General features: G+C 45.1%; 97 protein-coding genes (1 of these 97 running past the window's edge). 71 read left to right on the top strand and 26 right to left on the bottom strand.

The annotated features are described in order from the left end of the window. Both modB and modA read right to left on the bottom strand, forming a co-directional pair. Window positions 1-142, bottom strand: partial view of a molybdate ABC transporter permease subunit gene (gene modB, locus ABIX36_RS09655; RefSeq protein WP_348081958.1) — the beginning only. The gene continues 530 nt to the left of window position 1, outside the view; only the first 142 of its 672 coding nucleotides appear in the window; the start codon lies at window positions 140-142; the stop codon falls past the left edge of the window. A gap of 9 nt (window positions 143-151) precedes the next feature. Continuing rightward, window positions 152-976 (bottom strand): molybdate ABC transporter substrate-binding protein, encoded by an 825-nt coding sequence (modA, locus tag ABIX36_RS09650; protein WP_348081957.1) that lies wholly within the window; start codon window positions 974-976, stop codon window positions 152-154. A gap of 269 nt (window positions 977-1,245) precedes the next feature. Between modA and ABIX36_RS09645 the strand changes: the two genes are divergently transcribed. The 8 genes from ABIX36_RS09645 (at window position 1,246) to ABIX36_RS09610 (ending at window position 12,189) form a co-directional block, all read left to right on the top strand. Then, a complete protein-coding gene (locus ABIX36_RS09645) occupies window positions 1,246-2,100 on the top strand; it encodes a glycoside hydrolase family 16 protein (protein ID WP_348081956.1) in 855 nt (284 codons plus the stop codon). Between the two features lie 41 nt (window positions 2,101-2,141). Beyond that, window positions 2,142-3,374 carry a cellulase family glycosylhydrolase gene (locus ABIX36_RS09640; RefSeq protein ID WP_348081955.1) on the top strand — a complete coding sequence of 411 codons (1,233 nt, stop codon included), beginning with the start codon at window positions 2,142-2,144 and terminating at the stop codon, window positions 3,372-3,374. Between the two features lie 114 nt (window positions 3,375-3,488). Continuing rightward, on the top strand, window positions 3,489-5,393 hold the full coding sequence (locus tag ABIX36_RS09635; RefSeq protein WP_348081954.1) for a 7TM diverse intracellular signaling domain-containing protein: 1,905 nt from the start codon (window positions 3,489-3,491) through the stop codon (window positions 5,391-5,393). Window positions 5,394-5,991: 598 nt separating this feature from the next. Beyond that, complete coding sequence (locus tag ABIX36_RS09630) at window positions 5,992-6,510, top strand: DinB family protein (protein WP_348081953.1); 519 nt, start codon at window positions 5,992-5,994, stop codon at window positions 6,508-6,510. Window positions 6,511-7,061: 551 nt separating this feature from the next. Next, a complete protein-coding gene (locus tag ABIX36_RS09625; RefSeq protein WP_348081952.1) occupies window positions 7,062-8,930 on the top strand; it encodes a glycoside hydrolase family 30 beta sandwich domain-containing protein in 1,869 nt (622 codons plus the stop codon). Between the two features lie 73 nt (window positions 8,931-9,003). Then, a complete protein-coding gene (locus ABIX36_RS09620) occupies window positions 9,004-10,236 on the top strand; it encodes a family 16 glycosylhydrolase (RefSeq protein WP_348081951.1) in 1,233 nt (410 codons plus the stop codon). Window positions 10,237-10,297: 61 nt separating this feature from the next. Further along, window positions 10,298-11,188, top strand: a complete 891-nt coding sequence (locus ABIX36_RS09615) for a hypothetical protein (protein WP_348081950.1) — start codon at window positions 10,298-10,300, stop codon at window positions 11,186-11,188. A 134-nt stretch (window positions 11,189-11,322) separates the two neighbouring features. After that, window positions 11,323-12,189 carry a DUF1080 domain-containing protein gene (locus ABIX36_RS09610; RefSeq protein WP_348081949.1) on the top strand — a complete coding sequence of 289 codons (867 nt, stop codon included), beginning with the start codon at window positions 11,323-11,325 and terminating at the stop codon, window positions 12,187-12,189. 102 nt (window positions 12,190-12,291) lie between these two features. On the opposite strand, the gene ABIX36_RS09605 is transcribed toward ABIX36_RS09610, so the two are convergent. The 3 genes from ABIX36_RS09605 to ABIX36_RS09595 form a co-directional block, all read right to left on the bottom strand. After that, window positions 12,292-13,197, bottom strand: coding sequence for a prohibitin family protein (locus ABIX36_RS09605; protein WP_348081948.1), 906 nt, complete (start codon window positions 13,195-13,197; stop codon window positions 12,292-12,294). 108 nt (window positions 13,198-13,305) lie between these two features. Next, window positions 13,306-13,491, bottom strand: coding sequence for a DUF6358 family protein (locus ABIX36_RS09600; RefSeq protein WP_348081947.1), 186 nt, complete (start codon window positions 13,489-13,491; stop codon window positions 13,306-13,308). Window positions 13,492-13,493: 2 nt separating this feature from the next. Next, window positions 13,494-13,808, bottom strand: a complete 315-nt coding sequence (locus ABIX36_RS09595) for a rhodanese-like domain-containing protein (RefSeq protein ID WP_348081946.1) — start codon at window positions 13,806-13,808, stop codon at window positions 13,494-13,496. 122 nt (window positions 13,809-13,930) lie between these two features. On the opposite strand from ABIX36_RS09595, the gene ABIX36_RS09590 reads away from it, so the two are divergent. The 4 genes from ABIX36_RS09590 to ABIX36_RS09575 all read left to right on the top strand — a co-directional run bounded on the left by ABIX36_RS09590 (window position 13,931) and on the right by ABIX36_RS09575 (window position 19,347). Continuing rightward, window positions 13,931-15,049: a DUF4407 domain-containing protein gene (locus tag ABIX36_RS09590; RefSeq protein ID WP_348081945.1), complete on the top strand. Its 1,119-nt coding sequence runs from the start codon at window positions 13,931-13,933 to the stop codon at window positions 15,047-15,049. A 146-nt stretch (window positions 15,050-15,195) separates the two neighbouring features. Then, complete coding sequence (locus tag ABIX36_RS09585; protein WP_348081944.1) at window positions 15,196-17,061, top strand: PDZ domain-containing protein; 1,866 nt, start codon at window positions 15,196-15,198, stop codon at window positions 17,059-17,061. 2 nt (window positions 17,062-17,063) lie between these two features. Next, window positions 17,064-18,365 (top strand): M20/M25/M40 family metallo-hydrolase, encoded by a 1,302-nt coding sequence (locus ABIX36_RS09580; RefSeq protein ID WP_348081943.1) that lies wholly within the window; start codon window positions 17,064-17,066, stop codon window positions 18,363-18,365. 142 nt (window positions 18,366-18,507) lie between these two features. Next, window positions 18,508-19,347: a neutral zinc metallopeptidase gene (locus tag ABIX36_RS09575; protein ID WP_348081942.1), complete on the top strand. Its 840-nt coding sequence runs from the start codon at window positions 18,508-18,510 to the stop codon at window positions 19,345-19,347. Between the two features lie 26 nt (window positions 19,348-19,373). On the opposite strand, the gene ABIX36_RS09570 is transcribed toward ABIX36_RS09575, so the two are convergent. The 6 genes from ABIX36_RS09570 to metK form a co-directional block, all read right to left on the bottom strand. Then, entirely contained in the window at window positions 19,374-20,069 is a 696-nt protein-coding gene (locus ABIX36_RS09570; protein ID WP_348081941.1) for a transposase, read from the bottom strand. Window positions 20,070-20,084: 15 nt separating this feature from the next. Continuing rightward, the gene (locus ABIX36_RS09565; RefSeq protein ID WP_348081940.1) at window positions 20,085-20,408 is read right to left on the bottom strand and encodes a transposase; all 324 of its coding nucleotides are present in this window, start codon (window positions 20,406-20,408) and stop codon (window positions 20,085-20,087) included. A 605-nt stretch (window positions 20,409-21,013) separates the two neighbouring features. After that, window positions 21,014-21,745 carry a lysophospholipid acyltransferase family protein gene (locus ABIX36_RS09560; protein WP_348081939.1) on the bottom strand — a complete coding sequence of 244 codons (732 nt, stop codon included), beginning with the start codon at window positions 21,743-21,745 and terminating at the stop codon, window positions 21,014-21,016. A gap of 47 nt (window positions 21,746-21,792) precedes the next feature. Beyond that, entirely contained in the window at window positions 21,793-22,353 is a 561-nt protein-coding gene (locus ABIX36_RS09555; RefSeq protein WP_348081938.1) for an NUDIX hydrolase, read from the bottom strand. Window positions 22,354-22,403: 50 nt separating this feature from the next. Next, complete coding sequence (locus ABIX36_RS09550) at window positions 22,404-23,348, bottom strand: EamA family transporter (RefSeq protein WP_348081937.1); 945 nt, start codon at window positions 23,346-23,348, stop codon at window positions 22,404-22,406. Between the two features lie 92 nt (window positions 23,349-23,440). After that, window positions 23,441-24,691, bottom strand: coding sequence for a methionine adenosyltransferase (metK, locus tag ABIX36_RS09545; protein ID WP_348081936.1), 1,251 nt, complete (start codon window positions 24,689-24,691; stop codon window positions 23,441-23,443). Between the two features lie 211 nt (window positions 24,692-24,902). On the opposite strand from metK, the gene ABIX36_RS09540 reads away from it, so the two are divergent. The 31 genes from ABIX36_RS09540 to ABIX36_RS09390 all read left to right on the top strand — a co-directional run bounded on the left by ABIX36_RS09540 (window position 24,903) and on the right by ABIX36_RS09390 (window position 55,118). Continuing rightward, on the top strand, window positions 24,903-25,793 hold the full coding sequence (locus tag ABIX36_RS09540) for a diacylglycerol kinase family protein (protein WP_348081935.1): 891 nt from the start codon (window positions 24,903-24,905) through the stop codon (window positions 25,791-25,793). Between the two features lie 6 nt (window positions 25,794-25,799). Then, window positions 25,800-26,135: a translation initiation factor gene (locus ABIX36_RS09535; protein WP_348081934.1), complete on the top strand. Its 336-nt coding sequence runs from the start codon at window positions 25,800-25,802 to the stop codon at window positions 26,133-26,135. A 613-nt stretch (window positions 26,136-26,748) separates the two neighbouring features. Further along, window positions 26,749-27,591 (top strand): MotA/TolQ/ExbB proton channel family protein, encoded by an 843-nt coding sequence (locus tag ABIX36_RS09530; RefSeq protein ID WP_348081933.1) that lies wholly within the window; start codon window positions 26,749-26,751, stop codon window positions 27,589-27,591. An 88-nt stretch (window positions 27,592-27,679) separates the two neighbouring features. Then, window positions 27,680-28,297, top strand: coding sequence for a biopolymer transporter ExbD (locus ABIX36_RS09525; protein WP_348081932.1), 618 nt, complete (start codon window positions 27,680-27,682; stop codon window positions 28,295-28,297). Between the two features lie 4 nt (window positions 28,298-28,301). Continuing rightward, on the top strand, window positions 28,302-28,835 hold the full coding sequence (locus ABIX36_RS09520; RefSeq protein WP_348081931.1) for a biopolymer transporter ExbD: 534 nt from the start codon (window positions 28,302-28,304) through the stop codon (window positions 28,833-28,835). Between the two features lie 23 nt (window positions 28,836-28,858). Next, window positions 28,859-29,686 carry a TonB family protein gene (locus ABIX36_RS09515; RefSeq protein WP_348081930.1) on the top strand — a complete coding sequence of 276 codons (828 nt, stop codon included), beginning with the start codon at window positions 28,859-28,861 and terminating at the stop codon, window positions 29,684-29,686. 225 nt (window positions 29,687-29,911) lie between these two features. Further along, the gene (locus ABIX36_RS09510; RefSeq protein WP_348081929.1) at window positions 29,912-30,835 is read left to right on the top strand and encodes a substrate-binding domain-containing protein; all 924 of its coding nucleotides are present in this window, start codon (window positions 29,912-29,914) and stop codon (window positions 30,833-30,835) included. Window positions 30,836-30,862: 27 nt separating this feature from the next. Continuing rightward, window positions 30,863-32,545, top strand: coding sequence for a hypothetical protein (locus tag ABIX36_RS09505; protein WP_348081928.1), 1,683 nt, complete (start codon window positions 30,863-30,865; stop codon window positions 32,543-32,545). Between the two features lie 79 nt (window positions 32,546-32,624). Further along, on the top strand, window positions 32,625-32,996 hold the full coding sequence (locus ABIX36_RS09500; protein WP_128534158.1) for an NADH-quinone oxidoreductase subunit A: 372 nt from the start codon (window positions 32,625-32,627) through the stop codon (window positions 32,994-32,996). Between the two features lie 117 nt (window positions 32,997-33,113). Further along, a complete protein-coding gene (locus ABIX36_RS09495) occupies window positions 33,114-33,656 on the top strand; it encodes an NADH-quinone oxidoreductase subunit B (RefSeq protein ID WP_348081927.1) in 543 nt (180 codons plus the stop codon). Further along, the gene (locus tag ABIX36_RS09490) at window positions 33,656-34,159 is read left to right on the top strand and encodes an NADH-quinone oxidoreductase subunit C (protein ID WP_348081926.1); all 504 of its coding nucleotides are present in this window, start codon (window positions 33,656-33,658) and stop codon (window positions 34,157-34,159) included. Before ABIX36_RS09495 ends, ABIX36_RS09490 begins: the two co-directional genes overlap by 1 nt. Continuing rightward, window positions 34,159-35,370 carry an NADH-quinone oxidoreductase subunit D gene (locus ABIX36_RS09485; RefSeq protein ID WP_208394727.1) on the top strand — a complete coding sequence of 404 codons (1,212 nt, stop codon included), beginning with the start codon at window positions 34,159-34,161 and terminating at the stop codon, window positions 35,368-35,370. The genes ABIX36_RS09490 and ABIX36_RS09485 overlap by 1 nt, the downstream gene beginning before the upstream one ends. Continuing rightward, window positions 35,363-35,887: an NAD(P)H-dependent oxidoreductase subunit E gene (locus ABIX36_RS09480; protein ID WP_348081925.1), complete on the top strand. Its 525-nt coding sequence runs from the start codon at window positions 35,363-35,365 to the stop codon at window positions 35,885-35,887. The genes ABIX36_RS09485 and ABIX36_RS09480 overlap by 8 nt, the downstream gene beginning before the upstream one ends. After that, a complete protein-coding gene (gene nuoF, locus ABIX36_RS09475; RefSeq protein WP_348081924.1) occupies window positions 35,887-37,242 on the top strand; it encodes an NADH-quinone oxidoreductase subunit NuoF in 1,356 nt (451 codons plus the stop codon). Before ABIX36_RS09480 ends, nuoF begins: the two co-directional genes overlap by 1 nt. Window positions 37,243-37,287: 45 nt before the next feature. Continuing rightward, window positions 37,288-37,641, top strand: coding sequence for a four helix bundle protein (locus tag ABIX36_RS09470; protein WP_348081923.1), 354 nt, complete (start codon window positions 37,288-37,290; stop codon window positions 37,639-37,641). A 55-nt stretch (window positions 37,642-37,696) separates the two neighbouring features. Next, the gene (locus ABIX36_RS09465) at window positions 37,697-38,695 is read left to right on the top strand and encodes a 2Fe-2S iron-sulfur cluster-binding protein (protein ID WP_348081922.1); all 999 of its coding nucleotides are present in this window, start codon (window positions 37,697-37,699) and stop codon (window positions 38,693-38,695) included. Next, window positions 38,695-39,726: an NADH-quinone oxidoreductase subunit NuoH gene (gene nuoH, locus ABIX36_RS09460; RefSeq protein ID WP_348081921.1), complete on the top strand. Its 1,032-nt coding sequence runs from the start codon at window positions 38,695-38,697 to the stop codon at window positions 39,724-39,726. Before ABIX36_RS09465 ends, nuoH begins: the two co-directional genes overlap by 1 nt. Before the next feature lie 5 nt (window positions 39,727-39,731). Continuing rightward, window positions 39,732-40,229, top strand: a complete 498-nt coding sequence (locus ABIX36_RS09455; RefSeq protein WP_348081920.1) for an NADH-quinone oxidoreductase subunit I — start codon at window positions 39,732-39,734, stop codon at window positions 40,227-40,229. Window positions 40,230-40,290: 61 nt separating this feature from the next. Further along, a complete protein-coding gene (locus ABIX36_RS09450; protein WP_348081919.1) occupies window positions 40,291-40,800 on the top strand; it encodes an NADH-quinone oxidoreductase subunit J in 510 nt (169 codons plus the stop codon). Then, a complete protein-coding gene (gene nuoK / locus ABIX36_RS09445; protein ID WP_191188411.1) occupies window positions 40,800-41,129 on the top strand; it encodes an NADH-quinone oxidoreductase subunit NuoK in 330 nt (109 codons plus the stop codon). Before ABIX36_RS09450 ends, nuoK begins: the two co-directional genes overlap by 1 nt. Window positions 41,130-41,238: 109 nt before the next feature. Then, window positions 41,239-43,143: an NADH-quinone oxidoreductase subunit L gene (nuoL, locus tag ABIX36_RS09440; RefSeq protein ID WP_348081918.1), complete on the top strand. Its 1,905-nt coding sequence runs from the start codon at window positions 41,239-41,241 to the stop codon at window positions 43,141-43,143. A gap of 26 nt (window positions 43,144-43,169) precedes the next feature. Continuing rightward, window positions 43,170-44,636: an NADH-quinone oxidoreductase subunit M gene (locus ABIX36_RS09435; RefSeq protein WP_348081917.1), complete on the top strand. Its 1,467-nt coding sequence runs from the start codon at window positions 43,170-43,172 to the stop codon at window positions 44,634-44,636. Window positions 44,637-44,656: 20 nt separating this feature from the next. Continuing rightward, window positions 44,657-46,036: an NADH-quinone oxidoreductase subunit N gene (locus tag ABIX36_RS09430; RefSeq protein ID WP_348081916.1), complete on the top strand. Its 1,380-nt coding sequence runs from the start codon at window positions 44,657-44,659 to the stop codon at window positions 46,034-46,036. Between the two features lie 53 nt (window positions 46,037-46,089). Then, window positions 46,090-46,734, top strand: a complete 645-nt coding sequence (locus ABIX36_RS09425; RefSeq protein WP_348081915.1) for a VTT domain-containing protein — start codon at window positions 46,090-46,092, stop codon at window positions 46,732-46,734. Between the two features lie 15 nt (window positions 46,735-46,749). Beyond that, window positions 46,750-47,295 carry an inorganic diphosphatase gene (locus ABIX36_RS09420; protein ID WP_348081914.1) on the top strand — a complete coding sequence of 182 codons (546 nt, stop codon included), beginning with the start codon at window positions 46,750-46,752 and terminating at the stop codon, window positions 47,293-47,295. Between the two features lie 7 nt (window positions 47,296-47,302). Beyond that, window positions 47,303-48,643, top strand: coding sequence for a hemolysin family protein (locus tag ABIX36_RS09415; protein ID WP_348081913.1), 1,341 nt, complete (start codon window positions 47,303-47,305; stop codon window positions 48,641-48,643). 11 nt (window positions 48,644-48,654) lie between these two features. Beyond that, window positions 48,655-49,365, top strand: coding sequence for a 16S rRNA (uracil(1498)-N(3))-methyltransferase (locus tag ABIX36_RS09410; protein WP_348081912.1), 711 nt, complete (start codon window positions 48,655-48,657; stop codon window positions 49,363-49,365). Continuing rightward, window positions 49,362-50,024 (top strand): DUF4159 domain-containing protein, encoded by a 663-nt coding sequence (locus ABIX36_RS09405; RefSeq protein WP_348081911.1) that lies wholly within the window; start codon window positions 49,362-49,364, stop codon window positions 50,022-50,024. The genes ABIX36_RS09410 and ABIX36_RS09405 overlap by 4 nt, the downstream gene beginning before the upstream one ends. A gap of 1 nt (window position 50,025) precedes the next feature. After that, a complete protein-coding gene (locus ABIX36_RS09400; protein WP_348081910.1) occupies window positions 50,026-50,523 on the top strand; it encodes an acetyl-CoA carboxylase biotin carboxyl carrier protein subunit in 498 nt (165 codons plus the stop codon). A gap of 130 nt (window positions 50,524-50,653) precedes the next feature. Next, window positions 50,654-53,740, top strand: a complete 3,087-nt coding sequence (locus ABIX36_RS09395; protein WP_348081909.1) for a TonB-dependent receptor — start codon at window positions 50,654-50,656, stop codon at window positions 53,738-53,740. Between the two features lie 16 nt (window positions 53,741-53,756). Then, window positions 53,757-55,118: a RagB/SusD family nutrient uptake outer membrane protein gene (locus tag ABIX36_RS09390; protein ID WP_348081908.1), complete on the top strand. Its 1,362-nt coding sequence runs from the start codon at window positions 53,757-53,759 to the stop codon at window positions 55,116-55,118. 72 nt (window positions 55,119-55,190) lie between these two features. On the opposite strand, the gene ABIX36_RS09385 is transcribed toward ABIX36_RS09390, so the two are convergent. The 5 genes from ABIX36_RS09385 to ABIX36_RS09365 form a co-directional block, all read right to left on the bottom strand. Beyond that, a complete protein-coding gene (locus ABIX36_RS09385; protein ID WP_348081907.1) occupies window positions 55,191-55,742 on the bottom strand; it encodes an NUDIX hydrolase in 552 nt (183 codons plus the stop codon). Then, on the bottom strand, window positions 55,729-56,142 hold the full coding sequence (locus tag ABIX36_RS09380; RefSeq protein ID WP_348081906.1) for a hypothetical protein: 414 nt from the start codon (window positions 56,140-56,142) through the stop codon (window positions 55,729-55,731). Before ABIX36_RS09380 ends, ABIX36_RS09385 begins: the two co-directional genes overlap by 14 nt. Window positions 56,143-56,265: 123 nt before the next feature. Next, window positions 56,266-57,072: a TPM domain-containing protein gene (locus ABIX36_RS09375; RefSeq protein WP_348081905.1), complete on the bottom strand. Its 807-nt coding sequence runs from the start codon at window positions 57,070-57,072 to the stop codon at window positions 56,266-56,268. 10 nt (window positions 57,073-57,082) lie between these two features. After that, a complete protein-coding gene (locus tag ABIX36_RS09370; protein WP_348081904.1) occupies window positions 57,083-57,517 on the bottom strand; it encodes a TPM domain-containing protein in 435 nt (144 codons plus the stop codon). A gap of 100 nt (window positions 57,518-57,617) precedes the next feature. Next, window positions 57,618-58,196 (bottom strand): LemA family protein, encoded by a 579-nt coding sequence (locus ABIX36_RS09365; RefSeq protein ID WP_348081903.1) that lies wholly within the window; start codon window positions 58,194-58,196, stop codon window positions 57,618-57,620. Window positions 58,197-58,335: 139 nt separating this feature from the next. On the opposite strand from ABIX36_RS09365, the gene ABIX36_RS09360 reads away from it, so the two are divergent. After that, on the top strand, window positions 58,336-60,684 hold the full coding sequence (locus ABIX36_RS09360; RefSeq protein ID WP_348081902.1) for a GH92 family glycosyl hydrolase: 2,349 nt from the start codon (window positions 58,336-58,338) through the stop codon (window positions 60,682-60,684). 80 nt (window positions 60,685-60,764) lie between these two features. Here ABIX36_RS09360 and ABIX36_RS09355 read toward each other — a convergent pair whose 3' ends face one another. Both ABIX36_RS09355 and ABIX36_RS09350 read right to left on the bottom strand, forming a co-directional pair. Then, window positions 60,765-61,115, bottom strand: coding sequence for a hypothetical protein (locus ABIX36_RS09355; protein ID WP_348081901.1), 351 nt, complete (start codon window positions 61,113-61,115; stop codon window positions 60,765-60,767). Window positions 61,116-61,142: 27 nt separating this feature from the next. Next, window positions 61,143-61,331 carry a hypothetical protein gene (locus ABIX36_RS09350; protein WP_348081900.1) on the bottom strand — a complete coding sequence of 63 codons (189 nt, stop codon included), beginning with the start codon at window positions 61,329-61,331 and terminating at the stop codon, window positions 61,143-61,145. A 256-nt stretch (window positions 61,332-61,587) separates the two neighbouring features. Here ABIX36_RS09350 and uxuA point away from each other — a divergent pair, with 256 nt between their 5' ends. Then, window positions 61,588-62,781 carry a mannonate dehydratase gene (gene uxuA / locus ABIX36_RS09345; protein ID WP_348081899.1) on the top strand — a complete coding sequence of 398 codons (1,194 nt, stop codon included), beginning with the start codon at window positions 61,588-61,590 and terminating at the stop codon, window positions 62,779-62,781. A gap of 145 nt (window positions 62,782-62,926) precedes the next feature. Here the strand turns inward: uxuA and ABIX36_RS09340 are convergent, their stop codons facing one another. The 5 genes from ABIX36_RS09340 to ABIX36_RS09320 form a co-directional block, all read right to left on the bottom strand. Then, window positions 62,927-63,736, bottom strand: coding sequence for a glycerophosphodiester phosphodiesterase family protein (locus tag ABIX36_RS09340; RefSeq protein ID WP_348081898.1), 810 nt, complete (start codon window positions 63,734-63,736; stop codon window positions 62,927-62,929). 2 nt (window positions 63,737-63,738) lie between these two features. Continuing rightward, entirely contained in the window at window positions 63,739-64,827 is a 1,089-nt protein-coding gene (locus tag ABIX36_RS09335) for an alkaline phosphatase family protein (protein ID WP_348081897.1), read from the bottom strand. Between the two features lie 64 nt (window positions 64,828-64,891). Beyond that, window positions 64,892-66,472, bottom strand: coding sequence for a SusD/RagB family nutrient-binding outer membrane lipoprotein (locus ABIX36_RS09330; RefSeq protein ID WP_348081896.1), 1,581 nt, complete (start codon window positions 66,470-66,472; stop codon window positions 64,892-64,894). Between the two features lie 14 nt (window positions 66,473-66,486). Beyond that, window positions 66,487-69,780, bottom strand: coding sequence for a SusC/RagA family TonB-linked outer membrane protein (locus ABIX36_RS09325; protein WP_348081895.1), 3,294 nt, complete (start codon window positions 69,778-69,780; stop codon window positions 66,487-66,489). Window positions 69,781-69,975: 195 nt separating this feature from the next. Continuing rightward, window positions 69,976-70,545 (bottom strand): HDIG domain-containing metalloprotein, encoded by a 570-nt coding sequence (locus ABIX36_RS09320; protein ID WP_348081894.1) that lies wholly within the window; start codon window positions 70,543-70,545, stop codon window positions 69,976-69,978. A gap of 162 nt (window positions 70,546-70,707) precedes the next feature. Here ABIX36_RS09320 and ABIX36_RS09315 point away from each other — a divergent pair, with 162 nt between their 5' ends. The 6 genes from ABIX36_RS09315 to ABIX36_RS09290 all read left to right on the top strand — a co-directional run bounded on the left by ABIX36_RS09315 (window position 70,708) and on the right by ABIX36_RS09290 (window position 76,063). After that, window positions 70,708-71,286, top strand: coding sequence for an XRE family transcriptional regulator (locus ABIX36_RS09315; RefSeq protein ID WP_348081893.1), 579 nt, complete (start codon window positions 70,708-70,710; stop codon window positions 71,284-71,286). Window positions 71,287-71,365: 79 nt separating this feature from the next. After that, window positions 71,366-72,052, top strand: coding sequence for an HAD-IA family hydrolase (locus ABIX36_RS09310; RefSeq protein ID WP_348081892.1), 687 nt, complete (start codon window positions 71,366-71,368; stop codon window positions 72,050-72,052). Between the two features lie 6 nt (window positions 72,053-72,058). Beyond that, window positions 72,059-73,378, top strand: a complete 1,320-nt coding sequence (locus ABIX36_RS09305) for a DUF5690 family protein (RefSeq protein ID WP_348081891.1) — start codon at window positions 72,059-72,061, stop codon at window positions 73,376-73,378. Continuing rightward, window positions 73,375-74,505, top strand: coding sequence for a TIGR03364 family FAD-dependent oxidoreductase (locus tag ABIX36_RS09300; protein WP_348081890.1), 1,131 nt, complete (start codon window positions 73,375-73,377; stop codon window positions 74,503-74,505). The genes ABIX36_RS09305 and ABIX36_RS09300 overlap by 4 nt, the downstream gene beginning before the upstream one ends. Window positions 74,506-74,799: 294 nt before the next feature. Then, window positions 74,800-75,375: a TerD family protein gene (locus ABIX36_RS09295; protein ID WP_348081889.1), complete on the top strand. Its 576-nt coding sequence runs from the start codon at window positions 74,800-74,802 to the stop codon at window positions 75,373-75,375. A 19-nt stretch (window positions 75,376-75,394) separates the two neighbouring features. After that, a complete protein-coding gene (locus tag ABIX36_RS09290; protein ID WP_348081888.1) occupies window positions 75,395-76,063 on the top strand; it encodes a TerD family protein in 669 nt (222 codons plus the stop codon). Window positions 76,064-76,339: 276 nt separating this feature from the next. Here ABIX36_RS09290 and ABIX36_RS09285 read toward each other — a convergent pair whose 3' ends face one another. After that, entirely contained in the window at window positions 76,340-77,590 is a 1,251-nt protein-coding gene (locus ABIX36_RS09285) for an alkaline phosphatase family protein (RefSeq protein ID WP_348081887.1), read from the bottom strand. Window positions 77,591-77,782: 192 nt separating this feature from the next. Between ABIX36_RS09285 and ABIX36_RS09280 the strand changes: the two genes are divergently transcribed. The 4 genes from ABIX36_RS09280 to ABIX36_RS09265 all read left to right on the top strand — a co-directional run bounded on the left by ABIX36_RS09280 (window position 77,783) and on the right by ABIX36_RS09265 (window position 84,791). Further along, window positions 77,783-79,402 carry a tetratricopeptide repeat protein gene (locus ABIX36_RS09280; protein WP_348081886.1) on the top strand — a complete coding sequence of 540 codons (1,620 nt, stop codon included), beginning with the start codon at window positions 77,783-77,785 and terminating at the stop codon, window positions 79,400-79,402. A gap of 266 nt (window positions 79,403-79,668) precedes the next feature. Beyond that, on the top strand, window positions 79,669-82,446 hold the full coding sequence (locus ABIX36_RS09275; RefSeq protein ID WP_348081885.1) for a TonB-dependent receptor: 2,778 nt from the start codon (window positions 79,669-79,671) through the stop codon (window positions 82,444-82,446). Window positions 82,447-82,474: 28 nt separating this feature from the next. Continuing rightward, window positions 82,475-83,737 (top strand): right-handed parallel beta-helix repeat-containing protein, encoded by a 1,263-nt coding sequence (locus tag ABIX36_RS09270; protein WP_348081884.1) that lies wholly within the window; start codon window positions 82,475-82,477, stop codon window positions 83,735-83,737. A 4-nt stretch (window positions 83,738-83,741) separates the two neighbouring features. Continuing rightward, window positions 83,742-84,791 carry a phytase gene (locus ABIX36_RS09265; RefSeq protein ID WP_348081883.1) on the top strand — a complete coding sequence of 350 codons (1,050 nt, stop codon included), beginning with the start codon at window positions 83,742-83,744 and terminating at the stop codon, window positions 84,789-84,791. 288 nt (window positions 84,792-85,079) lie between these two features. Here ABIX36_RS09265 and ABIX36_RS09260 read toward each other — a convergent pair whose 3' ends face one another. Then, window positions 85,080-87,845 (bottom strand): substrate-binding domain-containing protein, encoded by a 2,766-nt coding sequence (locus tag ABIX36_RS09260; RefSeq protein WP_348081882.1) that lies wholly within the window; start codon window positions 87,843-87,845, stop codon window positions 85,080-85,082. A gap of 344 nt (window positions 87,846-88,189) precedes the next feature. Between ABIX36_RS09260 and ABIX36_RS09255 the strand changes: the two genes are divergently transcribed. From ABIX36_RS09255 to ABIX36_RS09185, 15 genes are all read left to right on the top strand, one after another. Next, complete coding sequence (locus ABIX36_RS09255; RefSeq protein ID WP_348081881.1) at window positions 88,190-89,515, top strand: sugar porter family MFS transporter; 1,326 nt, start codon at window positions 88,190-88,192, stop codon at window positions 89,513-89,515. Between the two features lie 9 nt (window positions 89,516-89,524). After that, the gene (locus ABIX36_RS09250; RefSeq protein ID WP_348081880.1) at window positions 89,525-90,448 is read left to right on the top strand and encodes a carbohydrate kinase; all 924 of its coding nucleotides are present in this window, start codon (window positions 89,525-89,527) and stop codon (window positions 90,446-90,448) included. Between the two features lie 46 nt (window positions 90,449-90,494). Next, window positions 90,495-93,521, top strand: coding sequence for a TonB-dependent receptor (locus ABIX36_RS09245; RefSeq protein WP_348081879.1), 3,027 nt, complete (start codon window positions 90,495-90,497; stop codon window positions 93,519-93,521). Between the two features lie 25 nt (window positions 93,522-93,546). Further along, the gene (locus ABIX36_RS09240; RefSeq protein WP_348081878.1) at window positions 93,547-95,295 is read left to right on the top strand and encodes a RagB/SusD family nutrient uptake outer membrane protein; all 1,749 of its coding nucleotides are present in this window, start codon (window positions 93,547-93,549) and stop codon (window positions 95,293-95,295) included. A gap of 63 nt (window positions 95,296-95,358) precedes the next feature. Next, window positions 95,359-97,530 carry a glycoside hydrolase family 32 protein gene (locus ABIX36_RS09235; RefSeq protein WP_348081877.1) on the top strand — a complete coding sequence of 724 codons (2,172 nt, stop codon included), beginning with the start codon at window positions 95,359-95,361 and terminating at the stop codon, window positions 97,528-97,530. 18 nt (window positions 97,531-97,548) lie between these two features. Beyond that, complete coding sequence (locus ABIX36_RS09230) at window positions 97,549-99,534, top strand: glycoside hydrolase family 32 protein (protein WP_348081876.1); 1,986 nt, start codon at window positions 97,549-97,551, stop codon at window positions 99,532-99,534. Window positions 99,535-99,560: 26 nt separating this feature from the next. After that, window positions 99,561-100,760: a glycosyl hydrolase family 28-related protein gene (locus tag ABIX36_RS09225; protein ID WP_348081875.1), complete on the top strand. Its 1,200-nt coding sequence runs from the start codon at window positions 99,561-99,563 to the stop codon at window positions 100,758-100,760. Between the two features lie 28 nt (window positions 100,761-100,788). Continuing rightward, entirely contained in the window at window positions 100,789-102,276 is a 1,488-nt protein-coding gene (locus ABIX36_RS09220; RefSeq protein ID WP_348081874.1) for a glycoside hydrolase family 32 protein, read from the top strand. A 591-nt stretch (window positions 102,277-102,867) separates the two neighbouring features. Next, window positions 102,868-103,431 (top strand): sigma-70 family RNA polymerase sigma factor, encoded by a 564-nt coding sequence (locus tag ABIX36_RS09215; protein ID WP_348081873.1) that lies wholly within the window; start codon window positions 102,868-102,870, stop codon window positions 103,429-103,431. Window positions 103,432-103,516: 85 nt separating this feature from the next. Further along, window positions 103,517-104,557, top strand: a complete 1,041-nt coding sequence (locus ABIX36_RS09210) for a FecR domain-containing protein (RefSeq protein WP_348081872.1) — start codon at window positions 103,517-103,519, stop codon at window positions 104,555-104,557. 106 nt (window positions 104,558-104,663) lie between these two features. Continuing rightward, a complete protein-coding gene (locus tag ABIX36_RS09205) occupies window positions 104,664-108,119 on the top strand; it encodes a SusC/RagA family TonB-linked outer membrane protein (protein ID WP_348081871.1) in 3,456 nt (1,151 codons plus the stop codon). An 11-nt stretch (window positions 108,120-108,130) separates the two neighbouring features. Further along, a complete protein-coding gene (locus tag ABIX36_RS09200) occupies window positions 108,131-109,621 on the top strand; it encodes a SusD/RagB family nutrient-binding outer membrane lipoprotein (RefSeq protein ID WP_348081870.1) in 1,491 nt (496 codons plus the stop codon). A 26-nt stretch (window positions 109,622-109,647) separates the two neighbouring features. Beyond that, window positions 109,648-111,147 (top strand): DUF5689 domain-containing protein, encoded by a 1,500-nt coding sequence (locus tag ABIX36_RS09195; protein ID WP_348081869.1) that lies wholly within the window; start codon window positions 109,648-109,650, stop codon window positions 111,145-111,147. 51 nt (window positions 111,148-111,198) lie between these two features. Continuing rightward, window positions 111,199-112,614, top strand: a complete 1,416-nt coding sequence (locus tag ABIX36_RS09190) for a calcineurin-like phosphoesterase family protein (RefSeq protein ID WP_348081868.1) — start codon at window positions 111,199-111,201, stop codon at window positions 112,612-112,614. A 305-nt stretch (window positions 112,615-112,919) separates the two neighbouring features. Then, window positions 112,920-113,273, top strand: coding sequence for a hypothetical protein (locus ABIX36_RS09185; RefSeq protein WP_348081867.1), 354 nt, complete (start codon window positions 112,920-112,922; stop codon window positions 113,271-113,273). Window positions 113,274-114,220: 947 nt separating this feature from the next. On the opposite strand, the gene ABIX36_RS09180 is transcribed toward ABIX36_RS09185, so the two are convergent. Further along, a complete protein-coding gene (locus ABIX36_RS09180; RefSeq protein WP_348081866.1) occupies window positions 114,221-114,973 on the bottom strand; it encodes a response regulator in 753 nt (250 codons plus the stop codon). Window positions 114,974-115,018: 45 nt separating this feature from the next. On the opposite strand from ABIX36_RS09180, the gene ABIX36_RS09175 reads away from it, so the two are divergent. Further along, the coding region (locus ABIX36_RS09175; protein ID WP_348081865.1) for a hypothetical protein at window positions 115,019-115,343 on the top strand (325 nt) is incomplete at its 3' end.

The following is a 115,343-nucleotide window of genomic DNA, read 5'->3' as shown; positions in this document are numbered from 1 at the left end:
TGGTAATAATAGCTTCGATAAAGATCTTCACCAGCGACCGTTTTTTGGAGAGCCACCAGGCCAGCGGCAGCCCAAAAGCCAGCAGTAGCAAGGTAGTGATGCCTGCCAGCTTCAGCGTAAGCCATATGGGGGTAAGGTCCATCTTTGTTGCTTAGTTTACGTGGTAGCCGTAATTTATAAATATTTTTTTGGCCGCCGGGCTCAGAATATAGCGGTAAAATTTTTCGGCACCTGGGTTTGGTTTGGGCTGTTTTATCAGCACCATGCCCTGCTTAATAGGGTTGTAAGTTTTTGGGTCGATGATCTTATAATACAGTTGGGTTTTGTTGGCCGCGTCTTTCACTAAAGCTAAGGTAGTGAACCCAGCCTGCACCACCCCGGTGGTAATGTAGGTGTTCACCTGGGTAATGCTCTCGCCCAGCACAATTTTGGCTTGCACCATTTCATAAATGCCCGCCTTTGTTAGCGCTTCCTGCGCGGCCTTACCGTAAGGAGCGATAGCCGGGTTGCCAATAGCGATTTTTTGGACGGAAGTACCCGGTAAAAGCTTTGGCCAATTGCCAAGATCCAATTTTTCGGTACTGCAAATGATGAGGGTCCCCGCCGCATAAACCACCGGTTTGTTAGTCGCGAAGCCGCTTTTAAAAAGTTCATCCGGGAAAGCAGTATCGGCAGAAAGGAAAACATCAAAGGGCGCGCCGTTTTCTATCTGAGTCGTTAAATTACCCGATGGGCCGGAGATAGCATCAACATTGATGCCGGTTTTTGCCTTAAAATCCTTCTGCAGGGCCTTCATCACAGGCTGCAGGTTGGCCGCTATGGCAACTTTTATGTTTTGGGCCTTTAGGGTGGTGAACGGGGTGATTAGTATAAGAGCGAAGACTAATGCAAAAAACAATATATTTCTCCCTTTCTTGCTTGCGACTATAGCGATGGGTTTCAAACCCATCGCTATAGTAAAGTATTTATTTTTCACCCTCTTTACCGCAGATAGAGAGGGTCGCCGCACGGAGTGCCGTTGGGGTGAGTCAACTGTATGTGCGGCTCCATCCAGCACATTTTCAACGCTGTTACAACCCATGCGAATATTACTGAGAGCGGTCATTTTCATAATTGGTAATAAACAAACCCCGGCAAACAAATTACGTATATACATTAGCCAACGCAAATATAAACTGTTAAATATCTTGATATAAATACATTACATTTGTGTTGCTTATACACCAATATAAACTAACCCACTTTATGAAAAAAAACCTGACTGCATTCGCGTGCATCATTATTGCTGCTGGATTCTCAGCTTGCGGCAAAGGCGGCAGCGATACACCAAAAACGCCAACAGTTGTACCACCCGTTATTATCGAAGATAAAGCCTGGACGTTTGAAACCACCCCTTACTTTGCCGATGAATTTGATGTTGCAGGCGCACCGAGCACTGCTAATTGGAAATACGAAACTGGTGGCGGTGGATGGGGTAATAGCGAACTGGAGTACTACACCCCGGGCGGCAACGTTGCGGTAGCTGATGGTAAATTGAGCATCACCGCAAAAAAAGAAGAAATGGGCGGTATGCACTACACCTCTACAAGGCTGGTATCTACAGGCTTACAGCTTGCAAAATTCGGGCGGATAGAAATAAAGGCGAAGCTGCCTACTGGCCGCGGCACCTGGCCCGCCATTTGGATGATGCCACAGGACAGTAAATACGGCGGCTGGCCAAAATCGGGCGAGATAGATATTATGGAAATGGTCGGCTTCGATCCGGGGAACATTCATTTTACCGTGCATAACGAAACCTTTAACGGTGCAAATGGCAAGGGGGATGCTAAAATAGTTCCTACTTTTAATACAGAATACCATGTGTACAGGGTAGATTGGACGCCTTATGCATTAAGAGGCTATATTGACGACGCGTTGGTTTACACCTATGTAAACAATGGCGGCGGCTCCTCAGTTTACCCATACGATCAGAATTTTTTCCTGATCATGAATATAGCTGTTGGCGGAGGCTGGGGCGGGCAAATGGGTGTGGATGATGCTGTTTTCCCGGCAACAATGAATGTGGATTACGTACACTTTTACAAAATGATCGACAAATAAAAAAGCTTCCTTAATCTCTCTTTTCTCTCATATCTCACAACATGAAAAAAGTAATTATCCTGTTTGCAGCGCTCGTTACCTGCGCCTGTACGCTGCGCGCGCAAGCACCCAAATTCATCTCAACAAAAGGCAAAGAAGTTGTTGGCGTAGATGGCAAGCCATTCCTCATCAAAGGCACCAACCTGGGCAACTGGCTGGTACCCGAAGGTTATATGTTTAAGTTTAAAGCCGTTAATTCACAAAGGCTCATTAACCAGGCTTTTACCGAGCTGATCGGTCCCGAAGAAACCCGGCTGTTCTGGAAGAAATTCCAGGATACATACGTTACCCAGGCGGATATCAAATTCATCAAAGCATCGGGCGCAAATTCTATTCGCATTCCGTTTAATTATAAATTGTTTACCACCGAAAGCTATATGGGAATGAACAACCCTAACCGTGGTTTCGAACTGCTGGATAGGGTGATAGGCTGGTGCAAGCAGGAGAATTTATACGTAATGCTGGATATGCATTGCGCACCCGGCGGCCAAACCGGCGATAATATTGATGATGGCGACGGTTACCCCTTTCTGTTCACCAGCGCAGCAAATCGTAAGCAAACCGCCGACATATGGAAACGCATTGCCGCCCATTATAAAAACGAAAGCATCATTTTAGGCTACGATCTGCTGAATGAACCCATCGCTCATTATTTTAAGGTAGATGAGATAAACCCGCACCTCGAACCAACCTATAAGGAAATTACGGCGGCGGTGCGCTCGGTAGATAAAAACCACATCGTGTTTATTGGCGGGGCGCAATGGGATAGCAACTTTAAGGTCTTCGGTAAACCGTTCGACAGTAAAGCGGTTTACACTTTCCATAAGTACTGGACGGACGCTACCAAACAGGTGGTGCAGGAATACATCGACTTCCGCGATAAATACTACGTGCCTATTTACGTTGGCGAAACCGGCGAAAACACCGACGAGTGGGTGCGCGATTTTCGGATCGTATGCGAGCAAAACAACATTGGCTGGCATTACTGGCCATATAAAAAGCTGGATAGCTCACGCGGTTTCATGAGCTTTAACATACCCGATGGCTACCAGGAAGTAATTGATTATACCGAAAAACCGCGCGCCAGTTTCGAGGAGGTCCGCAAAGCGGCCCCTGCCGACAGGGCCAAAATAAAAGCGGCCCTGTATGCCTTTTTAGAAAATTGTAAGTTTGCCAACAGCATCCCACAAAAGGGGTATATGGAAGCGCTGGGCCTTAAAGTGCCGGTGAAATAAACAGGATTTGCACCTTATTATAGGTTTGAATTTATAAATCGCTTAAATTGCAAAGAGAATTATAAACTGTTGCTGCTTCGCCAATGCGGTGCAACCCTTATTTATTGGATGCTTATGTGTAAACGTTACTATCAGTTTGTATGCCTTTTTATTGTACTGGCAGGCATGGCCCTGCCCGCCGGTGCGCAAACCATAGTGCCCGTTGCAGATACCGCCAAGCAGCATGTTTTTAGGTTTGCCGAGCTGGAATCCCTGCGCGATACCACCAATGCGCTCACCCTGGCCGATATAAACGCGGGGCATAGCAGCAAGTTTGTAAGTAATACAGTCCCCACACCCCAGATAAGCGAGGCCGGTGCCACCTTTTGGTATCGCGTTAAGCTCGACCAGCGTATCCCAACCGAAAATAACTGGATCCTGGAATTCTTCGATCAAACCATCGATAGTATTACCGTATACTCGCCAGTAAAAGGGGGCACCTACACCGCCACGCTGCTGGGCAGCAACCGGCCCTTTACGCAAAGGATGTTCGCGCATAAAAACTTTACGCTCAGCATCAGTAACGATATTAAGGCCGAAAATTATTACTATTTCAAACTCCGCTCACACGAATCTGCCAACGTCATCATCGTACTGCGGTCGGTAAACTGGTTTATCAGCTACGCGCTGGACGAGTACTTTTACTTCGGAATCTTTTATGGGATGATCCTGGTTTTCGGGCTGTATAACTTCATGATGTTTGTGGCCATGCGGCAGCGGCAATACTTATACTATATCGTTTATAACCTCAGCATTGGCCTATACGAAATGTGTACCGATGGCATCGCCTATCAATACCTGTGGCAAACCGCCCCACAATGGAACCACTACGCCTATGGTATAGCCTTGTTCCTTGCCAGCACCTTCGCCATGTTGTTCGCCCAAAGCCTGCTCAATTTAAAGGAGAATGCGCCCGGGTTTAATAAGCTACTCAAAGGCGTAATCATCGTCAGGAGCGTGTTCTTCGCCCTTTGTTTGCTGGTAGATAAAACCTGGTTCACGTATAAGATCATCGAGATCATCCCGCTATCGGTAGCCTTTATGTCGGGCTGTTATGTGCTGTACAAAGGGTACCGGCCGGCGCGGTTCTTTGTTATCGGCTATAGCTTTTTGTTTACCGGGTTTGTTATTAAATCACTCATCGCGCTTAATATATGGTGGCTGCCGGTTACCGCGCTCAATTTCTACAGCCTTAGTTTTTGTTTTATTATGGAGATGCTGTTCATCACCTTTGCCATTGGCGATAGGGTGCGGATGCTTAAACGCGAGAAGGATACTGCCCAGCTGCGCATGATCAAACAACTACAGCAAAACGAAGAGCTGAAAGATATGCTGAACAAAAACCTGGAAGTGCAGGTGGCAGAGCGTACCAGCGAACTGATAGAAAAATCATCCCTTATTGAGCTGCAAAATGAGGAACTTACGGCCGTAAACCAGTTGCTGCAGCAGCAAGCCGAAGAAATTTCGCGCATGAACGTACTGCTGGAGAAGGACAACCTTACCCTGCATAACGATATTGAAAAAGTAACCCACGACCGGGTAATGAGCGCCGAAGTAGATTTCGAGGAGTTCAGCCGTATTTACCCCGACCGCGAAACCTGCTTTAAATTCCTGTCGGACCTGAAATGGGAACATGGCTACGCCTGTAAAAAATGCAGCAACACGCATTATGGCCATGGGCATTTGCCCTACAGCCGCCGCTGCTCTAAGTGCGGTTACGAAGAATCGGTGATAGCCTACACCATTCTGCAGAACACGCGCATCCCCATCAACAAAGCCTTTTATATGATATTTTTGATGTACAGCACCAAGGGCAAAATATCATCGCATAAACTCTCCGAGATTCTCTCCATCCGCCAAAGCACCTGCTGGGCCTACAGCAGCCGCATTAAAAAAGCCATGGAAAGCATGAAAAAAGAGATCAAGAACGCCGGCAGCAAAGGCTGGAGCAAATTGGTGATAGATACATCGGAGGAATAGGCGAAAGAAGTTCCTCACGGCTTACTGCTTTACTGCAAATCGCAGGAATGTGGTGATGCGTGGGTACTCGCCATTGTTCTGGTGTGCCTTGTTAGGAATGGCAGCATGCTATGTTAAGCCTGTGGATGTTCATTTCTTTTGGCACCAAAAGAAACGAACCAAAGAAAAGTGCCGGCATGGTCCCGCCTTATTAAAGTCAGTGCGTAAGCCAGTGCAGTGCTATCCAGGCGTTCCCGAGGCCGGTTTTTGAGGGGCTTCGTTAGGTTCATCTGGCTCTTTTGCGAAGTATTTAAGCTTTAATTATAACACCCCACCGAACAGAATGAAATTCTTCCTAATCGGCCTTGGCCTGTTCGGTAACTACTACACCTGCTAAAGCACTGCCTTTCGTAGAACAGGGCGCAGCCGAAAGTTACATCCACAGGCAGAGCCTAACTCACCGAACTCTCCTAACGAATTACTGAAGAGCAAGATGCAATAATCCCACTCCCTACTCATCCCCCTCCTCTCACTTTCTTCAACTTTCTAAAACCCTGCTGACATACCGTTGTCATTATACCATGGTTTATTTGTATCGTAAAACAAAACAACAAATATCATGGAAAACAAAAGCACTGCAACCACCAACACCGATGTAACTGTAATAACTGCCGATGCGCTTTATAAAAACTGGCAGGGGCACCGCAGATTAAGCCGAAAAGTATTAGAATCCTTCCCCGAAAAGGAGCTTTTTGAATTTTCTATTGGCGGGATGCGCCCTTACGATCAGCTTGCAAAGGAAATGATAGGCCTTGCAAGCGGCGGTATCAACGGCATTGTTACCGGCAGCTGGACGACCAAACCCGAGTTTGAACACTTCAACCAAGAAGTTCAGATAAAAACAAAAGCAGGGCTGCTTGATGCATGGGACGAGGTAACCACCCAGCTTGATACGCTTTGGCCACAAATACCAGCCGGCCATTTCTACGATAACGTGAAGGCTTTTGGCCAATATGAGAATACCGTAGTTGATACCATCCTCTATCTGATGGATAACGAGATTCACCACCGTGGCCAGGGTTTTGTATACCTCCGCGCCCTGGGCATAGAGCCACCTGCATTTTGGGATAGGTGGTAATACTGAATTAGCCAAACCCACCGCGTCATTGCGAGGAACGAAGCAATCTCCCGATAGGCATGTCCGCTATGCAGATCGCCTGTACTGTGTAGAGATTGCTTCGTACCTCGCAATGACGGTTTGTTGAGTAATGTCTTTTATACTCAATCTCCAATCCGCTTACTCCCCATAGCTATATTGCTTAAAAAGTAACCTGTGAGGGAAGCGTATCGCAACTATTTTTAATTTTTTTTTAAAGCCGCTTTAAACTCATTAAAGCGGCTTTTTGCTGTTTTGTGCCTGTGAGGCAAGCGTATCAAAGTGTATATAAATAGTTAATTATCAGTTATTTATATCTAATTGCACTTGTTTGTAACGTAAAAATTACTTTAAATTTGCCTTAACCGATTATACCGGCATCTGCCTATTTCCTGGAAAATAACTAAAAGCCCTTAATGCCTTCGCGTATTGCTGTGCTTTGTAGTTTGCATAAAAGTTAATGGCTGGCAGTATCTACGGCTTTAATAATTACCAACACAGCAAACCAATTAAAACCAATCAATACAAAAACTATGAAGATCACTTACAAGATCAAGCTATTGGCAACGGTGTTTATCACCTTTGCACTGCTGATGAACGCGTGTAAAAAAGATGCCCGTACGCAAAGCATCGATGGCGCAAAAACAACCACAACCGAGCCGCGGAATGCCACAAGCGCCGTTACCACGTGGCTTACTACTTCAAATCAATCCAGCCTGTTGGCGCAGGGCAGCGTAAACTTCGCGGCAGATGCAGGTACCAACCCCAATACCATTACGGTTGATGAAGGCACCACCTACCAGGGTATTGATGGCTTTGGCTACACGCTTACCGGCGGCAGCGCAAGCCTGCTGAACGGGCTGGGAGGCAACCAGGCCAGCGTGCTTAACGAATTGTTTGGCACAGGTACCGGGCAAATAGGCGTTAGCTACCTGCGTGTAAGCATTGGCGCGTCGGATCTTAGCTCGTCGGACTTTACCTATAACCAAACCGCGGGTGATGTAAACATGAACAACTTTAGCCTGGCGCAGGAGAACACCGATTTTCTGCCTATCCTGAAGAAGATCCTCGCCATTAACCCAAACATCAAAATAATTGCCACCCCCTGGACGGCCCCAACCTGGATGAAGGTGAACACTACCGGCAACAACGGCTATACAGGCGGGAGCTTAAACACCGCCTACTACGCCGCGTACGCCAAATACTTTGTAAAATATATACAAGCTATGGCCGCGCAGGGCATCCGTATAGATGCCGTTACCCCGCAAAACGAGCCGCTTAACCCCTACAATAACCCAAGTATGGTAATGCAGGCCAATGAGCAGGTAACGTTTATAAACAACCACCTGGGCCCGCAATTTGCCGCTGCAGGCATCACCACCAAAATTATCGCGTACGATCATAATGCCGATGTGCCCAGCTACGCTACAACCGTTGTTGGCCAGGCAGGCGGTTATGTGGACGGCTCAGCGTTCCACTTGTATGCAGGAGATATCAGCGCCTTAACAACCGTGCACAATGCGTACCCTAACAAAAACGTTTACTTTACCGAGCAATGGGTAGGCGCGCCAAGCAACTTTGGCGGCGACCTGGGCTGGCACATCAACACCCTCATTATTGGCGGTACCCGTAACTGGAGCCGTAATGTATTGGAGTGGAACCTTGCTGCCGACCCTAATAACAACCCGCATACCGCCGGCGGTTGCAGTACTTGCCTTGGCGCTATCACGGTAAGCGGTACATCCATTACCCGCAACGTGGGCTATTATATTATTGCCCATGCGTCAAAAGCGGTAAGGCCGGGCGCGGTGCGTATTGCATCAAACATAGCAGGCAGCATCCAAAATGTGGCTTTCCGCAATAGCGATGGTACAAAAGTGCTTATCGCATCAAACAGCGGCGGTAGCACCGTAAGTTTTAAGGTAAAATGGGGAACAGAATCGTTTACTTACACCCTGGCGGCAGGTGCGGTAGTAACCTTTAAATGGAGCGGCACACCGGGCGGTGGTGGCGGCACGGGCGCACCAATAGGCCAAACCATCACCCTGAAAGGCTTTAACAACCAATATGTAAATAGCCAAAACGGCACACAAGCTATGACCTGTACAAGCGCCGTGGCATCTACCTGGGAGCAATTTACCGTGGTGGATGCCGGGGCAGGCAAAATAGCCCTTCGTGCCATGAATAAGTACGTTTCATCAGAAAACGGCACACAGGCCATCACCTGTAACCGTGCCACCATTGGCGATTGGGAGAAATTCGACTGGGTACCTACCGCGGACGGTAAAGTAACCATACGGGGCAACAATGGCAAATTCATAAGCAGCGAGAACGGCACCCAGGCCATGACCTGTACCCGCGCAACCGCATCGGGCTGGGAAGCTTTTGGCGTGAACCAGTAAATGCAAGCATAGCGATGGGTTTCAACTCATCGCTATCTTAAACACAAAACAATTAACCACTAACACCAACATTATGAAAAAGCAATTATTAAACTTTCTGAAAGGAGCCGGGCTGGTAACGGCTATCAGCGTTGCTATAATTTCCTGTAAAAAAGATGTAAAATCGCCGGTGGATGATAAAACGGCATCCACTGCCACAACCGGCACAAGTACTACGCCACGGGCCCTTACCCTCGTTTGGCAGGATGAGTTTAACGGCACAAGTGTAGATGGCAGCAAATGGGGTATAGATGTAGGCAACCCCAACGTAAATAACGAGAAGGAATATTATTCAACAGGCAACGTTGCGGTAACAGGTGGTAACCTGGTTATTACGGCTAAAAACCAAAGCATGGGCGGCCAGCCATATACATCTGGTAAGCTAACTACCTCTGGTAAATTCTCGGTGAAGTATGGCCGTATAGAAGCAAGTATCAAGCTTCCCGCTTTCCAGGGCAGCTGGCCTGCCTTCTGGATGCTGGGCACCAATATAGGCTCGGTAGGCTGGCCACAATGCGGTGAGATAGATATTATGGAGCAAACCAACACCAGTAATCTTACCCTCGGTACTATGCACTGGAACAATAACGGGCACGTGTACTATGGCGGCAATACGCCGGTTAATGTTACCGGCTATCATTTATATGCCGTAGAGTGGGATGCTAACAGTATTAAATGGTATGTGGATGGCACGCTGTTTCATACGGGCAACATCCAAAACAATATTAACAGTACCGAAGAATTTCAACTGCCTTTCTTCCTGATCCTGAACCTTGCCGTAGGCGGAGATCTGCCCGGCAATACTATCAACAACGGTGCATTGCCGGCCAATATGTATGTAGATTATGTGAGGGTTTACAGCATCAGTGGCGGAACAGGCTCTACCGCGCCTATCGGGCAAACGGTTACGCTGAAAGGTTTCAACAACAAATATGTAAACGGCCAAAACGGCACCCAGGCCATGACCTGCACCAGCGCGGTAGCATCTACCTGGGAGCAATTCACTGTGGTTGACGCAGGCAATGGCAAAGTGGCATTACGCAGCATGAACAAATACGTGTCATCCGAAAACGGAACGCAAGCCATCACCTGTAACCGCGCCACTATTGGCGACTGGGAAAAATTTGATTGGGTGCCAACGGCAGATGGTAAAGTAACGTTTAGAGGCAACAACGGCAAATTTATCTCCAGCGAGAACGGCACACAACCCATGACCTGTACCCGTGCGACAGCATCGGGCTGGGAATCGTTCGGCGTGAACCAGTAAAAAAATCATACATTACAGCCTGCCTTCTTAACCGGGAGGCAGGCTGTTTTATTTTACCTGCATGAGAAGACTTTTTGTTACCGGCCTTTGTGTTTTAATAAGCACTGCTTTGCTGCAGGCGCAATCGTTGCAAAAAAAGTTGCAATTAACCCTGAATACCGGCTACCAGCGGGAAGACCTGAAATGGTCGATAGCCGGTAACCTGGATGGGCAAAACCCCAATATTTATTCAGAGCTTCAATGGAAAAAGGTAGGCGGGCAATCTATAGCTGCCGCCCTGCGATGGAATTTTTGGAATAAGCTGATGCTGATGGGCGGATATCAGCGAGTGTCCATAAGATCGGGCACTGTACGGGATAACGACTATAATGGCGATAACCGCACCAACTCCGCGTACGACCAGATATTTAATGCGGATAGAGGTTTTACCCGGGATTTGGCTATCGGCTTTGGGTACAAACTAATCGATAACGAAACTTTCTCTATTACACCATTCGCGGGATACAGTACCAGCAAGCAATCGCTCCACCTGCTGGACAGAAGCGGGCAGTACCCCGACCTCAACAGCACCTACGAAACCAACTGGAAAGGACCGTTTGTAAAAGCAATCGCATCGGTAAAGTTTGCGAAAAAAATCACCGCAACGACTGCCCTCGGCTACCACCAGGCCGACTACAATTCCAAAGCCGACTGGAACCTTATCCCCACCTTTCAGCACCCGGTTAGCTACCGCCATACAGCCAAGGGCTACGGTGTTGCGGCTGATGCATCAGTGGCTTATAGTATCACCAAAAACATCGCTGTAAATTTCGGCGGCGGCTATTTTACATGGCAAACCGGGGAAGGAATAGACGAGTTGTTTTTGTCCTCCGGCGGATCCGAGAAAACCCAACTCAATGATGTGGATCGCAAAGGGTACAAATTATCTATTGGATTAGTGCTTAATTATTGATGAAAAACGACCTTTTTGTTGATTAAAATGGTAAAAACACGAAGATTTTCGACGGTGATTTTGAGCATTGTTGGCTTTTTTTGTATTAGCTATCCCCATTTTTTTTTGCCAAATTAGTAACCAAGAAACCGCACATGAAAAAAACATTTACCTGCCTTTGCTGCCTGGTTTTGCTGCTCGCCGGCACCTCCTTCCAGCTACCATCAGAGTGGACTCCTTTGCTGGATAAAACCCTCTCCAAATGGGAAACCTACCAAAGCTTTTACCATAAGGTTGGCTATAACGGAAAGCCCCCGGTAGATAGCAATGGCGTGGAAATTAAGCCGATAGGTTATAATGTAAATAAGAATAACGTGTTTTCGGTAGTAATGGAGAACGGGCAGCCGGTGCTCAAAATTACAGGCGAGATCTACGGCTGCATTTTTACCAAACAGGATTTTTCCAATTACCGCCTCAAACTGAAGTTTAAGTGGGGCAAAAAAAAATGGGTGCCAAGATTGGATGAATTGAAAGACAGTGGTTTGCTATATCATTCGCAAGGTAAAAACGGTGTGGAGTACTTTCGCACGTGGATGCTGAGCCAGGAGTTCCAGGTGGTGGAGAACAGTACCGGCGATTATTGGTCGCAGGCCAGTTCACAAGCCGATGCAAAAGCGCTGAAAGACAGCAGCTACAAATTTAACACCACAGGTAAATGGACCCCGCTCGGCGGCGCAACGGGCAATGGCGGTTTCTGTGAGGCTGGCAAAAAAATGGATAAACCCATAGGCGAATGGAACGAAATTGAACTGATCACCTATGGAGACAAGAGCCTACATATAGTTAACGGACAGGTGGTTATGGCTTTAAAAAACTCCCGCTATAAAGATGGCGACACCATGAAACCGCTTACTCATGGCAAACTCCAGTTGCAAAGCGAAGCAGCGGAAGTTTATTATAAGGATATTATGATAAAGCCGATAAAAGGTATCCCGGCGGAGTATGCAAAGTATTTTGATTAAACACGAATTTCACGAAGGAATTAAAGGCGGAAAAATTTCGCGAATTAGTTTTTAAATAAATCGTGAAATTCGCCCCAATTCGTGAAATTAGTGTTAATCTAATTATTTATCACTCAGCAGTATCGGGGTGCCTTTGTTATTGCCAATTATAATAACCTTAGCATTTGGCGACAGGGCAATTTCTTTTTGTGCTTTAATACTTTCGTATTGTAGTTGCTTATCAGATAAGCCGGTAGAAAGGATCTTTTGATAGTCAGCAATACCCTGTGCTTCAACGCGTTTACGGTCGGCTTCCTGGCGTTCTTTCTGTAGCACGAAGGTCATTTTCTGGGCTTCCTGCTCGGCGTTAATCTTCGATTCGATACTGGCCTTAACAGATTGTGGCAGGGAGATATTACGGATAAGTATTTGTTCCAGCTCCAGTCCGCGTTTTGTAAAACTGGCCGAAATTGTACGGTTTATCCTGGTCTGAAACTCCTGTCTCTTAACCGAATACAAATCTACCGCTGCGTAGTTTACTGCATTATCACGTATGGCGGTCCGTGCAACAGCGCGAACGATATTGTTAACATAGTCAGGCCCAATGCTTTGTAAAATGAAAGGAGCCTTAGAAGAACGTACATTAAATAATACTGTTAGGTCTACCGTAACCTCCAAACCATCAGATGATAACACCCTTATGGCGTCATCGCCCGATATATCACCTTCGTTATGTTGGGCGCTCATGGTGTAATTCTGCGTACGTACATCAAAGTTGGTAATTTCCACCAATGGGTTTACAAAATGCAGCCCACTTTCCAATACATCAGGTTGTACCTTACCAAACAGCACCTGTACACCCACACGGCCGGAATCGATAACTTTAACTGAGGATAGCACCAGCCCAAGTACGGCTATTACAACACCTACAATACTTACAAGCCCGCCAAAGCGGCCTGCAGGTTCGGGCGAGCGTTTTAACATTACACCTACAAAAAGTATAATAACGCCAACAATTGCTAAAAACATGATAGTTTAAGGATTAATATAAGGTTTGAGATCGTTTTGGTATTAGAATTTAAATGCCCGACTTTGTTACTGATCGGGCATTTATTTTAAGGGGCAGGAGTTTGAATATTATTGCTTAGTAGTATTCTTTACTTCCTTTATCAGCTTTATTTTCAGGGAGATAAATACGGCAGCGATAAACACCGCGCCTAATAAATAGGCGTACTGCGCATGTTCTATTCCCCAATAGCCTATCATCAGGGCCACAAAAATGCCCAGGTTGTAAACCACGTTGAGCGCTATTTTCTTGCCCATATTTAGTATACGCTTATAGTTGGGTCAATTTCTGCCTGCCAGGCTAAAATGCCACCTTGTAAGTTATACAGGTTGGTATAGCCCTGTGCTTCTAACTGGTGCAACGCAACCGAGCTGCGTTTACCGCTTCGGCACATCATAACAACCGGCTTATCTTTAGCTACCTGGTCGGCCTCTATCAGGATGCCACCAAGAGGGATATGCTTGCCACCCAGGTTAGAAGTTTCGTATTCAAAATCCTCGCGGACATCTATCAACTGAAAATCTTCGCCGCTATCTAATTTCTCTTTTAGTTCCTGTACGCTTATTTCTTTCATCGTAATATAATTATTAGCCAAAGGTATGTTTTTTCTGTATCAAATAATTGGTCCCATTTTGTAACAATAGGCCTCTTGGTGCGTTTCATAGGTAAGTGTAAAATATTACATAAACAGCTTAAATGAAGAAAGTTAACCGGTTTTTTTGGTTCTGTTCCGGAGCACATATAGATACTTTAAAGAAATACCCGATAGAGCATAACAAGTATGTAGGTATTGGCGCTACCATATTTTTTACTGCTTTATTCGCCTCTTTGTCAGGTGGTTATGCCATGTATTTTGTTTTTAGCGGCGATGCGTTTGCCGTTGGTTTCGCTATCCTTTTTGGCCTTTTGTGGGGCACCGCCATATTTAATATGGATAGGTATATTGTATCGAGTATTAATAAAGAGGGCAGTACCAACCAGCAAATATTACAGGCATCTCCCCGTATTTTATTGGCTATAATGATAGGCGTAGTCATATCGCGCCCGCTGGAACTGAAGATCTTCGATAAAGAAATTCGCCAGAAGTTAAAGACCGCCTACCTTAAAGGGCAGCATACCAAGATAGATTCGCTGCAAAAAACCTATCAACAGAAGTACGCCCAGGAAATGGGCAAAAATACCGACCTGAAGAAGGAAAAAGACTCCTTGGAGCGCGATATCAACCGCTCGCGCTACCAGCTTAACCAGGAAGTTTTTGGCGATAAAACCAACCAAACATCGGGCATTACAGGCTATGGCACTTATGCCAAGCAAAAGCAGCAGGTACTTCAGGAGAAGGAAGCCCGGCTGAAAACGGTAACCGATAACCTGGGGCAGATGGATAATTATTTAAGCCAGCGCAAAGACTACGAGGGCGTTAACAGTACCCGGCTGTTCAACGAAAAACAACTGGATAGCCTCTCTAACGTAGCCGGTTTTGCCGACCGCAACTGGGCATTGGGGCAGTTGGGTTATAATGTTGATGGCTCGCGCGACCTGGATACTTATCTGGCCATCTCGTTCATTGGGTACTTGTTTATTCTGTTTGAATGTTTGCCGGTTTTTGTGAAACTGATGTCGCCCAGGGGCCCATACGATACCGCGATCGCGAAAATTTCAGAAGCCAATATCCATTTTGCCGATAAAGATAAAGACCGGGATATTGCCGTTACCGACAGCACTTATGACCATAACCTGGATGCCGACGTAGACCGGCGAAAGCGCATTATAACGGCACAATCGGATTACGATTTTGGCAGGCATAGTTATGATTAACGCGTTGCAATGAGGCTAAACGGAGGCTTGTTACTATTTAACCATTCTCCACTCACAATTCACTACTCACCATCCGTCCTGTAATAAAATTGATAGAAAACATTTACCGATTAAATGCTAATTTCATCGCCGTAATCAACTGATCAATGAAGAAATTATTTACGCTTGCGGCGGCTTCGCTCTTAGCCGCGTCGGTATTCGCCCAAAAGCAAAAGGCCATCTACTATACCATCTCGTTCCCAAACGCGATACACCACGAGGCCGAGATATTATTAACCATCCCGCAGGCACCTGGCGGGGCACTAAAAGTGCGTATGAGCCGCTCATCTCCGGGCCGCTATGCCACGCACGAGTTTGGTAAGAACATATATAATTTAAAAGCCACGGGAGCAGATAACGCTCCCCTTGTTATTAAGCAGCTGGAAGGCGATCTGTATGAAGTGCAGGGGACAGGTGAAACCGTAAAAATAACTTATACCCTTTTTGGTAACTGGACCGATGGCACCTACGCCGGTATTGATGCCAGCCACGCGCATTTAAATATGCCCGCGTCCATTATGTGGGCTGAGGGGCAAGATGACAGGCCCATAAGAGTGCAGTTTAACGATGCCGATAAATATGGCTGGAAGATAATTACCCAGCTAAAAAATGAAGGCGATGGCGTTTACAGCGCACCAAACCTGCAATACCTGATGGATAGCCCAACCGAATTATCTGCCTCCAAAATAAACAGCTGGACGGTGGACAACAATGGCAAGCCCGAAAAGGTGAGTATAGCCGTACACTCAGATGATAACCAGGCTGTAATAGATGGTTTTGGTAAAATGGTGCAGAAAATGGTGCTGGAAGAAAAGGCTGTTTTTGGCGAATTACCGGCCTATGATTATGGGGAGTACGTGTTTTTGGATGATGTACATCCAACCACATCGGGCGATGGCATGGAGCACCGTAACTCTACCATTATTGTGCAACCCATTAACAAGGTTGAAGGTAACGAATCGAGATTATTGAGCACCTTTTCGCACGAGTATTTTCACAGCTGGAATGTGAAACGCATCCGCCCTAAATCATTAGAGCCCTTCAATTTCACCCATGCTAACATGAGCAGTGAGCTTTGGTTCGCCGAGGGTTTTACACAGTATTATGGCGATTTGGTTTTAGAGCGTTCGGGCTTCCGCACGGTTGACGATTACACCCGTACCCTTGCCGGGCTGATCAATCAGGCCGTTAATACACAAGGCGCTGCAAAATATTCACCTGCAGAAGCGAGCCGTTATGCTGTTTTTGCTGATGCAGGCGTATCTATCGACCCAAACAATCAAACTAATATGTTCACCAGCTACTATACTTACGGCGGTGCAACAGCTTTAGCACTCGATCTGCGCCTCCGCAGCGAATTCAACCTAACACTTGATGATTACATGCGCCAGGTTTGGCTGGCACGTGGCAAAGTAATGCGCCCGTATACTATTGCGGATCTGCAGACCGATTTAGGCACACTTACCAAAAGCGCCAAGTTCGCGGCAGATTTCTTTAAACGTTACATCAATGGTACCGAAAAGAATAATTATGAAGCGCTACTGGCCAAAGCGGGCTTTGTATTGCAGCGCGTGCAGCCGGGTAAAGGCTGGGCTGGGCCAATAGGTGGTGCAGGTGGCCGTGGCAGAAGCGGGCAGGCACGTACAGGCGATGGCGAAGGATTTGCTTTGCAGGGAAATACAACCGCCGGTACACCAATTTACAAGGCAGGTATTGATGCAGGTGACATTATTACAAAAGCAGATGGTAAAGACATTAAAGATGCTGCTGCTTTCACTGATGCCCTGGCCAATAAAAAGCCGGGTGATAAGATAACTGTAACCTTTAAGAACCGCGCCGGCGAGCACGAAACTGTGATCGCCCTGGAAGAAAACCCCAACTATGAAGTGGTGACCTTCGAAAAGGCAAGCAAGCAATTAACAAAAGAACAACAGGATTTCCGCGATAAGTGGTTGTCATCAAAAGTAAAATAACAATGAGAAAATATCTAATAGCAGCAGCCCTACTGGCAACATCAATTCATGGATTTGGGCAGGATGTAAACAAACTGATCAAACAGGATGACGTAGAACGCATCATTAAAACACTGAGCGCCGATGATATGCAGGGCCGTGGTACATTTACCCCGGGCATTGATAAAGCCGCCACTTTTATAGAAGGCGAATTTAAAGCAGCTGGCATAAAACCACTTGCCGGGGCAACGGGTTTCCGCCAAAACTTTAGCATGTTGCGTACCAGCCCGGTAAGTTCAAAGCTTACCATTAATGGTACCGATGTGGCTGCCGATAAGTTTGCCATCAGCGCATCAGGTTCTTTTAACTGGAGCAGCCTCGACGGTGTGGAAGTAGTGAAAATTGCAGCCGGTAAAAACTTTGGTGCCGAATACCAGGCTTTGCTAAAGAGTGGTAAGAATACCATTGCCTTATTGGATACCAGCTATGCGGCCATGTTTAAACGCGTTGCTTCCCGTGCAAAACGTGGCGGTACTTCTTTTAAAGGCGCCGCTGATGCAGATAAGCCTGTTGTATTTGTAATGGCGGGAATTGATGATGTAAAATCGTTATCGGTTACTTACGAGGCAAAAACCGAAGAGAAGCCCTTGTTTAACGTTGCGGGTATGATCCCCGGTAAATCTAAACCGAATGAATATGTAGTATTCTCGGGCCATTACGATCACCTGGGCATTATTAAGCCGATGGATGGCGATAGCATTGCCAATGGCGCTGATGACGATGCATCGGGTACCACAGCCGTTATCGAGCTGGCTAAGTATTACAAAAAACTAAATAACAACGAGCGTACGCTCATATTTGTGGCATTTACTGCGGAAGAAATTGGCGGTTTCGGTTCGCAATATTTTTCTAAGCAAATGAACCCCGACCAGGTTACCGCGATGTTTAATATCGAGATGATCGGTAAGGCCTCAAAATTCGGCGAGAACTCGGCGTTTATCACTGGTTACGAGCGGTCGGATTTTGGGAAGATCCTGCAAAGCAATTTAGAAGGCACGGCCTTTAAATTTTACCCGGACCCATACCCTGCCCAAAACCTGTTCTATCGCAGCGATAACGCAACGCTGGCGGCTTTAGGCGTACCGGCCCACACCATCTCTACTGACCAGATTGATACCGATAAACTCTATCACTCGGTTAAAGATGAATTTAGCAGCATGGATGTAAGCAATATCGTAGCAACCATCAGGGCAATTGCCTTAAGCTCACGCTCCATAGTTGCCGGCAAGGATGCGCCTGCAAGGATTCCGAAGCTGGAGCGATAGTTATTAAAAGATGGAAGGGTTGGAAAGGTTGTAGGAGTTGAACGCCTAACCTCTTCAACCCTTTTAACTTCTCCAACTTTTAACAACCTTTAAAACTTTTAGTAACCTCCCTGCGTTACCCCTAAAATAAATTCGAAAAATTATGCAATGGTTTGGCAGGCGCGAAAGCGATAATTTTGAAAAAGGCAGCAGTGGCGGCCGCGGTATGGCCGTTGGCGGTGGCGTATTAGGTTTAATTGCTGCTGCTATCTACTTTTTTACAGGAGTAGATCCTTCACAGATCCTCAACCAGGGCCAGAATGCACAACAAGCCAATACCGAATCAACCGCGCCTGATAGTAAACAGGAAAAATTTGCGCGTGTGGTACTGGCAGATACGGAAGATGTGTGGACAAAGCTTTTTAATGATATGGGCAAAACATATCAGCCAACGGTAATGCACTCTTTTACCGAGGGCGTAAATACTGCCTGCGGACAAGCATCCTCACAAAGCGGCCCGTTCTACTGCCCCGGAGACCAAAAGGTATATCTCGACGTTTCTTTTTTTGATGAGCTCTCTAATAAATTTGGGGCTGCCGGCGATTTTGCGCAAGCCTATGTAATTGCGCACGAAGTTGGCCACCACGTACAGGATCTGCTCGGCCTTAGCGCTAAAATGGAGCAGGCGCGCCAGCAACTCAGCGAAGAGGAGTATAACAAACTATCGGTAAAGCTGGAATTGCAGGCGGATTTTTATGCCGGTATTTGGGCACACTACGAAAAGAATATGAAGAATGTGCTGGACCCCGGGGATATAGAAGAAGCCCTTAACGCCGCAAATCAGATCGGTGATGATCGCCTGCAGCAAAAATACCAGGGCCAGGTTACGCCCGATTCCTTTACCCACGGCAGCAGCGCCCAGCGTATGTTTTGGTTTAAAAAGGGTTTTGAAACGGGGGATGTAAGCCAGGGAAATACGTTTACAGCAGGGGATTTGAATTAAACGATAGCCAAACGTCATGCTGATTACTATGACATATGCAAATGTTTTTGCCAGGAAACTTTATTTTTCATAAAGATTTCCTGGTTAAACAGGGTGTCCGAATGTATAAGTTTGAATGCAAGCTTTAGCAAGACGTTTTTGATCCTGTTAAGTATTGACAGGTGTTCTATATTTTGCTTTATCATGCCCTGATAGTAACTGTAGAACAGTTGCCCCGGTCTGGTACAAACGCTGACTATGCCTTGGTTAAGGTCTACTTTTAAGGGGATGTAAGCTTTTTTAGAAACCCGGTCTTTGAATTTGACGGAAGTGCCGGATCTTTTAGGATAAGGCGCTGTCCCAATAAAAGCAGCAAGTACCCTCCAGTTACCAAACCTTTCAAAGCAATCGGTCACAAAAAGGAAATGCCATGCTGTTACCGGGCCTATGCAGGGGATGGACACGAGGATTTGGTACATCCTTTTTATTTGCGGATCGGTGGAGATGGCTTTCATAATAGCTTTTTCAAGCATTTTGATGTAGGCAGTATATACAGTTATCAACTGCTTCTCTATTTCTGCCACCAGCGCGTTAACGGTAGTTTTCTGTTGCCTGTCTTCATTCCGGCAAATAAATGCCGTCCTGGTTTCTATGAGCGTTTTCCTAAAGTTGAACAACTCTTTTAATTCCCTTACGGTTTGTGATGGTGTATAAAAAGAAACGGCTTTGTCATGGTTCCTCATTACATAAGAAAATATCTAGTGCGCATCGGCTTTATCTGTTTTGAACCTGTTGATCTCGGTACTGTAATAGCTAAGCAGCAGCGGGTGCACTGCCCACAGAAACACACCTTCACCTTTAAGTACGCAGGCTAACTTATCCATGTATGACCCGGTGTTTTCACAGCATACCAATATCTTGCTACGTTCAGGTTGCAGCGATACAAGCAAGGTTAGGAGTTTGCTGATGCCTTTAGCATCGTTACTTAGTTTCACATAACGGTTTGAGGATGGCGAACCGTAAACCACGTCAATATCAGCCTTGCTGATATCGATACCGCAAAAAAGTTTAAATTTGTCCATAACATACAATTGTTTAGGATGTGGGTTAACCCGGCTAATTCCATGCTACGAACGTGGGGTTAAATTACTATAGAGCCTTGGGTTAATAAAAGAAGATAGCCAGGGAATTAGATCAACATAGAGCCTCGAAGGCTTGAACTTACGAGTATTTCCTACCGGCTATCTTCTCCACATTTTAACATGCCCAAATTACCAACAACAATCTGTTAATTAATTTCTTTGCAAGTCTAATGGAACTTGTTTCAGCACCCCACAGGACAGATGGCCGCAATACAGGCTGCTTTGCACTCGTAAACCTTGCAGATGGGATGCCGAAAAAATTTCCGCATGACGTGATGGAATTTAACCACTCACTACTATCCATCCCGAGCGTCCACGCTCGCGGGAACGCTTAAAAGGTAAAAAGAAGTGTTTCACCCGTTTAAAACTGTGGACAAGATGCTCTTTTGAATAACGGGCTGTAATATAGCTTGTTATAGAAATTATATCAAGTACAGGGGTGTTCCAAAGTGTTTCACAAAAAACTGTAAAGTGCTGATAGTTAATAGTGTTTTAAAAATAAGTGTTCCACTTTTAAAAGTGGAACACCCAACTTAACGGTTGAATTACTCTACTACCACCCTTATCCTATCCTCAATTTCTTTTACCAATTCATCAACCGGGGTTTTGCCGGGTTCGATAGGTTCCAGAATTTCCCAGCTCATAGGGGTAAATGTGTTTAGCGGATACAATCCGTAACGGATCATCTTCCAGGAGTTTTTTATGGCAACGGGGACTAACAATGCTTCGGGGCATTTTTTTAGCAGGGCCGCCACGCCGGCAGATTGGAAGGGTTTCACCTTCCCATCCTTTGAGCGTGTCCCTTCGGGGAATATCATGGCCGACCATTTATTCTCTTTCATGCGGATACCAAATTTCACCAATTCGGTAATGGATTGCCGCGCGTCTTTGCGGTCGATATTGGCGCCGCCGCCTATTTTTAGGTTGTAGGATATGGAAGGGATGCCTTTTGTTAACTCCACCTTAGAGATAAATTTTGCGTGATATTTCCGCAGGAAGTAGATCATCGGCGGGATATCAAATGTACTTTGATGATTGGCGATGAATATCATTGGGCGCCCAATCGGCAAATTTTGCTTGTTGGTAAACGTTACCACATTGCCTACAATATAGAAGGTGCTTACCAGCCAAAAATTGAGAATATCTACGCTTTTTTTGTGGGCCGCGTAGCCAAACCAATTATAGCAGACCCATTGTATGGGATGGAAGATGCAAAGCAGGAGCAAAAATGCAACAATAGCAAAGGGCGACAGGATATAGCCTAAAAACTTTTTCATTAACGCCGCAAAGTTATATTTTTTTAAGAAAATGCTAAATGTTTGGCTTATAATCTGTTCTCCAATTGCATCAGCTTTACCTTAAGCACGGCCGCTACGGTTACCGAATCGGTTATTTCGCCCGCATTAACCATCCGGTAAACCTCTTCAAAAGGTATTTTATTTACCAATAGTTCTTCGGTGTCTTCGGGCTCGGCTTCGTGCTGATCCAAACCGCGGGCAAGGTATATAATGCTCAGTTCATCACTTACCGAATTGGAGAGGTGCATCTGTAATATCTCGGTCCATTCGGTTGCTTTTAGTCCCGTTTCCTCCAGAAGCTCGCGCTTGGCAGATTCCAGCGGGTCGCTGCCTTCGGGGCCACCACCTTCGGGTATCTCCCAGCAATATTGGTTCAATACAAAACGATATTGCCCAACCAAATAAGTATTCATATTTGCATCCAGCGGGATAACGCCGATGGCTACATTCTTAAAATGTATTTTGCCATAGATCCCCGGGTTGCCCGATGGGTTGATCACCTGGTACTCGGTAACATTTATCCAGGGGTTATCATAAACATTTTCGTGGGAAACGGTTTTCCAGGGGTTTTCGGTTGGGTGTTCCATTGCCATAAAGATAACGGTATGGGCCTATTTATTTCTGCCGATTTATAAATTTATACAGTCTCGGCGTTTTCGGTTTTGCTGGTCCTTTTTAGGTATCCGGGTACATTTACCAGTAGGATTCCGGCTAATATCACCACCAAACTTAAAAGCTGTGCCATATTTACCTCTTCGCGAATAAATAGCCAACCCAAAAACACCGCTACAACCGGGTTTACATAAGTATGTGTGCTGATAATTGCAGGTGGCTTTATGGTAAGCAGCCACACAAAAGAGAGGTAGGCGACGAGCGAACCCATCACAATCAAAAATATTAGCCCCGCCCATGCTTCAAAAGTCACCGCGCTAAAGGAAAAGCCAACCTGCTCGCTTTTGCAAAAAGCAATAATGGTTGCGGCAATACCGGCGGCCAGCAGTTGCACACTGGCATTCATCACGGTGGAGCTTTTGCCCTGGCTGCCTTTTATAATAAGCGAACCAAACACCCAGAGCAGGGCACTGAATAGTATTACCACGCTGGCAATAGTTGCCATTGGAGACTGATGCGCAGGCGGCACGCCTAATTTTAAAAATAAAAAGATGCCGGTAAAGCCTATAATGAGCCCTGCAACGATGAATTTATTGGAAAAGTATTCGGGCCAGCGCGCACGGTCTATCAACAGGAACATCAGGGGTTCGGTTGCTACCAGTATGGCTGCCTGCCCCGAACTGATGTACTGTTCCGCCCAGGCTATCATGCCGGTGCCGCCAACCAGCATTAGCGTGCCGCTTAGCGCATGGCGCCAAAGGAATTTCTTTTCGGGCAGGGCTTCGCCTTTTAGCTTACACCAGGCAAGCATCAGCAGCCCTGCTACCAGATAGCGGGTTCCTACCAGTATAAATGGTGGGAAGCTTTTTAACCCAAAAATCACCGCCAGATAGGTGGACCCCCACACAATATATATGTTGAAGAAAGCGAAGGCCACTAAAAGCGGCGGTATCGTTTTTTGAGTTCTCATATCAAACGCAATATTTATTGTGTAACAATGGGGTACAAAAAAAGCGGCCGAAGTATCAGCCGCTTTTCATTGATTTTAATTTATTAGGGGAATTATAATCCGAATTCAGCTTTTACTTTGTCTACATAGTCTAATTTTTCCCAGGTAAACAGTTCCACTTCGCGCTCCAGCTTGCTGCCATCGTGCGCATTGAAGGTTTTGGTGACCGTGATGCTCGGTTTACCAAAGTGACCGTAGGCTGCAGTTTCGCTATAAATAGGGTTACGCAGTTTAAAGCGGGTTTCTATAGCGTAAGGCGTCATGTTAAAAATGGCTTCTACCTTTTTAGCTATCTCGCCATCGTTTAAACCAACTTTTGCGGTACCGTAAGTGTTTACGTAAATACCCATTGGCTGTGCAACACCTATCGCGTAAGATACCTGTACCAATACCTCGGTACAAACACCGGCAGCAACCAGGTTTTTAGCAATGTGGCGGGTAGCATACGCAGCAGAACGGTCAACCTTTGATGGGTCTTTACCGCTGAATGCACCACCACCGTGTGCGCCTTTACCACCATAAGTATCTACAATGATCTTGCGGCCTGTTAAGCCTGTATCACCATGCGGGCCACCGATAACAAATTTACCGGTTGGGTTAATGTGATACTTGATCTCGTTGTTAAAGAAGTGGGCGTATTTAGGGTATTTTGCTTTTACGCGTGGGATAAGGATGCTGATGATATCATCGCTGATCTTTTTCAGCATCGCTGTTTCTTCGTCAAAATCATCGTGCTGGGTAGATATTACAATCGCATCAATACGTTGTGGAGTATTGTCGTCATCGTACTCCAAGGTAACCTGCGATTTTGCATCCGGGCGCAGGTATTTGATCTCGCTGTTTTCGCGGCGGATTGCGGCAAGCTCTATTAATAAAGCGTGTGCAATATCCAAAGCTAATGGCATATAGTTATCAGTTTCGGCAGTAGCGTAACCAAACATCATACCCTGGTCGCCTGCGCCTTGCTCTTCCGGCGCTTTACGCTCAACGCCCTGGTTAATATCAGGCGATTGCTCGTGGATAGCCGAAAGTACACCGCAAGAACTGCCATCAAACATATATTCGCCTTTAGTGTAACCAATTTTGTTGATCACCTCGCGGGCAATTTTTTGTACATCAAGATAGGCTTTTGATTTAACCTCGCCGGCTAAAATTACCTGTCCGGTTGTTACCAAAGTTTCGCAGGCAACCTTCGAATCCGGGTCAAAAGCTAAAAAGTTATCAATTAACGCGTCGGATATCTGATCGGCAACTTTGTCTGGGTGCCCTTCTGATACGGATTCTGATGTAAATAAATATGGCATATTTTTTTTGAAATAAACGTTAAAACCGAAAGTATGGATTTATTTGAAACTTGTAAAAAGAGAAGCAGGAATTAGCACTTTTTTACGTGGTTGCAATAAGTATCGGGCAGGCCGGTACGATCAAATCAGTCCACTTTCGCGTGGCAAAAATAAAACAATTTTTCACAAAGCCGAAAATACATTTACTTTTGCCGCTTGTAAACCTATATAGTTGAAAAGGAAAGCTTTATTTATAATAAACCCGGTGTCGGGAGGGAAGAAGAAAGATGGTGTGCCGGAGCTTATAAAGAAGTACCTCGATCACTCTTTATTTGATTACGAAACTGTTTTTAGCACTGGGGTAAAACATGCACGCGATGTTGCCCGCGAACAGGCCGTTAACTATGATATCATTGTGGCTGTTGGCGGTGATGGTACGGTTAACGAGGTAGCTTCGGCTATTGCCGGGACAGATACTATATTAGGTGTAATACCGTATGGTTCGGGTAATGGGTTATCGCGGTTTTTAAGTGTGCCGATGGATGCCGAAGGTGCTATTAAAGGGATCAACGCCGGCCGGGTTGTTACTATTGATGCCGGTAAAATGAACGGCAAATGGTTTTTTAACATGGCCGGGATGGGCTTTGATGCGCACATTAGCCATGTATTTGCACAAGGCAGTAAAAAGCGGGGGTTTATAAGCTATTTAAAATCATCATTGCAGGAAGTTGCCAATTACAAAGCGCAAACCTATCAGTTAAATATAGATGGTGTGCAATACGAACGCGAAGCCTTTATGCTGAGCATGGCCAACTCATCGCAGTATGGTAATAACGCCCACGTATCGCCCACGGCATCTGTACAGGATGGTTTGCTGGATGTTTGTGTTATAAAACCATTCCCTTTATACCGTTTCCCGGAGATGGGCATACGGATGTTCACCAAAACTGCCGATAGCTCGAAGTTTGTTGAGATAATAAAAGGTAAGCACATTACTATTACACGCAGCCAGCCGGGCCCTATCCATTTAGATGGCGAACCCAGGGATGCCGACCTCGAGTTGGTTGTTGATGTGATACCGGGTGCTTTAAAAATTATTGTTGGCGATAACTATAAAGACTGATCATTGATGGCAAAGAAAAACTTTACAGGGATTATGTACTCCACCGACCCTGATTTTAAATACCAGGAAGAGGGGAGCGATATGCAGGAAACACTGCCTCCGCAACAACAAAACCTCAAGATTTTTCTCGACCGGATAAAGGGCAATAAGTTAATTACCCGTATAACCGGTTTTATAGGTACCGATGCCGACCTGGAAGCAATAGGCAAAAAGCTAAAAACCAAATGCGGCGTGGGGGGCTCTGTTAAAGATGCTGAAGTATTGATACAGGGCGATTTTAGGGATAAGGTGCTCACCTTGTTACAAACCGACGGCTATAAAGCCAAAAAAGCCGGGGGATAGTTGATTCCTCTTCTACACCTTTTATATATGATATTAAAGCCTCCGACTACTGTGGGGCTTGCCTGAACGACCATTCCCTTCTTTATCTTCAAAAAACGGAGCTTGTTTCAACTTGTACCAACTTGTACATCTTGCGGGTTGGTGTTAATGCGGCAATGCATTTTATTTGTTAATAGCAATACATTGAAAATGAATGTGATTTAGATGCAAACAACCCGGCTATCTTAATTGTTAATGTAAGCCGTACACTAATTAACATCAATTCAATGTGTTAAGTGGACACATTTGGTGAACGGCGAATAGCGGTAATTGTACTTTAGACACTAATATATCAGCTTAGTTACATACTTTTTATCGGTCAACGCTTGCTATTATTAAAAAAAATGGGTTTTATTGTAAAATATTATTTGGCAAAAACACAATTTTTGCGCTTAATAACGTTATGTATTACCATTTTACAAAACCGCTAAGCGGGCTATATTAAATTATTATAAAGAATTACATAAAAAGTTTTTTTAATTCATTTAAATTCTATTTTTGTTATTCGCTTAATACGCACACATTTTTATTAACTTATATTATAAACAAAACGAAAACTAAAAATTAAAAAGTAATGGCAAACGCACCAACAAAACCAACTACCCCTGTTAAGAATGAAAGCTCAAGTGCATCGGGCGCATTTGCAACTTTGACCATCCCGATTTGTATAGCGGTCGCTGTGTTAATATACATGTTTATTTTAGGTGATGGCAGCCACTACAAAGGCGGCGATCCTGAAAATGATGTTAACCCTGGCGATTACTTCGGTATCATCCACAAAGGTGGTGTTATCGTACCTATCATCATGTCGTATTTATTAATGGTTATTGTTTTCTCTATCGAGAGGGCTATCGTTATTGGTAAAGCATCTGGTACAGGTAACGTAGATGTTTTCGTTAAAAAGATCCAATCTTTCCTTAACGCCGGTAACATCGATGCTGCAAGTGCAGAGTGCGACAAACAAAAAGGTTCGGTAGCAAACGTTATCAAATCTGGTTTGAAAAAATACCGCGAAATGGAAGCAGAACCAAACCTTGATGTTGATCAAAAAACTTTAGCTATCCAAAAGGACATCGAAGAAGCAACAGCTTTAGAAATGCCTATGTTAGAGCAAAACCTTACTATCATCGCTACTTTGGTATCAATCGGTACATTAACCGGTCTGTTAGGTACGGTAATCGGTATGATCAAGGCCTTCGGTGCGTTAGCAGCTTCTGGTGCTCCAAACCAATCAGCGCTTTCTAACTCAATCTCTGAGGCTCTTATCAATACTGCATTAGGTATCGGTACTTCAGCTATTTCAATTGTTATGTACAACTTGTTTACATCTAAAATAGATAAGCTTACTTACGCTATCGATGAAACTGGTTTCAGCATTGTTCAAACATTCGCTGCATCACACAAAAATAGCAAGTAATAAAATATTAGTGCTTGTTTCCACGTTATAACAAAATATAATTTGGAATTAATTTGAATTTGTAACACTTAATATTTAATTTTACAAAATGCCAAGAGTAAAAGTCCAAAGAAAAAGCACCTCGATAGATATGACCGCCATGTGCGACGTAGCTTTCCTGCTGCTTACCTTCTTTATATTAACCGCTAAGCCAAAAACAGAGGATCCCGTTCCTGTTGATATACCGGCCTCTACAACAGTGCAGCCTATACCCGATGATAACATGTTAATGTTAACTGTGGGCCAGGGTAAAGTATTCTTCTCTGTAGATGGTAACGATATCCGCAAGCAAACGCTGATCCAGATGGGCGATAAGTACGGTGTAAAATTCACTCCAACGCAGCAGGAAAAATTCTCAGGGTTGCCAATATTTGGCGTGCCATTAAAACAACTGGGAGGTTATCTTGACCTGGATGCGGAAGGCAGAAAGGCTTTTCAGCAAACCGGTATCCCGCACGATACAACAGCCAATAACGAATTGTCTGACTGGATTCGTGAAGCCCGCCGCGTAGATGTAAGCTTACACAACCGTGCCCTGCGTATTTCTATCAAAGGAGATAACAAAGAAGAGTATCCAACTATCAAGAAACTGATAGGCGTTCTTCAAAAACAGAAAATAAACAAGTTCGCGCTGATCACTACGATCAAATCGGACCCCAAAAAGTAAAAAGATGGCAGAATTAGATACCTCCGGCGGGGGTAAACATAAAGGCGGCAAGGTTCGCAGTAAAAAAGCCTCTACACGCGTGGATCTAACCGCGATGGTGGATTTGGCCTTCTTGCTTATCACCTTCTTTATGCTTACCACTACGCTGTCAAAACCTAAGGCAATGGACTTAGTTATGCCCGATAAGGACGAAAAAACTAAGGATCAGTTACCTGTAGCGGCGTCCCGTTCCATGACACTGTTATTAGGCGCTAACAACAAAGTGGAATGGTTTATTGGCGAGCCCGGTAAATCACAGCCAACTACTGATAATTACGGTAGAAACGGCTTGCGTAAAACCCTTATCGAAAAAGGCAGAGAAATTCAACAATCAACCGGTAAATACATGGTTGTGTTAATCAAACCAAGCGATAAATCAAACTACAAGAACGTAGTTGATGTGATTGATGAGATGAACATAACCGGTGTACAATCTTATGCAATTGTTGATATCATGCCTGCAGAGCTTGAGCTGCTGAAAAGGGATGGCAATTATTAAATGTAAATTAACGTTATAAGATAATGTTTGGATCAAAATTAGACATACTAAACCAGCAATGGATAGATGTTGTTTTTACGGGCCGTAACAAAGCTTATGGAGCATACGAACTAAGAAAGGAAAATCCTCGTCATACCAACAAGGCCCTTATTATTGGCGTAGCTGTATTTGTTTTGGCTATATCCTTTAAAACAATCCTCAATAAGCTCGAGGGCTTTATTCCAAAAGCTGATGAAAAGGTGAAGATCACAGAAGTGGTGCTTCCACCTCCACCGGTTGATGAAACCAAAAAACCACCACCACCGCCACCGGAACCACCAAAACCGAAGGTTGACCAGGTGCGTTTCCCACCTCCGGTAGTAAAACCCGATAACGAGGTGCGTGAAAAAGAACCGCCAACCGTAAAGGAATTGGAAGTTGCCGATCCTGGTCAGAAAGATCAGAAAGGTGACCCTAATGCCGATATCAGGATCGACGAGCCCGTAGGTAACTCCGATGTAAAACAAGTGGTTGAGGAAAACCCTAACCAAATTTTTACAGCGGTAGAGCAACAACCAAGCTTTGGAAATGATGATAACGCGTTTAACAAATATTTAGGTAAAGCTATTCGTTACCCTGCTGTTGCAAGGGAAAATAACGTACAAGGTAGGGTAATCTTAACCTTCGTTGTGGAAAGAGACGGATCGTTAACAGATATTAAAGTGTTAAGAGGCATAGGCAGCGGTTGCGATGAAGAAGCAATACGTGCGCTAAAATCTTCTCCAAAATGGAAACCGGGTATTCAAAACGGCCGCCCTGTACGTGTACAGTTCAGCGTACCGGTACAGTTTGCCCTGGCTTCAGAAGAATAAGTTTAATGTTATTAGATGATAATGGAAAGCAAAAATCGCCCAAAAGGCGGTTTTTGCTTATTTTAGGAGTTACTGCATTTGCGGGATTTTGTGTGCTGGGCTTAATGATAATTTTTTGGGACAAGTTTCCCTTACAATTACCGGCAACCCAACGCAGAATATTTGGAGCGGTAATTTTAGTTTATGCTGTGTTACGTTTTTCGCGCTATTTAAAAAAGAGCCCCGATGATGAGGAATAAATTTGCATTGCCGCTACTGGGCTTAGCGCTAATTTTAATTTTTCAGGCCTGTAAAGAAAATAAAAAGGATAAAAAAGCAGTTATAACAGACGGCTTTACTTCCGGGACCTTGGTTTTTGCTGCCGATGAATCATTTTCACCGATAGTTGACGAAGAAGAATATGTTTTTAGGGCACTTTACCCCGACGCGAAACCGGCGATCAAGTATCTTCCCGAAAGTGAAGTGGTGAACCAGTTGCTAAATGATAAGGTACGGGTAGCCATTATATCCCGGGAACTTGACACCACGGAGACCGGTATTTTGAAGAGGCGCGCATTAGCACCCGATGTAAATAAATTTGCTGTAGACGCGGTTACAATTATTGTTAACCAGCTGTCTACCGATACATTAACATCGGTAAAAGAAATTATTGGCATGTTAAACGGGACTGTCAAAACTGATAAAAGTATTGTTTTTGATAACCCTAACTCAAGTTTGGTAAGGTATTTGAAGCAGTTATCAGGAAACAAGGATTTTACGCAGAAGAATATTTACGCGTTAAAATCAAATAAGGAAGTTATAAAGTACGTAAGCGAGCATCCTAATGCAATTGGCATCACAGGTTTTGCCTGGCTGAATGACCCGGATACAGATTACGCGGACGCGGTTGCAAAAGTGAAGATAGTAGGTGTTAAAGACGATGCTAACAAGAGCGCACCCGGAGAGTACTTTAAACCTTCACAGACAACGCTCGTCCAACATACGTATCCGCTTAGCAGATCGCTGTATATAGTTGATTGCACCGGCAGAAAAGGATTAGGAGCCGGATTTGCATCATTTTTAGCCAGCGAGCGCGGACAAAGAATAATACTAAAATCGGGCCTGCTGCCAGATTCTATCCCTTCGAGGGAAATAAACATAACACACTAAGAACTATATTTTAATTACGAAACTAAGATGAAAATGATCAGTAAAATAAGTAAACTAGTATTAGCACTGGTATGTGTTGGGTCATCTGTTTTTGCGCAAAGTTTGGAAGATGCCAGGAAAGCAATAGATGCAGAACAATACCAGAAAGCTAAATCGATGCTTAAGAATTTAACCGTTACACAGGGCACTAAAGATGAAAATTTCTTTTACCTGGGATGGGTTTATATTCTGCAGGACTATACAGATTCAGCAAAAACCGTATTTAATAAAGGTATTGCTGTAAACCCTAAGTCGGCGTTAAACTATGCAGGTTTGGGCGTTGCTGCATTTGCTGATAAAGACAGAGCAACCGCTACAACAAACTTTAACCAGGCAACTTCATTGGCCGGTAAAAACAGTAAACCATACGCTTACGTGGGCCGCGGCTATTTGGCTGCACCTGTGAATGATAGGGTTGCCCCTGCCGATGCCGAAGCTGCGATTGCTATCTTAAGTAAAGCAAAAGCGCTGAACCCGAAAGATGTTGATGTATTGTTAGCCTTGGGCGATGCTTACCGCACACAATCTAAAAACACCGAAGCTTTGAGTAACTACCAGGCTGCATTGTCTATAGATCCGAAATTGGCGGGTGCTAAAGTGGCAACCGGTGTGATCTGGAAATTTGCCAATAACTTTGAAATGTCTGAAACGGAGTTTAAAGCCGCTTTAGCTATCGACCCTAACTACGGTCCTGCTTACCGCGAATGGGCTGAAACAGATGTACGCTGGGCATTGTCTGACCCTAAAGTGGCATCAGTTAAAGTTAAAGAAGCTACGGATCAATACCGTAAATACTTAGCGTTGACAGATATGTCTGAAGAGTCGCAGTTGCGTTATGCCGACTTCCTGGTATACAGTGGTGATTGGAAAACATTGCAAACTGTTGCAACCGAGTTAGCAAAAACTTCTAAAAACTTAAAAGTTCAGCGTTACCTGATGTACTCATCAACAGAGAACAAAGATTACCCTGCAGCCATCGCTGCTGGTAACACCTGGATCACCAAAGCTGAGCCTAAGCGTATCATCGCACGTGACTACCTATATCTTGGCCGTGCGCAGATTGCTTCTGCACAGGATTCATTAGGTATTGGTTCATTGCAAAAAGCATATGCTTTAGATACCACCCAGGCAGATGTTTACTCAGAAATTGGTAAATCCCTGTTTGCTCAAAAGAAATATGAAAAAGCAGGTGACGCTTACCGTACCTACTTAAGCAAATCTCGTAAAGGGACGCTTAACGATTACCTGCGCGAAGGTATGAGCTATTATTTTGCATTCGATGCTAATAAGCCGGATACTACCCTGTTAACTAAGGCTGATTCTGCCTTCAGTTACATCTCGCAAAAAGCTACAACCCCGGTTGCCCCGGTAATTTTGTACCGCGCTTATGTTGCCGATTCTAAAGATGCCGACAGGAACAACATAAAAGGATTGGCTAAACCGTACTACGAGCAGTATATACAGGTAGTAGGCGCCAAACCGTCACTTACAGACTCTGAAAAGAAAACTCTGGCAGCGGCTTATGCTTACTTAGGTACTTACTACGAGTACAAAGAGAAAGACGATGCCAAGGCAGCCCAAAACTTTACCAAGGCAAGAGAAACTGATCCTACTAACAAGCAGGCAGTGTCATACTTCTCACGCAAAGGCGGTGCATCAAAAGGTAAATAACCCTTTCCCCCTTAATTAAAATACAAAGCCCCTTGAAAAAGGGGCTTTTTTATTATCTGCTCATTTGTATATTTGCAGCATGGAATTAAAAAGTTTACCGGTTGATTTTCTTCCAATCATATTCCAGATGCTGGTGGCGCTTGGCTTTGTGGTTACTACCATGTTTGTTACCCACAAAATTGGGCCAAAACGTGCAACTAAGGATAAGCTTACCCCATTTGAGTCGGGTATAGAGGTTGTTGGTAACGCGCGTACTCCAATGTCTATCAAATATTTCCTGGTGGCTATCCTTTTTGTGCTGTTTGATGTGGAAGTGATTTTTATGTACCCATGGGCGGTTAACTTCCGCGAACTGGGCAAAGATGGGCTGATAGAAATGTTCATCTTCATGGCCACGTTATTGGCAGGCTTTATCTATATCATTAAAAAAGGTGCGTTGAACTGGGATTAGTTTAGACTGATTCTAAATATATTGCCTCTTCTTTCTTAGTGTATTCGTTACAGCGTATTTTATTTAAATTTGCAAAATCAGCTTAGCTGATGGGTTTATTTTATTTGATAAAAATTCATGAGTGATATTCAAATAGTTGAGGCTCCAGCCGGTGTAGAAGGGGCGGGTTTTTTTGCCACATCTCTTGACAAGGCGATAGGTATGGCGCGTGCAAATTCGTTATGGCCTTTGCCGTTTGCTACATCATGCTGCGGCATCGAATTCATGGCTACAATGGCATCTACGTACGATCTGAGCAGGTTTGGGGCCGAGCGTTTAAGCTTTTCGCCACGCCAGGCTGATTTGCTGATGGTGATGGGCACAATATCTAAAAAAATGGGCCCGGTATTGCGCCAAGTTTACCTGCAAATGGCCGAACCGCGTTGGGTAATGGCTGTTGGCGCATGTGCATCAAGCGGTGGTATATTTGATACTTATTCTGTTTTACAGGGTATTGATGAAATTATCCCGGTGGATGTTTACGTACCAGGATGCCCGCCACGCCCCGAAGGCATTATTGATGGTTTTATGGCTATCCAAAAGCTGGTTAGAACAGAAAGCCTGCGCCGCCGTGAAGAACCGAAATACCAGGAATTGTTAGCTAAATACGGAATACAGTAATGGGTAAGATAGCTAATGAAGTGCTGATACAAAAACTGGCGGATAAATTCCCGGGTCAGATCACCGAATTGAACCAGGATTACGGTTTGCTTTCGGTAGAAACCAGCAGAGATAAAATAACCGACGTACTTTCTTATTTAAAAACTGATTCGGAATTGAAGTTTACCTTCCTTACCGATATTACCGCCGTTCACTACCCGGAACAGGAGAAACAAATTGGCGTTATTTACCACCTGCACAGCTTAACTACAAATACACGTATACGCATTAAGGTTTTCCTTTCTGCCGATGATGTGCATATCCCTACAGCAACTACGCTTTGGGATGGCGCCAATTGGATGGAGAGAGAAACATATGATTTTTATGGGGTAATATTTGACGGGCACCCTGACTTAAGGAGGATATTGAATGTTGATGACATGACCGTATTCCCGATGAGGAAGGAATTTCCGCTGGAGGACCCAAACCGTATTGATAAAAAAGATTACTTTTTCGGAAGATAATGCATAACCATCCCGTATATACCGATAACGATCCGCAAACGGAGTATTCCACGCTAAACCTTGGGCCAACACACCCTGCCACTCACGGCGTTTTCCAAAACGTGCTGCAGATGGATGGCGAGCGTATTGTTAGCGGCGTATCAACCATAGGTTACATCCACCGCGCATTCGAAAAAATTGCCGAACACAGGCCATATTACCAGATAACACCACTTACAGACAGGTTGAACTATTGTTCCTCACCCATCAACAACATGGGCTGGCACATGACGGTTGAAAAGCTGTTAGGCATCACCATGCCAAAACGTGTGGATTATATGCGGGTTATTATTATGGAACTGGCCCGCATTACCGATCATATTGTTTGTAACTCCATCTTAGGTGTAGATACCGGCGCATTAACAGGTTTTACCTACATGATGCAATACCGCGAGGCGGTGTACGAGATCTATGAAGAGATCTGTGGCTCTCGTTTAACAACTAACATTGGCCGGATAGGCGGGTTCGAACGTAATTTTAATAAGATCGCTTTCGATAAGATCCGTAACTTCTTAAAAATATTCCATGTAGGGTTAAAAGAGTTTGAAAGCCTTTTTAACCGTAACCGCATATTTGTAGATCGTACCCGTGGTGTAGCAGAGGTTACTGCCGAAGCTGCATTAAGCTATAGCTGGACAGGCCCAATACTACGCGCTACCGGTGTAGATTATGATGTAAGGGCCATGGAGCCATATTCATCCTACGAGGATTTTGATTTTGAGATCCCTGTTGGCGATAACGGTGACGTTTACGCGCGCTTTTTGGTACGTAACGAAGAAATGTGGCAGAGCATGCGCATTATTGAGCAGGCGCTTACCAAATTAGAAAAAGAACCATCAGATATATTCCACGCGGATGTGCCGGCGTTTTACCTGCCTCCCAAGGAAGAAGTTTATAATAACATGGAAGCTTTGATCTATCACTTTAAAATAGTGATGGGCGAAGTAGAAACCCCAACTGCCGAAGTTTACCATGCGGTTGAAGGTGCAAACGGCGAACTTGGGTTTTATTTAATTAACGATGGAGGCCGCTCGCCATACCGCTTGCATTTCCGCAGGCCAAGCTTTATCAATTACCAGATGTACGCGCCAATGAGCCAGGGCATGTTGTTGTCTGATGCGATTATTAACATGAGTAGTTTAAACGTAATAGCAGGAGAGTTAGATGCTTAGCGTACAGGATACCAATACTCCGGTAACATTTTCACCGGAACTGATCAGCAAATTCGCTGATGTGGTTAGCCGTTACCCGTTGGGTAAACAAAAATCGGCATTGCTGCCTATACTGCATTTGGTGCAGGCAGAATATGGCTGGGTAAGCGCGCCAGCAATGGATAGCGTTGCAGAGTATCTTTCTATCCAATCGATAGAGGTTTACGAAGTGGCATCATTTTATACCATGTACTTTTTAAAGCCGCAAGGCAAGTATATGCTGGAGGTTTGCCGCACTGGCCCTTGCGAAATTGTAGGCGCAACACCTATTATGGAACACATTGAGAAAACCCTCGGTGTAAAAGAAGGCGACGTTACCGAAGATGGCTTATTTAGCTGGAGAGGCGTTGAATGCTTAGCGGCATGTGGCTTCGGTCCGGTTTTACAAATAGGCCCCGAGTATACTTTTTACGAGAACCTAACTACCAATTCGGTTGATAAACTGATTGGGGACTTAAAAGCAAAGGCGAACAACTAATGGGACGCAAACTTTTACTCGAACATATAAACGTACCCGGCATCAATACCTTTGATGTCTACCGCTCAAAAGGGGGGTACGCAGCTGTGGAAAAAGCCCTGAAAACACTTACTCCAGAAGAAGTGGTGGAAGAGGTTAAAAAATCGGGCTTACGTGGCCGTGGTGGTGCTGGTTTCCCTACCGGCATGAAGTGGAGCTTTTTGGCTAAACCAGAAGGTGTGGAACGCTACCTGGTATGCAACGCCGATGAATCTGAACCCGGTACTTTTAAAGACCGCTTTTTGATGACCTATATCCCTCATTTATTGATTGAGGGGATGATAGTAGCCAGCTTTGCGTTGGGTGCAAAAACATCATACATCTACGTTCGCGGCGAAATGATGCCTCAGATCCGTATCCTGGAAAAAGCCATTGCCGAAGCAAAAGCAAAAGGCTTTTTAGGTAAAAATATTTTAGGTACCGATTATAGTCTGGAACTTTACGTGCAGCCAGGCGGCGGCGCTTACATCTGCGGTGAAGAAACCGCTTTGTTAGAATCGCTGGAAGGTAAACGTGGTAACCCAAGGATAAAGCCACCATTCCCGGCTATCGCTGGTTTGTATGGCTGCCCTACCGTGGTAAACAATGTTGAATCTATAGCGGCTGTTGTGCCTATCATTAATGATGGTGGCGACGAATATGCTAAGATAGGCATTGGCCGCAGTACCGGTACAAAACTGATCTCTGCAGGTGGTAACCTAAAAAACCCTGGCGTTTACGAAATTGACCTGGGCTTACCTGCCGAAGAGTTTTTATACAGCGACGAATATTGCGGAGGCATCGCCAATGGCAAACGTTTAAAAGCGGTTGTTGCAGGTGGTTCATCTGTACCAATCTTACCAGCTAACCTATTCCTGAAAACCATTAACAACGAAGCGCGCCTGATGAGCTATGAATCATTGGCTGATGGCGGATTTGCAACGGGTACTATGATGGGTTCGGGTGGCTTTATAGCTTACGATGAAGGCCAATGTATTGTTCGCAATACCTGGAACTTTGCACGCTTCTATCACCACGAAAGCTGTGGACAATGTTCGCCATGCCGCGAAGGTACCGGTTGGATGGAGAAAGTTTTACACCGCCTGGAATATGGCCACGGTAAAATGAGCGACATGGACCTGCTGGTTGATGTCGCTAAAAAGATAGAAGGAAATACAATTTGTCCGCTGGGTGATGCCGCGGCCTGGCCGGTTGCCAGCGCCATACGCCACTTTAGAGACGAATTTGAATGGCACGTAACAAACGCCTACGAAGCGACAACACGTAATTACGGGATAGCGCATTATGCCGATCCGTTGAATGCTGTTATTGCATAATAAGTCAAAATTTAAAAGTAAAAATTAAAAAAAGCAGAAAAGCACGTGGCCGAGAAACCGTTTAACATCAAGCATAGGTGTTACCAATTCTCAAAGGAACTTGTATTGTTTATTGCCGGTGTAAAGTATGATAGAATTTTCTTTTCACTTTTTGATCAGTTGATAAGAAGTGGCACCTCGATACGCGCTAACGTAGTTGAGGCCAAGGCGGGTAGTTCGACTAAAGATTTTAAGAACTATTATAAGATAGCTTTAAAGTCTGCAAATGAAACTAAATACTGGGTATGTCTGATTAGAGATACGGTTTTAGTAGAAGATAAAGAAAAGTTAAACAAGTTGTTGAATGAGGCAGATGAGATATCCAAGATCATCGCATCAATAATCATCAACTTGGAATAGATAAGTATTTGAAAAGCATAGTTTTTACTTTTGACTTTTTAATTTTAAATTGTAAATGAAGGTAACAATTGATAGTATAACAATTGAAGTAGAGCCGGGAACTACCATTCTGAACGCCGCAAGGATGATAGGTGGTGATATAGTTCCGCCTGCTATGTGCTATTACTCTAAGCTGGAAGGCAGCGGCGGTAAATGCCGTACCTGTTTGGTGCAGGTGAGTAAGGGCTCTGAAAAAGACCCGCGCCCTATGCCAAAGTTGGTAGCAAGCTGCCGTACCACCGTTATGGATGGTATGGAGGTAAAGAACATTTCTTCCCCGGAAGTTATTGAAGCGCGTAAAGGTGTGGTAGAGATGCTATTGATAAACCACCCGCTTGATTGCCCTGTTTGCGACCAGGCCGGCGAATGCCACCTGCAGGACCTGGGTTATGAACACGGTGCTGCCAAAACCCGCTACGAGTTTGACCGCCGTACATTTGAGAAAATTGACATAGGCGATAAAATACAACTACACATGACGCGCTGCATCCTTTGCTACCGCTGTGTATTTGTTGCCGACCAGATAACCGATCACCGTATCCACGGGATATTAAATCGCGGCGACCACTCAGAAATTTCTACTTACATCACCAAAGCCGTTGATAACGACTTTAGCGGTAATGTTATTGATGTTTGCCCGGTAGGCGCGTTAACTGATAAAACCTTCCGCTTTAAAAACCGAGTATGGTTCACCAAACCGGTAGAAGCGCATCGCGAATGCGAAAACCCTAAATGCTGTGGCAAAGTAACTCTTTGGTACAAAGGCGAAGACGTTTTACGGGTTACTGCACGTAAAGACGAGTATGGCGAAGCGGAGGAATTCATTTGTAACACCTGCCGTTTTGATAAAAAGAAAACCAGTGACTGGGTGATAGAAGGACCGCGTAAAGTATCGCACAAATCTGTTATCAGCTCAAACCACTACGATACGCTTAAACCATTACCGGTGGTAAAAACCAACCCGGTGTTGCAGCAAGCGAATAAAGAACAATTTGAAAGGGAGACACGCCTGTAATGGAATTAGCAGAAATAGGTATAAAATTCGCTCTTGTAGCTATCATCTTCGGCATTAGCCTGGTTGTGGCTATGTATTCTACTTATGCCGAACGTAAGATAGCGGCATTTTTTCAGGATAGGGTTGGCCCTAACCGTGCAGGTCCATTTGGTATTTTACAACCATTGGCCGATGGTGCAAAGATGTTTTTGAAAGAAGAGATCATCCCAACCAACGCAACACCGTTTTTATTCATCGTTGGCCCATCATTAGCTATCCTCACCGCCTGTATAGCCTCAGCTGTTATTCCATGGGGGCAAAATGTGGTTATTGCCGGTAAAACAATACCCTTGCAGGTTACTGATATCAACGTGGGGATCCTTTACATTTTCGGTGTGGTATCCTTAGGGGTATACGGCGTAATGATAGGTGGTTGGGCATCAAACAACAAATACTCGTTGTTAGGCGCTATCCGCGCGGCATCGCAAAATATCAGCTACGAAATTTCGATGGGGCTTTCTATCATCGCATTATTGCTGGTGACAGGTACGCTTAGCCTTGGCGAAATTGCCCAGCAACAACACGGATGGCACTGGAACGTAATTTACCAGCCGGTAGGATTTATCTTGTTCCTGATATGTGCTTTTGCCGAAACCAACCGTACACCATTTGATTTGCCGGAATGCGAAACAGAGTTAGTTGGCGGATACCATACGGAGTATTCGTCGATGAAATTAGGCTTTTACCTTTTCGCGGAGTATATCAACATGTTTATCTCTTCGGCAGTTATGGTTACCTTGTATTGGGGCAGCTACAATTACCCCGGGATGGATGTCGTAAACGAATTTTTGGGCGCAACCTGGGGGCCATTATTTGGCTTTGCGATTATGTTCTTCAAAACATTGCTCTTCATCTTCTTCTTCATGTGGGTACGCTGGACTATCCCGCGTTTCCGCTACGATCAGCTGATGGATCTGGGCTGGAAAGTGCTGATACCTTTGGCCATAGCCAATATTGTTATTACTGCTTGTGTTATTACTTTTTTAAAATAGTTTAAATGGAGTCGTTAAGTAATAAAAAGAAAGTTTTAGAAGTTAAGCCGCTCAATTTTTGGGAGAAAGCCTACCTGCCTGCAATTGCAAAAGGGTTGAGCATTACCATGGGGCACTTCTTCAAAAAACCGGTTACTATACAGTACCCTGAACAAAAACGCGAGTTTTCTGAAAACTACCGTGGCCTGCACTCGCTTAAGCGCGACGAGAACGGTAAAGAACGCTGCACCGCTTGCGGACTTTGCGCTTTATCCTGCCCTGCAGAAGCCATCACCATGACTGCTGCTGAGCGCCAGAAAGGCGAAGAACATTTGTATCGCGAAGAAAAATACGCCGCCGTTTACGAAATAAACATGCTGCGCTGCATTTTTTGCGGCCTTTGCGAAGAAGCCTGCCCTAAAGAAGCTATATACCTGGATGGTGATATCGTACAATCGGATTACCTGCGTAAGGATTTTATTTACGGTAAAGACAAATTAGTAGAAGCACCCTTAAATCAATAACAGAAGTTTTATACCTTTGCCCCATTATTACAAGGGCAAAAGTATTTTGTAAAATATAAACATGAGTACATTTTACTTCATCGCGTTTTTATCTATATTTTTCTCTATACTGGTTATTTCTGCAAAGAACCCGGTGCATAGCATCCTGTACCTTATCCTCACGTTTTTTACTTTTACCATCCACTATATTTTAATGAATGCCCAGTTTTTGGCCATCGTAAACTTTATTGTTTACATGGGCGCTATACTGGTGTTGTTTTTATATACGCTGATGCTGATCAACCTCAACAAAGAGAGCGAACCGGTTAAGCCATTTATGGTGAAACTTGCAGCGGTATTTGGCGCAGGTATATTAATGGTAGCATTAGTTTCTTCGTTAAAATCATTAGGTGCATCGCCGCCGGTGGTGCTTACCAACCCCAACCTTGGCCTGGTGAAAAACCTGGGTAAAGTTTTATTTAACGAGTTTTTATTGCCGTTTGAGGTGTCGTCGGTATTGCTGTTATCGGCAATGGTGGGCGCCGTTTTATTGGCAACCAAAGATCCTAAAGAACCAAAAGCAACCATCTGATGAACAGTGTAGCCAATACCATTCAAGCGGTGCCGCTTAACCATTACATATTATTAAGCGCTATCATATTTTCAATAGGAGTTATGGGTGTGCTTTTACGCCGTAATGCTATCGTAATATTTATGTCGGTTGAGCTAATGCTCAATTCGGTTAACCTATTGCTTACCGCGTTCTCGGTTTACCGTGGCGATGCGGCCGGGCAGGTTTTTGTATTTTTTATTATGGCACTCGCCGCTGCAGAAGTTGCGGTTGGGCTGGCCATTATAGTAATGATATACCGCAACACCAATTCGATAGATATTAACGTGTTGAACAGGTTGAAGTGGTAATAGCCCCCCAGCCCCCTGAAGGGGGAGTTGGACGAGCTGAATGATAAAAGAAAATAAAACCGCTGTTCCCCCTTCAGGGGGTTAGGGGGCTAAACGAACTATAGATAACATGAATCAATATATCTGGCTTATTCCCATATTACCTTTAGCCGGTTTTGTTATAAACGGACTGGGGCGTAATACGCTGTCGAAAAATGTAATTGGTGCTATCGGCAGCTTTCTGGTATTCATAGCGTTCGGGATAAGTGTTGCTACATTCTTCCAGATCAAATCAACAGCTACTCCAATAAACGTTACTTTGTTTGATTGGATAAGCGTTGGCGATATTAAAATACCTTTCGCCTTTTTAATAGATCAGTTAAGCTCTATTATGCTGTTGATCATCACCGGCGTAGGTTTCCTTATCCACCTGTACTCTATCGGCTATATGCATGATGATGCAGGCTTCGGTAAGTTTTTCGCTTATTTAAACTTGTTTGTTTTTTTTATGCTGCTGCTGGTAATGGGGAGCAACTACATTATTATGTTTATTGGCTGGGAAGGCGTGGGTTTATGCTCGTACCTGCTTATCGGTTTCTGGTATACCAATGCCAGCTATGCCGATGCTGCCAAGAAGGCATTTATTATGAACCGCATTGGTGACCTTGGCTTTCTGTTAGGCGTATTTTTACTGACAGCAGTATTCAAAAGTGTAGAATTTGCAGCCATTTTCCCAAAGGCTGCTACTATGATACGAGGCGATCTATTCTTCACAGTAGTTACCCTGTTGCTTTTTGTGGGTGCAATTGGTAAATCGGCGCAGTTGCCGTTGTTCACCTGGTTACCAGATGCAATGGCTGGCCCAACTCCGGTATCTGCACTGATACACGCTGCTACCATGGTTACTGCTGGGATCTACATGATAGCCCGCTCTAACATCTTATTTAGCATGGCACCGCAAACTATGGAGATCATCGCCATAATAGGTTTAACAACCGCCTGCTTCGCAGCGCTCATAGCTTTAACACAAACGGATATTAAGAAGGTACTGGCCTATTCAACCGTATCACAATTAGGGTATATGTTTTTAGGCTTGGGCGTTGGTGCTTATACCGGTTCATTCTTCCACGTATTAACGCACGCGTTCTTTAAAGCACTGTTATTCCTTGGCGCGGGTTCTGTTATTCACGCCATGAGTGGCGAACAGGATATGCGCAAAATGGGCGGCTTAAAAGGCAAGATCAAAATTACTTTTATCACCATGCTCATCGGTACCATTGCCATCGCAGGTATCCCCCCTTTCTCAGGCTTCTTTTCTAAAGACGAAATTTTAGCGGCTGCATTTGCACACAGCACCACCTTTTACGTGGTGGGTGTAATTACGGCCATGCTTACCTCTTTCTATATGTTCCGGATGATGTACCTTACTTTTTGGGGTAAATTCCGCGGAACGCACGAACAGGAATACCACTTGCACGAGTCGCCACCAAGCATGACCATTCCGCTTATTGTTTTGGCCATCTTATCTGCCATTGGCGGTATGATTGGTGTACCTGCCGTAATGGGCGGCCATCACGAATTAGGCGCTTTCCTTGCTCCAGTATTTGAAGGCTCTACAAAGATATTAGGCGAGCACGAATTGAGCCACAGCACCGAATGGTATTTAATGGCTATATCGGTTAGCGTTGCGTTGATAGCGATGGTTTATGCTTACGTTAAATATGTAAAAGGCGGAAGCCTGCCGGTATCTGATGAAGAAGAACGCCCGGCACTGGCCAACCTTTCGTACCACAAATTTTATATCGATGAGTTGTACGATACCATCATCCGCAAGCCGCTTGATGCGATATCGGTATTCTTCTACAAGGTAATTGAACAATTAGGGATAGATGGATTTGTGAACGGGCTTGGCAAAGGCACAATAGAAACAAGCAAGGGTTTACGCCTGCTGCAAACAGGTAACGTAGGTTTTTATATATTTATGATGGTAGTGGGTATTGTTGCCATCCTGATATACGGAATAACTAAAATATAGTACAATAGCGTTTTTCAACACATAAAATGACGGTTAGCATTTTAATTTTTTTACCGATAGTAGCAGCGCTTTTAACATTGCTGTTTAAAAACGAGATGGCTAAGCATGCAGCAATGTTTTTTGCTGTTGTGGAGTTGGCTATTGCCCTTTATTTTCTGAGCGGTTTTGTTCCGGATGCTTCACTGCAGTATAGCATTGATGCACCATGGATACCGCAATTTGGCGTTTATTTTAAAGCCGGAATAGATGGGATAAGTATGGTGATGGTATTGCTGACCACCGCCCTTGTTCCCCTTATCATCCTGACCACGTATGAGCACCAGTATAAAAACGCGAAAGCCTTTTACGCGCTCATATTGTTTATGCAGGCAGGGTTGCTCACCGTGTTCACCGCGTTTGATGGCTTTTTATTTTACGTGGGCTGGGAAGCGGCGCTGATCCCTATTTATTTTATTTGCGCGTTATGGGGCGGCGAGAACCGCATCCGTATCAACATCAAATTTTTTATCTACACGTTCACCGGGTCGTTGTTTATGCTGATAGGCATTATTTACCTGTATCTGCAAACGCCAAGTAAAGATTACGATCTGCAACATTTTTATAACCTGAGTTTAGATGCCAGCCATCAGTCTTGGGTGTTCATCGCGTTCTTTTTAGCCTTTGCTATCAAGATGCCGATATTTCCATTTCACACCTGGCAGCCGGATACCTATACCGAGGCACCCACTGGCGGTACCATGATGTTATCGGGTATCATGCTAAAGATGGGTATTTACGGCGTTATCCGCTGGCTTATCCCTAATGCACCGCTTGGTTTTTTAACCTGGGCTAACGTTGTTATCATCTTATCCATAATAGGTATTGTGTACGCATCTCTTATAGCATTTAAACAGATAGATGGGAAAAGGTTGGTAGCATACTCATCCATTGCACACGTTGGTTTAATTGCTGCCGGTATTTTTGCATGGAACATTTATGGCGTGCAAGGCGCCATGATACAAATGATAAGCCACGGTATAAACGTAGTTGGGATGTTTTTTATATGGGACATTATCAGCAGGCGTTTAGGAACCCGCGATATCGGCAAGCTGGGCGGTATAGCTAAGGTAGCGCCTCAGTTCTCCATAGCGTTCTTAATTATTGTTTTAGGTACCGTTGCCCTACCATTAACCAATGGTTTTGTTGGCGAGTTTTTGCTACTACGAGGTGTTTTTAACCGTGGAATTATTACAGCCGCTATTGCAGGTACTACCATCATACTTGGTGCCGTATATATGCTGCGTATGTACAAGAACGTAATGCAGGGCGAGTTAAACGAACTCACCGCTACTTTTACCGATATAAAAGGTTCAGAGAAATTAGCTTTGGGGATCATCTGCGCTTTAATAATAATAATTGGTGTTTACCCGCAGCCATTATTGCACCTGTCGGAAGCGGCGGTAACCAATTTGGTTGATACCGTAAGTCATAAATTTATCACAACGAAATTTTAAAGTACAGATATAATCATCAAATGAATACTTTAATCATCATATCTGTTTTACCTATTGTGCTGTTGTACCTGGGTTTATATAAAGCACAAAAAGCGCTGCTCCCGGTTACTATAATTGGTATGCTGGTTGCACTTGGTGCTGCTGTAATGCAATGGAACGATAATGCGCTGCCAATTTATCATGGCATGATGCTGTTTAATAACTTTTCCATTGCTTTTTCGGTTGTTAGCATTATCTCTACCATTTTAATACTCATGCTTTCTAAAGGCTATTTCGAAAAGATAAGCAGCCATATTGCAGAGTATTACGCCATTATTTTGTTTTCGCTGGTAGGTATAGTAGTAATGGTAAGTTACCATAACTTAACCATGCTGTTTGTTGGTATCGAGATCATGTCGGTGAGCCTTTACATTTTGGCCGGTATCCGCAAAAATGATTTTGCATCAAACGAGTCTGCTTTAAAATACTTCCTGATGGGCGCGTTCTCAACAGGCTTTTTGCTGTTTGGCATTACACTTATCTACGGCGCATCAGGATCATTCGATCTGGACGCTATCCGCGACTATGTATTAACACATCCACGTAATATAGATCCGATATTTTATACCGGCGTATTGCTGATCATTGTTGGACTTTGCTTTAAAGTGGGCGCGGCCCCCTTTCATTTCTGGACACCGGATGTTTACGAAGGAGCTCCTTCGCTTATCACCGCTTACATGTCTACCGTTGTTAAGGCGGCTGGCTTCGCGGCGTTTCTACGGTTGTTTTCAGCAAGCTTTAGTTCTATCGCGGCATTCTGGTCGCCGGTGCTTATGGTAATTACTATCATCACCTTGTTTATTGGTAACATTACCGCTTTATATCAGCAAAGCTTTAAGCGTATGCTGGCTTTCTCCAGTATATCACACGCGGGTTATCTCATGTTTGCCATTGTGGCTTTAGGTGCGGCTTCTGCAAATTCGGTATTTGTTTATGCAACGGCCTATTCAATCGCATCGATAATCGCGTTTGGCGCGTTGGTACTGGTTCGCCAACAAACCGGTAGTGATAACGTCGACGGGTTTAACGGTCTTGCACGCAAGAACCCATTCCTGGCGTTTGTACTCACGGTAAGTATGCTGTCTTTAGCGGGTATCCCATTAACAGCTGGGTTTATAGGCAAGTTTTATATGTTCTCCGGGGCATTGCTGCAATACAAATACATTATGGTGATTGTGGCGGTTGTGAATGCGATCATCAGCATTTTCTATTATTTCCGGGTGATAATAGCCATGTATTTCCGCAGTGCCGAGCGTAACGAGGTGGTTATCCCGGCTTACTACAAGTTTGTTTTAGGCTTCTCTGCACTGGTTACAATAGCCATTGGTGTTTATCCCGCGTTAATATCAAGCCTTATTTAATTTACCGCTAAAGCATTTCCCATTTAATATTTGTAGTTTTACTGATATACTGAATGGAAAATATTTGGGAATACCTGCGGAATTTAACCGACGCACAATCCATTATAAGCAATGGGGGCTTCTACCTTTTGCTAATTGTGGTTTATGCTGAAACAGGTTTGTTTTTCGGATTCTTTTTGCCTGGCGATTATCTTTTGTTCCTTGCGGGGATCCTGAGCGCTGCCGGCATTATACAAGTGCCCGTTTATACATTGGTACTATCGTTGATAGCTGCCGGCGTTTTGGGGAACTATACGGGCTATTGGTTTGGCTATCGAACGGGGCCCGTGCTTTTCAGCAAGAACGATTCTTTGTTTTTTAAAAAACGCTATATTACCGTAGCCGAAGAATTTTATGACAAATACGGAGGCATGGCTTTGATTTTAGGCAGATTTTTCCCCATAGTTAGGACATTTGCCCCTATATTTGCAGGCGTTGTTAAAGTTGACATTAAAAAGTTTACTTTATATAACATTATTGGCAGTGTAGCCTGGGTAACCACGTTAACATTAGCTGGTTATTTTTTGGGCCGGCGTTTTCCGCAACTAAAAGATTATTTGCAATACATTGTACTTGGACTAATAATAATAACAACCGTTCCCTTGATTTTTGCTTTTGTAAAGAAGAAACTCACCAAGGCAAATAATCAGGAACAATAATATAACATATACCAAATGAGCACACAGCACCCATGGCACCAGGTTTCTCCGGGCGAAAACGTTCCAGAAATTGTAAACGCTATTATTGAGATACCTAAAGGTTCTAAGGCCAAATATGAAATCGACAAAGATTCGGGCCTGTTGAAACTGGACCGCGTTTTATTTTCTTCAGTAATGTACCCAGCCAATTATGGTTTCATCCCGCAAACTTATTGCGATGATAAAGATCCGTTGGATATATTGGTACTTTGCTCAATAGACGTTTATCCGATGAGCATCATCGAAGCTAAAGTTGTAGGTGTAATGCACATGGTTGATAACGGCGAGCAGGATGACAAGATCATCGCGGTAGCGAAAAATGATATGTCGGTAAATTACATTAACGACTTGAACGAATTGCCACCACACGCTATGACGGAGATCGTTCGTTTCTTTAAAGACTACAAAAAATTAGAAGGCAAGAACGTAACTATCGAGCATCTGCTTGGCTTACGTTACGCGCACAAAGTTATTACCGAAGCGCAAGAATTGTATAAGACTACTTTCCCCGTTTACCAATAAATAATTGATGGACCCCGCGCATTACGAGATCAATGGCTTTTATATAATCGCAACCATATTTTTGGTGCTTCTTAACGGCTTTTTTGTGGCTGCCGAATTTGCCATGGTAAGAGTACGCGGCTCGCAAATAGAACTTAAGGCTAAAAGTGGAAGCGGCGTTGCTAAGGTTGCCCGCGGCATACTACACAATTTAGACGGCTACCTGGCTGCAACGCAGCTTGGCATTACCATAGCATCGCTGGGGCTTGGTGTTGTTGGCGAGGGGGTAGTTACCAATATTGTGCTTAGGGGGTTTTTAGGCGTAGGGATAGATTTATCGCCGGGATTTATAACTGCTGCGCATATAGTATCGTTTGCGGTGATTACGGTTCTTCACATTGTTTTTGGGGAGTTAGCACCAAAGTCGTTAGCTATACAGAAATCGGTAAGGACTACATTGGCGGTTTCAGTGCCCTTGCAGTTCTTCTTTATTGTGTTCCGGCCATTGATATGGTTACTGAACGGTTTTGCCAATTTTATTTTAAAATTGATGGGCATTACCACTTTAGAAGGTGGCGAGGCGCATCATAGTTCGGAAGAGTTGCAGTACCTTTTAGAACAAGGTAAAGAAACCGGTGCTTTAGATTCTAACGAGCACGAATTGATCCAGAATGTTTTTGATTTTAATGAGCGCGTGGTGAAAAACATCATGGTGCCCCGTACCAAAATCTCGGGCATAGCGGTGGATACACCAACGAATGAATTATTGGAGATACTTATCACCGAAGGCTACTCGCGTATGCCGGTTTACGATGAAGTGATAGATAAGATCATTGGCATTGTACACGCTAAAGATATTTTGCCTTTGCTGGCCCGTAACGAGGAGATCGTACTGAAGAACATCATCCGTAAGCCTTACTTTATCCCGGAAACTAAAAAGATAAACGACCTGATGGCCGAGCTGCAGCAAAAGCGCATCCAGATAGCCATTGTATCTGATGAGTTTGGCGGTACGGCCGGTATGGTTACGCTGGAAGATATTGTTGAAGAATTGGTAGGCGAGATACAGGATGAGTTTGACGAAGAGAAGCCAATTGTAGAAAAAATAAACGAACGCGAGTTTGTAGTGAATGCCCTGGCACCTATCTACGACGTGAACGAGCACTTGCCACACGACCTGCCCGAGGACGGCGATTTTGACACCGTTTCGGGCTGGTTGGGTGATATATTCGGTAAGATCCCAGATGTGGGCGAGCAGAAAGAATCTAACGGGTACAACATTACCGTACTAAAAAAATCCGACCAGAACATTGAATCGGTTAAGCTGGAATTGCTGATAAATGAGGAAGACGCGGTAGATTTACATTAGTAATTTTTACTATGCAGCTTTTTTATACCCCCGGCATCGATCCATCAGTATCCCAATACTTTTTAAGCGAGGAAGAAAGTAAACATGCCGTTCGCGTATTGCGCCTGGTTAATGGAGATGCGGTTACTTTGATAGATGGTAAGGGCGGCTTATACGATGCAGAAATAAAAGATGCGCACCCTAAGCGCACCATCCTGCAGATCAATTCGGTGAAAACAGAATTTAACAAGCGCGACCACTACCTGCACTTGGCTGTTGCCCCCACAAAAAATATTGAGCGTACGGAATGGTTTTTAGAAAAAGCTACGGAAATTGGCATCGACGAGGTTTCGCTCATTATCTGCCAGCGCTCCGAACGTAAGGAGGCCAAAGTCGAAAGGCTGAATAAGATCATCACCTCTGCCATCAAACAATCCATCAAAGCCTACCACCCTGTGTTGAACGAGGCGGTATCGCTTACCCAGTTTCTGAAACAACCTTTCGACGGGCAAAAGTTCATAGCCCATTGCGCTGAGGGAGAAAAGTTAAGCCTTACGCAATCTCTAACAAAACAAAGCCGTTATTTGATACTGATAGGCCCCGAAGGCGATTTTAGTCCCGCCGAAATAGATATGGCTTTGCAAAACGGATATAAAGCCATAACTTTAGGAGAAAGCCGTTTGCGTACCGAAACAGCTGCTTTGGAAGCCTGTTTCGAGGTGAACTTTTTAAACCGGATATGAGGAAATCCTTTTTTATTGTTGCAGCTTTAACACTGGCTATATCCATCAGCAGCTTTAGCGATCCATCCTATAAAATGGGCCGGCTAAAATACAATGGCGGCGGCGACTGGTATGGCGACCGTACCGCGCTGGTAAACCTGATCAAGTTTTGCAATGAAAATTTAAAAACAAATTTCCAGGCCGAAGAAGAAACGGTGGAAGTAGGCAGCGAGGAACTGTATAATTATCCCTTTGTGTTTATGACCGGCCACGGTAACGTTATCTTCAGCGACCAGGAAGCGAAGAATCTGCGTAAATACTTAACAGGCGGCGGTTTTCTGCATATTGATGATAATTATGGTTTCGATCAGTTCATACGGCCGCAGATGAAAAAAGTATTCCCCGAACTGGAGTTTGTAGAACTGCCAGCCAATTACGCCATCTATCATCAAAAATATAATTTCCCAACGGGCCTGCCTAAAATACACGAGCATGATGGCAAGCGCCCCCAGGGCTTTGGGCTGATATATAAAGGAAGGCTGGTGTGTTTTTACAGCTATCAATGCGATCTTGGCAATGGCTGGGAAGACCTGGGTACCTACGCGGGCGACAGCCAGGAAACCCGCTTGAAGGCATTACGCATGGGCGCTAATTTAATACAGTATATATTTACCAAATAGAATGTATAAGATAAAGGTTAACAATAAGCACAATTTTGAGGTTGACAGGCAAGCAACAGGGTTAGAGGTAAACCAAGCCGCCGTGAATGCAGATATAAAGGCGCTAAACCCGACGTTGTACCATATCATTAATGATATGGCATCGTACAATGCCGAAGTGGTAAGTTTTAATAAAGAAGAAAAAACGGCGGAAATTAAGGTGAACAATAATTTTTACGCCATCTCTGCTAAAGATGAGTTTGATGTTCTGCTGGATAAAATGGGGCTTAGCAATTTAAATGCGGCAAAAGTGAGCGAAATAAAAGCGCCTATGCCCGGTTTGGTGCTTAAAATATTTGCGGAAGTGGGCGCCGAGGTTAAAAAAGGAGAAAACTTGTTTGTGTTGGAGGCCATGAAAATGGAGAATATCATTAAGGCACCCGCAGATGTTAACATTAAGGCAATTAAAATTAAACCAGGAGATAAAGTGGAAAAAGGGCAGATATTAATGGTGTTTTAACATCTATTGTCTCCTTGAATTGTAACTTATTAATAGAATATTAACAAAAGGCGTAATTTTTTATGCCTTTTGTTGTATTTGTACTTTTTTTTTGTGAACTTACTTTTTCAATTTACATAACTAATATCGCATGAAGAAAATTCTACTCTCATTCCTGCTGTTATTTACCTCCATAACATTTGCTTTTAGCCAAAACAGTGTTGTTACAGGTAAAGTAACAGATCAGAAGGACGGCTCAGCGTTACCGGGAGTAACAGTAACCGTTAAAGGCTTCCCTACAATCGGCACACAAACCGATATTAATGGTAAGTACAGCCTGTCGATACCGGCGGGTAAAATACTTATATTTAAATTTATAGGGTATAAGGATGTTGAACTTGTTGCGGGCGGCAGCGTTGTAAATGCTTCGCTGGTAACCGATTCTAAACAACTTACCGAAGTTGTAGTAGTAGGTTACGGAACACAAAAGCGCCAAAACATCACCGGGTCGGTTTCGTCTATCTCTGCAAAAGAGATAGAAAATACGCCGGTAACTACATTGGAGCAAGCTATACAGGGTAAAGCCGCTGGTGTTGTTATACAATCTAATAATGGTAAACTTGGCCAGGGTATAAAAATAAGCGTGCGCGGTACATCATCTATTTCGGCAGGCACACAACCGCTGATCGTATTGGACGGTATTATCCTTAACCAGGGCGATCTTTCCAGCACAAGCGCATCTACTAACCCGTTAGCAGATATCAACTTTAACGATTTTGAGTCGGTGCAAATATTAAAGGACGCGTCTTCGTCTGCTATTTATGGTGCGCGTGCATCCAACGGTGTTATCTTGCTTACCTCTAAACAAGGTAAAGCGGGCCGCACAAAATTAAACTTCAGTAGCCAGTTTGGTACCAGCAAGCCATCAAGGCACCGCGACTTTTTAAATACGGCGCAGTATCTGCAAATAGAACGCAGGGCTGGTGTTGGTGCCGCTTTGCAGGATTTTAACAACGGATTTTATGATACTTATGAAGATGCACTGGCTGATGACCAGGCATTTGTAGAAAGCCGCTTATTAAGGTATGCTGCGGGCGTTACAAACGTAGGCGCTGCTGACGTAAACTGGGAAGAGCAGGCATTCCAGAAAGCGCCGCAAGCCATTTACGACCTTAGCCTATCGGGCGGTAACGAAAAAAGCACCTACCTTATATCGGGCCAATACTCCGACCAAAAGGGTATTTTGGTTGGTAACCGCTTTAAAAAATACTCGGGCCGTGTAAACTTGAGCACCAAGCCATTCAGCCGCGTGGAAGTAGGTATCAATTTAAACTTCACCAACACGGTAAACAATCGTGTATCTGATGATAATCAGTTCTCTACCCCATTGCAAATTGTTGCTTTGTCGCCAAATACACCAATCATCGATCCCCGTACAGGTTTATTGAGCGGTAGTTTACCCGGTTCGGCCAGTAACTACCCGGTTTATTACAATCCTTTACTTAGTGTAGAAAATGCCTATTACAACACCACTATTTTCAGAACAATTGGTAACATATACGGCAGTTGGGAAATTGCTAAGCATTTAACCTTACGCAGTGAATTTGGTTTAGACCAAACCAACCAGAATGAAGATAGTTATTTTGGCCGTTTAACGTTCCGTAATACAGGCACACCAAACGGGGCCGGTGAAAATACCAACAATGGTATAATACACTACACGGTAAATAACTATGTTAGTTATAAAAACATTTTTAACACAGACCATTCGCTTGATGTAACTGCGGGCACCAGCTACGAGTATAGTCATTTTGTTGGCAATGATATTCAGGGACAGCAGTTTCCTTCTGATGCTTACAAGCAAATTGCTTCGGCAGCAGTAAAATCAGGAGGATCATCGTCACAAAGCGAGTATTCTTTCGTGTCTTATTTTGCAAGGGCCAACTACGCTTACGCAGGTAAGTACCTGTTATCTGCCAGCGCAAGAACAGATGCTTCATCCCGCTTTGGTACAAATAACCGTTATGGTTTCTTCCCTGCAGTTTCTGCAGGCTGGATCCTTTCAGAAGAGAGCTTCCTTAAAAACTCTACTTTCATTAGCAATTTGAAACTTAAAGCAGGCTACGGTTTAACGGGTAATGCCGAAGTTGGTAATTATGCGGCACTTGGGTTATTCTCAGGCGATGCCGGTTATAATGGTGCGGCGGGTCAGCGGTTTTCGCAAATTGCAAATCCTAACTTAAAATGGGAAACAACAGGCCAGTTTGATGTTGGCGTGAACTTTGGCTTCTTTAACAATCGTATATCTGGTGGGTTTGAATATTATAGGAAAAACTCTCGCGATTTGTTGTTATCTGTAAATATTCCGGGAACATTAGGTATATCTTTTCAAGACCAAAACTTGGGCAAGTTATATAACAAGGGTTTTGAGTTAGAGTTGGCTGGTGATATTTTTGTTGGTAAGTTTAAATGGACCAGCAGTATCAATGCCGCTTATAACAAGAATATAGTAACAGATATTCAGGGCCAGGTTTTGGGTTCTAACGATCTTAACCGCGTAATTGAAGGCCAGCCTATTGGTGTATTTTACGGTAAAGAGTACGCAGGTGTTGACCCAGCAAACGGGGACGCCTTATATTTCCTGAATACTAAAGACGGTAGCGGTAACCTTATCAAAACCAAAACAAACGATTATAACGCGGCCCAAAATATTGTGTTAGGCAACCCAACCCCTAAATATACAGGCGGCTGGACAAATACCTTCTCATACGCTGGGTTCGACCTTTCGGTTACCATGCAGGGTTCATTTGGCAACAAAATTTACAACGGTGGTGGCCAGTACATGTCTGCCTCTGCAAGTAATGGTTTTGATAACCAAACTACCGATCAAATGGCATATTGGGATAAACCAGGCGACATTACCGATGTGCCCGAACCTCGTTTGTTCTACGGAAACGGTGTTAACGCATCAAGCCGTTATTTGTCGGGTGGCTCATACATCAGGATGAAAACCGTGGGGCTTGGTTACAATGTGCCTAAAGCATGGCTATCAAAAATCAGGCTTAATAGCGCAAGGATTTTTATGAATGCTTACAACTTGTTCCTGATTACTAAATACAAAGGATGGGATCCGGAAGTGAACGCGGATTACCAGGCAGGTAACATCAACTTAGGGGTTGATTTTTACTCGGCACCGCAGCCACGCACCATTACCTTTGGAGTGAACATAGGATTATAATTTTAATATTATAGCAATGAAAAAATTTAAATCGATATACCTGACAGCTTTGAGCACCGCGTTTTTACTAACCGCCTGCAATAAGCAATTAGATCTTAAGCCCTTCCAGTCAGTTGGACAGGATGTGGCTATACTTACATCTACAGATGTACAAATTACATTAGTGGGTGCTTACAACAGGCTTGCCCTATCGGGCTCATACGGTGGCGGCAATTTCATCCAGCCCGACCTGATGGCAACTCAAACGTTGATAGACTGGCAGGGTACTTTTCAGGATCTTACCCAAATGGTTGCGCAAACCATTACCAACGATAACGGCTTTGTTGAGGGTATGTGGCTGGGGGCTTACCAGGCCATTAACCAGGCAAACAACGTTATTGCCAATATTGATAAGGCCGACGCGGCTCAAAAGAACAGAATGGAGGGCGAAGCCAAATTTATACGTGGCATCCTTTATTTTAACCTGGCAGAAATGTATGGTAAATCTTACAATGATGGTACCCCATCAACAAACCTTGCGGTGCCTATTGTTTTAACGCCTACTAAAGTGGTTGATGAATCTGCGAAAGTTCCGCGTGCTACAGTTGAGGCAGTTTACCAACAAGCCATAAAGGACCTTACCGATGCGCAAACTTTGCTACCGGTAAGTAACAGCTTTTATGCAACAAAAAATGCTGCTACAGCTATGCTGGCCCGTATATACCTGCAAAAAGGTGATTACGCAAGCGCGGTTGCTGCGGCAAATACGGTAATAAACTCGGGCAGGTATTCATTGGTTGGTACTTATACTGATGAGTTCCCTTACCCTGCGCAAGTGCACGTTGATAATACCACAGAGGATATTTTTGCTATACAAGTTACGGCACAACAAGGAAGCAACGGCCTAAACACCTATTATGCATCTCCGGATGATAGTGGCCGTGGCGATGTTATTGTTAGGGATAACTTTTTAGCAGAATTTGACCCGGATGATGAACGCGCAGCAATCTACACCGAAGACAGCGATGGCGTTATACGTGTTGGTAAATTCAACAATGTTTATGGAAACGTGCGTGTAATACGTTTGGCCGAAATGTACCTGATACGTGCTGAAGCAAATTTTAAATTAGGCTCTGTTGTAGGTACTGCTCCGGTTAACGACGTAAACAGGATCAGGGCGCGTGCCGGTTTAAATCCACTGGCTACGGTTGCCCTGGCAGATATACTTAAAGAAAGAAGGCTTGAACTGGCATTTGAAGGCGGTTTCTTTTTGCATGATGCAAAACGCTTAAAACAAGATGTTGGTGCATTGCCATACAGTTCACGAAAACTCGTATTCCCGGTCCCATTGAGAGAGATAAACGCCAACTCTGCATTGGTACAAAACGAAGGGTATTAATTAGCCTTGTATATTAAAGCAAAAATCCCCGGAGCGATGGCTTCGGGGATTTTTGCTTTAATGTCAAGTAGCTTATTTTATAGCGCCCAGTTTCATCAGCGCATAAAATAAGCCTGTGCAATGCAAAGATTGCGGTATTTTGTTATCGGCCAATAACTGTTTTACTTCTTCTATGGTATATTCCATCACCTCTATCTGCTCATGCTCGTCAAGCGATTGCTCTTTTACCTTTTTACCTCCGCGGGCCAGGTAACAGTAAGTAACGTTGCCGGCGGTTGATGGATTGGCATACACGGTACTGATGAGCTCCACGCTGTCGAACGCGTAACCGGTTTCTTCCAGTAATTCGCGGCGCATGCCATCTTCTTTATCTTCGCCCTCCTCAATAACACCTCCGGGGATCTCCAGCGACACGATGCCTGCCGCATGGCGGTATTGCTTTACCATCACTATCTTATTATCTTCGGTAAGCGCTACGGCGTTGGCCCAGTTGGGGTATTCCAGTACGTAATATTCATCTACAATAGTGCCATCGGGCATTTCACATTTATCGGCGCGGAGGGTGGCCCAGGGGCCCTTGTGCACATAGGTGCTGGAAAGGGTTTTCCATTTAAATTCGTTCATAGTTAGCTTTAAAGAAACTGTATATATGGTTCCTTTTATTTAAATTATCAAAAGATTCGTAGTGATGTTCGGCCTCGAGCACATCAAAAATAACAAGCACTTTTTTTAGGATTGCTGCCGTCTCTTCATCAGCATTAAAAGGCTCAGCAAATACATAAAGCATTTGGCTCAGAGCGTTCAGCTTTTCGGCACCATAAGCCTTGTCCTTAAGCATGGAGCTAAAATCTGCTTCAGACGCGGAAAGGAGCTCATTCAGTTCGGTATTATATTCATCCTGCAATATCGAGTTGAAATATTGTTTGTATTCCTCATCGCTGCTTTCGGTTTTTAAGCCCATCAGCTTGGCCAGTAACAAAGCCATTTTGCGAGCCTCATTCATTAAGTAATCACGTTGCTCCATCGGCTACCAAGTATTTTAATAATTCGATTTGAAAGAGTTTTACGTTCTTTTTAGAAGTTCGATTTTAGGCTTTAGAATTTCTTCTCTTTTAGGATTTCGGCTTTCGATTTTAGAATTTAACCTCTACCAGCTTCCGCTGCTGCCACCGCCGCCGCTGCTGCCGCCACCGAAACCGCCCCAGCTGCTTCCGCCGCCGCCACCACCACCAGAGAAACCGCCCCAGTCGCTGCCGCTGCTTCTGCCGCCACCGCCAAGCATGTTGCCGGCCAATAGCCACCAAAACGGGTTAGCACCGCCCCGGCTGCCTATAACACGGTTGCCACCACCACCGCCCCTGTTGCGGAAAACAATGATGAGTATAATAACTACAATGATAATAACAAAACCAGCGCTTCCGCCACGCCTGTTGCTGCTGGTGTTTTTGCTGGTTGCTTTTTTGGTGGCCTTGTATTCGCCCTTTGTATACTTAATAATTTGGTTGGTAGCCGCATCAAGCCCGCCATAGTAATCACCTTCGCGGAAACGGGGCTTCATGTCGTTTTGGATGATCTCCTGGGTGATAATATCCGGCAGGGCGCCTTCTAAGCCATACCCGGTTTGTATCGACATCTTACGGTCGTCTATCGCTACCAGTACCAGCACGCCATTGCTTTTTTCTTTTGTGCCGATGCCCCATTTGCGGATAAGGCCGTTGCCGTATTGAATGATCTCGTAATCGCCCAGGGTTTTTATCAATACCACGGCTATCTGGTTGCTGGTAGAATCTTCAAAGGCCTTAAGCTTTGTATCGAGCTGGTTTATTTGCTGTGGAGACAAGGTGCCTGTGAAATCGTTAACCAAACCCTGCGTAGGGCGTTCAGGATAGTCTTGGGCGAATATAGTGGTTATGCAAAGCACCAGGCTTAGGCATAATAATAGTTTTTTAAGCATCGGGGTAAGTTTAGTGGCCATCCATAAAGGCAATATCGTCGGGCAGTTCGTTTTTGTCGTCAAGCAGGTGTGGGAAATACTTTTTAAGTTGTTCCCCTGCCTTTGTAACGCCGGTAACTATGCCTTCTACCAGGTTGCCGTATTTAAAATGACTCAGCATGTCTTCTTTTGTGGTATCCCAAAAATCAGCTGGTACAACTTTGTTAATACCTGCATCGCCTATAATGGCGAATTTGCGGTCGACCGTGGCCACATAAATAAGTACGCCGTTGCGAAGCTTGGTTTTATGCATTTCCAGCCGCGCGAAATATTTCACTGCGCGGTCCAGCGCTTCATCGTTGCAGGTTTTTTCCATGCAAACGCGGATCTCACCGGATGTGTTCTTTTCGGCCTCGGCCACAGCTTTTTGAATGCGCTCTTGCTCTTCGTCAGTAAATACTGCCATAATTAATTAGTGAATTATTGAATGAATAAAGGAGTGAATGATTTAGCAAACCAGCAATTGTAGCTACAATCACTCATTCACTAAATCACCCATTCACTAATTAGAATTTAACCTCTGGTGCTTTATCAGAACCGGGTTCGGCTGTAAAGTAGCCTTTTTCGTTAAAGCCGAACATCTTAGCCGTGATGTTGGCCGGGAACGAGCGGATCTTGCTGTTATATGCCTGTACGGCTTCGTTAAAATCTTTACGGGCAAAGCCAATGCGGTTTTCAGTGCCTTCTAATTGCACCTGTAACCCTCTGAACGCGTCATTTGCCCGAAGCGTTGGATAGTTTTCTGTAATGCTAAGCAACCTGCCTAATGCGGTGCTTAACTGCCCTTGCGCTTCCTGGTATTTTTGGATGCTTTCGGGGGTAAGTTTGCTGGCATCAACCTGTACCGACGTTGCTTTGGCGCGTGCCTCGGTAACTTCTGTAAGGGTGCCTTTCTCAAAATTTGCTTCGCCTTTAACGGTTGCAACTAAATTTGGGATCAGGTCGCTCCGGCGTTGGTATTGCGTTTGCACTTCGCCCCATTTGCCTTTTATATTTTCGTCGGCAGTAACCATGCTGTTGTAACTGCACGAGCTTAACGACATTGCCCCAACCGTAATAGCGAGAGCGAAGAATAGTTTTTTCATCTGTTGTTGTTTTTAGTTTTGGTGATGTAATTTACAAATTAGATTACAAAAGCCATACCGATGTTACAAACGGTAACAATTACGCCATAATGGCAATATTTGGCTATGGTAGCTGTAATAAAATACGGTTAACCAAGATATGATTTTATATTTGCTTCCGTTAAATTGTTTTACTGATCGTACACTGTTGCCCAAAATGAAGAAATTATTAGCAGCCCTGATATTATTTGCCGGCTTTAATGCCTCCGCTCAAACTCCCGCTCACGAAAAACTGGTACAATACGTAAAACCCATCATAGGCACACAGCGTATGGGGCACACTTACCCGGGTGCAACGGTGCCATTTGGTATGGTGCAGCTAAGCCCCGAAACCGATACCCCGAGCTATGAGCTGAACGGAAAATATAATCCTGACGTATATAAATATTGCGCCGGTTATCAGTACGATGATAAAACCATTGTTGGTTTCAGCCATACACATTTCAGTGGAACGGGTCACTCTGATCTGGGCGACTTTCTGATCATGCCTACCGTGGGTGCATTAAAGCTAAACCCCGGCACGGCTGATAAACCCGGCAGCGGGTATCGCTCGGCTTTTTCGCATGCCAACGAAGTAAGCGAGGCCAATTACTACAAAGTAAAGCTTGACGAAAGCAATATCACTGCCGAGATGACCACCAGTGCACGTGTTGGGTTCCATCAGTACACTTTCCCTAAGTCGGATCAATCGCATGTCATCCTCGATCTGATGGCAGGGATCTACAACTATCCCGATAAAACCGTTTGGACCTACGTAAAAATAGTAAACGATAGTACCCTGGTGGGTTATCGCCAAACGAATGGCTGGGCACGTACCCGTACACTATATTTCGCGATGACATTCAATAAAAAGTTCACGCAGTATGGCTTTAAAAAGTATGAAAAGAGACAGGTGTACGGAGGTTTTTGGGGTAAATTCAACCAAACAAAAAACTTCCCCGAGATAGCCGGTAAACAGATCCGCGCTTACTTCGATTTTAAAACCGAAGCGGATGAGAAGATAAAAATTAAGTTTGCCCTATCACCGGTAAGCATGGATGGCGCAATGGCCAATATGCAGGCAGAAGTGCCGGGCTGGGATTTTGATAAGGTAAAAACGGATGGCCAGGCCCTTTGGGAAACCGCTTTAGAGAAGATTACCGTTGCAGGCAGTGTAGCTAAAAAGCAGGATTTTTATACTGCCATGTACCATACCATGATCAACCCCACCATGTATATGGATGTGGACGGACAATACAAGGGGATAGACCAAAACATACACAAGGCCGATGGCTTTACCAACTACACCACCTTCTCGCTATGGGATACCTACCGCGCCTTGCACCCGCTGTTTAATATTATTGAACCGCAGCGCAATACCGATATGGTAAAATCGATGCTGGTGCATTACGACCAAAGCCCCGAACACATGCTGCCCGTTTGGAGCAACAGCGGTAACGAAAACTGGTGTATGAGCGGCTACCACAGCGTATCTGTTTTGGCGGATGCCGTGGTAAAAGGCAACGCGCCGTTTAATGCCAATAAAGCTTTGGATGCTGCAGTAGCTACAGCACGCCACCGCAGCTATGAGGGTATTGGTGAGTACATCGACCAAGGTTACATCCCCGATGAAAAAACGGGCGTATCGGTATCTAATACCTTAGAATATGCTTACGACGACTGGGCGATAGCGCAGATGGCCAAAAAGCTGAACAAAATGGAAATCTACAACGAGTTCATTAAACGCAGCGAGAATTATAAAAATGTTTACGATCCGTCGGTTGGTTTTATGCGGCCTAAACTGGCAAATGGTACATTTCGCGCCAAGTTCGACCCGCTTAGCACCATTAACGAAGGTTTCATTGAAGGCAACTCCTGGAACTATACCTTATTCGCCCCGCAAGATCCCGAAGGATTGATAAAGCTGATGGGCGGCGATAAACGCTTTGTCCGCTACCTCGATTCGCTGTTCACCATGGAATTGCCGGACAAATATTTCGCCGAGACCGAAGATATTACCCGCGATGGTATCATAGGCAATTATGTGCATGGCAATGAGCCGTCTCACCACGTAGCCTATTTATACAACTGGACCGACAAGCCATGGAAAACGCAGGAGCGCATCCGCATGATATTGAACCGAATGTATAAGCCAACCCCCGATGGCTTGGGTGGTAACGATGACACCGGCCAAATGAGCGCCTGGTACATTTTTAGCACATTAGGCTTTTACCCGGTTGCGCCTGCATCAAATGATTATGCTATCGGCAGCCCGGGCATCAACGGCGCAGTAATACAAGTTGGCGGAGGCAAAACTTTTACCATCAACGTAAAAAACCAAAGCGAAAAGAATGTTTATATCCAAAAAATGATACTGAACGGCAAACCGCTAACAGGCTTATCCATTACCCACCAGGATATTATGGCTGGCGGTGAGATCACCTTTTTTATGGGGAGCAAGCACAAATAGAGGTTAGAGGTTTGTCTTAAGAAATAAAAAGGGTAAACCACACATGCTGCGGTTTACCCTTTTTGCATTGTTAGTAATTCTTATTTTACCTTTTTTAGGATAAGGGTCATCGGTTCGCCGCCGTTCATACCGGGCATGGTGAGGGTGATGGCATCGTCTTTTACTTTACCGGTAACTTTGATGTTGTTATCCATAATGTTGATGGTAAACGAAAGGTCGTCGCCCTTAATAACACCGTTTTGGATGTTGATGAGATTGCCTTCGGGTCCGGTTGTCGATCCGGTAAGCTTTTCGCCCTCTACTTTAAAATCATAGGCAATATCATACTGGTCCATAAGTTTGCCTGCCCATTTGCCGCTGATGTCTGCCGCGAAGCAGGCGGTTACAATTACAAGGATAAGGGCTGCGGTGGTTAAAATTTTTCTTTTCATTTTTTTGGTTTTGATATTAGGTTTATTTTATTTTTTCAGTTCGTCAATAGCTACTTGTGGAGATAAGGATTTACTATCCCTTTCAACAATCAACTCTTTCGCAAGCGAGAATTTGCAGCTCAGCTTCAAGTTCTTTGAGGATGCGCCGATGTTAATTGTATAAATTCCTTTCTCGGCAACCCAATCTTCACAGGAAAGCACCAGGCTGCTTTCCAAAAACGTAATGGATTGTTCATATAATGGGTTTAATTGGTTTATAAACGTCGCAAAAAGCACAAGCGGGCTTTCGGCTTACTAATAAACAGTTATAGGTTTATAATTGAAAATACAATAGACGAAGGGGTGGTAAACATAGACGGAATGCCGTTTTTAACCTATGGATATACAGGGTTAAATAATCGATATTATAATTAACGGACGCAAGACATATCATGCATATACTTTGTATTTTAGGCGCACAAAATTTATTTGTATGAGTTTACAACAAACATGGCGTTGGTATGGGCCCAACGACCCGGTTAGCCTTGCCGACGCCAGGCAGGCCGGCGCTACCGGTATAGTATCGGCGCTACATCATATCCCTACCGGCGAAGTTTGGCCTGTTGACGAGATATTAGAGAGAAAGAAAATTATAGAAGACGCGGGGTTAACCTGGGCGGTAATTGAGAGCGTGCCGGTGCACGAGGACATAAAAAAGCGTAGAGGCAACTACAAACAGATCATAGAAAATTACCGCCAAAGCTTGCTTAATATAGGGCAATGTGGCTTAAGCATAGTTTGTTACAACTTTATGCCTATACTGGATTGGACGCGTACCGATCTGGATTATTTGCTGGCTGACGGCTCCACCGCGCTGCGTTTTGATACTGCCGCTTTTGCCGCTTTCGATGTTTATATCCTGAATCGCCCGGGCGCCGAAAAAGACTATGCTGAAGAGATTAGAGAAAAAGCAAAAGCATATTATGACACGTTAACAGAAGCAGACAAACAGCAGCTGGTTAATAATATAATTGCCGGTTTACCCGGAGCGAACGAAGGGTACAACACAGAAAGATTTTTAGAAATGCTGACATCGTACGGCAGTATTGACGCAGTAACCCTTAAGGCTAACCTTGCCGATTTTCTGCGTGACGTGATCCCGGCGGCTGAACAGGCGGGCGTGCTGATGTGCATCCATCCGGATGATCCACCGTATCCTATTTTAGGTTTACCGAGGGTAGTGAGCAACGAGCAGGACATTGTAGATATTTACAACGCTATTGACAGCCCCAATAATGGGTTAACGTTTTGCACCGGTTCTTTTGGGGTAATGGCCGATAACGACCTGCCTGGGATGGTTGAACGCTTAGGCGAACGTATTCATTTTATCCACCTCCGCAGCACAAAGCGTGATGCTGAAGGCAATTTTTATGAAGCCGACCATTTAACCGGTGATGTGGATATGTATGCCGTAATGAAAGCATTGTTGGAAGTGCAAAAAAAGCGGGCCGCCACAGGCCGGACGGATCTTGCGATGCCATTCCGGCCGGATCATGGGCACAAAATGCTGGATGACCTGCGTAAAAAAACTAACCCAGGGTACTCGGCCATTGGTCGCCTGAGAGGGCTTGCCGAGTTGAGGGGATTGGAATTAGGCATACAAAGAGCATTTAATGTGGAGGCATAAGGTTGTCTGTTAGGTGACTTTTTGATCGGATAAATACTTTTCGACCTTTGCCAAACGTCTTGGTGAAAGACCTGCTAAAGTTTGAGGGTTCTGAAAACCCATCTTTGCGACCAAGCTCTGATTTGTAAAGAATAAAGGATAAATGTCATCGCAGCCCTTTTTCTTTTAAATATTTAACCAAAGCTGCCGGATGATCGGTTTGGAGGCCGGTAAGTCCTTTTTGCAGGGCTTTATTCCATTCCGCCGGTCCTTCGCCAGCGCTTTGGATATCCGGCCAAACCGGGAGTTTCATAGTTGCAGCGTAATCAAGGAGAGCGGGCGTATACTGGCTATAGCTACCATCAAGCAGATCGGGCTGGTAGGCATCAAGGAATTTTTGCATACTGGAAACGCTCTTAACGCTATCGGGTAAGCTTAGCATTAAAGGCATTTTTGGAGCTGCTTTGCGCCAACCTGTAAATTGCGCCTGGCTGTTGATGTATACCAGCACCTGTTTCTCCATGCCATATGCCTGTATCATTTTATAAGCAGTGGCGGGGTCGGCGGCTTTAAAATCCAGATATATGTTTATTTTGTTTTTGGCGAGTTTCAGGATCTCTGCAAACGTGGGGATCCGGTAAGTTTGGGTGGAGTCCTTACCTTTTAGTTTAAGCTGCTTTAGTTCGTCAAGCGTCAAGCTGCTTACGGCACCTTTGGCATTTGCCATGCGGTTTACCGTACCATCGTGCATACTCACCAATTGGCTGTCCTTTGTGGTTCGGAGGTCTATCTCAGTATAATCCGCCGCGTTTTTTATGGCTTCGCGATAGGCTTCGAGGCTATTCTCAGGGTAGATCATATGGTCGCCGCGATGAGCGATCACAATAAATTGATGCTTAGCTGCCGGAACAGGATTAGGTGTGTAGGTGCCTAATCCTGTTAGTATTGTTATTAGTATTAAAAATTGGGCACGCATAATTATTTGGTAACGGTTTTTATAGCATCGCCAACTTCATGCCCTGCATTCGCCTTGAAATCAAAGCCCAGCAATTCGGCCATAGTTTGTGCCAATTGTTTATGGTAAGTAGTTTCAGCGGGTTTTACTTCGCCCATCGGTGCGGTATCCGGTCCCATAACGGCAAACCATGTCTGCTCCGAACCAACAACCTCAGCCCCATGCCCTTTCCAGGTATCTAAAGGTACTTCGCCCCGGCCATGGTCGCAGGTTATCAGCAGGGTGGTATTATTTTTATAGAAGGGATCGTTTTGGATGGTTTCCCAAAGTTGTTTAATAAAGCTATCTTCCTGCTTTGCCCTTTCGAGGTACGATTTATAGTTACCATCATGCGCCATATCGTCCGTTTCGTCAAACGCCATAAACAACACGCGTGGTTTGTATTGCTTTAAATACTCTTTGCTGTACTCGTAAGTGATAAAATCTGAACGGGTACTGTCGCCTAAGTAGCGTGGCGTATGGTGCTGTAGCTCGTTCAGGTATTTTAAGCGGGCATTGGCATCGGCATTCTTCAAGTCGGCATAGCCCGAATACACCGGCAAGCCCGAGCGGCTCACATTCAAGATCTGCGGAAAACGTTCCCATGAGGAGAAAGCGATCACCTTACCTTCAAACCCCTTTTGTTTGTTGATGTACTCCAGCACGTTCATGTTGGGGTTGGTGATAGGGTCGTTGGTGTTCATCCTTTTATCGGGGAAACCGGTAAAGATCTCGTTATAGCCCGGATAAGAAAAATGGTAGGGGTTAGCAAGTTCATCCTTGCCACCCGCGTCCCTGTTGCCATAAAGCTGCCCTTGCTTGGCTATAACGCTCCATAAGAACGGGAACAAAATGGCGCGGCGCTCCTGTGGTGTTGCTGCCCAATATTGCTTCTTTACCTCTGCTTTATCGTTAGTGAATTTTGAATTGAGGAGTGCCGAATCTGCACCCCGGTAGATCTCCTGCCAGCGCATCCCATCGAGGGTGATCACGATGAGGTTTTTTGTTTTATGCTGAGCTGTAGCCGGCGTTATAAGGCAGGCACTTAGCAGTATGAAAAGTAATTTTTTCATAGGTTTTGTTTTAAACAAGCAGGGCAGCTATCTCTAACTGCCCTGTTGTGTTTTGTTTTTTGGTTTATTTAAGAATGTACATCAAACCGTTGATATCGTCGTTGCCGCCAAATTGGGCCTGCAGCGCTTTATTGTAGTTATCAAGGTTAGAAGTACGTTCTGAATTGGGATACTGGAAACGCGAAGCTATACGGCTGCCGTTACCAGTACCCGGGCCTGTTGTAAAGGCCGGTACACCTGTTCTGCGGTAGGTAAAGTACGACTCCAAACCGGAGTGACGGAACAGTGCCAGGTATTTCTGCTGTAAAATTTTAGTTAAACCAGCAGCATCGTTGGTATATTTAACGGTAGCCTGGCCGTAGTAAGCAGCCCAGTCAACATCAATATTATAAGTATCGTAATTGGCTATATTGGCTGTACCCGTAGAGCCCGGGCGGTAAAAGTAAGCAGTGAAGCTACCAGTACCGGTTGGGATACCGTATGACGCGAATGATGCCTGGATCCCTTTTATGTAGTAAGCTTCGGCATCGCCGGTTGCCCAACCACGGTTAATCCCCTCGGCAATGTTAAACATCAGTTCGGCATAACCAATCTGGATAGAAGGCTCGCCGGTAAAGGTAGAGTAGTAACGTTTACGGTTAATGAAAGAGTATTTCTGCAAACCTGCGTTGTTATACATCACACCCAGATCCAACCCCGGATCGGCACCAACAAACGAGTTGAAAGCGGTAGGGCTTTGTTTCAGGTTATCAACCAGGTCGCGGGCCGGCTCATTGGTAACAAAAGTACGCGGGTCTTTTAAGGCGGTTAATAAACCTACGTAAGTAGTTGATGAATTTTTACGGGAACCGTTCTGCCCAAAGTTATCAGGCGTCATAGGGTAGTAGTTGCTTGGCGCAACAAAAGTGTATTGCAGGTTATCATCAGCACTTGCCATTACCGGGTATTTGGTTGGGTTGCCAACAATAGCTGCAAATTGGCTTATCACGCCCAGGTCGGCTTCAGCAGTTTTTTTGCTTAGCTCGGTTAACAGCCTGATGTGATAAGTGTTGATCACTTTGCGCCATTTAGCCAGATCGCCACTCAAGTAAATGTCACCTGTAAGTGTACTGCCACCTGTGGTGATAACCGCTGTCATATCTGTATTAGCTTCTTCTAACCAGGTTAAACACTGCTTCATTACATCCTTTTGCGAATCGTAAACCGGGGTAAGGTTTTCCTTACCTTTCAAAGCCTGGCTCATTGGGATATCGCCCATCTGCAAGCTCATTTGGCTGAAGAAATATGCGCGGAAGAATTTACCAACGGCGCTGTATTGGTTCACAGCAGGCAAACCGGCTGCGGTAGCCTGCTGCTCCATAGCAAGTACGTTTTTAAGTGTGTTGTAATAGTTATCGCCGCCACCAAAATCATAGCGGTTGTTACCGTAATAATCGTAGTTGTACAGGTAGTATTGCGAAAATATTTCGTTATCGCTATCCGGAAAATCGGGCATGCTGTTTAATACGCCGTTGAATAATAACGAAGCAGGAACAGCATTGGGCACGTTGTTGTTAACAGAGAGTTCGTCAAAACTCTTTTTACAGCCTGTTACCGATAGTGCTATACACACCGGCAGCACACAAAATTTAAATATCTTTTTCATAAATATTCTGATAATTAGAATGATAAGTTTAAGTTAAAACCGTAGCTGCGTACAGTTGGCGACTGCAATACTGTTTGAGCCTGCGCGCCATTGTACTGGTCTAAGTCAACATCTTTAAAGCGTTTGTCTTTGTAGAAGTACAATAAGTTACGCCCGTAAAGCGATGCCGAAACCTTTTGGATAAAGGTTTTCTGCAGAAACGATTTTGGGAAATCGTAAGTGAAGGTAACCTCGCGCAGTTTTGAAAAGGTTTTACTCATCAGGTTACTTTCGTCCACATTGTAGTACTTGCTCACGTAATCCTGCACAAAAGCGGTTTGCTTGTTAGGCGAAAATTGTAATGCAGAGTAGTTTAAGATAGCGCCCGTGTTAGAGTCGTAGTTAATTGGAACCGGTTTGCCATCGGCACCTTTGTTAGATACATAAACACCTTCGCCAATGTAACTGCCGTTATAGCCGGCTACACCAAAGTTTTGCCAGTCTTTGTAACGGGCATCGCCCAATGCGCCAGTTGCGGTTTCAATGTTGGCACCACCACGCATGGTTTTGTTGTGCATGTAATCAATAATTACACCACCAACCGAACCATCAAACTGGAAGCCCATGCTTAGGTTTTTGTAACGAATCTTATTGTAAACACTCCAGCTGTATTTAGCATTCATGTTGCCCAAAAACTGGTTACCTACAGAAAGCGGCTTGCCTGCAGCATCGTTAATGATCTGGTCGTCTGTTGTGCGCACAAATTTGCTACCGTACAATTTATCGGTACGGTCGCCCTGGTGAAAGTTTGTAGCATAAACGCTTTGGCCCGGAGGCAATTCCAAATAAGTTTGCTTGTTGCTGGCAACGTTTACCAAAACATTCCAGGTAAAGCCGCTCATATTTCTAATAGGTGTGCCTTCTAATGAACCTTCTAAACCAACACGTTTAGTTTTCAAAGCGTTAAGATATAGGATGCTGTAGCCGGTAGACGTTGAAATTACGTTAGGTAATATCTGCGGACCGTCTACATATTGAAATGCAGTTGCGCTGAAGCCTAAACGGTTTTGCAGGAATTTAATATCGAAACCTTGCTCCCAGTTGATACGGGTTGAAGTTTTGATGCCGTCCTGAAATAGTGAAGTAGCAGCATAGGCAGCGGTTTGGCCGCTATATGGCTTGCTGGTTAAGTAAGATGGGGTAAGCTCGTAAGTTGGGCCGTTATACGGTGAAGTATAGGTAGAGCCGTAACCCAGCGGGTTATTAAATAACGATGGCGCAATACCGCCACCAAAAGCGGTGATAGAACTGAACGGCGCAGGGCCAATGGTTGGGCTTGATGCATCGCGAATGATACTTGCGTACGATGCACGCAGCTTAAGGAAAGAGATAACCTCCGGCAGTTTAATATAATCAGACACAACAGTTGCTACCGAAACGCTTGGGTAGCTATACGATGTAGCTGATTGGAAAACGCTTGAGCGGTAGCGGCGGAAAGTACCTGATAGTGTAGCGTATTTGCCAAATGTAGCATCTAACGAAGCGTAGTAGCTGAATTCTCGCCCGGCGGAGCTAAAGCTGGTTGCCTGAATTGCATTTTTTGAGTTGCTGAAAGCGTAAACCTCGGGCACGTTCAAATAATCGGTAGATGTCCAGTTACTGTTGTAGTTGAAGCTACGCAGGGTAGTACCCACTAAACCAGATAGGTTCAGAAAGTTTTTAACGGTATAGTTATAACTCAGGAACGCATCAGTATTGCTATCATACAGATCGCGGCGGTCTTCGCGATAATCGCCCTGGTTACCTTCGCGGCCATAAGGGTGAGCCGAGTATGGTAATTTCTCGGTACGTAAGATGTTATAAGTGTTGATAGACGACCTTAAAGTAACATTCAAATTATTATTGAATTTGTAGTTACCGGTTAAGTAACCGTAAGTATCGTTTTTGTAGTGACCGCGGGTCCATTTCTGGGTTAAAAGATATGGGTTATGATAACGCTGGTACTCGGCAAAAACCGATTGAACGCCAACCTTACCTGGTGCCCATATGGCTTTAATATCAGGTGCGTTGATATCCCAGTCGGCACCGGTCCATACGGCAATGTTGTAGATGATACTGTTTGGGCCGTACTGCACATCCGGGAAATTATCGGTGCTCTGACGGTTAAAATCAAAGTTACCTTCAAATTTCAGCTTAGCAGTTGGGCTGAATGATGCGTATAAGTTAATATTGGCAATATCCAAATACTGCGAAGGGATGTAGCTGGTTTGGTGCTGCTGCGAAACCGACAAGCGGGTTACGTAGTTTTCGCCCACGGTGCCTATGGCAACGTTGTTGTTAAATTGATACCCTGTTTGCAGGAAGTTCTTCAGGTTGTCTTTACCACGTGCCACATACGGCGTACCTTGCCTAACCCCATTAATGATTGGGCTATCGTACTGCGGAATAAGCTGGCCGTTGAAGTAAGGGCCCCAAACGTCATAGTCACCATCCACACCGCCCGGTGCACCACCTTTACCATCAACAAACTGGTAGTAGGTGTTTTCGCCACCGCCGTATGAGTTTTGTGTACGTGGGAAAGCCAGGAAGCCGGAGTTGGCTACAGTACTGCTATTGATGTCGACAGTTAAGCCTTTTTTGTTTTTATCGCCTTTTTTGGTGGTAATTAAAATAGCACCAAATTGTGCACGGTTACCGTAAAGCGCCGCAGCAGCAGGGCCCTTTAGTACGGTATAGCTCTCAATATCATCAGGGCTAACATTGTAAGTATCGGTATTGATAGGGAAACCATCCACTACGTATAACGATACCTGGTTACCCCTTATTAATACGTTAGGGTTACCCAATAACTCGGCAGACGGGCCAACCGATACACCTGCCACTTTACCAATTAAACCGGTAATAGGGTTTGGGTCGCGGGCGGTGGTCAGTTGCTCACCATTTACTGCCTGTATGGCGTAACCCAAGCGGCGGGTTTCTTTCTTAACACCCAATGCGGTTACAACCACCTCGTTTAAAGTTTTGCTGCTACCACTTAACGTAACGTTGATAATGGCTTTATCGCCTACGGTTAATTTTTGTGTTTCTAAGCCTATAAAAGCGAATGTAAGCGTTTGGCCAAAAGTGGCGTTTACAAGGTAGTGCCCCTCAACGTCGGTAGCTACTTTTTTGCCGGTTTCAACCACGCTTACGGTTACTCCTGGTAACGGCAAGTGGTTCTCGTCTGTAACAGTACCTGTAATTTTCGATTGCGCAAACAATAATGCCGGCGACAAACAGAATAATACTACTGCTACAACAACTTTTAATTGCTGGTAAATCTGTTTCATTAAATTAATTTTTTTGAGTGAAAAAGCTTCGTTTTTTTGTTGCAGCAATACTAAAACTTGTTTATTATTTGTAAACTAAGTTTAGATTAAGTAAACTTTAACACTTTGTGTACTTAGAATTAAGCACCGGGAAGGATAGTAACAATTAAATTACGACACAGTTAAACTAAGTTAACATGCGGGTGCAAGGGCCTGCTATTTGCGCCTTAAATGAGATAGCGCGATGCTTTTTAAATGCGCAACATTGTTAACAGCTACATTTTGCAGTTTAGCCTCATCGTCCCAATAGCGCATCCGAATGATAAGGTCGGCATCGGGGTGTTGTTCAAAGGCGTATGCTTCTGCGGCGCTCATTACGCCACCCTGAAAACCAAGGGTAACTTTGCTCGCCGGCGACAGTTTATCAAAATACTCGGGGTATTTGAAAGTTAAATACCGCTTGGCGATCACGTGACCGTTCACCAGGTTGGCCAATCGGTCGGAAAAGCCGCGTTCTATTAAATAATCTGCCCCAAGTTTCTCATGGTCCACATTACCCATACCGTCCATACTTTCGGCGCTGGCGCATAAATGTCCTATATCATGGAAGAAGGCAGCTAATATTACTTCATCATCATGGCCTTCGGCTTCGGCCAGGGCGGCAGACTGCGACATGTGCTCCAATTGTGATACCGGCTCGCCAATGTAGTCCTCATTCCCGTGCCGCTCATACAAAGCAAAAACTTCGTCTACAATTTTTTCGGGCGTGAGCGGGGTAAGGGGCATTGATAGATAGTTTACGTCAAAGGAAGGCTTTTAATATTAGGATAAAATTAAGTTTTCGTCATATAATTTGTTTCACATAAAAGGTGTTAAATAAAGCTAAATACCTTGCCTTGCTTAATTTTATTATCTACTTTGCCAGCCTTCAATAACCAATAGTACAGCATGGAAGATGATATACTGATACAGATCAGTAACCGGATAAAGGATAAAAGGCGCGAAAAAAATATAACGGTGCAGGAACTTGCCTCGAGAGCCAATGTGAGTAAGGGGCTTATTTCGCAAATTGAGAACAGCCGAACTATTCCTTCTCTGGTGGTACTTGTTGATATTATTAAAGCATTGGAAATAGATATGAATGTTTTTTTTAAAGACATCCATGGCTCTGGCAGCAACTTTCCGCTAATTATACGCAGGCAGGCCGACTATGATCATTTTGAGAAGGAGCATGCCGAGGGGTTCCATTACCAGCGCATTTTCACCCAGTCTATCAAAAACTCTACTGTTGATATTGTGATATTAGAATTGGAGCCGGATGCGCACCGCCTGCAGGTAGAAACCGAGGCTTATGAATACAAATATATTTTATCGGGTAGTATAGAATACCAGTTCGGCGAAACGATATACACCCTAAGCCAGGGCGATTCGATGTTGTTTGACGGCCGCATCCCCCACACACCCAAAAACACGGGTAAAGAGAAAGCAAGCATGTTGGTTATTTACTTTTTTGAAGAACGGGCGTAACACTTAAAAATTCCTTAACCTTAATTTAGTTTATTATTAATAAACATAGTTTAACATTGCTAAACAAAATTGTTAGCAAATGTCTATTAAACTTGTTGTTTTTGATATGGCCGGTACTACGGTAAAAGATGAAAATAAGGTAACGGAAACATTCAGGCTCGCGCTGGAAAAGTATGGTTACCAGGTTACCTATGATGCTATAAACCCTTTAATGGGTTACGAAAAAAGTGTTGCCATTACCAAAATGCTGCATCTGCTGGAGCCCGATACCCAAAAGATCACGCCAGAACTTATCAAAAATATCCACAAGGAATTTATTGCCCTGATGATAAGCTACTACCAAAAAGCGCCCGCTTTGGAAGCTTTGCCTAATGCAGAAGAAACCATGGCTACGTTGCGGAAAACGGGGATTAAGATAGGCGTTAACACAGGCTTTTCTAAAGATATAGCGGAGACCATCATTGAGCGCCTGCAATGGTGTGAGAAGGGATTGATAGATTATTTAATAGGGTCTGACGAGGTAGAAAGCGGCCGCCCTGATCCTGCCATGATCCAACGGATGATGAAACTTGCCGGGATCACCGATTCACAGGAAGTTGCAAAAGTAGGCGATACAGAAGTAGATATTCGCGAAGGCCAGAATGCAGGCTGCAAATATGTAATTGCGGTTACCACCGGTGCTTTTACCCGCGCCGAACTGGAGCCGTACCATCCCACCCATATCCTTGATGATATTGCCGGTGTGCTTGATATCGTGCTCAACTAAATGGGCATGCCTTTAGCTCATAAACTAAAAGCAGCCGTAGCCAATTGGCCATATTGGCTGGTCTCCGTTATGGCAGCCGTATCGGCGTTTGGTGCTTATACGTCCATGTACGCGTTTCGTAAGGCATTTGCAGCGGGCACCTACCCGGGGCAACAATATTTTCATGTAGATTATAAGGTTTGGCTGGTAATAGCACAGATAGTTGGCTATACTTCAAGTAAATTTTACGGGATCCGCTTTATTGCTGAAGTAAAAGGAGCAAAGCGCGGTTTAACTATCCTGATGCTGGTTGGCATTTCCTGGCTGGCTTTGCTGGGTTTTGCATTAGTGCCCGCGCCGTACAATATCATTTTCCTGTTTGTTAACGGCTTCCCGCTCGGGTTAATATGGGGTTTGGTTTTTGGGTATTTAGAAGGACGCCGCTCTACTGAGTTTATGGCCGCAGTGCTGTCTATCAGTTTAATATTTGGTTCGGGCTTTGTTAAAACCGTTGGGCAAACCTTAATTCACGTTTACCATATCAGTGAATATAATATGCCGTTTTTTACCGGTGCTTTGTTCGCTATACCGCTTGTGTTGTTTGTTTTTATGCTGGAGTTGATGCCGCCGCAAACTCCCGAAGACAAGCTGCTACGCGCCGAACGTGCGCCAATGAACGCGCAGGAGCGTAAACATTTTATCATTCGCTTTTTGCCGGGCATTATATTAACCCTCATTATTTATGTATTGCTCACCATTATGCGCGATGTGCGCGATAATTTTGAGGTAGAGATCTGGAATAGCCTTGGCATAAAAGACCGCGGCATCTACACCAAAATAGATACGCAGATCTCCGTTATTGTGTTAGTAGCCATGAGTTTGCTTATCCTCGTCAGGAAAAACCTGCGGGCATTTAGCATCATCCACTTATTTATCATAGGCGGCTGCGTGTTGGTAGGCGTTTCAACAATGTTGTTCTCATTTAAAATGATTGGTCCGGTAAGCTGGATGACTATGGCCGGGCTTGGGCTTTACCTCGGCTACGTACCCTACAATGCCATCTTTTTCGAGCGGATGATCGCTACCTTCCATTATAAAAGCAATGTTGGATTTGTCATGTACGTTGCCGATTCGATGGGGTACCTGGGTAGCGTTAGCGTACTTTTGGTTAAAGAGTTTGCCCGGCCAAACATTAGCTGGGGCGAGTTCTTTAAAGAGGGCGTGTTAATAGTTGCCATTGTAGGCGGCCTTTGCGGCGTTTTATCATTAATTTACTTTTTGCAATCGGCACGCAGGCAGCCACCGGTACCCGAAAGCAGTGTCGATCTAAAATTTTCTGCTATATGAGCATACCATCAGCTATCGTAATTGGTGCCGGCATTGTTGGCTTGGCCACCGCCCGGGCTCTGGCCATGAGGGGTTACGAGGTAACCGTTTTTGAACGGAACGAACGCGCCGTCGGCGCATCTATACGTAATTTTGGTATGGTCTGGCCCATTGGGCAACCAACAGGGCCTTTGTTTGAGCGGGCTATGCTCTCGCGCAGCATCTGGAAGCAAACCTGCGTGGATGCCGGTATTTGGCACGACGAAGTTGGCTCGTTGCATGTAGCATATCACGACGATGAACTGGAAGTAATGGAGCAGTACGCCAACATCAACAAAACCCATCGCGATTGCGCATTACTTACACCGCAACAGGCACTGGAAAAATCGCCGGGCGTAAATCCCGACGGACTCAAAGGTGCCTTGTGGAGCGGTACCGAGATGATTGTTGAAGCCCGCGCAGCCATAGGCAACATTGCGCAGTATCTTGCAGATAAATACGATGTGAAATTTTACTGGAATACTGCTATAAGCCATGTGGAGCAAAGCACCGTATTAAGCGGTACCCGCAGTTGGCAAACCGATGAAATCTTTATTTGCAGCGGGGTAGAATTTGAAACACTTTACCCGCAACTGTTTGCCGGTTTTGATATCACCAAATGTAAACTGCAGATGATGCGTTTGGCCGCGCAGCCCGGCGATTGGCGGATCGGCCCGGCACTTTGCGGAAGCTTAAGTATGATACATTACCCTGGTTTTCAGTCGGCAGCCGCGTTGCCTGCCTTGCGCAAACGTTATGAAGCACAATATGCCGAAGAGTTAAAGTGGGGTATACATGTTATGGCCTGCCAAAACCACACCGGCGAACTAACCGTTGGCGATTCGCACGAATACGGCCTGGTGCATGACCCTTTCGATAAGGATTTCATCAACCAGATGATCTTAAAATACCTGCAAACCTTTACCCGTTTAAAGGATAGCCATGTGATACAAACCTGGAACGGCACCTACGCAAAAATGACCACCGGCCAAACCGAACTGGTGATGGAACCCGAGCCGGGCGTAACCATTATTAACGGCCTTGGTGGTAATGGAATGACGCTATCCTTCGGGCTATGCGAGCAGATAATTGCAGCTAAGTTTGATTAGTTTTTGTCGTTTGTCTGAAATTCTCTAAACGATTTGTTATTTTCAGCTAAAGGGAAATCTTGTTGTTGATGTAAAGCTTAACTATCTGTTTCCTCATGGTTTAGTTTCCTGCGGAAAGCTGTGTTTTCTGCAAAATTCCTCCCCGTTAGTGTAACAATTACAATATTGTTTAATCTAAAAATAGTCACTTACTTTGACACCGAAATCGACGATGACCTCAATCGGCCGCGCCAATTCTATTAAGATGGAAACAATCTGGCAAACAATAAAAAAATAATCTTTATACATACTAAAATGGCTATTACTCTGAGAAAAGGAGAAAGGATCAACATTGGCCTTTCTAAAATTAGTGTTGGCTTAGGCTGGAACCCTAATGAAGGTACCGGCTTGGCTTTTGACCTCGACGCATCTGCGATAATGATCGGCACCGGCCGTTTAATTCCGGCTGAGGAATTCTTTGTGTTTTACGGTAACACCACCTCGCCCGATAGCGCGCTGTCCCACTCGGGCGACGACCCCACCGGCGGCAACAGCGACGGTGGCGACGACGAAGTGATCAGCGTAGACCTTAACCGGGTTGACCCGCGGATTACCGAGATCCTGTTCGTGGTAACCATCCACGAGGCAACCCACAGGCACCAAAACTTTGGGCAGGTGCGCGATGCATACATCCGTATTGTTGACGAAACCACCGGCATGGAGATAGCCAAATACGAACTGGATGAGGATTTCTCGATAGAGACCGGCATTGAGTTTGGCCGTTTGTACAAAAAAGATGTGGACTGGAAATTTGAAGCATCGGGCGTTGGGTACCGCGAAGACCTTTCGTATTTCCTGAGCAAACATTTTAAAGGGGAGATCATCAAATAACAAGGGGAGGTTAAACATCATGGCAATAAGTTTAATAAAGGGGCAAACCATCGATCTCCGTAAAAATGATGGCGGTACCGAGTATGACCTTTCGCAAGTAACCATTGGGCTTGGTTGGGATGTGAGGGAAAAAGATGTGGGTTTCTTTGCCAAACTCTTCGGCGCGGAAGACGAAGATGAATACGACCTGGATGCGATAGCTTTCCTGTTGGATGCCAACGGCAAAGTGGTAAATACCGGCAGAAAAACACCCACCACCAATGGCCGCAGCATTAGCTATTACGGTGGCGATGTGATCTTCTTTAATTCAATGGAACACCCGTCTGGCCATATCTGGCTAACGGGCGATAACCGCACCGGTGCCGGCGAAGGCGACGACGAGCAGATCATTGTAAAACTAAACGACTTAGGGCAGCAATACCAAAAGATAGTATTTGTAGTGGCCATTTATATGGGTAAGGCCCACCGCCAGCACTTTGGCATGGTGGAGAATGCCTTCATTCGCGCGGTAGATAAAAAGGGCCGTGAAATTGCAAAGTTCAGCCTATCCGACGATAGTACCTACAACGGCAAGCGCTCTATGATATTTGCTGAGGTTTACCGCAAGGACGATTCCTGGAAGTTCCGCGCCATTGGCGAGCCGCACACCACAGATAATTTTGTGGATCTGCTAAAAAAATACATCTGATATAATGTTCACCTAAACCTGCCTCGCGATAGCAATAGCCCATCAGAAGGCAGCGTTTATTAAATTTGATTATGGGTCTGTAATAAAATTTTTAAGATTTATGGTGACACTATTATGGTGAAAATAATGTTAACCCACATTATTTTTAAATTGTTGATTATCACTTGTTTGAAAATAATTTATTGAAATTGTGTTAAGTTATGTTAACCCTCGCGACAGGGGTAGTGTGCGAAGGCAGAGAGGAGGAATCGCTATGAAAAGGGATAAATTTCCCCCCTATTTCACGTCCGTTACCACCCAGGCATTTAAGGTGTTGTTCTTCCCTTCAATCACCACCTTGTAAAATGTCGATGGCATCTCTTTCACAGAGATCAGCGCATGCTCCCGCTCAATGGGTAATTCGGCCATTAGCTTGTAGGTATCAGGCTTGCCTTCCTTAAAATTGTTGGTAGTGCTTACCCATATCTTTACTTTTTCACCTTTGTTTAAAGCCTTCCAGCTTACATCAATATTACCTTGGATAAGATTAACGGTTTCCGCCGCGACAGAAACCGGACCGGTAAGCGGTATCCCGTCTATCTCCCTGCTGTAGTTAACCGGGATGCTGATGTTCATAAAACGCGCTATCGAAGGCATAATATCAACAATGCCCGGGTAATAATATTTTTGGTAACTATTCAAATCCTTAGCATTGGTAACCATCCAGGTAGAGCGTTGCCTCGTTGATTGGCCACCGTGGTCCCTGCCGCTCTGCTCATTGCGCCCATGATCTGTAGTGATGAATATAAGCCATTCTTCATTGAATTTTTTCTGGCGATATTGGATGGCTGCCCATAATTTGCCAACTTGTTTGTCCATCATTTCGATGGCATTGTAAAACTGCGGACTGTCGCCATGCCTATGGCCCATGTCATCCGTGTATTCCAGGTATACCCAGGAAAGATCGGGGGCTGTTGTTTTAATACCGTTGGCGGCCTCGGCTACAACTTTTTCATCGATGAGGTGCATATAAGCGCTTTCCCTGTCGTGCTTAAAGTTAATGGTGTCAAGTTCAAACCCATCAGCATGATAGTCGACTTTGATATTGTTCGTAGCAGTTAAACCATCGCCAACCAATTTGGTGCGGTTATCTAACCAGCTAGAGTATACCGCTATTTTTTTATTGGGGTATTGGTCCTTAAATAATCGGAATATAGTAGGATAACTGTAGTTGGGTGCCTTAATATCATTATCCCAAACATTGTGTTTATTAACCCAGGTGCCGGTGAGCAGGCTGTTATAGCCAACAGCCGAAATAGTTGGCGTTTGCGAATAACCGCCCTTTTCGCCCCCTACGTGCGCCCTCATATACTTGCCCTGTTTGGCTATCAGGTTGAGATTTGGGGTGTTTGCTTTTTCAACTACATCAGCGGGGATGCCATCCACAATGATAAACAAGGCTTTTTTAACCTTTTGCTGCGCATAGGTCGCTGTTGATATACACAAAGACAGTATAACAAGCTTTAATATTCTGGAAGAAGAGATCATAGCGGTTTATTTTGAGGCTAAGCTAAAAATACAAAAATTTGCCCGGGTTAAGTAATTATTATCTTATCACCGATGTAAGACAACACATAACAAAGAATGCAGATTTGGTATTAACATAGCATCAACCACCAGCGTATTTAACATTAACGTAATATTAAAGCGCTTAATTTGATGGAATTAACCCACGTTCGAATGCGCATGATCAGAAAGGTTGGCTTTGTAGTTTTAAAGGTATTTTTATTACTGTCAACCATATATGCGGAAGGGCAATCTCCGGCGCTTTCCAGTCTGCCATCCATCAGCCAAAAGCGTCCCGATCTGGCCCTGGTTATCTTAAAGAAAAAGCATGGGCAGGCGGTTGATAACAATGACGCTGTTACCGCCGGAATTTGTCTTAAACAAATGGGACAGATCTGTTATAACCAGGGGCACTATGCCCAGGCGCTGGAATTTTATCTGCATGCCGATAGGGCGTTGTCGGCAGTGAAGGACAAAAGTTTACTGGCCCAGAATTATGGTGAAATGGGTGTGCTCTATTACTACAATAAGCAGCCGGCCAAGTCGCGCGAAATGTATAACAAAGCTTTGTTTATTTACAATCAAACCGATAATCAAAAAGGCAAAGCAGAGATATTTGGCAATATTGGGCACCTGTACGAAAAAAGCAAACAGTACGATAGTGCCTTTTACTATCAGCATTTGGCATTGGATAGCTATACGCGGGCTAACTACAAAAAAGGGGCTGCCAAAATTTATGAGAACCTGGGCAGTATATATGAGGATCTAACGAAATACGACTCGGCATACACCAGTTTTAACCGCTCACTACAGCTTTATAAAGAAGAGCGTAACGAGATAGCGAGCATAGAGGTGCTTAATAACCTGGGAGATATTCTGCGTAAAACGGGGAAGTATGCCGAAAGCATCAGCCAATCGCGCAAGGCTATGGAGCTTGCCCGGCAAACAGGTAACGGATACCAACTGGCAGCTTGCAGCAAGGACCTTGGTAAAGCTTACGAACTAATGAACCGCATGGATAGCGCATACTATTATGCCGAGTTGAGTCGGAAGTATTCTTTGGAGGTTTATTCAAAAGATGGTGTTAACCAAACGGCATTTTTACAGGTGCTATATGACATCAATAAAAAGAGCGACGAAATAAACCGTCTCAACAATATCCGTAAGATCAACCGCATCATAACCGCAGCGGTGGTGGTTGTAGTTTTGCTGTTGATCGTTTTGGCTGTGGTGATATTCAGCCGGCAGCGGCTTAAGATAAAAGACCAGCGTGCGCTGGCCAGGCAAAACGACGCCGAGCACCATTTGATGCAACTGCAGCTAAAAAACCAGCAGCTGGAGGAGGGCAGCTTAAAACAGCAGCTGGATGTAAAAAGCAGGGAACTATCTACCCATACTTTAAATTTAATAAAAAACAATCAGTTATTAGAGCAACTCCGGAGCACTTTACAGGCAATGGTAAAGGAAGATAAGCGCGATCAAAAGAAACAAATGCAGCAAATTATTTTGCAGATAAACGAGAGCTTTAATCACGAACAGCACTGGAAGGAGTTTACCACGGCCTTTGAGCAGGTTCATCAGCAGTTTTTTGATAATATAAAAAAGCATAGCAATGAATTGACATCCGCAGATATGCGGCTCATAGCCTTGCTTCGCATCAATCTCAATTCCGCAGATATCGCTACGCTGCTTAATATCTCTACGGATAGCCTCCGTGTTTCGCGCTACAGGCTGCGCAAAAAGCTCAATATGCCACAGGGCGACAACTTAACCGCGTTTATACAATCCCTCTGATAGCGTTACATCCGGCCTGTTCAGAAGACTTTTTTTAACCTAAAAAGCGAGTTAACAATTACTTAATGTAACGGTAATGAAATGATAACGGAGGTTTTTGTACTACTTAATTAGTTTAAAATCAAATAATTAAAACAAGTGATTGCCTTTTAATATACACGCCATGTAACGGTGTTGCCTTTGTGTAACCCTCAAAGTTTCATTTGTTTTTTTCTGTAACTCACCTTTGCAGCGTCATCAAAAAGTATGGACGTTATCACACAGCAATGAATAAAATTTTACAGATCCTGTTAGCGCTGCTATTTTGTGCTACAATAGCCAGCGCCGCAAAAATTAAAGGCCATGTTTATGATAAACAATCGGGCGAAGCATTGGTAGGTGCTACCATTATTTTAGAGAAAACAGGCAAGGCCGCCAGCACCGGGCTGGATGGGTCGTTTGAAATAAAGGACGTACCCGCAGGAGCCGCAACCATCCGCGTCACTTATATCACTTACAAAACTATCGTAAAGGAAATAGTGGTGCTTGAGAAAGACAATCCCCATATCAAGATCTATATGGAGAGCGCAGGTAAGGACCTTAACGAAGTAGTAATACGCGCAACAGCAAGCGGATCTAACGACCGCGATGCCCGCCGGATAGAGCAAAATGCCACCCAGGTAATGAATATCGTATCGGGCCGCTCTATAGAGGTATCGCCCGACCTTACCGTTGCCAACGTAATGCAGCGTGTATCGGGTGTGTCTATCGAGCGTAACAGCAATGGCGATGGCCAGTACGCTATTCTGCGCGGTATGGATAAACGCTACAATTATACTTTGGTAAACGGCGTAAAAATTCCAAGTCCGGATAACAAGTACCGTTATGTGCCGCTGGATCTGTTCCCTTCCGATCTGTTGGATCGTTTGGAGGTTTACAAAACGCTTACCCCCAACTTAGAGGGCGATGCCATTGGCGGCGCGGTTAATATGGTGATGAAGAACGCACCTGATCATTTCCAGGTGAACGCTAATATTGCTACAGGTTACAGCCAGCTTTTTTTCGATCGTAATTTTACCAGCTTCAATGCATCAGGCATCAACCATAAATCGCCTTATGAAATAAACGGGCGTACTTACAACGCTACCCAGGCCGATTTTGCAAAAGGGACACTGGACTATACCTCAAAAAAACCGGCTCCAAATTTGATTGGGAGCCTATCGTTAGGCCAGCGCTTTTTCGATAGCAAACTTGGTGTTATTGTGGCGGGCAGTTATCAAAACACCTATCGCGGCAGTAACAGTACTTTTTACAATTCGGCCGTAAACGGTACAGACGCTTATGCGGTTATCACCAGCAAAAGCTACCGCGAGTATTCCGAGCAGCAAAAACGCCTGGGCTTACACGGGAAGGTTGATTATGTGTTTGATAGCAACAACAAACTTAGCCTGTATAATGTATACGTTAACCTGAAGAACCAACAACTGCGAGATGCGGTTAGTACTACTTATAATGGTGTATACGATCCGGCCAATGGTAATGCTGAGTTGGGCTACACCACCCGCAGTCGCTTAACCGAGCAACAGATCTATAACAGCACGCTGCACGGTGATCATAAATTCTTTAACGAAAAATTTAAAGTGCAGTGGTCGGCGGTTTACTCTTCGGCCAAAAACGAAGTGCCTGATAATACCACCATCAGCCTGAACGGTTTGGAGAAAAACTTTGTTGATACCCGTACATCGTTGGTAAATACCTCCCCGGTAAACCGCCGCTGGGAGCGCAACACCGACGAAGATAAAGCCGGCTATCTTGATCTTACTTATACATTTAAAACCGGCACCGGTAAACTGGATGTAATGGCCGGTGGTTTGTACCGCGATAAACAACGCAGCAGCTTTTTTAATAATTACACCCTGGCGCCATCCGCAGCGGATGCAAACGACCGATACGGTGTAGATTTTCAAAAATATACCGATCTGAACCTGGTAGTGAGTAACCCTACAGGTGCAGTGAGCAATCCTTTAACCTACGATGCCAGCGAAAAAACAGGCGCGGGTTATGGTATGTTAAAGTATGTTGGCAGTAAGCTGGAAATTTTGGGCGGCGTGCGTGTTGAGCATACCAACCAGGGTTACAACCTGCTTTTCCCGGCAGGGGAAACTAACCCGGCAGGCAGCCAGGTATACACCGATGTTTTGCCAAGCGCAACAGTGAAGTATCATTTAACGGACAAAACACAGCTTCATGCATCGTATTACAAAGCATTAAACCGCCCCGGCTTTTATGAGATAGTACCGGGCAAGGTAGTAAACGAAGAGTACCAGGAGCGCGGTAATCCAAACCTTAAACGCGCCCTTTCAGATAATTACGATCTGCGTTATGAATTGTTCCCCGGTGCATCGGAGCAGTTGCTGGTAGGAGCCTTTTACAAAAGGATTAAAGACCCGATAGAGTACACGTTTCAGGCGGATGCGGTGCGCGGGCAGGATATTTATTACAGCCCGGGTAACTTTGGTACCGCAAAAAACTACGGTGCAGAGATCGACTACATAAAATTCTTTAACAAAATAGGTCTTAAAGCAAACTACACCTATACCCATTCGCGCATTACAACGCCAAAAACATCAAGGCGCATTAATGCGACAACCGGAGATATCGAAGCATTTTTGGTAGACCAGTCGAGGCCTCTTTTTGGCCAATCGGAACATATTGCCAACCTCTCGTTGTTGTATAAAGACACTAAAAAAGGATGGGATGTGCAAATTGCAGGTGCTTATACTGGTCCGAGGATAAACACGGTATCACAATTCTTAAACAACGATCTGTACCAGCAGGGCTTTATCCAGATGGATGCCTCGGCAGAAAAAAGGTTTAAGGGTGGCCTGAGTGTATTTGTTAAAGCAGGTAACATTCTGAACACGCCAACCAAGTTATTCATTAAAGGGACCAACGCCGAGAACGACAGGATAAAAGAGGAGCTGGTATCAAAAGGCCGTACGCTTATTCGTGCCGACTACTATGAGCAAACCTATCTTTTAGGGCTCAGATATAAATTCAACTAATACATCATCGCATTTTAAATAGATCAATATGAAACTAACAGGATTTTTAACCGCTTTGGCGCTTGCAACATTGGTATTTACCGGCTGCGAAAAAGCAAACATAGATGTAGATACCACACCTGCAGATGGCTCGGCCATAGGCGAAGTATCGGGTGTGTGGGCAAAGGGCAGCACACAGGTAATTAAAGGTGATATCATTATTCCCGAAGGGAAATCGCTTACGATTGAAGAAGGTGTTACCGTGTTAATGGACACTTTAACTAAGCCCGAAATTGTAGTTAAAGGCAACTTATACTCTTTAGGTACCGAAGCCAACCCGGTAAAATTTACCGTGAACGATTCTTATAAAACCGACGCCAAAAAATTCGGTAAGCTTTGGGGTGGTATCCTGGCCGCTCCTACCTGCGCCGAGCTGGTGCTTGATCACACCATTTTAGAGTATGGCGGCGCAACCACTTCAGATGCATCTACATCTGTAAAGATGGGCCTTTACAAAGCGGTAGCAGGCGAAAACCTGCCGGCACTTTGGTTTTCAAATGTGAACGGTAAGCTAATTGTACAAAACAGCATCGTGCGTAATTTTCAGGAAGATTGTACTTACATTGAAGGAGGGAAGATCATTTTTGCCAACAACATGTTTTATACAACGGGCGTTACAGGCGGCGAGGCTATGAACTTTAAATCTGGTTGTTTGGCCGATGTGGGTTTTAACCTGGTCTACAGTGCAAATACCAACGCACTTAAACTATCAAACGCAGGCGACCGTACACCGCAAGCTTATATTATTGCATACAATAACACCATGGTTAATACCGGCTGGCGCAGGCCTACCGCGAAAGGTGGTTCTGTTTGGTTAGAAGCAACTGTGCGTGCAGACCTGTATAACAACCTGTTTGCCAACACCCGCTTTGGTGTAAAAAGAGACCCTAAAAAACCGGAGGACGCCCGTTCTAAATACGGCAACAACTGGTACTACGGCTACGATCAGGCTACGGTTAACCAGTTTCAGCCAGGTAGCAACGATATTGTTGCGGGAACAAACGATGTGAAAAGCAAAATGGCCGGCGATAATGATCCTAAATTTGTAACCTATCCGTTGAGCACGGCTACAAACAATGCCGTATTTACTACCACATGGGATTTTCATCTGCAAAGAAATTCGCCGGCATTGGGTAAGGGTATCACCACTTTTACCCGTCACCATAAAGCTGGCATCACAACCGCAAACGGAATTACTTATGTATCGCCCGAGCCTGCAACATACGTAGGTGCATACGGTGTTAAATTATAACGGGATGAAGTATAGTAATAACACGCTTTGCCTGTTAGGTTTGGGTTTGTCTGCCTTAATTTCGTGTAAGTCGGCACCAGCTACGAACGCAATTAAACCCGCAGTGATTACCCAAGCCGTAAAGTATGACACTGATGACCCGGCCATTTGGGTGAATAAGGCAGATCCATCTAAAAGTTTAGTGATAGGCACCGATAAAAACGCCGATGGCGCCTTATACGTTTTCGACCTCAAAGGCAAAATAATAGCCGATAAAGTAGTAAGAGGGCTAAAACGCCCCAATAATGTTGACCTTGCTTATGGCCTGATGCTAAACGGTAAGCCAACAGATATTGCCATAACTACCGAACGGATGACGCATAAGCTGCGCATCTTCTCCCTGCCGGATATGAAACCTATAGACAACGGAGGCATAGAGATGTTTGCTAACGAAAAAGGTTTCGAGTACCGCGATCTGATGGGGATAGCTATTTACACGGCTAAGGACGGTAAAATGTATGCCGTGATAGGCAGGAAAAACGGGCCTAAAACGGGCGGCTATATTTGGCAATATTTATTGGGAGATGATGGTACCGGTAATGTGAAAGCGACCCTCGTGCGAAAATTTGGCGAATACAGTGGTAAAAAGGAGATAGAAGCGATAGCTGTAGATAACGAACTGGGGTATATCTATTACTCGGATGAACAGACGGGTGTACGGCAATATTATGCCGATCCGGAAAAGGGTGATAAACAGTTAGCTCTGTTTGGTACTACCGGCTTTAATGCCGACCATGAAGGGATCTCCATTTATAAACTTACAGATACAACCGGGTATATTTTGGTATCAGACCAGGGCGCTAACCGGTTCCAGATCTTTAGTCGCGAAGGAACAACTCATAAACTGCTTAAAGTAGCCAATGTTTCTGCCCGCCAGAGCGACGGATCGGACGTAGTAAATGTGGCATTGAATGCAACCTTTAAACACGGGCTGTTTGTAGTAATGAGTGATGATAAAACGTTTCACTACTACAGGTGGGAGGATATTGCAGGATTGGAGCTGCGCGTAAGGTGAAATGCACGGCGAAGCGCCAATAATTCGATAGAGATAAGTCAAGATTAGCCCTCGATGGCTAATCTTGTTAAATGAGTTCCTCGTTAACACCCTAAGCCTTTCCATATAATTTCGCCATAATGGAATTTTGCAAGTTAATTATGGCTGAATATGGTTCAGATAGCGAATATGACGAATTCTAATCAGGTGCGTAATTGCCGGGTAATAATATTTTTGTATTCCTTCACTCGTCTCATGCTACAGAACTGATTTAAGCCATTGATCTACCCGGTTAGTGTTTCAAATCTCTTAACTCTGTGGGTGCCGTTTAAATTCGCTTGGTGTACAATTATATTTAGCCTTAAACACGGTCGAAAAATAATTGTGGCTCGAAAAGCCCACCATATAGGTGATCTCCGAGATGGAGTATTGTTCGTTCAGTAATAAATACTTGGCTTTCTTTAACCTGCGATTTAAAATATAGTCGGTTACACTGCAACCTAACAGCGCTTTCACTTTGCGGTAAAGCTGTACCCGCGATATGAGCAAAGCTTTGCATATTTCTTCCACATTGAAGTGTTCGTTGGCGAGGTTTTGTTCCACCAACCCTGAAAAATTGTTAAGGAATTTTTTATCCAGTGTTTTTGATATAGGCAGTGCGCCATGGCTTATCTCGCTGGTAAAACGTTCTTTTAGTATTACCCTGTTGCTGATTAAATTTTTAACAGTCGCCAGTAAATGGTCATAGTTAAAAGGCTTGGTTATATAAGCGTCGGCCATGCTTTTTATACCGGCTATCTGTTGTTCTACACTAACTTGAGCGGTCAGAAGGATGATAGGTATGTGCGACGTGCGCATATCAGTTTTAAGCGTTTCAGTAAGGACTTTTCCCGACATGCCCGGTAATAATACGTCAGAAATAATCAGGTCCGGAACGTATTGGAATGCATCAGATAAGCCTATGTTGCCATTGTCAGCTAAATAAACGTCATAGTTTTCGCCTAATTTTTCGTTCAGGTAGTTCAATAGGTCGGTATTGTCTTCAATTATTAATATCGAATGCTCTTTGGGGGATAGGAATGCGTCAGTAGGCGCAGTGGTTTCATTTTCTTCAAATTCAGCAGTATATTGCCTTGCACGGTCCGTTAGGGAAATGGTGTCAAATCCGGTTGTATTCATTACTCCGGCTGCCTGATGTTTGTTCTCAACAGGCAGGCTGATAGTAAATGTTGTGCCATGCCATCTTTTGCTGATCACGGTTATTGTTCCATAATGCATGGCTATAATCTCTTTTGCAAGTGCGAGGCCCAGTCCCGACCCTTTTGTCATTCCGTTGTTTGCCTGGTAAAATTGTTCAAAAACATGCTCTGCATCAGCTGGCTCCATTCCAATGCCATTATCTTGCACGGAAATTTCTATCGCACCGTCGTTTCTGCTTAATAATATTTGGATGCGGCCGTTGTCATTAGTGAATTTAAGCGCGTTAGCAATGAGATTAAAAAAAACCTTATCCAATAAATTCACGTCAAACCAGGTCATTATAGTTTGTTCTTTCGCCACTAAACTTAAGGCAATGCGCCTCTTTTTGGCGTGTTGCTGAAAACTGTCCAGAATATCTTTTGCAAAAGCGACGAGATTATTGCGCGATACCACTATCTGCTGTTTATCATATTCTATCTTTCTGTAATCAATCAGTTGGTTTACCAATCGCAACAGCCGGAAGATATTTTTGTGGATGAGTTTCAAATTCTTGCCGGTGGCAATATTAAGCTTCTCGTTTTGCATCATATCTTCCACAGGAGAAAGAATAAGTGTAAGCGGCGTACGGAACTCGTGCGAGATATTGGTGAAAAAGTTGAGCTTAGCTTCGGTGGCCGCTTCTGCCCTGGCCGACATATCTATCAGTTGATTACGTTGTAACAGTATTTCGGCGTTTTTTGCTTCAAGGCTTTTGTTTGATTTACGGTTCTCAGTAAGTGCATAAAACGCAAGGCCCCCAAACACAATTGCCAAAACCAGGCTAATCACAATAATGTTAAGCACCAGTTGCTGGTTGTTGTAAATCTCGCGTTGCTCGGCCAATAATGCCTGTTGCGTTTCAATATCTTTATGCTGGCTGCTTATTTTACTCCATTGCAGTTTCATCAGCTGCACATTTGTTGAATCTATTACAAGTGATTGTAGGATAGTTTCCCGGCTAAACGGCTCTTTATTAAGAATACGGAACGCGGTCAGAATAGCCTCTTTGCCGCCTGTAGGATACACCAGGCTGGCATTTAAAATACCAGCAGATACCATTTGCAAGCCACCACCGCTTCCCGGCAGGGCGTCTATCCCCAGTACTTTAACATTTTTGAACAACTTCAATTTGTTCAGCACCTCCCTGGAGCCGGATGCCATTACATCATTGTGCGCAAACAGGGCATCTGCTTGTTTTAGCTCCGGTTGTATTTGCATCAGTTGCTTTTCCGCATTTTCTTTCAACCAGTCGCCATAAACCCGTTTTACAATATGAATATCCTTGTAAGGGTTAAGCGCTTCATAAAAGCCACGCTGCCTTTCAATTGCCGGGGAGGAGCCGGGTAAACCCATAACTTCTACAACATTGCCTTTGCCTTTCAATAACGCATACATATATTCACCGGCCAGCTTGCCTACCTGGTAATTATCAGCCCCAACATAAGCCGTATATAATGCAGAAGCAGTTTTACGGTCTATCACTATAACAGGAATACCTTTATTATAGGCTTGTTCGACAACGCCGGTTAGTGGTTGTGCTTCATTGGGTGATATGATCAAAATATCAACACCATCATTCAGCATCGCTTTCACCTGCTCAATCTGTTTATTGCTGTTACCGCCGGCATCTGCATAAACAAAATTTGCGCCGGGATGCAGCGATAATTCCATTTTCATTTCATCCAGCATGTTGCGCCGCCAAAGGTCGGAGCCGATGCACTGCGAAAAGCCAATGGTGTATTGTGAAGCTTTCTCCTTGTTATGACAACCGGATAAGGCCAGCAGAATTAATGCAGGTAACAAAACAATATGCCGCAGTTTGTAGATGAAAGCCATGAGTCCTTTCAATTGAATATATTAGAATTGTTGGTTTTAACTGGTTTGCGCAATGTTTTGCGCGTGGTTACCCAAAAGTAGACATAAAAATTTTTACGGGGCAAATTGGCGTTCTCTGTATATAACCCGTCCTGCCCAAAAATGTATCAAAACCATAAATAATTGGTAACTAAATCTAACATTGTGTTTTTCAGTGTCTAAACATTTAATTTTATTTATCTGAAAATAAGCGTGTTGTGCTATTTTTGAAATTTATACTTTTTTGGTACGCAATCAATAACCCCTTCATGGCTTATCCCCCTACTTTGCGATAGTTAAAACCAATAACACCTTTAATAAATTTTATGAGAAAACATTCCGTCCTGGCCTGGTCCATGGTCGTAGCCCTTGGCGGCTTCCTTTTTGGCTTTGATACCGCAGTTATATCGGGCGCCGAAAAGTCTATCCAGCAATTCTGGCATCTATCTGTAGTAGCTCACGGCTTAACCATTTCTATCGCGCTGATCGGTACTGTTATTGGTTCGTTGTTTGGCGCACGCCCTTCAGATATCTTCGGGCGTAAAAACACTTTGTATTTTGTGGCAGCAGCATACCTTTTATCATCAGTAGGCACAGCGCTTGCTGATAATTGGTACGTGTTCTTGATCTTTCGGTTTTTAGGGGGACTGGGTGTTGGCATTTCATCGGTTACAGCCCCTATATATATATCCGAGGTTTCCCCGGCAGATCGCAGGGGGCAGTTAGTCGGGCTATTTCAATTTAACGTAGTATTGGGCATTCTCGTATCGTACTTGTCCAACTACCTGATTAGCCAGGGAGACGAAACCTCATGGCGCTGGATGCTGGGTGTGCAGGCTTTCCCGTCGTTACTTTTTCTGGTACTCATACGCTTTATTCCCGAAAGCCCGCGGTGGCTTATCCTTAAAAAAGGTGAAGTTGCCAAGGCGCTGGAAATACTACGCGTGATAAACCCGTTGAATTGCGACGAGGAACTTATAACCATTAAAAACTCAACCCTGGGAAGCACCGGTAAACGCAGCAGCCTGTTTTCGGGGCAGTATAAAACGCCGGTGATACTGGCTGTTCTGTTCGCCTTTTTTAACCAGGTATCGGGTATCAACGCTATTATCTATTACGCGCCGCGGATATTCGAAATGGCTGGGCTGGGGGCCCACTCTTCCCTGCTATCAACTGTTGGGTTGGGTGTCATCAACTTCATCTTTACTTTGCTGGCCATTAACATTATTGATAAAGTAGGCAGGCGTGTGCTAATGCTCGTTGGTTCGGTAGGCCTCATCGGTTCTTTATTCCTCGTAGCCTTCACCTTTTATTCGGGGCACTTTAATGGCTTTGCTATCCCGGTATATATGATGGTGTTCATCGCGTTCTTCGCCTTTTCACAGGGGGCAGTTATCTGGGTGTTTATATCAGAGATTTTCCCAAATGAAATGCGCGCAAAAGGGCAAACCCTGGGCAGCTCAACGCACTGGATAATGGCAGCGCTAATCGCTTTTTGTTTCCCATACCTGGCAGAGAAACTGGGCGGCGCCACCACTTTTTTCTTTTTTGGAAGTATGATGATACTGCAATTGATCTTCGTTTGGCGCATGATGCCCGAAACAAAAGGGAAATCTCTGGAGCAAATAGGGTCTAATTTAATTATGCATTAATCCATAATCATGATAACAGAAGATCAATCCGTAGTTTGTTTTGGCGAGGTTTTGTGGGATATACTGCCCGACAGGAGGGTGCCCGGCGGAGCGCCAATGAATGTAGCTTACCATCTGCACAAGCTGGGGGTAAAGAGCCTGGTAGTAAGTAGCATTGGTAACGATGAAGCGGGCGGGGAGTTGGTAGAATTTTTACATTCCATAGGTTTGTCCACAAACCACGTGCAGGTAAGTCCACGGCAGCGTACCAGCGAAGTTTTAGCCAGTATTGGTGATCATAATGAGGTATCGTACGAGATCGTTTACCCGGTTGCCTGGGACAAGATCGTTTGGGAAGAGCCGTTTGCTAAGGCAGTAAGCCAGGCATCTGCTTTTGTTTTCGGCAGTCTTAGCTGCCGCGACGAGGTAAGCCGCAGTACGTTGTTAAGAATGCTTGGCCATGCCCGTTACCGTGTATTTGATGTAAATCTCCGGTCGCCGCACTATTCGGTAGAGATAATTACCAGTTTGCTGAAGCATACCAACATGGTAAAGCTCAACGTAAACGAACTGCTGCTGATTGCCGGTTGGTATGATGAAAAATGCCAAACAGAGAGCGAGTGTGTAAACCTCTTCTTTTCGCGATTTGGCATTGAAGAGGTTTTGATCACGAAAGGAAGTGCCGGTGCCACCTATTATACCCCCGACTACCGCTATGATTACCCGGCTTACAAAATTAGCGTTGCTGATACCATCGGCAGCGGCGACGCATTTCTGGCCGCCTTTTTAGCCATGAAGCTGAAAAACGAACCCTTAGAAGTTGCGCTGGAGCATGCTGTGGCGATGGGCGCTTTCATCACATCACAGGCGGGCGCTTGCCCCGTCTATTCGAAGCCTGAGTTCGGGCGCTTTGTTTGGACCAAAAAGCTCGCGGGCAGCAACGCTCATTTTTAACTAACCACCATTAAACAGAATTATATAGTAAACCAATTAACCATTTATGAGAAGATTATTACTTATTTGCTCGCTGTTGCTTTTTACAGCATACGGGAGCTTTGCACAATCCGGAACGGTGTCTGGCACCGTTGTAGATGCGGCCGCCAAGCCGTTGGAGGCTGTGACGGTTTCCGTTATGGAAACCCAAAAATCGACCATTACCGACAGCAAAGGTAAATTTACCATTGCCGCGCTAAACGGCCAAACCATAAAATTTACCTATATCGGTGCCAAACCCTATACGTTAACGGTAAATAACACCACGGCAGACCCGGTTATTAAGCTCGATCTGGGAAACAATTCCTTAAACGAAGTTGTGGTAACGGGCTACTCTTCGCAGCGCAAAGCAGATATTACAGGCGCAGTATCGGTAGTGAACGTAAAGGACGTTGCCAACATTCCAACAGGTAACATTATTTCCAGCTTGCAGGGACGCGTGCCCGGCATGGTAGTAAGCAATGACGGTACGCCGGGCGGAGTTGGGACATCCGCTACCATTCGCGGTATAACCACTGTAAATAACAGTACGCCCCTTTACGTGGTAGATGGTGTTCAAACCAGGGACAATATTGCTACTTTGCTTAACGCGAATGACGTGGAGTCTATCCAGGTTTTAAAGGATGCAGCTTCTGCAGCCATTTACGGAACGCAGGCTTCCAACGGCGTGATCATCATCACCACCAAAAAAGCAAAAAGGAACGAGGTACGCATCAATTTTAATGGACAAGCCACCCTGCAGCAGTTTCATACCAGTATCCCGATGCTTAATACACAGCAATGGGGTGAGGCATATTGGACGGCTTATAAGAACGACGGGCTTAAACCCGCTCATGATCTATATGGCAATGGCGATGTTCCCGTTATCCCGGAGTTTATCGATTCTAAAAAAACAATACGAGCCGGCAATACCAACTGGGCTAAAGAGGTTTATCATAATGCCTTATTACAAAATTATAACTTAACAGTATCAAAGGGTTCGGAGAATGGAAACTCTACATTTTCGTTTAATTATTTCGATCAGGACGGTTTAATAAAATCCACCAACTTTACCCGTTTAAACGGCCGGATCAACAACGACTACAATTTTCTTAAGAACAGGATCCGTGTTGGCGAGAATTTAAATTTAAGCCGCTGGACGGAGAAAATTAAACCAGGAGGCATCGAAGAACTAACGATTGCCCAACACCCGATTATCCCTGTTTATGATATTAATGGTGGCTACGCCGGCCCTACCCAGGGTATAGGCGATAAACCCAACCCGATACGGTTGCTTGACCAGGCTAAGAGAAACCGTTCGGAACAATACCGGATCTTTGGTAATGCTTATATTGAAGTTGAACCGCTAAAGAACCTGGTAATACGGTCAAACTACAGTGCCAACTACCGTAACGGATTTGGATCTGCTTTTGAGCCAAAATGGAAAGAAGGCGACCGCACGGTTAATAAAAACAGCTTAACAACCACTGATAGCTACGACAGGCAATGGATATGGACCAATACTGCAAACTACCAGCTAAACATAGGCAAGCATGCTATTACTGCATTGGCCGGTACAGAAGCCAAAGACTATTACAGCGAATTTTTAACCGCTTACCGCGAAGATTTTATTATTGAAGCAGATGATTACCGGTACATAAGCGCCGGTAGCGGCAAACAAACCAACGATGGCCTTGCATCACGCAATTCTATCAGTTCTTATTTCGGTAAGGTTGACTACGCGTTTAATAACAAATATTTACTCTCGGGAACTTTAAGGAGAGATGCTTCGTCGCGCTTTGGTACTAATCACAATCAGGGGTATTTCCCATCGGTATCCGGCGGCTGGCGCATAAGCCAGGAAAGTTTCATGAAAGATGTAGCCATCGTCTCCGATTTAAAGTTTAGGGCGAGCTGGGGCCAAAACGGAAATGACCAGATAGATAATGAAGCTACCTACACTAAGTTCCTCACTAACCTCACCCGTGCCGGCTATGATATTGGTGGTATCAACCAGGGTGTAATCCCAACCGGTATCATCAAAGACCGCTCTGGCAACCCGGATGTTAAGTGGGAAACTACTACACAAAGCAACTTCGGGTTCGATCTATCCATGCTGGACAGCCGGTTTAACGTAACGCTCGACTATTTTATTAAAGACACCAAAGACATGCTGATTGACCGGCCTTACATCGCTATCATAGGCGAGGGCGGTTATTATGCCTATAACGGCGCATCACTTCGTAATAAAGGTTTGGAAGGTGTTTTAAACTGGAGAGATAAAATTGGCAAAAATTTCAACTATAATATTACCCTGACAGGTTCGGTTTACCGCAATAAAGTTACTGGTGTTCCCGACGATATATTGTACACGTTTGGCGGTGGTAATGGCAGCGATAAAACAATTGTTGGTCAGCCGCTCGGTTCATGGCTGGGCTACCAAACCAATGGCTTATACCGTACTCAGGCAGAGCTGAATGATGGCATTAACCAGCCGGGTAAAGGCTTGGGCCGCATTAGGTATGTAGATGTAAATGGCGATAAAGTGATTAATGACAGAGACCGCGTTTGGTTAGGGTCCGATCAACCTAAGTTTACTGGCGGGTTAAACCTTGCCATGAGCTACAAAGCGTTCGATTTCGCCTTTTTTGTAACCGGGGTGGTACGCGACGCTTATAACAATTCTAAATTTTATACCGACTTTTTCCAATTGTGGACCGGTAATCACGGCACGAGACTATTGCAGGGCTGGAACCCAACCACAAATTTTGATTCATCTATCCCGGCTTTAACCGCAGTGAACCTGAACGACGAGGGACGAACTTCTGACTACTTCATCGAAAACGGCTCATACATGAAACTGAAAAACCTGCAAATAGGTTACACTTTGCCTGTAGCAATAGCCAGTAAGTTAAGCATGCGCAACCTGCGCGTTTATTTACAGGGCCAGGACCTGATCACCGTAACCGGTTATAAAGGTGCCGACCCGGAAAGCCTTGGCTACCCTTACCCATTGCCACGCATTTTTACAGTTGGCTTTAACCTTGGATTTTAATTAACACCTAATTACAAATAGAATTATGAGAAATATATTATTGGCACTGGTGTTATTGCTATGCATAACATCATCGTGCAAGAAAGATTTTTTAGACAGCAAACCCAAAGGCAAACTAAGCGATGCGCTTTTGAACACACCAGACGGTATTGAAGCGCTTTGTATCTCCGCTTACTCCGCACTTGCCGGCCCCGAAGGTAGCGACGGAACTTTTTTATCGCCCACTACCAATTGGATATACGGCGATGTACGTGCTGAAACGGCTTACAAAGGCGGCGGCGGTATCGGCGATCTAAGTGAATATCATGCCTTCGAAACTTTTACCGGCGTGTTTGCAACTAACGGGCTTTTAGACCGTAAGTGGTTTAACCTGTACAGCAGTGTGCAACGGGCAAACTCGGCCATACGCAATTTAAATGCGGTAACAGAGGCTCAGGTGCCATTGAAAAACATCCGCCTTGGCGAAATGCGTTTTTTACGGGCCCATTACTTTTTCGAATTGAGCAGGCTGTATAACCGTATCCCTTACTTCGACGAGAACGTAGCGATAACCGATTACGTTAAAATCTCTAACACTCAATTTACCCGCGACCAGATCCTTGAAAAAATAGCAAGTGAATTTGAAGCTGCCGCTCAACTCCTGCCGGTTACCCAGCCTCAACCTGGCCGTGCTACAAAATACGCTGCAATAGCCTACCAGGCAAAAGTTACGTTATACCGCGCATATAAACAAAACGACGACAACACCCTGGCAAGTGTAGATCAGGGTTTGCTTAATAAAGTTGAAAGCTTAACTGCAGAAGTGGTAAACAATGGGGGATATTCGCTGCTTGATGATTTTCAGAAATTATCACAAGCAGAATTTGATAACAGTAAAGAATCAATTTTTGCGGTGCAATATTCCATCAGCGATGGTACCGCTGCGGGCCGTATCAACTGGAGCAATTTACTTAACGCACCCCGTGGCCCCGCTTATAGTGGCGACGGCTTCTTTCTGCCCAGCCAAAACCTGGTGAATTCTTATAAAACCGACGCCAATGGCCTTGCCATGCCTGATGCCTATAATACCGGCAACGTAATGACCGTATCGGACGGGCTGGCAACGAATGTAGACCCCCGCCTTGATTTTACCGTTGGTCGCCCGGGTGTTAGGTGGAAAAACTTCACCGCTTCGGTTTATGGGCCAGACTGGTCACGCGAGCCTGCTACATACGGCTATTATAGCAACAAGAAAGCGCTGGTATCTCCCGAATCACCATTTATGGTGAAAGGTTTTCCATGGGGTGGCTCTGCATTAAACTTTACCATTATTCGTTATGCCGATGTTTTGCTGTGGCGGGCCGAAGCGCTTATTGAGCTTGGCCGCCCGCTGGAAGCTGTACCCCTAATAAATCAGGTACGTACCCGCGCGAAGAACAGTAAATACGTGTTGGCATGGAACAATGTCAGCAGTACAGATTATGCCGCAAAATATATGGTAAATACCTACCAACCAGGTGTGAATTGTGTATGGAGCGCAGACTATGCCCGCAAGGCACTTCGTTTTGAGCGCAAGCTGGAATTGGCCATGGAGGGTGAGCGGTTCTTCGACCTGGTGAGATGGGGCATTGCTGAACCGGTTTTAAACCAGGAGTATATGGCTAAAGAAAAGCTTTTGCGCACCTATTACCAAAACGCGAAGTTTACCAAGGGTAAAGATGAGTATTTCCCTATCCCTCAGCCCCAGATAAACTTTTCGGGTGGTTTGTATAAGCAAAACCCAGGCTATTTATAGCATTTAGTATACCGGCATAGTGTGAACCATTATGCCGGTTCATTTACATACACCAACCCATTTATGTTTAAAGCTCATCGTTTAAAGTTCTTTGTGGTGCTGTTGTTATTATTAACCGCGCGCTGCTTTAATAGCCAGGCCCAGGTAACCTGGCACCTGGACGATACCCTATTAAAGTCATCCGGCGGCCGGCCGGGAAACGCAATCAAATTGTCGTTCCACAGCCGGACGAATAAACCGGAGATAGTGAAAGGTTATCTGAACAATGGACTGCGTACTGATGGGTATTCTACCAGCCTATCTGCTGCCTTGCCAAATATCAATAAGGCGGCGTTCAGTGTAAACGGATACTTTGCACTGGAAACCTTTCCGACAGACACCGCTGCTTTTTTTGCAATTGGTAACCGCGCAAACTGGATATCGGCCTGTGCAGACCGCTTCGGGCAGCTTTTGATTTGCATAGGTAAAGAAGGAAAGCCTGTCTTTTATGCCACAGAACTATCGGTCGCTAAATTTAAATGGCTTAATGTGGCGCTCAGTATTAGTTCAGGAAACGCACTATTGATCGTCAACGGCAAGCCGGTTAGAACTGTGGGTATTTCGGCTAATGTTCTTCCCTCCGATTCCCTTTTAATCGGTCGGGATTTCAGGCAAAAAGCTATTGGTGTTTTCCCGGTAAATAGGATAAATGGTATTGTTGACGAGATCACCATCGGCGCGGATTTAAAGCAAAGTACAATGGCCGCACTCGATGCGGGCAGAAATAAAAAAGCACCAACATTAGCCGTTTCGCCATCTCGGTTTAAAGGCGACTTTAACCGCCCCGCTTATCATTTATTACCTGCTGCAAACTGGACAAACGAAACGCATGGGTTATTTTATTATAAGGGCAAGTATCATGTGTTTAATCAAAAAAACGGTGCCAATATGTTTTTGGGGCAAATTAACTGGGGCCATTTCAGCAGCCCGGACTTGCTCCATTGGACGGAGCATAAGCCGGCTCTGACACCGGAGCCTGGGTACGACGAAAATGGCATATGGTCTGGCTGTACCGTGTTTGACGACACCGGCAAACCGGTGATCATCTACAGCGGCGGCGGTAACAATTCCATTGGTATGTGCCTCGCATTTCCCCAGGATGATTATTTGCTCACCTGGAATAAGTACCCGGGCAACCCGGTGGTAACTGCCAACCCGCCGCAGTTTGACCGTAAAGATTTTCACGACCCTATCGTATGGAAAGATAAAGGGCAATGGTATATGGCCGTAGGGTTTGGGCTAAAAGAAAATGGCATTGAAAAAGGAACACTGTTACTTTACCGATCACCCGATCTGAAAAAGTGGGAATACCTGCACCAACTATTTACCGGCAACCCTGCGGTGGATGACTCCGGCGTATTTTGGGAGATGCCCTTGTTTTGGAAAATGAATGGCAAATATGTGCTGCTGGTAAATAAAGTGCCGCATAAAGGCACGCCGGCATTGGCCTTGTATTGGACAGGTGATTTCATCGGGGAAAAATTTGTGCCCGACGAAGTGATGCCTAAAAAGTTGGAGGTGATCAATCGTTTATTATCGCCCTCCGTAGCGTTAGATGCGAGCGGTAAAACCACCGCTATTGCTATTATACCTGATGAAACGAGTGCACGGGAAACCTATCAACGTGGCTGGACGCATCTGTACAGTATCCCGCGAATTTGGAACCTCCAGAACGGTAAGATCAATCAATCGCCTCATCCGGTTTTAGAGCAATTAAGAAGCACAAAGGTTGATTTAGCCCCCAAAAGAATAGATAGCTCATCAACAACCCTTTTAAGCGAAGGCAGCCACCAGTTGGAGCTGAGTATAGATATTGACCCGCTTAACGCCAAACAGTTTGGACTGGTTGTGGGCAAAAACCAGTCGGGAAATGAATTTACCAGGATCTATTTTGACGTTGATAAAAAACAGCTGGTGATAGATCAAAAGAGGTCGAGCCTGCGCAAACACGTTCCCCTAAGCATCCGTAAGGGAGATTATACCGTGGATAGCGGCCAAAAGATCAATCTCCACTTATTTATAGATGGTTCGGTGATAGAAGGGTTTATCAATAATAAAGATGCCTTCACCACGCGCTTATTCCCGATTGACCGGGCAAGTAATCGCATAGAGTTATTCACATCAGGCGGAGATATAGATCTGCTGAAGGCCTCGGTTTGGCGCTTGAAAAACGCGGAAATAAAGACGGGGTTTTAACATCAAAAAATTGACCAAATGAAAAAAACATACAGTGTTATTTGCATCATCGCTTTAAACGCCTTTGTTATTTCTGCAAAAGCCCAGGTAACGGCGGCAAAGGGTAACGATACGGCATCCTATAAGGAAATGTACCGTCCTCAATATCACCTCACATCTTCACGGGGAGCACTTTTCGACCCCACCGCGCTGGTATATGTAGATGGTGAATACCAGGTGAACAGAGGAGTTGCCAAAAGTACTGATCTGGTACACTGGAAGTTGGGCCGTGCCCAGCGCCTCGGCAACGATACGTTCAGAGAAATGTCGGGATCGGCAGTGATTGATAGCTTTAACACAAGTGGGTTTGGTGTAAACGGGCAAGCGCCGATGGTTGCAGTATACTCCGGCTTAAAAACAGACGGAACCCAGTTTCAATGTATTGCTTACTCAAACGATAAGGGCGTAACGTGGGCATTGTATCAAAATAACCCGGTTATTGATATCGGTTCAACCGAGTTTCGCGATCCGCAGGTATTTTGGTATGCACCTCAAAAGAAATGGGTAATGGTGGTTGCCCTGGCGGCCGACCGCAAGATTCGCTTTTATAGTTCCGCCAATTTAAAACAATGGGACTTCATGAGCGATTTTGGACCATATGGAGCGGTAAATGGCGTTTGGGAATGCCCTGATTTATTCAGGCTACCTGTAAAAGGGTCACCAGGGGTATTTAAATGGGTGCTTGAACTAAGCGTGCAACCTATTAGCGGGCAGTATTTTGTGGGAGATTTTGATGGGAGAGAGTTTACCGCCGATCCTGAATTTAAAACGCGAAACAACTTGCCAATGCCTGCCGGGCAAGTGCTGTTTGATTTTGAAAATGGGCTAAAAGGTTGGAAAACCGAGGGGCTTGCGTTCGCTGCATCGCCTTCAAAGGATTTGTTGCATCATCAGAATGCCGTGCTGGGCTTTGCCGGCAAAGCGCTGGTAAATAGCTTTAACAATGAAGATGAAGGCACCGGGAAGATCACTTCGCCTGATTTCACCATCAACAAAAAGTTCCTTAATTTTTTAATTGGCGGCGGGCTGCATGCCAACGGAGCCTGTATTAATTTATTGGTAAACGGTAAGGTAGTACGTACAAAAACGGGGACCGATACCGAGGTTTTGTACTGGTCGGGCTGGGATGTTTCTGCATACATCGGTAAAAAAGCCCACCTGGAGATTGTTGATAACGAAACCGGTGCGTTTGGGCACATCCTGATCGATCACATTATGCTTGGCGACCAGCTGGCCACAAGCTCACGGGAGCAAGCGTTTTGGGTGGATTACGGGCCTGATTTTTATGCAGCCCATTCATGGGTAAACGGCCCTCCATACGATAATAGGAGGGTTTCGGTAGCATGGCTGGGCAGCTGGCTATATGCCACCAAAGTGCCAACAAAGCCCTGGAAAGGCGGGCATACTTTCCCGCGCGCTCTGGAGTTGAAGAAAACGACTGACGGTTTCCGCCTTACACAGAATCCGGTTGCTGAGATTGAAAAGCTACACGGTAAAAACTATCATTTGACCAATATACCTATTAGTGGTTCGGCAAATGCTCTGAAATCAATCCACGTATCACAGAATGCTTACGAGTTCATAACAGAATTAGCAATAGGCGGGAAATCGGTTTTGGAGCTTTCTTTATGCGGGGACAATAATCAAAAAACCATTCTGAAGTATAACGCAAAAACACAGTTGCTGAGTCTCGACCGTACGGCATCTGGAGTTGTCAATTTCAGCCCCGGGTTTCCGCAAACTTATCAAGCGAGATTAGTGCCTGTTAAAAATAGGATTAGGCTTCATGTTTTAATTGACCGATCCTCTATAGAAGTTTTTGGCAATGACGGAGAAGTAAACATCACCTGCCAAATATTTCCGGCAACAACCGCCCGCCAACTTAGCCTTCGTGCACTAAGCGGAAAGGCGACTATTAAAAACTTTAACCTTTGGGAACTTAGTTCCATTTGGAATCAAAAATAACAAACTGGCAACCTTTAAATAAACTGATGAAAAGTATAACCAAAATATTACTGCTACTATTTATAGCGATATCTGGCTGTAAAAAAACTTATATAACCCAAGAGGTTGTAGAAGGAAGTAAAACCGCTTCGGCGGAATATCTTATAACCGACTATGGTGCAAAAGACGATGGTAAAACAGACTGCGCCGCAGCCATCAATTCCATTATTGCCAGTATGCCCGCTTCCGGCGGAACAATTGTGATCCCGGCAGGCGATTTTTTATTGAACGCACCTATTATCATCAATAAAAATTTTGTAACCATCCGGGGCTTAAATGCCGGATTACGCAGTAACGTAGATGTGCCGCCAGCTAACGTACAAAACCCCGGCGGCGGAAGCAAACTGCTGTTGGGCAGTTCCAATTTCGCTATCAGCGTACCAACACTGCCAGACGTGAACGGGCTTAAAAACAGGATCTCGGGCTTAATTATTAAAAACCTGCTTATTTCCGGTGGTACATCTACTCGGGGAACGGGAATTAATATTCAGCAGGATGCCGACGGAACACGGATAGAGGATGTGGTTGGCATTAATTTAAATACGGGCATCATTGTAAATGCTGCCGACGCTATGATCATTCGTAATTGCTGGGTATCTGAATGTAAGAACAGCATTGAAATGACGAACGGCATCCAAAACATGATTAGTAACTGCCAGCTTGGAGCTCAGCCGGGGGGAATTACGGTAAAACTCACTAACCAGGAGAACTTCATTTTTTCGAATAACCACGTCTATCCTGATGGTGATGTAAACCTGCAACTGAATAATTCTGATTATGGCAACATAACCGGTAATAACTTCCAGAGCTATTATGTAGGCCTATTGGAACTGAACGAGAGCAGTAATAACCTGGTAAGCGGCAACGTTACCTGGTTGCGGCTTCCGGGTGACAGATCGCGGCAATTGCGCGGAAAAGATAACGATTACGGTGTGTTCAGAATCAGCGGAAACTACAATTTAATAACTAATAACACGATCACAGCCGACTGGGCTGATGCTCTTGCTAAACCCGTTACTATCCGCTCGGCTGGCGGTACCAGTAACAGGTATGATGGTATTAAAATAACGGACATAACCAGTCCGCGCGTATTTTTTGTAAATGAAAGTTCTGAAATATTTAATTGTGTACCGGCAGCCAATGTGTTTGTGGATGGTAATGTGGCCAATGTATACATCAAATTTTAACTATATTTAACCATCTATCCATATGAGAATGAAAATTTTAACTCTTGTGCTAACCTTTAGTTCATTCCTGGCTGTTGCACAACCGGGAATAATACCGGGCGAAAAACATCGGCCGCAATTCCATTTTTCGCCAAAAGCACATTGGATGAACGACCCAAACGGAATGGTTTATTTTAATGGGACGTATCATCTGTTTTTTCAACACTACCCGGGTGGTACCACCTGGGGGCCAATGCACTGGGGCCATGCCGCAAGTACCGACTTAACACATTGGACCGAACAGCCCATCGCGCTTTATCCCGACAGTTTAGGTGCTATATTTTCTGGCAGTGCGGTTATAGATAAAAATAACACCGCCGGTTTTGGCAAAAACGCAATGGTGGCCATTTTTACTTACCATAATCAGAAAATAGAAGATGCTAAAACTGGGTTGCATCAATACCAGGGTATTGCTTACAGTAACGATGAAGGTAAGACCTGGATAAAATATAAAGGCAACCCGGTGTTACCCAACCCCGGCATATGGGATTTCCGCGACCCTAAAGTACAGTGGTTCGAGGTCAGCAAAAAATGGATAATGACCCTGGCTACCAAAGACCGGGTGACTTTTTATTCATCACCCGACTTGAAGAGCTGGACCAAAGAGAGCGATTTCGGCGCTGCCCTTGGTGCCCATGGCGGCGTTTGGGAATGTCCGGATCTGTTCAGCCTGAGTTATAAGGGAAGCCGTAAATGGGTATTACTGGTAAGCATCAACCCGGGTGGGCCAAGTGGTGGCTCCGCAACGCAGTACTTCATTGGTAATTTCGACGGCAAAACCTTTGTGCCGGATAATACAACAACCAGGTGGGTAGATTTTGGTGCTGATAACTATGCCGGCGTAACTTTTTCCAATACCGGTAAAAGACGAATATTTATGGGCTGGATGAGCAATTGGCAATACGCCAACGTGGTTCCTACAGAAAAGTGGAGAAGCGCTACCACAATACCCCGCGAATTAAAATTGTTAGAGGCAAATGGTGAAGCTTACCTGGCCTCTATGCCCGTTAAAGAAACAACCGAGCTCTTTGGGCCGGCACAAGAGATCAAACAGCTTAAGGTTGATGGTTCGGTAGACCTTTCAAAACTATTGAAAATGGAAGGCGGGAAGTATTGCATCAGGCTTGAGTTGGCAAAGAATGAAGATGTTTCACTCCAATTAACTAATGTTAGTGGTGATAAGGTTATAGTAGGTTATGATAAAACTACCAATAGTTATTATACCGACCGGACCAATTCCGGGGATGTGGTTTTTCAGAAAGACTTTGCCCGCAAAACCATTGCACCTCGTTTTACTACGGGTAATAGCTTAACTATGAAAATATTAGTAGATGTTGCCTCTGTGGAGGTTTTTGCAGATAGCGGCTTATCTGTGATGACCAATATCTTTTTTCCGCAGCAACCGCTTGATATACTATTGCTAACGGGCAAAAAGCCATTGCAGATAAAAAAGATCAGTTATTCCCAGTTGAAATAACTTAAAGGAAACAGGAGTACACTCTTGAGATTTAGTTGATAAAAGGCGTTCCTGGTGAGATGGGGACGCCTTATTTGTCTTATAATGGCAAAATACAATGTTTGTGTCGAGATTGTTTTCCCAACCTCAGCCGCTAACGCCGGTATAGGTACAACAAACCCACTGCCGGGTTAAATATGGTTTATCCTTATTCTACCTTAAAAGTCAAAGGGGGAAGTTTAGGTTGGTTGAATTCGAAAATCACGCTCATCCGCTCGAGTTCAGGCGATCAGCCGGTGCGAGGCCCAAATATCTTGGTCGCCGATGTTGCTACCGGGGCGGTCTCCTATATCCAATCGTACCAGGGCAACTTGCAATTTTGGACAGCCGGCATGCGCCCCCTGAACGTTTTAAACAGGGGGAGGTTGGGGTTTATAAAGATTTTCTATGATCCAAGCGTAAAGAAGCGAAACGTCGATCAGCGAAACGTATCTGGGTGAGTCACCTCGCCGTGCAATAGCCACCAAGCCCTTTGGAACGTTTTTGTTTTCTTTGCAATTTTAACATTAGCGTAACATTGCATCCTTAGTTTTGACACAAACGAGGGGTGGCATGTATTTATCATTTACCGATGAAGCATTGATGGATTGTATACAACAGGGCGATGCGCAGGCTTTGGAAGTGGTGTTTAACCGCTATTACCGGCAGCTTTGCCAGTTTTGCGCCATTTACATTAAAGACAGCGACGTTGCCGAGGAGGTGATTGCCAATCTGTTTATGAAGGTTTGGGACAACCGTGCCGATTCCCGTATCCTCAATGTGAAAAGCTACCTGTTTGCGGCTGCTAAAAATCTTTCGCTCAATTATATTCAAAAAAAGAAAGAACCGGTGCATTTTATTGAGGATGCCGATATCAGCCAGCAATTACTGCAGGATACCAATACGCCGTTCAAAATACTATCAGCGCGCGAATCGTATAATAAAATTTTGGCGCTGATAAACCTGCTGCCACCGGGGCAAAGGCAGGTATTGCTGATGACCCGGGTTGACGGGCTTTGCAAGCACGAAGTAGCAGGGCTGTTGGGCATTACGGTGCGCACGGTAGAAACTACGCTGTACCAATCCTTAAAAAAACTCCGCGAACTGATTAAAGCCTCGCCCAGCTTCAATTCTTGAACTTAATAATTTGTTAATGTAATGTTAACCAGGTTCGCTACGTAAGCGGGATGCTGTATTCTGTCTTTAGTAGCAGAAGCAGAACATGGAAGAACATTACCACCGTTTAATTATTGAATATTTCGAAAAAACCATCAGCGATGATGGGCTTACGCAACTACAGGACTGGATTGAACTACAGCCCGAAAACCTTGCGCAGTTTAGTGATACCATCCACATACTGGAGGCTGCCCGCGCCAGCCTTAAACACGCCGACCATTCTAAAAAAACCTGGGAGAAAATAAGCGCCCACATTGCACAGCAACAAAATCAACCGCAAACACCAGTCGCTGTTATTCGCCCCATTAAGCGTAACTGGCTGGCTTACGCGGCAAGCCTTTTAATAGTTTGCGCTACCAGCTGGCTGAGTTACAAAAGCATTTTTAATAAACCGGCTGCTACCGATGCTATGGAGATAGCCAGCAACCCTAATGGCAAACGGAGCAAGTTAATGTTGCCCGATGGTTCTGTAGCTTACCTGGCGGGTGGCAGTACGTTGCGTTATGCCAAAAACTTTGATGGTAATAAGCGCGAACTGTACCTAAGCGGCGAAGCTTTTTTTGATGTGGTGCACCGTACCGACAAGCCCTTCGTAGTGAAAAGCGGGGAAATAAGCACCGTAGTGCTGGGCACATCCTTCAACGTGAAAGCTTACGGCGCCGATAATAAGATAACCATTACAGTAAACACGGGCAAAGTAGGGGTAATGGCCAATACCGATGGTAAAACCGAACTGGTAAAATATCTTACGCCAAACGAGCAGATAAGCATCAACACCAAAACGGGGGTATTTGCCTTCGGCAATGCCAATGCTGCCGATGCAAGTGCATGGATAAGCAACAACCTTGTTTTTTACAATACTACACTTAAGGATATAGCCGCCGCGCTGGAACATCAGTACGGTGTGAAGATTGATTTTACCGATGCCGACCTGGGCGCGGTGCGCCTTACTACCAGGCTGATGAATATGCCGCTGGAGCAAGCGATGGAAAACTTAACGGCCTTATCCGGGCTGGCTTATACCCAAACCGGAAAACATCTATTTATATCAAACACCAACGAAAGGGGAGGGCGAATAATGAAGTAAAACTTACGCTGCCGATAAAAAAAGCAAGCCCGAAATTGCTGGTAACAATCGCGGGCCTCTGTTTGAATTTAAACTCACGATTAACAAGCATAAATTAAGTAAATATATGAAAAAGTTATGGCTAATAACCATACTGGCGCTTTTGCTGATGCCTTTTTTAGGTACGTCAACAGCCGAAGCACAAACAGCATTAAACAAAAAGGTAACCTTTGGGGCCGATGGTATTCCGCTAAAAGATGCCTTTCAGCAACTCGAAAAATTGAGCGGCCTGTCTATCAGTTACAATAACAGCATATTAGATGATCAGCGCAGCATTAGGCTGGCAAAAGCCGAGCGCACCGTGCAGGAGGTTTTAGAACTGTTTTTGCGCGGTACCCAGTTCACCTTTAGGCAATCAGGAGAGCGGGGCATACTCATTGTGGCAAAAAGCCAGAGTAAAGGCAAAATAGAAGGGAAGATAGTGGACGAAAAAGGCGAGCCATTGCCGGGTGCATCCATACGGGTGCCGGCAGCGGGCGTGTCGGCTATATCGCTTGTAGATGGCAGCTATTCGCTCAATGTGGATGCCGGCGTTTACACCATAGAGGTAAGTTTTGTCTCTTTCGAAAGGGCTAAGCAAGAGAACGTTACAGTGCGTGCAAATGCTTCAACTACCGTAAATATAACCATGAAGCCGTCTTCAGCCGCGCTTACCGAGGTGGTAGTAACTGCCCTTGGTATCAAACGCGAAGAAAAATCACTTGGTTATGCGGCTACTTCGGTAAGAGGTGAGCAATTAACCAACGCGCTTTCGGGTAACTGGACGGACGCACTATCGGGCAAGGTAGCAGGTTTAAACCTCATCCGCTCTAACAGCGGCCCGGCAGGTTCCAACAAGATCATCCTCCGTGGCGAGAACAACCTCACCGGCGATAACGAGGCGCTTATTGTGGTAGATGGCGTGGTGATAAACCAGGGCAGCGGCAGGCGCACCGCCAATGCCGGCGAAACAGCTTACGGCGTAAGCAGCGATATTATGCCTGCAGATTATGGCAGCAACCTGAACGACCTGAACCCCAACGATATTGAGAATGTAACCGTGCTGAAAGGCCCCGGGGCGGCGGCGCTTTACGGGCAGCGTGGTGCAAATGGTGCTATCATCATCACCACCAAATCGGGCGTTAAGCATAGCGGTTTGGGCATTACGTTTAACTCCAATACCTCGTTTGAGGATGTGAACCGCTGGCCCGACCTGCAATACGAATACGGCCAGGGTACTGCGGGCAGCAACTATTATTCGTTTGGTGCGGGGCCCGATGGGGCAAGCACCAGCGCAACAAGTTCCGCCTACGGCCCTAAATTCAACGGGCAAAACTTTTACCAGCTGGACGGAACCACCCAGGCACAGGGATTAGCCCGCACGCCGTGGGTACCCTACAAAAATCAGATCCGCGAGTTTTTCCAAACCGGGGTAACCAAAACTAACTCCGTAAGCATTGATGGCGGTACTGATAAAACCTCCGCACGCTTTTCGGCAACAAACGTTACCAATAAATGGATCACCCCGAATACGGGTTACGGGCGCAACAGCTTGTCGTTATCTGTCAATTCAAAAATTAATGATAAGCTGACGATCAGTTCCAACGTAAATTATAACAACAAGCATAGCGATAACCTGCCCGGAGCGGGTTATGGCAACCAGTCGCTGATGTATTGGTTCATATTTTGGCAGCCCAACGCCGATTTAAACGTGCTTAAGAACTACTGGCGCAACGGCCAAACTGATAAGCAGATCTTCTACCCGTTCAGCTCCTTCCCGGAGAACCCTTACGCGGTGTCGTACGAGTTTATCAACAAGTCGTCGCGCAACTCGGTTACAGGTAACGTGCTGGCCAATTACAGCATTACCAAGGCGCTTAGCCTGCAATTGCGCGCAACTATGGATATGGGATACGAGCAACGCTCGCAGCAGCGCCCTTACGATGCGGGCACCAAGTTCCCCAAGGGATCGTACCGTACGCAAAACATTTACTCGCAGGAAGCCGGCGGCGATTTCCTGTTGAAATACAACAAAAAAATAAACAAAGATTTTAACGTTACCGCCACCGCAGGTGGCAGCATGCTGCGAAACACCTACAACCGCGATGAGGTACGTGCCGACTCTTTAGTATACCCAGGCGTGTACTCGCTGGCTAACAATGCAGGTCCGCTGGTTACGTCGCCCTTCAGGTCTACTTATGCTATTAACAGCTTCTACGGTTTGGTATCAACCAGCTTTAAAGACTATTTGTATTTGGATATGACCGCCCGGCAAGACTGGGTGAGCACCCTGGCCACCGCCAACCGTACCGACGAGGTGGGTTTCTTTTACCCATCGGCAAGTCTAAGTTTCCTGGCTTCGGAAGCATTTAAGTTGCCACAGGGAATTGATTATGCCAAATTCAGGGCATCGGTAGCGGGCGTGGGTAGCGGTACCACAACGCCGTACCAAACCACCTTTAATTATACAACGGCGGGCAGCACCTACAACGGCGGCCTGCAAAACCCGCGCACCTTATCTAACCCGGATCTGAAACCTTTGCGCACCACCACTATTGAAATTGGTACCGAAATGCGTTTTTTCAAAAACCGTTTAGGGTTTGATCTGGCTTTGTACAGCGGCAACACCAAAAACCAGATCCTAAACCGTACGGTTGACCAAAGCTCGGGCTTTAGCCAGGCCGTTATCAATGTGGGTAGAGTAACTAACAAAGGCCTGGAGCTTTCCCTTTATGGAACGCCGATTCGCCATGTGGGCGGCTTTGAATGGACGATAAACACCACTTTTACATCAAACAAAAACCAAATACGTGAACTGGCAGATAGCGCCGTGGTATTACGCACCGGCCCAACCGGTGGTGGCCAAATTGTAGCACGCGTTGGCGGCAGCATGGGCGATATGTACGGCCGTGGCTACATGCGCTCGCCCGACGGGCAAATTGTGTACGATGCCTCAACCGGCTTCGCACGCTTGTCTGACGATCTGGTATATCTCGGCAACACCATGCCAAAGTACAAAGCAAGCATGGGGCACGATTTTAAGTTCCGCCAGTTTCATCTAAACCTGTTGTTTGATGCACAGGTAGGAGGAGTTGCCTACTCACTATCTAACTACAAACTTGCCGAGCAGGGCAAAATTAAGTTAACACTTCCGGGCCGCTATAACGGCATTATTGGTACAGGTGTTATTAAAAACCCTGATGGTACTTACCGCGCCAACGATGCTATCGCGTCAGATATCGACGGTTACTACCGCTCGCACTACGGTATTGATAATGCCGAAGGAAACACCTTCAGCACCAATTTCATCAAATTCCGCGAGGCAAGGTTTGACTATACTTTAAACCCACGGTTCACCAAAAAACTGGGCCTGCAACGTGCATCGGTAGGTGTTTACGGCCGAGACTTGTACATCTGGAGCGCCTGGCCGGTGTTCGACCCGGAGTTTGGTACCCTATCGGGCAGCGATATTGTACAGGGCTTTGAGATAGCGCAGTTCCCGTCTACCCGCACCTTTGGCTTTAACATCATTATTGGCCTTTAATATTTACAGCAATGAAAAGGAATATATATAAGATACTACCGGTAATTATCCTGCTCGCCATCACCATGGCATCATGCAAAAAGGGCTTTATCGATTTGAATACAGACCCTAACGGTACACCCAATGCCCTGCCGCAGCAATTGCTGGCACCTGCGCTGGTAAACACGGTAAGCATAAACATGCTGCGCGCCCGTAACTTTAATAACGAACTGATGCAGGTAACCGTTGACCCCGGTGATTCGGAAGGCAAGGTTTTTCGTTATGATGTAAAACGCACCTGGGCAGATTACACCTGGAACGGCTGGTACACCCAGCTCACCAATTTTAAGGATATCTACAATATCTCCAGCCAGCCGCTTACTTACAACAAAACGTATATGGGGATCTCGCTCATCTGCCAGTCGTGGATCTATTCCATGCTGACCGATACCTACGGTGATGTGCCTTACTTCGATTCTAACAAAGGCAAAGACGGCAACTTTACCCCGGCATTTGATAAGCAGAAGGACATTTATCTGGATATCTTCAAAAAGCTGGAGCAGGCAGATACTTTGCTGAACGGCGCGGCCAACGTAAATGGCGGCAGCGACCCGGTGTTTAACGGCAATTCTTCCAAATGGCGCAAGTTTGGCAACACGCTGTATTTGCGTTTGCTGATGAGGCTATCTGGCAAGGCGGAAGTATCTGCCGATGTGATTGCCAAAATTAAGGACATGGTAGATACCAACCCGACACTTTACCCGCTGATGACCAGTAACGACGATGCGGCCGTGTTGCGCTGGAATGGTGTTGGCGCATTAACTTCGCCTTTTATTGGCGGCGTGCGCGAGCAGGACTGGCGGCAGCCCAGCATTGCTGAGTTCTTTATCAATAACCTTAACCGCTGGGCCGATCCGCGGTTAACTACGCTTCGCTGGTCAGTAGCTACTTACCAGGGCGGTTACGTGGGTGCGCCAAGCGGTTACGCACCGGGCGAAGGGGTAGACCATAAATCGTACTTCCAGTCTACCACATCAACCACCACTTTAATGAACGATCCGCTGATGGGCAACATCATGAACTACAGCGAGCTGCAGTTTATTTTGGCAGAGGCAGCAGCAAAGGGCTGGATCTCCGGATCGGCAGAAGCATATTACAAAGCAGGCGTGCAAAGCGGTATCACCTTTTGGATCCCCACCTTTGCCACCCCGATAGATACCTACCTGGCTGCGGGCGATATAGCTTGGAACAATGCGGGAACCCTGAACGATAAAATGGAGCAGATACACCTGCAAAAATACTACTCCATGTTTTGGACAGATTTTGAGCAGTGGTTTGAGTACCGCCGCACCGGGCACCCTATACTGCCAAAGGGCAACGGCTTGCGCAACAACGGCGTTATGCCTGCAAGGCTAACCTACCCCGTATACGTGCAAAGCGCTAACCCTGCTAACTATAACGCAGCAGTTGCCGCGCAGGGCGCTGATGAAATAAACACCAACGTATGGTGGCAAAAACCATAATCGAAGCTAATCATAAAGCAATCAACATGAAAAAGATATATGTATACCTGGCGGCTTTAAGCATTATTTGCCTGGCCGGTTGTAAAAAGCACGATTATGCCGAGGGCACGCTTAGCCCCATCATAGCCGTGGTAGATGTAAAGGCCCTATACAAAGGCAGCGATGTTACCCTCAACGCCGATAACCTGAGCGGCGCCAAAGAAATTGTGGGCGTGGTGATCTCAAACGCCGCAAGCGGTAACAGCCCGGCTGGCATATTGGTGGTGCAAAACAACCGCCGTAACGCCATTCGCGGTATAGCGCTGGATATTGGTGCTGCCGCCGCGGGCTACGCTCCCGGCGATTCTGTAATGGTGCAGGTAACAGGTGCTACGCTCACCAAAGTAAACGGCAGCATGCGCCTAAAAGGCCTGGCCGAAGGTGCTATCACTAAGCTGGCATCCAACAAAGCTATTACCGTGCAGGCGGTACCATCGGGCCGTATTATAGCCTCGCCGGATGTTTACGAAAGCACGCTGGTGACCATCAGCTCGGCTATTGCCGAACCGGAACCACAGCCGGGTGAAACTTATGCCGGCAACAAAACCATTAACGATGGCTTTGGCAGGGTAGTATTGCATACCGAAACTGCTGCCAGTTTCTCGGCAGCGCAATTACCTTTCAGCGCCAACTTTACGGGGATCCCGTTCACCAATATTACCGCTGCCGATACCTCCATACAACTATGGCCGCGCACTATTGACGATATGTTTGCGCTGGCGGTTATTAAACCATCCCCCGTTATTGTAGCCGGTTACCTTACCGATCCAACCGGTGGCGATGCCAACCAGGAATACATACAGCTGATGGCTACACGCGATATCGATTTCGCGGTGACCAACTTCTCCATCGTAACCTGTAACAACGCGGGTACCAACCCGGCACCGGCAAATGGCTGGGCTGTTGGCGCGGCACGTAGTTATAAAATAAACCTTACATCGGGCACGGTAAAAAAGGGGCAGTTCTTTTATGTGGGCGGCAATAAAAATATATGGGGAGCGGGCTCAACGGATATCAGCGCGGCCAATTGGATAAGCAGCACCCAATACTCTACGGTAGATGGGGCAGGCTTCGGTACGGCAACGGCAAACCTGCTGGCCAACAGTGGCAACGTAGCGGGTATAGCAGTTTTTGCAGGCATCACTGTTGATGCAAGCACAGTTCCGTTGGATTTGATCATGTATGGCGGCAGCGGTACGGTTTATGCCCCGGGCCCGCCCGAGATTGGCTACCGCATCACCAATACCGATTATTACAGTACCATAAACCCTGTAACCCGCGAAAACCAGGCGTTTTACGGCGGCGGGACCAATAAAACTAAACTAACATTGCCTGCCACCGGCAACTTTAGTCAGTTAGGTGGTGTGTACGATGCCATTACCGGCAGGTGGACAACAGGGCGCACGGTTACCAGCATCCCCCTAACCAAAACTTCGGCATTAACAGTAATTGAAGTGGGCACAGGTTTCACTTCGGTGCAAAATTAACTTATCCGCAAGCCGGTGCCCCAGGCTACCGGCTTGCTTTTAATAAAAAACATGGACAGAAGGAAATTTATACAAAGCGTAGGTGTGCTTACCGGCAGCGCCTTTATAGCGCTTAAAGCCAACGCATTTTCATCGCCTGGTGTTGCCGAAACTATAAAAGGCAAAGTAACCGATGGCAAAAAAGGTGTTAAAAACGTAGCGATATCTGATGGTTTTTCGGTAGTGCTAACCGATGCTAAAGGCAGCTACAGCCTTACGCCAAACGCCAGGGCAACCAGCATTTTCATGAGCACACCGGCAGGCTACGAGTTTAAAACCGATTACAATGTTGCCCGCCATTATGAAAATACCGGCAGCAAAAATACTTTCGATTTTAAACTGCAGGCGCTAAAGCAAAATGATAACAACCATCACTTTATCATTTGGGCAGACCCGCAGGTGAAGAACAAAAAGGATGTGAAACAGATGATGGATACGTCGGTACCGGATACGATGGAAACTATTAAAGGCTTAGGCAAAGATGCCTTGGTACATGGTATTTGTGTGGGTGATATTGTGTGGGACAACCACGAGCTGTTTCCCGATTACAATGCCGCGGTGGCGCAGATGGGCATCCCATTCTTCCAGGCCTTGGGCAACCACGATATGGATTACCGCATGGGCGGCGATGAAACATCAGACGTTACCTTTAAAAAAGTATACGGCCCTACTTATTACTCCTTTAACCGTGGCAAGGCACATTACGTGGTGATGGACGATGTGCGCTACCTGGGCACCGAACGCGAATACGACGGCTACATAACCGAAGACCAGTTGGCATGGCTGGCCAAGGATTTGGCGGTGATTGATAAAAGCCAGTTGCTCATCATCAACCTGCATATACCGGTGTATAACCAGGTAAAGAATAATAAAGATTTTTATGCTTTGCTTACGGAGTTTAAAAATGTGCATATCATGTCGGGCCATACGCATTACAATGCCAACAATCTAAGCAACGGTGTTTTTGAACACAACCACGGCACCGTTTGCGGCGGCTGGTGGACGGGCCCAATTTGCGGCGACGGCACCCCGCGCGGTTACGCCGTTTATGAAGTTAACGGAACAGCAATAAAATGGTATTATAAATCTACCGGTTTGCCGATAGAAAACCAGTTAAGTTTATATGTGGAGAAGTTGACCAACCAAATGCGCCTGATAGCCAACGTTTGGAACTACGACCCGGAATGGAAGGTAGAATACTTTTTGGACGATAAACCTATGGGCGCGTTACCCAAAGAAATTGGTTACGACCCATTGGCGGTTACCCTTTACAAAGGCGACCAGCTACCCGCCGGGCGCCATTTTGTAGAACCTATACAAACCGACCACCTGTTTGTAACCCACTTTGACCCGGCCGTAAACAAGGTAAGGGTGGATGTAACCGACAGGTTTGGCAATAAATATACAAGCGAAGTAAATGCAAAATAAACTCATAATTGTTAGAGCTGTAGGCCCGGTGGTATCATCAGGCTATAGCCTTTTCAAAACTTATGTGCCTTTACCCACCCTCGTAATTGGACTTGAACAATATGTCGCTATTAGAACAGGGTATGGTCGTGATCACGGGTCTTAATTGAATCATTGGAAAGCCTTCAAGCATACAAGCGTGCTGCCGCTTTTCAAGCGGTGCACGGCCTTGGCAATTTCGAAGCTTACTGCTTCTGGTTGTTTAAGCATTGCAGTGGAGTGGTGTGTGCTGATATACGTAAATCAAATATTATATTTGCAATATTATGGCTAAGTTGTTTATTGTCGGTTTTCCACGGGACATGGAAGAAATTGAACTGGTTGAAATATTCAGCATCCACGGAATTGTCAATACCGTTACAATCGTAACCGACCAAAGTAGCGGCGAAAGCAAAGGCTACGGCTTTATTATGATGGCAGATCAGGCGGGTGCCGAACGTGCAATTGCAGCACTTGATGGCGGCGAAATTGATGGCAGGACGATTAGTGTCAGATTTGCCGAAGATAAATCTGCCCCCATACTAAATCCTCTACAAAAAAACCCCCATAAAATCCAACCAGGAAATCAAAATACACCGCAAACAGCACCACGTAAAAAAAGGCCTCGCCGCCCTATGTAAATAGCAAATCAATAGTCGATTGCTCTTTTTTTTATGCTATTAGCGCTTTTTAATCTCTGGGTTTCAAGTTTGGGTATGGGCAAGCATCTAGCTTACCGACTTCAGGTAATATTCGAAATCTACAATGAAAGCATGGTCGAGGCTTTTGATCTCAATGTTCGTTTTGGCAAATTTAGTTTTCAGGAATCCTGATAAATGTTTAACAAAGGTGTTATATCCTGTTAAAGTATTAACCTAAAACCCGTACCAATCAATGACTGCACGCGTTTTATTATGTTCATTGAAAATCTGCATCAGTTACCGGCTCTTTTCTGCATTGCCGGGGAACTGGTTGATGATTTTACAGCAATACTATTAGCTTTTGGGGAGGTATTCAGGGTTGGTTATTAGGCGTCCCTTAACAAAAAAAGCCTCCATTTTCGCTGGCGGCTTTAGTAGCTTGTAGGGGAAAGATCTCGAGATCTTTTTTTTAAAGAATTACGATGTTTGGCAGCATTTAGCATTAATTTACATGGCAATTCATTAAACCACTATTGTTTTTGCGGTATTAGCGCATCAAGAACAGGTTGCTGCCATTTGCCATTTTTTTCATCGAAAATTCGAAAGATTTCTCTAAAGCCCCAAATATGAGTACTAAAACCATATTTGCTTGCTTCTTCTCTGATAAAACACTTTACCTATCGGAAGCACCTACATAAGGTAGGTCACCCAGAAATTGAACCCTACATGTCCTAACCAGTAAAAATGCCGACCGCATGTTTTCGTATTTTAATCAGCCAAGTCTACTGTCGTTCCGGCTAGATCACGCCCACAGCATGCCGGGTGATCAGCGCAAGCGAGCTACCCAAGGTATTCCGGAAATCGGCCTCTTACTGAGGCTGGCTGAATTGTGGGGCTGAGAATTGGGTATATAAATAGTGTTCAATATTGAGGCATAAGGTAGTCTTTTAAATAACCTTTTGATCTGATAAATACTTCTTAGGGCTTTTGCCGAATTTTTTGGTGAATGAACGGCTGAAGTTGGATGGCTCTGAAAAACCAACCTTATAGCCTATCTCGGATATAGTAAACTCGCCGGTTATCAGCAGCGCAGCAGCATGCTCCAAACGAGTATTAGTAATAAAATCGTGCGCCGTTTGGTTGGTAAGCGCATTGAGTTTTCGATATAATTGCCGCCTGCTCATTTTTAAAGCTGTGGCCAGCTTATCAATATCAAAGTTGAGGTACGATAGATTTTCCTCAATTATCTTCACCACTTTTTTCAGGAACTCTTTATCAATGTCCGCAATGGCGGATTCTTCTATAGAGACATTGGTATGGGTAGAGAAACGCTCCCGAAGCTTCTTACGCGATTCGAGGATGTTATTTATCCGCGCGGCAAGCAGGGTTACGTTGAATGGCTTAGAGATGTAATCATCCGCACCAACGTTGTAGCCTTCTATTTTATTCTCATCGGTTTGTTTGGCGGTGAGCAATATGATGGGGATATGGCTTGTTTTTTCGTCGGCCTTTAAGTTATTGCAGAGTTCTAACCCGTCACCATCTGGCATCATAATATCGCTGATGATAATATCAGGAATAAAATCTACCGCCTTTTTTAAACCCTCTATGCCGTTTACGGCTTGTTCCACATGGTAGGCACCCTCCAGTTCGTCGGCAATGTATTCCCGCAATCCCTGGTTATCTTCCACTACCAGCACAATAGGATTGCCGACATTTCTCTTCTTACGAAACTGGTTTTAATTATGCTGCTTTTCTTGTCCTTTGCGTTTTATCTGCTAACGATTAGAAACGCGCTTAAAAATTACAATGTTAGAAAGTTTGAGTACAGCACACCTGCACCAGCTAATGTCCAAACTTTTCGTGAACGACAGTTGGCCGCGTTTTATTCCGAGATTGTCCGCGATATGCTCTTTAGCATTCAACGCAATACCAAATTGAATAGCGGCACGCCCGCGTATTTTGGCCGCAGGCACCTGCTGTACCAGAACGGGATCAGCTACTACAGCGGGTGGAACCTGACCGGCATCACCGATCCGAACGGCAACGGCGTTGGGCTAAGCTATAACG

The organism is Mucilaginibacter sp., assembly GCF_039925265.1.
Lineage (GTDB): Bacteria > Bacteroidota > Bacteroidia > Sphingobacteriales > Sphingobacteriaceae > Mucilaginibacter.
This window is presented reverse-complemented; position numbering and strand designations above follow the sequence as displayed.

Bases quoted from the DNA above. Each gene is read 5' to 3' on its own strand.
- ABIX36_RS09240 (WP_348081878.1), top strand. From the start codon at position 93,547: ATGAGAAATATATTATTGGCACTGGTGTTATTGCTATGCATAACATCA.
- ABIX36_RS09340 (WP_348081898.1), bottom strand. From the start codon at position 63,736: ATGCGTGCCCAATTTTTAATACTAATAACAATACTAACAGGATTAGGC.
- ABIX36_RS09420 (WP_348081914.1), top strand. From the start codon at position 46,750: ATGAGCACACAGCACCCATGGCACCAGGTTTCTCCGGGCGAAAACGTT.
- ABIX36_RS09265 (WP_348081883.1), top strand. From the start codon at position 83,742: ATGAAGTATAGTAATAACACGCTTTGCCTGTTAGGTTTGGGTTTGTCT.
- ABIX36_RS09400 (WP_348081910.1), top strand. From the start codon at position 50,026: ATGTATAAGATAAAGGTTAACAATAAGCACAATTTTGAGGTTGACAGG.
- ABIX36_RS09405 (WP_348081911.1), top strand. From the start codon at position 49,362: ATGAGGAAATCCTTTTTTATTGTTGCAGCTTTAACACTGGCTATATCC.
- ABIX36_RS09275 (WP_348081885.1), top strand. From the start codon at position 79,669: ATGAATAAAATTTTACAGATCCTGTTAGCGCTGCTATTTTGTGCTACA.
- metK (WP_348081936.1), bottom strand. From the start codon at position 24,691: ATGCCATATTTATTTACATCAGAATCCGTATCAGAAGGGCACCCAGAC.
- ABIX36_RS09280 (WP_348081886.1), top strand. From the start codon at position 77,783: ATGCGCATGATCAGAAAGGTTGGCTTTGTAGTTTTAAAGGTATTTTTA.
- ABIX36_RS09640 (WP_348081955.1), top strand. From the start codon at position 2,142: ATGAAAAAAGTAATTATCCTGTTTGCAGCGCTCGTTACCTGCGCCTGT.
- ABIX36_RS09590 (WP_348081945.1), top strand. From the start codon at position 13,931: ATGAAGAAAGTTAACCGGTTTTTTTGGTTCTGTTCCGGAGCACATATA.
- ABIX36_RS09320 (WP_348081894.1), bottom strand. From the start codon at position 70,545: ATGCCCCTTACCCCGCTCACGCCCGAAAAAATTGTAGACGAAGTTTTT.
- ABIX36_RS09330 (WP_348081896.1), bottom strand. From the start codon at position 66,472: ATGAAAAAGATATTTAAATTTTGTGTGCTGCCGGTGTGTATAGCACTA.
- ABIX36_RS09585 (WP_348081944.1), top strand. From the start codon at position 15,196: ATGAAGAAATTATTTACGCTTGCGGCGGCTTCGCTCTTAGCCGCGTCG.
- ABIX36_RS09205 (WP_348081871.1), top strand. From the start codon at position 104,664: ATGAAAAAGTTATGGCTAATAACCATACTGGCGCTTTTGCTGATGCCT.
- ABIX36_RS09220 (WP_348081874.1), top strand. From the start codon at position 100,789: ATGAAAATTTTAACTCTTGTGCTAACCTTTAGTTCATTCCTGGCTGTT.
- ABIX36_RS09510 (WP_348081929.1), top strand. From the start codon at position 29,912: ATGATGAGGAATAAATTTGCATTGCCGCTACTGGGCTTAGCGCTAATT.
- ABIX36_RS09305 (WP_348081891.1), top strand. From the start codon at position 72,059: ATGCCTTTAGCTCATAAACTAAAAGCAGCCGTAGCCAATTGGCCATAT.
- ABIX36_RS09310 (WP_348081892.1), top strand. From the start codon at position 71,366: ATGTCTATTAAACTTGTTGTTTTTGATATGGCCGGTACTACGGTAAAA.
- nuoK (WP_191188411.1), top strand. From the start codon at position 40,800: ATGAACAGTGTAGCCAATACCATTCAAGCGGTGCCGCTTAACCATTAC.
- ABIX36_RS09380 (WP_348081906.1), bottom strand. From the start codon at position 56,142: ATGGAGCAACGTGATTACTTAATGAATGAGGCTCGCAAAATGGCTTTG.
- ABIX36_RS09595 (WP_348081946.1), bottom strand. From the start codon at position 13,808: ATGAAAGAAATAAGCGTACAGGAACTAAAAGAGAAATTAGATAGCGGC.
- uxuA (WP_348081899.1), top strand. From the start codon at position 61,588: ATGAGTTTACAACAAACATGGCGTTGGTATGGGCCCAACGACCCGGTT.
- ABIX36_RS09375 (WP_348081905.1), bottom strand. From the start codon at position 57,072: ATGCTTAAAAAACTATTATTATGCCTAAGCCTGGTGCTTTGCATAACC.
- ABIX36_RS09620 (WP_348081951.1), top strand. From the start codon at position 9,004: ATGAAAAAGCAATTATTAAACTTTCTGAAAGGAGCCGGGCTGGTAACG.
- ABIX36_RS09335 (WP_348081897.1), bottom strand. From the start codon at position 64,827: ATGAAAAAATTACTTTTCATACTGCTAAGTGCCTGCCTTATAACGCCG.
- ABIX36_RS09285 (WP_348081887.1), bottom strand. From the start codon at position 77,590: ATGATCTCTTCTTCCAGAATATTAAAGCTTGTTATACTGTCTTTGTGT.
- ABIX36_RS09505 (WP_348081928.1), top strand. From the start codon at position 30,863: ATGAAAATGATCAGTAAAATAAGTAAACTAGTATTAGCACTGGTATGT.
- ABIX36_RS09645 (WP_348081956.1), top strand. From the start codon at position 1,246: ATGAAAAAAAACCTGACTGCATTCGCGTGCATCATTATTGCTGCTGGA.
- nuoF (WP_348081924.1), top strand. From the start codon at position 35,887: ATGGGACGCAAACTTTTACTCGAACATATAAACGTACCCGGCATCAAT.
- ABIX36_RS09450 (WP_348081919.1), top strand. From the start codon at position 40,291: ATGAGTACATTTTACTTCATCGCGTTTTTATCTATATTTTTCTCTATA.
- ABIX36_RS09625 (WP_348081952.1), top strand. From the start codon at position 7,062: ATGAAGATCACTTACAAGATCAAGCTATTGGCAACGGTGTTTATCACC.
- ABIX36_RS09315 (WP_348081893.1), top strand. From the start codon at position 70,708: ATGGAAGATGATATACTGATACAGATCAGTAACCGGATAAAGGATAAA.
- ABIX36_RS09225 (WP_348081875.1), top strand. From the start codon at position 99,561: ATGAAAAGTATAACCAAAATATTACTGCTACTATTTATAGCGATATCT.
- ABIX36_RS09455 (WP_348081920.1), top strand. From the start codon at position 39,732: ATGGAGTCGTTAAGTAATAAAAAGAAAGTTTTAGAAGTTAAGCCGCTC.
- ABIX36_RS09190 (WP_348081868.1), top strand. From the start codon at position 111,199: ATGGACAGAAGGAAATTTATACAAAGCGTAGGTGTGCTTACCGGCAGC.
- ABIX36_RS09615 (WP_348081950.1), top strand. From the start codon at position 10,298: ATGAGAAGACTTTTTGTTACCGGCCTTTGTGTTTTAATAAGCACTGCT.
- ABIX36_RS09355 (WP_348081901.1), bottom strand. From the start codon at position 61,115: ATGAAAAGAAAAATTTTAACCACCGCAGCCCTTATCCTTGTAATTGTA.
- ABIX36_RS09565 (WP_348081940.1), bottom strand. From the start codon at position 20,408: ATGGACAAATTTAAACTTTTTTGCGGTATCGATATCAGCAAGGCTGAT.
- ABIX36_RS09605 (WP_348081948.1), bottom strand. From the start codon at position 13,197: ATGTTTTTAGCAATTGTTGGCGTTATTATACTTTTTGTAGGTGTAATG.
- ABIX36_RS09260 (WP_348081882.1), bottom strand. From the start codon at position 87,845: ATGGCTTTCATCTACAAACTGCGGCATATTGTTTTGTTACCTGCATTA.
- ABIX36_RS09610 (WP_348081949.1), top strand. From the start codon at position 11,323: ATGAAAAAAACATTTACCTGCCTTTGCTGCCTGGTTTTGCTGCTCGCC.
- ABIX36_RS09550 (WP_348081937.1), bottom strand. From the start codon at position 23,348: ATGAGAACTCAAAAAACGATACCGCCGCTTTTAGTGGCCTTCGCTTTC.
- ABIX36_RS09325 (WP_348081895.1), bottom strand. From the start codon at position 69,780: ATGAAACAGATTTACCAGCAATTAAAAGTTGTTGTAGCAGTAGTATTA.
- ABIX36_RS09490 (WP_348081926.1), top strand. From the start codon at position 33,656: ATGGGTAAGATAGCTAATGAAGTGCTGATACAAAAACTGGCGGATAAA.
- ABIX36_RS09390 (WP_348081908.1), top strand. From the start codon at position 53,757: ATGAAAAAATTTAAATCGATATACCTGACAGCTTTGAGCACCGCGTTT.
- ABIX36_RS09560 (WP_348081939.1), bottom strand. From the start codon at position 21,745: ATGAAAAAGTTTTTAGGCTATATCCTGTCGCCCTTTGCTATTGTTGCA.
- ABIX36_RS09525 (WP_348081932.1), top strand. From the start codon at position 27,680: ATGCCAAGAGTAAAAGTCCAAAGAAAAAGCACCTCGATAGATATGACC.
- nuoL (WP_348081918.1), top strand. From the start codon at position 41,239: ATGAATCAATATATCTGGCTTATTCCCATATTACCTTTAGCCGGTTTT.
- ABIX36_RS09385 (WP_348081907.1), bottom strand. From the start codon at position 55,742: ATGAACGAATTTAAATGGAAAACCCTTTCCAGCACCTATGTGCACAAG.
- ABIX36_RS09635 (WP_348081954.1), top strand. From the start codon at position 3,489: ATGTGTAAACGTTACTATCAGTTTGTATGCCTTTTTATTGTACTGGCA.
- ABIX36_RS09465 (WP_348081922.1), top strand. From the start codon at position 37,697: ATGAAGGTAACAATTGATAGTATAACAATTGAAGTAGAGCCGGGAACT.
- ABIX36_RS09360 (WP_348081902.1), top strand. From the start codon at position 58,336: ATGATTTTATATTTGCTTCCGTTAAATTGTTTTACTGATCGTACACTG.
- ABIX36_RS09530 (WP_348081933.1), top strand. From the start codon at position 26,749: ATGGCAAACGCACCAACAAAACCAACTACCCCTGTTAAGAATGAAAGC.
- ABIX36_RS09210 (WP_348081872.1), top strand. From the start codon at position 103,517: ATGGAAGAACATTACCACCGTTTAATTATTGAATATTTCGAAAAAACC.
- ABIX36_RS09270 (WP_348081884.1), top strand. From the start codon at position 82,475: ATGAAACTAACAGGATTTTTAACCGCTTTGGCGCTTGCAACATTGGTA.
- ABIX36_RS09370 (WP_348081904.1), bottom strand. From the start codon at position 57,517: ATGGCAGTATTTACTGACGAAGAGCAAGAGCGCATTCAAAAAGCTGTG.
- ABIX36_RS09515 (WP_348081930.1), top strand. From the start codon at position 28,859: ATGTTTGGATCAAAATTAGACATACTAAACCAGCAATGGATAGATGTT.
- ABIX36_RS09580 (WP_348081943.1), top strand. From the start codon at position 17,064: ATGAGAAAATATCTAATAGCAGCAGCCCTACTGGCAACATCAATTCAT.
- ABIX36_RS09410 (WP_348081912.1), top strand. From the start codon at position 48,655: ATGCAGCTTTTTTATACCCCCGGCATCGATCCATCAGTATCCCAATAC.
- ABIX36_RS09200 (WP_348081870.1), top strand. From the start codon at position 108,131: ATGAAAAGGAATATATATAAGATACTACCGGTAATTATCCTGCTCGCC.
- ABIX36_RS09575 (WP_348081942.1), top strand. From the start codon at position 18,508: ATGCAATGGTTTGGCAGGCGCGAAAGCGATAATTTTGAAAAAGGCAGC.
- ABIX36_RS09230 (WP_348081876.1), top strand. From the start codon at position 97,549: ATGAAAAAAACATACAGTGTTATTTGCATCATCGCTTTAAACGCCTTT.
- ABIX36_RS09535 (WP_348081934.1), top strand. From the start codon at position 25,800: ATGGCAAAGAAAAACTTTACAGGGATTATGTACTCCACCGACCCTGAT.
- ABIX36_RS09365 (WP_348081903.1), bottom strand. From the start codon at position 58,196: ATGAAAAAACTATTCTTCGCTCTCGCTATTACGGTTGGGGCAATGTCG.
- ABIX36_RS09395 (WP_348081909.1), top strand. From the start codon at position 50,654: ATGAAGAAAATTCTACTCTCATTCCTGCTGTTATTTACCTCCATAACA.
- ABIX36_RS09430 (WP_348081916.1), top strand. From the start codon at position 44,657: ATGAATACTTTAATCATCATATCTGTTTTACCTATTGTGCTGTTGTAC.
- ABIX36_RS09495 (WP_348081927.1), top strand. From the start codon at position 33,114: ATGAGTGATATTCAAATAGTTGAGGCTCCAGCCGGTGTAGAAGGGGCG.
- ABIX36_RS09250 (WP_348081880.1), top strand. From the start codon at position 89,525: ATGATAACAGAAGATCAATCCGTAGTTTGTTTTGGCGAGGTTTTGTGG.
- ABIX36_RS09415 (WP_348081913.1), top strand. From the start codon at position 47,303: ATGGACCCCGCGCATTACGAGATCAATGGCTTTTATATAATCGCAACC.
- ABIX36_RS09300 (WP_348081890.1), top strand. From the start codon at position 73,375: ATGAGCATACCATCAGCTATCGTAATTGGTGCCGGCATTGTTGGCTTG.
- ABIX36_RS09425 (WP_348081915.1), top strand. From the start codon at position 46,090: ATGGAAAATATTTGGGAATACCTGCGGAATTTAACCGACGCACAATCC.
- ABIX36_RS09295 (WP_348081889.1), top strand. From the start codon at position 74,800: ATGGCTATTACTCTGAGAAAAGGAGAAAGGATCAACATTGGCCTTTCT.
- ABIX36_RS09630 (WP_348081953.1), top strand. From the start codon at position 5,992: ATGGAAAACAAAAGCACTGCAACCACCAACACCGATGTAACTGTAATA.
- ABIX36_RS09480 (WP_348081925.1), top strand. From the start codon at position 35,363: ATGCTTAGCGTACAGGATACCAATACTCCGGTAACATTTTCACCGGAA.
- ABIX36_RS09255 (WP_348081881.1), top strand. From the start codon at position 88,190: ATGAGAAAACATTCCGTCCTGGCCTGGTCCATGGTCGTAGCCCTTGGC.
- ABIX36_RS09435 (WP_348081917.1), top strand. From the start codon at position 43,170: ATGACGGTTAGCATTTTAATTTTTTTACCGATAGTAGCAGCGCTTTTA.
- ABIX36_RS09215 (WP_348081873.1), top strand. From the start codon at position 102,868: ATGTATTTATCATTTACCGATGAAGCATTGATGGATTGTATACAACAG.
- ABIX36_RS09500 (WP_128534158.1), top strand. From the start codon at position 32,625: ATGGAATTAAAAAGTTTACCGGTTGATTTTCTTCCAATCATATTCCAG.
- ABIX36_RS09290 (WP_348081888.1), top strand. From the start codon at position 75,395: ATGGCAATAAGTTTAATAAAGGGGCAAACCATCGATCTCCGTAAAAAT.
- ABIX36_RS09520 (WP_348081931.1), top strand. From the start codon at position 28,302: ATGGCAGAATTAGATACCTCCGGCGGGGGTAAACATAAAGGCGGCAAG.
- ABIX36_RS09485 (WP_208394727.1), top strand. From the start codon at position 34,159: ATGCATAACCATCCCGTATATACCGATAACGATCCGCAAACGGAGTAT.
- ABIX36_RS09600 (WP_348081947.1), bottom strand. From the start codon at position 13,491: ATGGGCAAGAAAATAGCGCTCAACGTGGTTTACAACCTGGGCATTTTT.
- ABIX36_RS09235 (WP_348081877.1), top strand. From the start codon at position 95,359: ATGTTTAAAGCTCATCGTTTAAAGTTCTTTGTGGTGCTGTTGTTATTA.
- ABIX36_RS09185 (WP_348081867.1), top strand. From the start codon at position 112,920: ATGGCTAAGTTGTTTATTGTCGGTTTTCCACGGGACATGGAAGAAATT.
- ABIX36_RS09570 (WP_348081941.1), bottom strand. From the start codon at position 20,069: ATGAGGAACCATGACAAAGCCGTTTCTTTTTATACACCATCACAAACC.
- ABIX36_RS09245 (WP_348081879.1), top strand. From the start codon at position 90,495: ATGAGAAGATTATTACTTATTTGCTCGCTGTTGCTTTTTACAGCATAC.
- ABIX36_RS09555 (WP_348081938.1), bottom strand. From the start codon at position 22,353: ATGGAACACCCAACCGAAAACCCCTGGAAAACCGTTTCCCACGAAAAT.
- nuoH (WP_348081921.1), top strand. From the start codon at position 38,695: ATGGAATTAGCAGAAATAGGTATAAAATTCGCTCTTGTAGCTATCATC.
- ABIX36_RS09195 (WP_348081869.1), top strand. From the start codon at position 109,648: ATGAAAAAGATATATGTATACCTGGCGGCTTTAAGCATTATTTGCCTG.